This is a genomic window from Streptomyces sp. NBC_00557, assembly GCF_036345995.1.
Lineage (GTDB): Bacteria > Actinomycetota > Actinomycetes > Streptomycetales > Streptomycetaceae > Streptomyces.
This window is the reverse complement of record NZ_CP107796.1, coordinates 3,601,075-3,716,417: the sequence shown is the minus strand read 5'-3', so window position 1 is coordinate 3,716,417 and position 115,343 is coordinate 3,601,075. Positions and strand designations below refer to the sequence as shown.

Below are 115,343 nucleotides of genomic sequence, written 5' to 3'. Positions count from 1 at the left end.
GACCGAGATCGCCCGCATCAACCGCTGGGCGACCAACGGGCTCGTCCCGAACCTGACCGTCCTGCTGGACGTCTCCCCGGAGACGGCCCGCGAGCGGTTCACCGAGGCGCCGGACCGTCTGGAGTCGGAGCCGGCGGAGTTCCACGCGCGCGTGCGGTCCGGATTCCTCACGCTGGCCGCCGCCGACCCCGGCCGCTACCTGGTCGTGGACGCGGGCCAGGAGGCCGAGGCCGTCACGACCGTCATCCGGCACCGGCTGGACACCCTGCTCCCGCTGTCCGAGGCCGAGATCAAGGCCCAGGAGGAGGCGCGGCGCAAGGCCGAGGAGGAGGCCCGCCGCAAGGCCGAGGAAGAGGCCGCGCGCAAGGCCGAGGAGGAGCGCCTGGAGCGCGAGCGCCAGGAGGCGCTGGCCCGGCTGCGCGCCGAGGAGGAGGAACGCAAGCGCCGCGAGCTGGAGGAGGCGCAGCGCCGCGAGGCCGAACGGCAGGCCGAGGAGGCCCGGCAGCGGGCGGCGGAGGCGGCCCGGCGCGCGGAGGAGGAGCGGCAGCGGCTGCTCGCCGAGGAGAAGGCCCGCGCCGAGGAGGAGGCCCGCCGCAGGGCCGAGGAGGAACGGCGCCGCAAGCAGGCCGAGGAGGAGGCCCGGCTGCGCGCCGAGGAGGAGGCCCGCCAGGCCAGGCTGCGCGCCGAGGAGGAGGCACGGCGGCTGGAGGCGCAGCGCAAGGCCGAGGAGGCGCTGCTGCGCGCCGAGGAGGCCCGCAGGCAGGCGGCCGAGGCAGCGGCGGCGGCCGACACGGCGGCCCGCCGTTCCACGGCACCCCTGCCGCCCGCGCCGGGCGTGTTCCCGGACGCGGCGACGGTCCCGACGCCGGTGGTGTCGCCGGGCTCCGACGACCCTGCGGGGCGCGGCGCGGGCACGGACGAGACGACGGTGCTGCGTCCCGTGCGGGACGAGGCCGACCAGCCCGAGGGCGCCCGGGACCGCCGGGCCGCCCAGGCGCGCGAGTCCGGCGCCGACCCCGAGGTGACGGCCGAGCTGCCGCAGCCGCAGGTCCCGGGCGCGGCGGACGAGACCGCGGTGCTGCCGCCGGTCGTTCCGGGTGCGGCGGACGAGACCGCGGTGCTGCCGCCGGTGACCCCGGGTGCGGCGGACGAGACGGCCGTACTGCCGCCGGTGGTCCCGGGTGCGGCGGACGAGACGGCCGTACTGCCGCCCGTGCGGAGTGACGACCCGGCGGGCCGGGTGCCTCCCGGCTTCTTCCGGGACGAGCGGTCCGCCGCGGGTCCCGACGGCTCCGAGGACCGTACACGCGAGATGCCGCAGATCGACGCCGACGGCGCCCCGCGCCGCCGGCCGCGCCCCGACTGGGCCGAGGAGACCCCGCTGGACGACCTGCCGTCGCTCGCGGACGAACTGCTGGGGTCGTACGACGAGCGCGAGCACGGCGACCAGGACGAGGAGCAGGGCCGCAAGGGCCGCGGCCGGGGCCGGCGCGGCTGACGCCACCGGATCCGCGACGTCCGCCGGACCCTCTGGCTCACGTCCGCCAGACCCTCTGGCCCTCGTCCGTCGAACCCGGTGCCAGGCCCCCGTTGTCAGTGCCCACCCGCACAATGGATCCCGGAACGCGGAGTGTGACGGAAGGGCGGCGTGACCCATGACGGTGTGGGACGACCTCGTCGGGCAGGAGAAGGTGAGCGCGGTGCTCGACGCGGCCGCGCGGGACGCCGACGCCCTCGTCACGGCCGCCGCCGCCGACGAGCCGCTGCCCGAGGCGTCGCGGATGACGCACGCCTGGCTGTTCACGGGCCCGCCCGGCGCGGGCCGGAACCAGGCGGCCAGGGCCTTCGCCGCGGCCCTGCAGTGCGTGAGCCCCGACCGCGCCCTCGGCGGCGCCCCCGGCTGCGGCTTCTGCGACGGCTGCCACACCGCGCTGCTCGGCACCCACGCGGACGTCACCTCGGTGGCCGCGGTCGGCTCCGAGATCCTGGTGAAGGACATGCGGGACACGGTCCGCAAGTCGTTCACCGCCCCGGCGAACGGCCGCTGGCAGATCATCCTGGTCGAGGACGCCGAGCGGCTGAACGAGAAGTCGGCCAACGCCGTCCTGAAGGCGGTGGAGGAGCCCGCACCCCGCACGGTCTGGCTGCTGTGCGCCCCCTCCATCGAGGACGTCCTGCCCACCATCCGCTCCCGCTGCCGCCACCTGAACCTGCGCACGCCGTCCGTGGACGCGGTCGCCGACATGCTGATGCGGCGCGACGGCATCGAGCCCGAGGTGGCGGTGGCCGTCGCCCGCGCCACCCAGGGGCACGTCGACCGCGCCCGGCGCCTGGCCACGGACCCGGCGGCCCGCGAGCGCCGCGCGGCCGTGCTGAAGCTGCCCCTGCGGCTCGACGAGGTCGGCGCCTGCCTGAAGGCCGCCCAGGAGCTGGTCGACGCGGCCGCCGAGGACGCCAAGCAGCTCGCCGAGGAGATGGACGGCAAGGAGGCCGAGGAGCTGAAGGCGGCGCTCGGCGCGGCCCAGGGCGGCCGGCTGCCGCGCGGCACGGCGGGGGTGATGAAGGACCTCGAGGACATGCAGAAGCGCCGCAGAACGCGCACGCAGCGCGACAGCCTCGACGTCGCCCTCGGCGACCTCACCGCCTTCTACCGCGACGTCCTCGCCCTGCAGCTGGGCTCCCGCGTGGCGATCGCCAACGAGGACGCGCAGGACGCCCTGGACCGGCTGGCGCGCGGCAGCACTCCGGAATCGACGCTCCGCCGCATCGAGGCGATCGCGGCCTGCCGGGAGGCCCTGGACCGCAACGTGGCCCCGCTGCTGGCGGTCGAGGCGATGACGATGGCGCTGCGGGCGGGCTGAGACGCCACGCCGGGAGACCGGCCGGCGCCGTCGCCGTGCCGAGCCGGGGGTGTCCCCCGTACGAGGCGACAATTCCCACGCACCGCATCCGGTGCATCGCGGAGCGTTACGCTCGCCTGATGCACACCAGGCCATCCCTCCGCCGGACCCGGGGCATCCGTACCCGGACGGCCCGCCTCACGGCCACCCTGTTCACGGCCGCCGCCCTGCTCCTGTCCGCCTGCTCCGCCGGGAGCTCGACCTCGGCCGGCGGGACGGTGGACGCCGCGCTGGCCGCGCTGCCGCGCGCGACACCGTCGGCGCTGTCGCCGTACTACACGCAGACACTGCACTGGCGTGCCTGCGGTGTCTCCGGTTTCCAGTGCGCGACGATGAAGGCCCCGCTCGACTACGCCAGGCCCGGTGCGGGAGACGTCCGGCTCGCCGTCGCCCGCAAGAAGGCAGCCGGCAAGGGCAGGCCGCTCGGTTCGCTGCTGGTCAACCCGGGCGGTCCCGGCGGCTCGGCGATCGCCTACCTGCAGAGTTACGCCGGTGCCGGCTATCCGGCCGACGTCCGCGCCCACTACGACATGGTCGCCATGGACCCGCGGGGCGTCGCCCGCAGCGAGCCCGTCGAATGCCTGGACGGCCGCCGCATGGACGCGTACGCGCAGACCGACCTGACGCCCGACAACGCGAAGGAGCGGGCGGCGCTGGTCACGGCGGACAGGACGTTCGCCGAGAGCTGCGGGGCGCACTCGGCGCGCCTGCTGCGGCACGTCTCCACCGTCGAGGCGGCGCGGGACATGGACATCCTGCGGGCGGTGCTGGGCGATCCGAAACTGAACTACGTGGGAGCGTCGTACGGCACGTTCCTCGGGGCGACGTACGCGGGCCTGTTCCCCGGCCGGGTCGGCCGGATGGTGCTGGACGGCGCGATGGACCCGGCGCTGGACGCCCGGCGGATGAACCTGGACCAGACCGCCGGCTTCGAGACCGCCTTCCAGGCGTTCGCGAAGGACTGCGTACGGCACGCCGACTGCCCGCTCGGCACCGCCGGCACGACCCCCGCACAGGTCGGCGGCCACCTGGAGGCGTTCTTCCGGAAGCTCGACGCGCACCCCATCCCGGCGGGCGATCCGGACGGCCGCAAGCTGGGCGAGGCTCTGGCCACGACCGGAGTGATCGCGGCGATGTACGACCAGGGCACCTGGCAGCAGCTGCGCGAGGCCCTGACCTCGGCGATGAAGGGCAACGACGGCGCGGGCCTGCTCGCGCTCTCCGACAGCTACTACGAACGCGACGCCGGCGGTCACTACAGCAACCTGATGATGGCCAACGCCGCCGTGAACTGCCTGGACCTGCCGCCGGCCTTCACCGGCCCCGAACAGGTCGAGCAGGCGCTGCCGGCCTTCGAGAAGGCGTCCCCGGTCTTCGGCGAGGTCCTGGCCTGGTCCTCGCTGAACTGCGCGTACTGGCCGGTGAAGGCCACGGGCGAGCCGCACCGCATCGAGGCGCAGGGCGCGGCGCCGATCGTGGTGGTCGGCACCACCCGCGACCCGGCGACCCCGTACCGCTGGGCCCTCTCCCTGGCCCGCCAGCTCTCCTCGGGCCGCCTGCTGACCTACGCCGGCGACGGCCACACCGCCTTCGGCCGCGGCAGCACCTGCATCGACTCGGCGATCCGCGCCTACTTGCTGCGAGGCACCCCGCCACCCGCCGGAAAGCGCTGCTCATAGCCCCGCCGCCGACCCCGGAGCCACGCGCTCCGGGGCCGGTACGAAGCACCCCGGGAAACTGTGTAGACTTACCGACGTTGCCGATCGCACCATGGTGCGGGCAGCACGCCGCTTTAGCTCAGATGGCCAGAGCAACGCACTCGTAATGCGTAGGTCTCGGGTTCGAATCCCGAAAGCGGCTCCACTGAAGCCCAGCTCGGAAAGTCTCTGAGCTGGGCTTTCTCGTTCAGTGGACGCGGCACGAAGTGGTCTCCCCCACGGCGCATCGCATCCCCTCTTCCAGCCCATCACCCGCGATGACGTCCGGGATCCGCTCTTCCAGCGGTCGCCGGTCGACTCGGGCGCCGGCTCGCACCACGCGCCATCGCCCGCCGGGAATCGGCTCGGCGGCGACGTACGGGAGGGCAGAGCCGGGCACCGCCGCCTGTCCGGCCGTCCGGTCCGCCCTCCGACCAGCGCTTTACCCGTGTGGCCACTGCCTTCACAGATGCCGCGGCCTGCCGCTACTGTTTCGCCGCTGCCGTGCGGACGATCACGACGCCGTCCGTTCACCTTGGGGGAGGGGCACGGCGGCCATTCATTCACTTGTGGGGGCACATGAACATGCTTACGCGCCGCATACTTGCGGCGCTCACCGGCGCCGCCGCGCTCGCGGCGGGGCTCGTCGCCACGCTTCCGGGTCCGGCGGCGGCCGTCCAGAGCAGCGGGCAGGCCGGAGACGGGAAGCTGCTGTACACGGACGTCGGCGGCTGGATGCACTTCATCAACACCGACGGGTCCTGGCAGTCCCAGTTCAGCACGTCCGGAAACCAGGGCGCCTGGTCCGCCGACGGCAGTCAGGTCGCGTTCGTGAACGGCGACTACATCGGCACGGCATGGGCCGATTCCGAGGACATCGGCATCCGTATCCCCATGCCGTCGGGCAGCGGCTGGCATCCGCACGATCCGACCTTCTGGTACGGCGGCGGTGACATCGTCTTCACGGCCGGCGGCCGGCTGCGACTGACCGCCGCCGACGGCACCCGCACGCCCAAGGCCCTGTTCGGCACCGATGCCGACGGCTGCGACTCCCAGCCGAGCGGCGCGGTGAACGGCATGCTCGCCTTCGTACGGACGGGGACGAGCTGCGCCACCGCCGGCACCCCGGCCGTCTGGGTCTACAACGGCCGTTCCGGCGCGTTCACCAAGGTGGCCGACGACGCGAGCGAGCCGAGCATCTCCCCCGACGGCAGGTCGGTGGCCTTCACGCGACGGATCGACGGTCACAAGCAGCTCTTCACGGTGAGGACCGACGGCACCGGGGTGACCCAGCTCACCACGGACGCGACCGACCACAACCGTCCCGCCTGGTCGCCACAGGGCGACCGGATCGCGTACGACATCTACGTCTCCGGCAACCCGGACGTCCCCCAGGGCCCGCAGGTCTGGATCCACGACCTCGGCACGGCCACGGAGACGCAGGTGCCCATGGCCGATGGCACCAACGTCGCCTGGCAGCCGCTCCGTGACAACGCGATCTCCCGTGTCTGGGGCTCCGACTCCTACGACACGAACATCGCCGCGTCCAAGTGGACCTGGAACACCGTCGGTACGAGCACTCCCGGCCTGGAGAACGCCAAGGCGGCCGTGCTCATCAGCAAGTCCGACTCGGCGTACGCCACGACCGCGACATCGCTGGCCGGCAAGAAGCGGGGGCCGGTGCTCATGACCTCCGGCACAGGCCTGGACTCCCCGGTGCAGACGGAGCTCAAGCGCATGCTGCCGAAGGGGAAGACGGTCTACCTGATCGGCGGGAGCACCATCCTCAACAGCACGGTGGCGTCCAAGGTGACCTCGCTCGGATACGTGGCCAAGCGGCTGTCCGGCACCTCGCGCTGCTCCACCTCCGTGGCCGTGGCCAAGACCGTCACCAGCACGCCGAAGTACGTCTTCGTGGCAACCGGCACCGACTACCACAACGCCCTGGCCGCGAGCTCCGCCGCCGGTTCCATGGGCGGCTCCGGAACCGCGACCCTCGTGCTGACCGACGGTACGACCATGACGTCGTCGGTCTACGGGTACCTCAACAAGTACAGTCCCAGCACGACGAAGATCATCACGGTGGGGACCGACGCCGAGTCGGCGCTGGCCAAGGCCTACAACGCCGGCAAGATGCCGAACTGGCCCAGCAAGTACAGCTATTACCGGGTCGCCGGCGGCACCCCGCAGTCGAACGCCATGCAGCTCGCCGACCTGTGGTGGTCGCTGCCCTCGAACGCCGCGGTGGCCTCCGTGGGCAGCTGGCGCGGCGGCGTCTCCGCGTCGTCGGCGATGACCACGTACGGTCCGCTGCTGTGGACCGACACCACCTCGCTGTCGTACGACACCAAGCGGTACCTGATGCGCATGTCGTCGAGCATGTACCACGTGGCCGTCTTCGGCGGCACGGGATCGGTCGACGCGTCCGTCATTCCCAAGATCGGTGCGGCCATCGGAGTGGGCACCCACTACGTCTACACGCCGTACTACAAGGGCGTGGTGCCACAGACCACGGCTGCTCAGCCGCTGTCCGCCGGCAGCTACAAGCCCGCCGCAAGCCCGGACCTGGCCCCTCTCCGGGTGACGATCAAGAGGTGACTGCCGCGCCTGGGTCGCCGACGGCGGCGGCCCAGGCCGCCGGCAGGGCCTGCGGGAGCTCCTCGGCGGTGCGGGCAGGCCCTGGGGTCGGGCTCGTCCGGCGCAGGCAAAGCACCGCAAAAAGGATGCAAAGCGGATCGGTTCCCGAGCAACGGCCGTAGGTGAGGCAACATCTTGGTGAACGGCGGGCGCCGCGCGGTCAGGGCGCGGTGCCGCCGTCGGCCGGATGGGGTGAGGTTACGTGGTGGAGCCGAGGATCGCCGTCGCCGTGGTGACCATGGGGAATCGGCCCGCCGAGGTCGACGCCCTGCTGGAGTCCGTGGCCAAGCAGGACCTCGCCCCCGCCCGCATCGTGATCGTCGGCAACGGCTGCCGGCTGCCCGAGTTCGCCCGCCGGCTCTCCCTGCCCGGCGAGGTCACCACCATCGACGTCGAGGAGAACCTCGGCTGTCCGGGCGGCCGCAACGTCGCGCTCGCCCGGCTGCGGGAGTACGGCGACGTGGACGTCGTGGTGGAACTGGACGACGACGGCCTGCTCGTCGACGCCGATGTGCTGAGCCGGGTACGGGACCTGTACGCCGCCGACCCCCGCCTCGGCATCGTCGGCTTCCGCATCGCCGACGAGCACGGCGAGACCCAGCAGCGGCACGTGCCCCGCGTCGGCGACTCCGACCCGATGCGCGGCGGTTACGTCACCGGCTTCCTCGGCGGCGGGCACGCCCTGAGCATGGCGATGCTGGCGGAGACCGGGGACTGGCCCGCCGAGTTCTTCTTCGCGCACGAGGAGACCGACCTCGCCTGGCGCGCCGTCGACGCCGGCTGGAAGATCCTCTACGCACCGGAGCTGCTCCTCCAGCACCCCAAGACCTCACCGGCCCGGCACGCCATCTACTACCGCGTCAACGCCCGCAACCGCGTCTGGCTCGTCCGGCGCCGGCTGCCGTGGCCGCTCGTCCCCGTGCACCTCGGGGTGTGGACGCTGCTCACGCTCGCCCGCACACGTTCGCCGGCCGGGCTCAAAGCCTGGTTCGGCGGGTTCGTGGAAGGACTCCGCGAACCGGCGGGCGAACGCCGCCCCATGCGCTGGCGAACGGTGTGGCGGCTGACCAGGCTGGGGCGTCCGCCGGTGATCTGAGGCGGGGACGCCTGCCGGGCCGGGAGGGGTTCGCGAGAGGGGCACGCCGGTGGATGATGCCCGGCGCAGAGTGGGCGAAGCCGGCGGGAGAAGGGAACGGGACGCGGGGCCCCGGGCGTTCACCTCCGCCGACCGGGGCCCCTTGCGTCCCCGGACCCGGACTGCGGCGACACTCCCCCGAGTTACGCGTCATACGCGCGCGCCGTAGATCCAGATCCGATGGAAATGATCTGATCAGGACGCGCCAACGGATCGCTAACATGTGGCCAACGGTTTGCCGTAGGCTGACGGACCCCCTGGCTGGAATTCGTCAGCGGTCTGTCGGAACGGGCCCGTGGCAGGCTGATCCCTGCCTCGTCCGGCCGGCAGACGGTGGCGCGAAACAGCCCTGTGCAGGGCGGAATTGCGTCAGACAGGCGGGCGAGGGTCCGTCGCGGAGCGCGGCCGGCCCCGGCAGCGTGCAAAGGCAGTCGGCGGAAAGGCGGTCGGCGGGAAGGCAGTGGAGCGCGAGATGCGGCGGTGCGAGCTGCGGTTCGGGCTGCTGGGGCCGCCCGTCCTGTACGACCGACCGCCGTTCGGGATCTCGTGCAACAGCTCCGACGCCCATTCCGGCGACCCGGCTGCCGCCGGTACCCGTACCCGCACGTCCGCCTCCGCCGCCCTCGCGACGCCGCGCCAAGTCCCGGACGACACCTTCGACAACGGCGTTCGCGCCATCGGCAGTCCCAAGGTGCGCGCCCTGCTCGCCGCGCTGTTGCTGGAACCGGGCCGCGTGGTGTCGGTGGAGTCGCTGAAGGACGCCCTGTGGGGCGGGGCGCCGCCCGTGTCCGCACAGGCGTCCCTGCACAACCACGTCACCCGGCTGCGCCGCCTCCTGGACGACCCCGACCGGCTCAGGGCCGTCCCGCCGGGGTACCTCCTGCGCGTCGACCAGGGCGAGTTGGACGTGCACGTCTTCGACGCCCGGGTCGCCGAGGCGCGTGCCGCCCACGCCCGCGGAGACTGGCCCGGTGTCGTACGGGCCTGTGCTGCCGCACTCGCGCTCTGGCGCGGCACCCCGCTCAGCGGGCTGCCGGCCGACCTCGGCGGTTATGCCCTGGTGCAGCGCCTCCAGGAGGCGCGCCGGCTGCTGCTGGAATGGCGCTACGACGCCGAACTCGCCCTCGGCGGCTCACGGTTGGCCGGCATCGTGCCGGAACTCGCGGCGCTGGTCGCCGAGTACCCGCTGCGCGAGGCCTACCACCGCCAGCTCATGCTCGCGCTGCACCGCACCGGCCGCCACGCCGAGGCCCTCGCCGTCCACCGCGATCTGCGCGCCCGCCTGATCGAGGAACTCGGCGTCGAGCCCGGCCCCGCGGTCCGCGAGGCGCACGTCGAGGTGCTGCGAGGGAGCGACGAGGGCGGACAGCGGGCGGAGGAGGAACGCGACAGCCGTCAGGCGGGCGCCGTACACCAACAGGTCGGCGCGGCCGATGACTTGGGCGGCACGGAGGAGCCGGCGGAAACCCCGTCCGGGCGGGAGGACGGCGTCCCGTCGGACACCCGGCCGGCTCCGCGACCCGCCCAACTCCCGCCACCGCCCGCGCACTTCACCGGGCGCGTCGACGTACGCCGGGCACTGCGGCAGGCGCTCACCGAGCCGGCCGCCCCGGCACCCGCCGTCGCCGTGCTCAGCGGCATGGCGGGCGTCGGCAAGAGCGCACTCGCGCTGCACGTCGCACATGAGCTGCGGGAACGTTTCACCGATGGGCAGTTGTACGTCAACCTGCACGGCGCCACGCCGGGCATGACCCCGCTCACCTCCGTCCAGGCGCTCGCCGCGCTGCTCCGGGACCTCGGCGTCGCGCCGCGCAGCATCCCCGAACACCCGGACGCGGCGGCCGCGTTGCTCCGCTCGCTGCTCGCCCCCGCCCGTGTGCTGCTGGTACTGGACGACGCGGCGACCGCGGCCCAGGTACGGCCTCTGCTGCCGGCCGGACCCGGCTGCGCGGTGATCGTCACCAGCCGCTCGCCGCTGACCGCACTCGACGGCGCCCGACGCTTCCCGCTCGGCCCGCTGACCGGCGAGGACAGCGCGGCACTGCTGCGCGCGGTGAGCGGACGCGAGGGGCTGGACGCCGGTCACGCGCTGGTCGAGCTGACCGGCCGGCTGCCGCTGGCGCTGCGTGTCGTGGCCGCCAGGCTCGCCGCCCGCCGCGCCCTCACCCCGGACGTGCTCGCGGGCCAACTCGCCGAGACCGGCGGGCGCTTGCGCCACCTCGAGTACGACGACCTGAGCGTCCGGCGTTCCCTGGCCGTCGCCCACGACGCGCTCGCCGCCGCCCAGCGTGAGGCGGACCGGGACGCGGCCCTCGCCCTGCGCCGCATCGGCGCGCTCGACCTGCCGACCTACGGCGCCCCCCTGATCGCCCGCCTCACCGGCATCGACGAACGCCGCGCCGAAGCCGCCCTGGACCGCCTGGTCGACGTCGCCCTCCTGGAGGAGACCACCTACGGCCGCTACGCCCCCCACGACCTGGTCCGCGACTTCGCCCGCGAACTGGCGGACGCGGACGCGGGGGAGGAGGAGAAGGGCCGAAGGGAGCCCGGGGCTTCGCTCGGTACCGGGTCCGGCGCGGTGTCCGGCACGAGGACGGATGCGTCGGTCGGTACCGGGTCCGGCGCGGTGTCCGGCACGAGGCCGGATGCGTCGGTCGGTACCGGGTCCGGCGCGGTGTCCGGCACGAGGCCGGATGCGTCGGTCGGTACCGGGTCCGGCACGGTGTCCAGCGCGGGCGCGGATGCGTCGGTCGGTACAGGGTCCGGCACGGGGGCGGGGGCGCTGCCCGGTACGGAGTCCGGAGCCGTGTCCGGCACCGCCCCCGGCGTCGGGTCGTGCTCCGGCTCGTGTCCGGATCAGGCCGTCCGAGCCGCGCACGCCGCCACGACTGCCTCCACCGCCGTGTCCACGCCGCCTGCCGCACCCGCCACCGGAGCAGCGTCCGCGCGCACCGCTGTGGCCGGTTCCGCAGCCGCACCCGACCCGCCCGCGATCCCCGCTCAGGAGCACGGTCACCCTCGGGAGCACGGTCCCGCTCCCGACCACGGTCGCGCTCCCGGTCACGGTCCCGCATCCGCGCCCGACCTCACCGCTCTCCGCTGGTACGCCGCCGTCGCCGAGCGGGTGCTGGAGGCTGTCGTGGAGGCCGGGATCGACCTGGACGACCGGCGTCGGCCGACCTCCGCGCAGCCGCCGGAGCACGCGGCCGACGTGGCCGGGCTGGCCCGCTTCGAATCGGCCGAGCAAGCCCATGGGTGGGGCGACGTCGAGCTGGAGAACGTCGTCGCCCTGGTGTCCCGGAACGCGGATACGGCGGATCCGGTGCGGGCCGCCCATCTGTCGACGCTCGCCCGGCTGCTCTTCCCCTATGTCCAGCGCGCCGGCCGGGTGGCCGAGATGGAGGTGCTGGGGCGGGCCGCGCTCGGGGCGGCGCGGCGGCTCGGGGACGCGGCGGCCGAGGCCTACGCACTGGGCGACCTGGCGGCCATGCACTTCCTCACCGGCCGGCAGAAGGACGCCCTCGCCCTCACCGACCGGTCCCTGGAGATCTGGCGGCAGCTCGGTGTCCTTTCCAGGATCAGGCGCTCCCTGAACAACCGGGGACTGCTCCTGGAGGGGCTCGGGCGGTACGCGGAGTCCGAGGAGGCGCTGCGGCAGAGCCTTGCGTACTCGCGGCAGTTGAACGACCCGTACGGAGAGGCCGTCACCCACAGCCACCTCGGCAACCTCTACGAGCACACCGATCCGCGCGCCGCCATCGAGCAGCACAGGCTCTCCCTGGCGATCGGGAACGAACTCGGCGCCGTCATCGTGCAGCACTCGGCGCACTGCAACATCGGTTACGCCCATCTCACCCTCGGCGAACCGGCCGCCGCCGCCCGGCACTTCGAGGAGAGCCTGCGCATCCTCGGCGATCACGGCGACTGGCACGGCGAGTCCCAGACCCGGCTCGGCCTGGTCCGTGCGCTGCGGCAGCTCGGCGAGACCGAGCGGGCGGCCCGCGAGTGCGCCGAGCTGCTGCGCCGGGCCGACGCCCGCGCCGACCGCTACATGGGCGGCCTGGCCCGGCACCAGCACGGGCTGCTGCTGAGCGCGCGAGGCCGGCGGACCGAGGCGTACGACACCTGGCGTGCCGCGCTCGCGGCACTGGACGGCACCGACGAGCAGGCGATCGTGGCGGAGCTGCGGGACCTTCTCGCGGAGTGACCGGAGTGCTTCGCCGGGGCCCCTTCGAAGCGACCGGAGCGCTTGGCCGCGGCCTTTCCGAAGCCACCGGAGAATCCCCGCACCGCCCCCGATGCCTGCCCGGCAGCCCCGCATGCCTGCCCGGCGGCCCCCGGTCACTGCTCGGAGTGCGCCCGCACAGGTCTCACTTGGCGTCGGCATAGCACTCCACCACCGCCGTCGTGAACGGAAAGCGCACCGGTGTGTCGCCGAAGGTCAGTCGCCCGGCGAGGTCGGCGGAGGACCGGATGGCCTGGACGACCGTGTCGGCCTCCTCGGCGGGGCAGTGCACGATCACCTCGTCGTGCTGGAAGAAGACCAGCTCGGCCTTGAGGTCCGCGCAGGCCCGGCGCAGCCCGGCGAGCATCAGCAGCGCCCAGTCGGCGGCGCTGCCCTGGACGACGAAGTTCCGCGCGAAGCGGCCGCGCGCCCGGGAGTTGGTGGAGGCGTAGCCGGGCACCCAGGGCGCCTGGCCGTCGCCCCGCGGGTCGGTGTCGTCGTCGCCGACGGGGATGCCCGCCTCCTCCGCGGCGTCCTCGCCGGCGCCGGCGGCGGGCGGGCAGGTACGGCCCAGCCACGTGCGCACCAGCCGGCCCTCCTCACCCGCGCGGGCCGCCTCGTCGACGTACGCGACGGCCTGGGGGAAGCGGCGGCGCAGCGCGGCGAGGTTCTTCAGGCCGTCCCCCGAGGTCTGGCCGTAGATCGCGCCGAGCACGGCGAGCTTGGCCTGGTTGCGGTCACCGGAGAAGGCTCGGTCGGAGACGGACTGGTAGAGGTCGCCGTCCCGGCCGGCGACTTCCATCAGGCCGGGGTCACGGGAGATCGCGGCGAGCACGCGCGGCTCCATCTGGTCGGCGTCGGCCACCACCAGCCGCCAGCCGGGGTCGGCGACCACGGCCCGGCGGATCACCTTGGGGATCTGCAGGCCGCCTCCGCCGTTGGTCACCCAGCGCCCGGTGACCGTGCCGCCCGCGAGGAACTCGGGACGGAAACGGCCGTCGCGCACCCAGTCCTGCAACCAGGACCAGCCGTGCGCCACCCAGATGCGGTACAGCTTCTTGTACTCCAGCAGGGGTTCCACGGCCGGGTGGTCGACGGACCGGATCTCCCAGCGGCGGGTGGACTTCACCTTGATGCCGGCCTGGGCGAAGGCCTTGATCACATCGGCGGGCAGGTCCGGGCGCACCCGGCGGCCGAAGGCGGCGGAGATCTCGTCGGCCAGCTCGGCGAGGCGGCGCGGCTCGCCGCCGCCCGCGTACCGCTCGCCGAGCAGTTCGTGCAGCAGGCGGCGGTGGACCTCGGCGCTCCACGGCACGCCCGCGTGGTTCATCTCGGCGGCCACCAGCATCCCGGCCGACTCGGCGGCCGTCAGCAGCCGCATCCGGTCGGGGTGGGCGGTCCGCTGGTGCCGCCTGAGCTGCTCGGCGTAGACCGCGAGGAGGTCGGTCAGCGGCAGGCGGGCCCCGGTGGGCTCGAACAGCGGGGACTGGGCGCCCGGTTCGGCCGGGCGCTGGGGCGGGTCGGGCGGCACGGGGCCGCCCCGGAGGCGGGCCAGGGCGGCGGCGGCCGAGCGCGGCTCGCCGTACCGGCCCTCGTGGCCCAGCAGGAGTGTCTCGGCGTCCTCGATGTCGTAGCACCGCTCCACTCGCACCCCCGTGGCGAGCAGACGCGGGTAGACCTCGGGGGTGGACCGCCACACCCAGCGGGTCACCTCCGGGCGGCTCCGCACCGCCCCGGCGAGATCGCTCTCCCGCCGCACCGGCCCGGCGGGCAGCCCGTCCGGGCCGAGGGGGGCGATCTCCACGCCTCCGTCCTCGGCCGGTGCGAGCGCCCACCGGTCCGTCATGACTGCGAGTGTGGCAGCCGGGTCTGACAATCGCTCCGACCTGCGGTTTCAGTCCGCTGTCTCACTTTTCGGAGGAGGTCGGTCCGGCCTCCTTCCCCGTCGCCGCCTTCGTCTGCTCCAGCAGCAGCGACAGCATCTCGGCGATGTGCTCCTCGGTCGCGGCCTTGGTGATGCCGAGGCCGCTGAGGACGCCCTCGCCGTTCTCCTGCTCCAGGAGCGCCAGCAGGATGTGCTCGGTGCCGATGTAGTTGTGGCCGAGCCGCAGGGCCTCGCGGAAGGTGAGTTCCAGGGCTTTCTTGGCGTCGGGGCCGTAGGGGACGAGGTCCGGGGCCTTCTCCGCGGCGGGCGGGAGCGCGGCGGTCGCGGCCTGCCGTACGGAGTCGAGGAGCACGCCCTGAGCGGTGATCGCCTTCGCGGCCAGGCCGTCCGGTTCGGCGAGCAGTCCGAGGACCAGGTGCTCGGGCCGGCCCTCGGTGTTGCGAGCCGCCACCGCTTCGTTGTGCGCGGCGATGACCACGTTCCGCGCGCGCGGGGTGTACCGGCTGAAGTCCTCGGGGCCGAGGCCGGCGGACTCCTTGGGCACGAACCGCTTCTGCGCCGCCTGCCGGGTGACGCCCATGCTCCGGCCGATCTCCGTCCAGGACGCGCCGGAGCGCCGTGCCTGGTCCACGAAGTGGCCGATCAGGTGGTCGGCCACGTCACCGAGGTGATCGGCGGCGATCACCGCGTCCTGGAGCTGCTCGAGGGGTTCGTTGTGGGCCTTCTTGATGGCCTCGATGAGGTCGTCGAGGCGTACGGATGCCGTGATGTTCGGGTTGGTCGCCATGTGTCAACCGTAGGTTGCGCCCCCATGGCTGTCAACCGATGGTTGACATGTCGCGCGCACCGCGAGCCCGGCGAACACCGTCCCCCCGAAGTGGTCCAGACCCCGGGCCACCCGGCGGTTGCGCCGCAGCAGTGAGGCGAGCTTCCCGGAGAGCAGTCCCTCGTCGGCTCAGGGCCGTTCCCGCTCCTGTTCGTACATCACCACCAGCACGCCGTGCACCGGCTGGTCGGCGCCGTCCTCCTCCGCCTCGTCCACCAGCTCGGCCAGCGTCTCGCGCAACCTCCGGGCCCGTTCGGGGCTCAGGCGCAGGTGGCGCAGGCTCAGCAGGTGGTCGTCGGGGGAGCGCTCGACCTCCTGGGCGACGGCGTTCAACAGAGCCGCCCGGTCGGCCGCGCGCGGCTCGGCGATCCTCAGCCGGCGCGCGGTCCGCCGGTAGTACTGCTCGGTGCCGCCCCGGACCTTGCGGGTCTGCGTGATACGCACCAGCCCCGCCGCGTGCAGCGTCTTCAGGTGGTGCGCCACGCTGCCCTTGGCCACGCCGAGGCGCACCGCCAACTGGCTGATCGTGGCGGCTTCATGGGTCAGTGCGAAGAGCAGGCGCTGGCGCAGCGGGTGGGCGAGCGCGGCGAACTGCTCGGGCGTGGAGATGTCCAGCACGCCGTCGGCGCCGTTCTCGGGTGGCTCGGGTCCGGTCATGGCGTAAAGCGTCTAATTTCCTTGACGCTTTGGCAAGCCCGGTGCTCTACTCCTCGCTCATGACCACACCGACAGCAACGCCCGCCCCCGTCACCGATGTTCAGGCCGTCATCGAGGAGACGGCCCGACTCGTCCTCGACCACTACGTCTTCCCCGAGGTGGCGGACCGGCTCGCGGCCCGGCTGCGCGGCCGGCTGGCCCAGGGGGCGTACGACACCGCCGACCCGGCGGAACTCGGCACCCGGGTCACGGCCGACCTGCAGTCGGAGAACGGCGACCGGCATCTGAGCCTGAAATTCCATCCCGAACCACTGGAGAAGGGCGAGGGGCCGGTCGACCAGGCCCAACTCCGCCGCACGTTCACGGCTTCCCTGGGCGGAGTGCCGCGTGTGCAGCTCCTGGACGGCGGGGCCGCGGTGCTCGAACTCACCCCGCTGCTGTTCCCCTTGGCCTGGTCGGCGGAGCCGTTGTCGGCGGCGTTCACGCTGGCCACGCGCGCGTGCACGCTGATCCTGGACCTCAGGGGCACGGTCGGCGGCGACCCGGACGCGGTGGCGTTCGCGTGCAGCTACCTCCTGGACCAGCGGACCCATCTCAACACCCAGTACTTTCGCGCCGGTGACCGCTACGAGCAGTCCTGGACCCTTCCCCACGTGCCGGGCGCCCGCTTCGGCGGGGACAAGCCGGTGTATGTCCTCACCAGCCGCCGCACCTTCTCCGGCGGCGAGGAACTCGCCTACGACCTGCAGCAGTTGGGGCGGGCGGTGGTCGTGGGCGAGACCACGCGCGGCGGCGCGCATCCGCGCGAGGGCTGGGAGGTACACCCGCACCTGGAGGCCACGGTCCCGGTCGGCCGCTCGATCAACCCCGTCACCGGCACCAACTGGGAGGGCACCGGCGTCCGCCCCGACGTCCCCTGCCCGGCCGACACGGCCCTCGACCGGGCCCTCCAGCTGGCGGCCGGCGCATCGTCGGCCCGGACCTGACGGCGCGGCCGCCTTCGTCGGCGGCTATCGCTCCGGGTCCCCTGGCGGACGCCCGCGGGGTCCAGTTTCTCCGGAGCGGCGGCCGACGGCGTCGCGCGGGCGGGGGCCGGTCTCCGGAATGGTGGCCGACGGCGTCGCGCGGGCCCCGATGCGGGGCGCCCGCGCGGGTCGGATCCGCCGCCTCGGACGCTTCATCCACAGCCTGTGGACAACGCTCGGCGCGCTGTCGGTGGGGCATGGCACGATCGACGGTGTGACCAGGACTGCCAGCACGGTCGAGAGGGCGTTTCGGGCCGCTCTCTACGACGACACCGACACCGGCCTCGACACGGGCGCCTCGCTGCTCGCCGCCGACACCGCCGCGGACGCCGAACTCGCGCGGCGGGGCGAGGAGTTCGTGGCGACGGCCTGGCGGCGCGGTTGGCAGCCCGCCGATGTCGTACGGCTCGTGCGGCGCGAGCTCACGGACGCGCACGTGCGCCTGGCCGCCGCGCTGATCCGCGCGCAGGCCGGGCGGGACCGCCCGCGCGGGCGCCGCTGGGCCGCCCAGCTGGCGGAGCTGCCCGAGGGCCCGGCCCGCGAGCCGGACCGCTTCTCGCAGGCCACGATCACGCTGGAGCTGTACCGGCTGCTGCTGCGGCTGCCGGCCCTGGAGCCCCTGGAGGAGGAGCCCCGCCGCGCCCCCGGCCCCACCGCCTCCCGCATGCTCGCCCGGATCCGCGCGCTGCTCGCCAAGGCCGAGGCGACAGGGTATCCGGAGGAGGCGGAGGCGCTCAGCGCGAAGGCGCAGGAGCTGATGGCGCGGCACAGCGTCGACGAGGCGCTGCTCGCCGCCGAGGCGCCCGCCCCGGACGCGCCCGGCGCCTGCCGCATCGGCGTCGAGCCGCCGTACGAACAGGCCAAGGCGATCCTGCTCGACGCCGTGGCCGGCGCGAACAACTGCCGCGCGGTGTGGAACGAACCGCTCGGCTTCTCCACGGTCGTCGGATTCGAGGCGGACCTGGAAGCGGTCGAACTGCTCTACACCTCGCTGCTTGTGCAGGCCACGCACGCGATGACCAAGGCGGAGGCCGCCCAGAGAGCCGGCGGGCGGAAGCGGACCAAGACGTTCCGGCAGTCGTTCCTGGCCGCCTACGCCCATCGCGTCGGCGACCGGCTCGCGGCCGCCGCCGAGACGCAGGTCGGCCGGGACCTGCTGCCGGTCCTCGCCACGAGACAGACAGCCGTGACGGACCGGCTGGAGCGCATGTTCCCGGAGACCACCACGACCCGGCTGCGCGGGGTGAGCGACGCGGCCGGGTGGACGGAGGGCGCCCGAGCGGCGGACCGCGCGCAGGTCAGGGCCCACCGCCGTCTGGAGTGACGGTCTCCGGCCGGGGATCGCCTCCGGCGCAGGGCCGAGGCGACGGCACCTCAGGACGACGCCTCAGCCCGGCGCGACGGTCCGGAGCCGGCACCCCGGGCCGTGCCCCGGCGACCGCGTGGCACTCAGTCGCCGACCTGCTGGAAGGCGGTCACGGAGGCGTTCGGGCGGCTTCCGCCGGACTGGACGGCGACGGGGCCGTACGACCAGGGGAAGCTCCGGGAGGCGGTGGTGCCGGGCAGGGTGATCTTCACGGTCCTGGCATCCAGGGCGTTCTTGTCACCCGCCGCGCCGCGCACATACGCGATGGTGAAGGACGCCGAGTCGCCCTTGGCGAGCTTCAGCCTCTGGGCCTTCGCCCCCTTGAGCGCCGGTACGTCCGCCTTGGTGTCGCCGGCGGTCAGGGTGATGTTCGCGAAGTGGTCCAGGGTGCACGGCTTGCTCTGGTTGGTGATGCTGACCGGAACTTCGCCCGTGTCGCCGGCCTTCGGCGCCACGCTCGCCGAGCCGATCTGCACGGACACCCCGCCGATCTCGCAGGCGGAACTGTTCTTGTTGCCGCTCTTGCTCCCACCGCCGTTGCAGGCGGTCAGCAGCAGGGCGGCGGCGAGGGCCGTGACGGTGAGCGGAATGGCGCGCATGAGGCAGGTCCCATCGAGGTTGTGACGGTGCCCCTGCATCATGGCGTCTGCGCCGCGGCGCCGTTCGCCCACCCCCGGAGGAATCACCGCTTCAGGTGGAACGCCTCACTCGGCTCACACCGGTTCACCCGGCTGACGCCCTCACGCGGGCACCGCACTCGTCCACCGCCCACGGTCACCCCTTCGCCTTGGTCGGCAGCGCCGAAGGCAGCTTGCCGCCCTCCGCCCTGGTGTACGTCTCCTTGCCGACCGCGCCCGACCAGTTCACCGTCATGCTCTTGGCGTCGACCGAGTCGACCGTGCCGGTGGTCCGGTCCTTGTTGCCGTCGGGGCAGCTCAGACGGATCGTCTGGGTCCCTGCCTGCGGGCCGGCGGACCCCTGGCACCAGGCCTTCCGGCCGGTCACGAAGAGGCCGGCCTTGTTCCCGGTGACCACCAGCGCCACGATCTTGCCGCCGCTGGTGGTGATCCAGCTGCCCTCGAGCTTGCCGGCGGCTCCGGTCGCGGTTCCGGAGCCCGCTCCCGAGGAGGCAGAGGCCGTGGCGGTTGCGCTCGGCGTCGTGGAGCCGGCGGTCTTGTCGCCGCCGTCCCCTCCTCCGCTGCATGCGGTCAGTGCGGCGAGCGCGCCCACCAAGCCCACGGCCAGTGCCGCGGTCCGCGCCGTCGCCGAGCGAGCGGTTCCGGCGGACCCGCCTGAACCGACGGAGGCGGCGGAACCGGGTGCGTCAGCCATGCCGGTTGTGCCAGTCGCAGCAGTCGCAGAAGTCACCGAAAGCTCCCAAGCTGTAGCGGCCGGCCGTCCTCGCCCGGACGGCTCGCAGCAAGCTACCAGCAGTTACCGGAGGACCTCCGAACACAGGACAGGAATCGGTTGAGAGCACCGTAAAGCCCGCCGCAAGCCCATGCCGCGGGCCCAGCCAGACTTCCAGCCGACCCAGCCGCCGAGCCGAACTCCCGGGCCGCCGAGCCAAACTCCCGGCCCGCCGAGTCGGCCGAGCCGCCCAGCCAGACTCCCGGGCCACCGAGCCGCCCACCTGCTCCCGCCGCAGCCCACCACAGCAGACCACCACAAGCACGGCCCCCGAGACGGCCATGCCCCCGAGACGGCCACGCCACCCCGAGATGGCCATGCAGCCCCGAAAAGGCCATGCCACCACGAGACGGCCATGCCGCCCCCCGAGACAGCCATGCCACCCGCGGCTCCCTCCCCAGCTCAACCCCCATACGTAGGAATCCCCCTACGTTTGACGCGTAGGATTCTTCCTACCTATCCTCGACCCATGACCATCACACACGCCTCATTCGTCACCCTCCCCGTCTCCGACCAGGACCGCGCCCTGCGCTTCTACCGGGACGTCCTCGGTTTCCAGGTCACCGCCGACCGGGACATGCCCCAGGGCCGCTGGCTCCAGGTGGCCCCCGAGGGCGCACAGACCGTCTTCACGCTCTCCGGGCCCGGCATGGGCGGTTTCGAGCCCGGGTCCGCGCGCGGGATCATGTTGGTGACGACCGACGTCGACGCGGACTGCGCGCGGCTGACCGCGGCCGGGATCCCCGTGCAGGGGCCGGACGACATGCCCTGGGGGCGGATGGCCTCCTTCGCGGATCCCGACGGCAACGGTCTGATGCTGCTGACGGAGAAGGAAGGCTTCTGACCGCTCCATGAACGGGACGGGTACCGCCGCCGAGGACCGCGTCTTCGCCGCGCTCGCCAACGCCACCCGCCGCGAGGTGCTGCGGCTGCTGCGCGAGCGCGGGCCGCAGCCCGTCCAGGCCCTGGCCGACCACTTCGACATGCGCCGCCCGAGCCTGTCGGAACACCTCAGGGTGCTGAGGGAGGCCGGCCTGGTCTCCGAGCAGCGCTCCGGCCGGCAGCGTATCTACCGGCTCCAGGCCGCCCCCCTCGCCGAGGTGCAGGAGTGGCTCCACCCGTACGAGCGGTTCTGGCGCGACCGGCTGAAGGACCTCGGCGAGCTGCTCGACCGGCTGCCCGACGATGGCCGGTCATGAGCACCGAACCGGCAGTGAGCCACTCATGAGCACCGAACCCGGCAGTGAGCAGGACGCGGACGACCTGACCACCATCCGCGTCGACCAGTTCTTCCCGCACCCGCCCGCCAAGGTCTGGCGCGCCCTGACCGACCCCCGACTGCTGGCGCAGTGGCAGATGCCCGGCGCCGAGGGCTTCCGGCTCCAGGTGGGCCACCGGTACCGGATGACGTCAGTCCCGCGTCCCAGCACTCGCTTCTCCGGGGTCGTCGAGGTGCGGGTGCTGGCCTACGACATCGAGCGGATGCTGTCCGTCCGCTGGGCCGACGCCGATCCGGCCAACCCCGCGGAGTGGACCATCACCTGGACCCTGGAACAGGAAGGGCGTGGAACGCGTCTTTTCCTGGTGCACGAAGGTTTCGATCCGGACGATCCGGCTCAGCTGATGGCGCGGAAGATCATGGACGGGGGGTGGCGGGGGCATGTCCTTCCCGCTCTGGGGCAGACGCTGGAGCGACTCGGCTAGGTCCTGTCCTCACAGTCGCTCCCACAGCCTTCGGCCGGGGGTCCCGGCCCCGCGACGACAGGACCGTGCGCCCCGGCTGCGACGAGCGATCGGACGGCACAGGTCACAGGGCGGCTTCGGTAAAGCGGACGTCAAACCTGTAACCGTGGGAACACCCGCCGTGCACGTGCATTTGCTCATGCATCTGCACGTGAACAAGGTTATGATCCGGGTCAGTTGACCACAGCATCTATGGCCACACCAGCCAGTGCACCACCGGGGAGCGACCTGTGGACCGCGACGTTGACGGCGTGTACGGGGGGTACGACGTGTACAACGGCATGGCTGCCGAGCAGCTGGTCGGAGTGGCCTGGCAGAAGAGCCGGCACAGCAACTCACAGGGATCCTGTGTGGAGTTCGCGAGACTTCCGGGCGGCGACGTCGCCGTGCGCAACTCGCGTTTCCCCGACGGCCCGGCGCTCGTCTATACGCGCGCGGAGATCGAGGCCATGCTCCTCGGCGTCAAGGACGGCGAGTTCGACCACCTGATAGCGGGCTGACGCCCTACGGCACCCCTGCTCGGGGCGTTGGCAACGATGTCGGGGTGTACGCGCGTAGACACCGCGCGTGCGTCGGTGCCGTAGCGCGTCAGCCGCTCTGCTGGAGCCGGAACAGCGCCCAGACGACCTTGCCGTGCAGAGTGCCCGCGATGGGGTGCCAGCCCCAGCTGTCGGCGAAGGAGTCGACCAGAAAGAGGCCGCGCCCGGACTCGGCGGAGAAGTCGTCCGAGTCGCGCGGCACCGGCGTCTCGTGGCTCGGGTCGCGCACCGCGCACACCAGCCGCTCGGTCCAGCGCATCAGGTGCAGCCGTACGGACGAGGCGTGTTCGGGGCGTGCCGCGTCGGCGGTGAGGCCGTGGCGCAGGGCGTTGGTGACGAGTTCCGAGACGACGAGGCATATGTCGTCGAAGCGGTCGCCCACACCCCACTGGTCGAGAGTGCAGCGGGTGAATCTCCGGGCCTCGCGCACCGCTTCGTAACGGGCGGGCAGGGCGCAGGAGGCGGCATTGGACACGGCCGCGGGATCCAGCGGCGGAAGGCCCTGCCGTAACGGCTTGAGCATGGTCGATCCATTCGTCCCCATGCGAGGCACTCCCGGGAATTCGCGGTCGTTGCGATGCAGCGGTGGCGCGGCACCATGGTTTCGGATGCGCACACCAGATGCAAGGGCAGATGCACGTGCACGTGACCGAAATCGCCGTGCTCGTACCGCTTCTTGGTCATTTTTTCCGCCATCTTGTCGGCGATTGCCGCCACAGGTCCTGACCTCTTCCCGACGGCACCCGCGCGGAAACGGCCCTCTCTTTCCGTTTCTGTAACCGGACGAGTACAGCTCGAAGTGTTTTAGTGGCAGACTGCGGGCCCTGAAGACGGTTGGGGAGGCTGACGAAGGTGAGCGCGGGAGAGCCCGGATCGGTGGTGCGGCGGATGCTGCTCGGCTCGCAACTCAGGCGACTGCGGGAAGCGCGCGGGATCACGCGTGAGGCGGCGGGCTACTCGATCCGCGCCTCCGAGTCGAAGATCAGCCGGATGGAGCTGGGCCGGGTGAGCTTCAAGACCAGGGACGTCGAGGACCTGCTGACGCTGTACGGCATCACCGACGAGACCGAGCGCGAGTCGCTGCTGTCCCTCGCCCGGGAGGCCAACGTGGCCGGCTGGTGGCACAGTTACACCGACGTCCTGCCCAGCTGGTTCCCCACCTATGTGGGCCTGGAGGGCGCCGCCTCCCTCATCCGCGTCTACGAGGTGCAGTTCGTGCACGGCCTGCTCCAGACCGAGGACTACGCCCGGGCGGTGGTCCGGCGCGGCATGAAGGGCGCGAGCCCGGCCGACGTGGAACGCCGGGTCGCCCTGCGCCTGGAGCGGCAGAAGCACCTGTTCGCGAACAGCGCCCCCGAGTTCCACATCGTGCTCGACGAGGCCGCCCTGCGCCGCCCCTACGGCGACCGCGCCGTGATGCGCGGCCAGCTGCAGCACCTGATCGACATCTCCGAGCGGCCCAACGTACGGCTGCAGATCATGCCGTTCAGCTTCGGCGGGCACTCCGGCGAGAGCGGCGCCTTCACCATCCTCAGCTTCCCCGACGCCGATCTGTCCGACGTCGTCTACATGGAGCAGCTGACCAGCGCCCTGTACCTGGACAAACGCGAGGACGTCGCCCAGTACGAGCAGGCGCTGAAGGAGCTCCAGCAGGACAGCCCCGGCCCCAGCGAGAGCCGCGACCTTCTCCGAGGTCTCCTTCAACTCTCTTGAAACACAAGTACGATGACGTGTGATCAGACCGTGACCGGGTTCTGCCTCCGCGAGTGATTGAGGGATCACATGTCGTCCTACTTCAGCGACCTGGCCCAGCAGTACATCGACGGTGAATGGCGACCGGGCACCGGCTCGTGGGACGTCATCGACTTCAACCCCTACGACGACGAGAAGCTGGCCTCGATCACGGTGGCCACGGTCGACGAGGTCGACCAGGCCTACCGGGCCGCCGCCCGCGCCCAGAAGAAGTGGGCCGGGACCAACCCCTACGCGCGCCGCGCGGTCTTCGAGAAGGCCCTGCGGCTCATAGAGGACCGCGAGCAGGAGATAGCCGACCTGATCATCGCGGAACTGGGCGGCACGCGCGTGAAGGCCGGTTTCGAGCTCCACCTCGCCAAGGAGTTCCTGCGCGAGTCGATCAACCTGGCGCTGCGCCCCGAGGGCCGGATCCTGCCCTCCCCGGCCGACGGCAAGGAGAACCGCGTCTACCGGGTGCCGGTGGGCGTCGTGGGCGTGATCAGCCCCTTCAACTTCCCGTTCCTGCTGTCGATCAAGTCGGTGGCGCCGGCGCTCGCGCTCGGCAACGCCGTGGTCCTCAAGCCGCACCAGAACACCCCGATCGCCGGCGGCACCCTGCTCGCGAAGATCTTCGAGGACGCCGGGCTGCCCGGCGGCCTGCTCAACGTGGTCGTCACCGACATCGCCGAGATCGGCGACGCGTTCCTCGAGCACCCGGTGCCGCGGGTCATCTCCTTCACCGGTTCCGACAAGGTCGGCCGGCACGTGGCCACCGTCTGCGCCGCGAACTTCAAGCGCTCGGTGCTCGAACTGGGCGGCAACAGCGCGCTGGTGGTCCTGGACGACGCCGACGTCGACTACGCGGTGGACGCGGCGGTCTTCAGCCGGTTCGTGCACCAGGGCCAGGTCTGCATGGCCGCCAACCGGGTGCTGGTGGACCGTGCGATCGCGGCGGAGTTCACCGAGAAGTTCGTCGCCAAGGTGAAGTCGCTGAAGGTCGGCGACCCGCGCGACCCGCAGACCGTCATCGGCCCGGTGATCAACAGCCAGCAGGCGAACGCCGTGTCCGGCGCCGTGGAGCAGGCGCTCGCCGAGGGCGCCACGGCCCTGGTGCGGGGGGCCACGGAGGGCAACCTGGTGGCTCCCAGCGTCCTCACCGACGTCCCCGCCGACTCCGCGCTGCTCCAGCAGGAGGTGTTCGGGCCGGTCGTCTTCCTCATCCCGTTCGACGGCGAGGAGGAGGCGCTGCGCATCGTCAACGACACCCCGTACGGCCTCAGCGGCGCCGTCCACACCGGGGACGTCGAGCGGGGCGTCGCCTTCGCCAAGCAGGTCGACACCGGCATGTTCCACGTGAACGACGGCACGGTCCACGACGAGCCGATCGTGCCGTTCGGCGGCGAGAAGCACTCCGGCGTCGGCCGCCTGAACGGCGACACGACCCTGGAGGCCTTCACCACCGTCAAGTGGATCTCGGTGCAGCACGGACGCAGCGGCTTCCCGTTCTAGCCGCCGATCGCGGACCTCTCGGCCGCAGCCGCGTTCTCGTCGAGAAACCGGGCCATTGAGGACACGAGCTGACCTCAATGGCCCGTAGCGTCGTCGGTGTCAGGGGGCAGGGGGCCCCGGTGACGGCGAGGAGAGGCGGCCGGCCATGGTCAAGCACGTACCGGCGGAGGCGCAGGGCGACGAGCGCGGGGCGCTGCTCGCGTTCCTCGAGGAGCAGCGCGGCGGGATCCGCCGGGCCCTGCTCGGACTGACCGAGGAGCAGGCTCGCTCCCGCCCCAGCGCCAGCGAGCTGTCGCTCGGCGGCCTGCTCAAGCATGTCGCCGAGGTGGAGCAGATGTGGATCGCGCGGGCCCGGCAGGAGCCCCCGGCCGTCCGGCGCGACGCGTCGAACTGGCACGAGAGCTTCCAGCTGGTCGGCGAGGAGACGGTCGCCTCGCAGCTGGCGTACTGGGAGCAGGTCGCCGCCGAGACGGAGAAGTTCATCCGCTCGGCGCCCAGCCTGGACGACACCTTCCCGCTGCCGCCGGACCCCTGGTTCCCGCCGGAGGGCCGGGTCTCGCTGCGCTGGGTGTGTCTGCACCTGATCCGCGAGACGGCCCGGCACGCCGGCCACGCCGACATCATCCGCGAGTCCCTGGACGGCAGCACCGCCTTCGAGCTGGTCGCCCGGGAACAGGGCGGCTCCTGGGAGTGAGCCCCGGGCGGGCGGGCGTACGGCATCCGTGCACGCGCGCGTGGTGCGCAAGCCGCCCGCCACGCGCGCGTGCACGCCACCGGAGCGGCAGGGAGGGTCCCCGGTGGCTCAGTGGTGGAAGCCGGTGGCCGCCGCCTTGTCGTGGGTCAGGGGGTGCGGCTGCCGGCGCAGCTCGGGCAGGAGCCGGGTCAGGTCGTCCAGGAACAGGTCGGCCAGGTCGTGGGAGAAGCCGTTGCGGCACACGACCCGCAGCACGGACAGGTCCTCCCGGTTCGCCGGGAAGGTGTACGCCGGCACCAGCCAGCCGCGCTCGCGCAGCCGCCGGGAGACGTCGAACACGTCGTACGCCGTCACGTCCGGGGCGGTGGTGAAGGCGAAGACCGGCAGCTGGTCGCCCCGGGTCAGCAGCCGGAAGTCGCCGAGCGCCTCGATCCCCCCGGCGAGCGAGGTCGCCACGCCCCGCGTGGACCGCTGCACCGCGCGGTATCCCTCGCGGCCCAGGCGCAGGAAGGTGTAGTACTGCGCGACCACCTGGGCGCCGGGCCGGGAGAAGTTGAGGGCGAAGGTCGGCATCTCGCCGCCGAGGTAGTTGACCCGGAAGACCAGCTCCTCGGGCAGCGCCTCCTTGTCCCGCCACAGCGCCCAGCCGACCCCCGGGTACACCAGCCCGTACTTGTGCCCCGAGGCGTTGATCGAGGCCACCCGCGGCAGCCGGAAGTCCCAGACCAGGTCCGGGTCCAGGAAGGGCGCCACCATGCCGCCGGACGCGCCGTCCACGTGCACGGGGATGTCGAGCCCGGTGCGCTCCTGGAAGGCGTCCAGAGCGGCGCACAGGTCGGCGACCGGCTCGTAGGAGCCGTCGAAGGTGGAGCCGAGGATGCCGACGACGCCGATGGTGTTCTCGTCGCACAGTTCCACGGCGGCCTGCGGGTCCAGATGGAAGCGGTCGCCCTCCATGGGCACCTGCCGGGCCTCCACCTCCCAGAAGTTGCAGAACTTCTCCCAGCACACCTGCACGTTGACGCCCATGACCAGGTTGGGCCGGGCGCCCGGGTAGCGGTCGGCGTTACGCCGGGCCCAGCGCCGCTTGAGCGCCATCCCGGCGAGCATGCAGGCCTCGCTGGAGCCGGTGGTCGAACAGCCCACCGCGGACGCCGGGTCCGGCGCGTTCCACAGGTCGGCGAGCATCGCCACGCAGCGCCGCTCCAGTTCGGCGGTGCGCGGGTACTCGTCCTTGTCGATCATGTTCTTGTCCCGGCACTCTCCCATCAGCACCCCGGCCTGCGGCTCCATCCAGGTGGTGACGAACGTGGCCAGGTTCAGCCGGGAGTTGCCGTCCAGCATCAGCTCGTCGTGGACGAGCTGGTACGCCGTGGACGGCGGCATCGGCGCGTCCGGGAGCCGGTGCGTGGGCGGGGCCTCGGTCATGCCGCCGACCGGATCCGCCTCCCCGAAGAAGGGGTTGACGGACATCGTCCGCTCGTCGTGCTTCTCGGGACCTTTGTGCAGGGCCATCAACTGCCTCCAGGGGAGCCGGTCAGGGGATGTCAGCGGACTGGTGCCCCGTCCCCGCCCAACTGCATCTGCGGACGCCCCGTCACCAGCAACCAGGCGGGCAGGGAAGCGATGCACAGCAGGGCGAGCACGCCGGGCGAGGACACGAGCACGGCGGCGGTGAACAGGCTCACCCAGCCCTGCCGGGTGACCGCGAGGAGCATGCCCAGGACGGCCGTGGCCACGCCCACCGCCGGAGGCACGGCCGGCACGAGCGCGTGGGCGCACAGTCCCAGGGCCGTGCCGACGAAGACCGCCGGGAAGATGCGGCCGCCGCGGAAGCCCGAGGACGCGGCGACGAGCAGCGCCGCCAGCTTCACCACCGCCATCGCGGCGAACTGCCCCGCCGACCAGCCGTCCGGACGCCGGGCCAGCTCGCCGACCTCCGACAGCCCCTTGAAGAGCGTCAGAGGGCCGCCCAGGACTCCCAGAGCGGCCAGCACGACCCCGCCGGCCGGAAGCATCAGCATCGGGTGCCGCAGCCGCCGGAAGACCGCGTGGACGTACGGGAAGGCGTACACGGCGGCCATGCCGAGCAGCGCCGCCGCCGGGGCGATCACCACGGCCGCCAGCACGTCCCCCGTCCGCGGGTGCCCCAGGGGCGGCAGCCCCAGGTCGAAGCTCGGCCGGGCCACCAGGGTGGTCGTCACGGCCCCGCAGGCCCCGGCGGTCAGCGGCGCGAACAGGTTGTCCCACAGCCGGCCCCGCATCGGGCGGCCGGCGAGCGCCTCGGAGATGACCAGCGCCGCCGCCACCGGTGTCCCGAACAGCGCGCCGATCGTCGCCGACTCGGCCAGTACCGGCCACACTTCGCCCGGTGCCCGGGGCATCAGGCGCCCGCCGAGCCAGGCCGTGAGGCCCACGTTCACCGCGATGACCGGGTTCTCCGGGCCGAGGCTCGGGCCGCCCGCCAGCATCAGCCCGGCGGCCAGCACCAGGCCCGGCAGCACGGCCGGCGGCAGCACCGGGGCGTTCAGGCTGAGGGTGGCCGGGTCGGGACCGGCGTGGCCGGGTGCCTTCCACACCACCAGCCCGACCGCGACGCCGGTCGCCACCAGCACGGTGAACATCCACACCGCCGAGAAGCGGCCCAGCCCCAGCGCGTCCGGCACCGGCCCCCACAGCACGTGCTGGAGCCGCTCCGCCGCCACGCTGGCCCCGACGTACACCAGGCTCGCGCCCACGCCCACCACCACGCCGGGCAGGATGAACGGCAGCAGGGCCCGAGCCGGCGCCGTAGGGGCGGTCGGGGGCGCCTGCGGCGCGTCGGTTTCCTGGGCCACGGGCTCACCATAAGCGGACAAAAAGCCCATACAGTGCCGAACATGCTGAACCAGAACCGGCTTGCACCTCACGTGGCGTGAGGCCTCAGCGTGGAGGCACACCGACCGAAGGAGCGGAAAGTGAGCCACCCCGAGGGACGGGTCTACTCCGTGGGAGAGGTCGCGGGGTTCGCCGGAGTGACGGTGCGCACCCTGCACCACTACGACGAGATCGGCCTGCTCGTGCCCAGCGAGCGCACGTACGCCGGCCACCGGCGCTACACCGACGCCGACCTCGACCGGCTCCAGCAGATCCTGTTCTACCGGGAGCTCGGCTTCCCGCTCGAGGAGGTCGCGGTCCTGCTCGACGACCCGGACGCGGACCCGCGCGCGCACCTGCGCCGCCAGCACGAACTGCTGACCGCCCGGATCGAGAAGCTCCAGAAGATGGCCGCGGCCGTGGAGCACGCCATGGAGGCACGCACGATGGGCATCAACCTGACGCCGGAGGAGCGGTTCGAGGTGTTCGGGGACAAGGACCCCGAGCAGTACCGCGAGGAGGCCGAACAGCGCTGGGGCGGCACCGAGGCCTACGCCGAGTCGCAGCGCCGCGCCGCCACCTACACCAAGGAGGACTGGAAGCGCATCCAGGCCGAGGTCGACGACTGGGGCCGGCGCTACGCGGAGCTGGTGGCCGCCGGGGAGCAGCCGGCCGGCGAGGCGGCCATGGGCCTGGCCGAGGAACACCGGCAGCACATCAGCAGGTACTACTTCGAGGTCCCCTACGAGATGCACCGGTGCTTCGCGGAGATGTACGTCTCCGACGAGCGCTTCAAGGCGTTCTACGACTCCCTGCGCCCCGGCCTCGCCGAGCACCTGCGCGCCGCGATCCTCGCCAACGCGGACCGGCACGCCTCCTGACCGGCCCCGGCCCGGGACTGCACGGGGGTCACTCCCGGGCCACGACCACCGCCGTGCCGTAGGCGCACACCTCGGTGCCCACGTCCGCGGCCTCGGTCACGTCGAACCGGAAGGCGAGCACCGCGTTGGCGCCACGCGCGCGTGCCTGCTCCACCAGCCGCTCCATGGCCTGGTTGCGGGTCTGCACCAGCGTCTTGGTGAGGCCCTTCAGCTCGCCGCCGATCATCGACTTCAGACCGGCGCCGATCTGGCTGCCCAGGTGCCGCGAGCGCACGGTGAGCCCGAAGACCTCGCCGATCACCTGCTGCACCCGGTGTCCGGGCACGTCGTTCGTCGTCACGACCAGCACATCGGGCTGGGGCCCCTGGCCGCCGCCGTAGTCATCGAGTCCCATGAGCCACAGCTTTCACCCGGTCATCGCACAGTGCATCCTGGAGACACCGGTGGAACCTGGGGCGGTCAGCTCGCGTTGATAGCTTTGTACGGCCATTCCCCCGAGACCAGCCGCCGAAGCCGCCTCACCCTTCAGGAGCCCGGACCCGTGATGACACTCGCCCTCGGCCCGAGCTGGCTGGATCCCAACCACCTCCTCGGCACCTACGGCATCTGGGGCCTGCTGCTCGTCGTCTTCGCCGAGTCCGGCCTGCTCATCGGCTTCTTCCTGCCGGGCGACTCGCTGCTGTTCACCTGCGGTCTGCTGATCACCTCGCACCAGATGGACTTCCCGCTGTGGGGCGCGATCGCCCTGATCTGCCTCGCCGCCGTCCTCGGCGACCAGGCGGGCTACATGTTCGGCAAGAAGGTCGGCCCGTCCCTGTTCAACCGCCCGGACTCCCGCCTGTTCAAGCAGGAGAACGTCACCAAGGCGCACGAGTTCTTCGAGAAGTACGGCCCGAAGTCCCTGGTCCTGGCCCGCTTCGTGCCCGTGGTCCGCACGTTCACGCCGATCATCGCCGGCGTCAGCGGTATGCGGTACCGCTCGTTCCTGCTCTTCAACGTCATCGGCGGCACCCTGTGGGGCGCGGGCGTCACCCTGCTCGGCTCCTGGCTGGGCAACATCCCCTTCGTCAAGAACAACATCGAGGCGATCCTCATCCTGATCGTCCTCGTCTCCGTGGTCCCGATCGCGATCGAGTTCCTGCGGGCCCGCGGCAAGGAGAAGAAGGCCGCGCAGGCTCCGCAGCAGACCCAGGCGCCCCGGCAGCCGTACGCACCGGCCACGGACACCGAGACCGCCCAACTGCGCCGCATCGAGCCGGACCAGCCGTACGAGCAGCACTACGGCGACCCGTACGCGCAGCAGCCGTACCAGCCGCAGCAGGGCTGGCACCAGCAGCCGCAGCAGCCGCAGCAGCAGGGCTGGCACCAGCAGCCGCAGCAGCCGCAGCAGCAGGACTGGGACCAGCAGTACTACGACCACCAGCAGTACGCGCAGCAGCAGTACCCGTACCCCTACGACCGCAGCCAGGGCGAGTACCGCGCCCCGTAGGGACGCGGGGACGGCCACCGCGCACCCGCACCCGCGATCGGACCCCGGGCTGCCAGGCGCTCAGAATCCCCGGGTCCGCTTGGCCGCCCGGCGCTTGCCGGGATACCCGACCCGCAGGAACAGCCGGAAGACCTCCGACCCCAGGTTCACCCCGATGGCGATCGCCATGGCCAGGGACGCCGCGTTGGCCAGCGACACCAGCCCCTTGTCGACCTGGTTCTGGGCCATGTTCAACAACCCGAAGTAGGTCGCCGAGCCCGGCAGCAGCGGCCCGATCGCCGCCGTCGTGTACGGCAGCGCGGACGCGAACCGGTACCGGGACAGCAGCTGCCCGAACAGCCCCACCAGCCCCGCCGCCACAGCGGTCGACGCCACCGGCGAGATGTGGGCGACGTAGTGCATCGCGCCGTACACCGTCCACGCCACGCCCCCGTTGAGCGTCACCCACAGCACGGTCGACCGCTCCTGCTGGAGCAGCACCGCGAAGGTCAGCGACAGCAGCATGGACGCCGCGATCTGGATCAGCGGCCGTTCGTCGGTGACGAGCGCCGCGTCCGGGTTGAGGCTGCCGCCGACCTTCACGCCGAAGTACAGGACGACCAGCACACCGGCGACGATGCCCACGAAGAAGTACAGGACCTCCAGCAGACGGGCGGAGGCGGTGATGTAGAAGCCGGTCAGGCCGTCCTGGACGCCCGCCACCAGCGCCCGGCCGGGCAGCAGCGCGAACAGCCCACCGGTGACGACGGCGGACGCCTTCACGTCGACGTGCGCCAGCGAGAACGCCACGCCGATCATCGCGGGCGGCATCGCGGCCACCATGAACTGGTAGAACTCCGGCAGCCCCCGCCCCGCGCACAGCCAGGCCAGCCGGTCGCCGAGCATCGCGCCGAGCGCCGCCGCGACGAACACGATCGGATCACCGCCGACCAGCAGGGAGGCCGCACCGGCCAGCAGCCCGCTGGCCAGGGTCAGCGCCCAGCCCGGATAGGGGTGCCGGTTGCGGCGGATCTCCGCCAGCCGCCGGTAGGCCTCCTCCAGGGAGACGTGGGTCTCCGGGTCGGTCAGGTCGTCCACCAGCCGGAACACGGCCGCGAGCCGTGTGTAGTCGGTGCCCCGCCGCCGTACCGTCCGCGAGGCCGTCACCGGGTCGTCCACCAGCGACGGCTGGTGCGAGATCGACAGCAGCGTGAAGGTGACGTTCGGCTCGCAGCGGTCCAGGCCGTAGGAGCGGCACACCGCGAACATCGCGGCCTCCACGTCCTCCGCGCCCTCGCCGCCGGCCAGCAGCAGCTCCCCGATACGCAGGGTCAGGTCGAGCACGCGCGGGACCGCGGGGCCCTCCTCCTCCTCGGCGCGCTGCACCGGCTCCGGCGCGGGCCGCTCGGCCACCGGCAGCCGCAGCATCGTGCGCATCCGGTCCTGCCACGGCGCGTCCTTGACCAGGCTGACCAGCGGCACCCCGGTGGCCGGGGTGAACGCGGGCGGAACCTCCCTGGCGCCGTAGGTGCGCGGCGGGCTGAACGCCGACCCCTCCGGCTCGGCGCCGGGCGGCTGCGGCGTCTGAAGGCCCTTGGGCAGGGCGAACTCCGATGTCGTCTCCGCCTCACCGCCGCCCTCGGGTACCTCGATGCCCTCCGGAATCGCGAACTCGGACGTGATCTCCGGGTCGTACCGCGCCTCGTCGGACCGCGGCTTGCGGTCCTCCGCCTCCGTCACCTCGCACCGCTTCCTGAACGACACCTTCCGTAGGCCTCAGTATGCGCATGAGTACGCAAACGGGCCGCGCCACCCCGGGCAGGGTGCCGCGGCCCGCGGAAGACAAACCGGCCGGTCAGTGGCCGCCCTGCTCCTTGAAGCGCTTGTACGACCGCTCGATCTCCGCCTCGGCGTCCGTGCGGCCGACCCAGTTGGCGCCCTCGACCGACTTGCCGGGCTCCAGGTCCTTGTACACCTCGAAGAAGTGCTGGATCTCCAGGCGGTCGAACTCCGACACGTGGTGGATGTCGCGCAGGTGCTCCACGCGCGGGTCGGTGGCCGGAACGCACAGCAGCTTGTCGTCGCCGCCCGCCTCGTCCGTCATGCGGAACATGCCGATCGCGCGGCAGCGGATCAGGCAGCCCGGGAAGGTCGGCTCGTCCAGGATGACCAGCGCGTCCAGCGGGTCGCCGTCCTCGCCGAGGGTGTTCTCGACGAAGCCGTAGTCGGTCGGGTAGGCGGTCGAGGTGAAGAGACGACGGTCCAGGCGGATCCGACCGGTCTCGTGGTCCACCTCGTACTTGTTGCGCGAACCCTTCGGGATCTCGATCGTGACGTCGAACTCCACCGGTGGCTCCTCCATGATCAGCACATAGTTCTGGTGGTTAAGTGTCCCTCACGCAGGTATGTGATCGCGAAAGGGGCTGGTGGTCGTGCCAGAGCTGAGGCCGTGGCAGTCCGCGAGACCGCAGGTGGAGCGGATCGCGAACGCCGTACGACCGCGTCTGGCGCGGGCCGGTGCCGCCGCCGGGCCGCGGGTCGCGCGGCTGGCGCGGGCCCTGCGGCCCCGGACCCCGCGGCTCCCGCGTCCGGGAAGCATCAGGACCTGGCAGTACACCGCGGGCGCCGCCACCGCCGGCCTGGCGCTCGCCGCCGGTGTGGTGACCGCGGCCGGACCCTGGGACGCCAACGGTCAGCGTACGGCCGAGCGGGACCGGGCGGTCGCCCTGGAGCAGCCGGGTGGCACAGATCACGGCCGTACCGGCACCGCGCCGGGCACGGCCCGGACCGCGCCGAGCGCCGCACCCGTCCTGGTGGGCCTCGACGGCCCCGTGGCGGCCGTCGGCACCAAGAAGGCCCCGCCGGACGGAAAGCCCCTCTCCGACGTCCTCAAGCCCCTCCTCAGCGCCCCCGCGCTGGGCGGCACCCGCGCGGCGGCCGTCGTCGACGTGGCCACCGGCAAGCGCCTCTACGGCACCGACGCCGGCGAGGCCCTCACCCCCGCCTCCACCACGAAGATCGCCACCGCCGTCGCCGCCCTGTCCGCGCTCGGCCCCGACCACCGCTTCACCACCCGCGCCGCCCTCGAAGCCGACACCGGCGAACTGATCCTCGTCGGCGGCGGCGACCCCACCCTCACCGCGCGCAGCAAGAGCGACGGCTGGGCCAGCCTGCGCGACCTGGCGGCGCACACCGCCCAGGCCCTGCACCGGCGAGGCATCCGCAAGGTCACGCTCTCCTACGACACGACCCTGTACTCCGGCCCCCAGCTGCACCCCATCGGCGTCAACGACAACCTCGCGCCGGTCAGCCCCCTGATCGCCGACGAGGGCCGCACCGACGGCTCCAGCAGCGGCCCGGCGCCCCGGGTGAGCGACCCCGCGAAGGACGCGGCGAGCAAGTTCGCGGCCTTCCTGAAGGACGCCGGCATCACCACCACGCCCCCCGGCCCCTCCAAGGCGAGCACGCGCGCGCAGACCCTCGCCACGGTCTCCTCACCCCCGCTGTCCGACATCGTCGAGCGCATGCTGACCGACAGCGACAACGACATCGCCGAGGCGCTCGCCCGCCAGACGGCCCTCACCAGCGGGCAGCCCGGCAGCTTCGCGGGCGGCGCCAAGGCAATCGCCGCACGGCTGACCAAGCTGGGCCTGCCGATGACCGGCGCCTCCTTCCACGACGGCAGCGGCCTCGACCGCGACGACCGGCTCACCGCCGGCCTCCTCACCGGCCTTCTGGTCACCGCCGGCGACCCCGGCCGCCCCGGCCTGCGCCCCGTCCTCACCGGCCTGCCCGTGGCCGGCTTCACCGGCACGCTGGCCGACCGCTACACCGACAGCGCGGCGGGCGTCGTACGCGCCAAGACCGGCACGCTGACCGGCGTGAACACCCTCGCCGGCACCGTCGTCGACGCCGACGGCCGCCTCCTCGCCTTCGCCTTCATGGCGTCCGGCACCACCGACCCCCTGGCAGCGGAGTCGGCCCTGGACAAGGCGGCGACGGCCCTCGCGGCCTGCGGCTGCCGCTGACCGCCGCGGCAACGGCCGGCCTGCGACCCAGGCCGGCCGCCCGCCCACACCGTGCGCCCCCCGCCTGCTTGCCCGCCGCTTGTCCCTCTCGCGTGCTTGCCCGCCGTTGTGCCTCTCCCCGGCCTGTCCGCCAGGCCGTCAGCCTCCCGCGCTCCTTGCGTGTCTGCCCGCCCGCCGGGTCGCGGCCCGCGAACGCACCCCGATCCCACGAGGCCCCGTCCCCACCAGGCCCCACCCCGCCAGGCCCCGCCCCCGTCGGCCCCCGGCCCCTGCCGACCTCACACGGACTGCCCCAAGTGGGGACGTTCCCGTACGGTTGGCAGCATGACTGGCTTCGGTGGCACCGCATCTCCCGGGATGGTCGACTGGAACCTCGCGGTGGCGACCGCGACGCGGCTCGTACGCCCGGGCCCCGACGTCAGCCGCGACGAGGCCCGCGCCGTCGTCGCGGAGCTGCGCCGGCACGCCAAGGCCTCGGAGGAACACGTCCGGGGCTTCACTCGTATGGGCACCGACGAGACCCACGACACCCCCGTCCTGGTCGTCGACCGCCCCGGCTGGGTCCGCGCCAACGTCGCCGGCTTCCGCGAGATCCTCAGGCCGCTGCTGGAGAAGATGCAGCAGCGCCGGTCCGGCAACCCCGCCGGCGCGGTGCTCGGCACCGTCGGCGGCAAGGTCACCGGCGTCGAACTCGGCATGCTGCTGTCGTTCCTGTCCTCCCGCGTCCTCGGCCAGTACGAGACGTTCGCCCCGGCCGGCCGCGACCTGCCGGCCGGCGAGAACGGCGGCGGCCGGCTGCTGCTCGTCGCGCCGAACATCGTCCACGTCGAGCGCGAACTCGACGTCGAACCGCACGACTTCCGGCTGTGGGTGTGCCTGCACGAGGAGACCCACCGCACCCAGTTCACGGCCGTGCCCTGGCTGCGCGACCACCTGGAGGGCGAAATCCAGTCGTTCTTGGCGGAGACCGACGTCGACCCGATGACCTTCCTGGAGCGCATCAGGGAAGCCGCCCAGTCCCTCGTCGGCGGCCGCCCCGAGGGCGAGGACGAGGACGCCGGCCGCTCCTTCGTGGAGCTGGTGCAGACCCCCGCCCAGCGGGAGATCCTCAGCCGCCTCACCGCCGTCATGTCCCTGCTGGAGGGCCACGCCGACTACGTGATGGACGGCGTCGGCCCCAGCGTCGTACCGACCGTCGCGGAGATCCGCGAGAAGTTCCAGCAGCGCCGCGCCAAGGGCGCCTCCCGCCTCGACCTCGCGCTGCGCAAGCTGCTCGGTCTGGATGCCAAACTCAGGCAGTACCGGGACGGCGAACGGTTCGTGCGGGCCGTCGTCGAACAGGTCGGCACCGACGGGTTCAACCGCGTGTGGACCTCGCCCAACACCCTGCCCACGAAGGCGGAGATCGCCAAACCGGCGGACTGGGTCGCGCGGGTGCACCGCAAGGCCGAGTCGTGAACGGCATGGACACGTCGTGAAACGAATCCGGCCGACGGCAGTCGAACGCCCCTCCAATCACCCGTCCGAGGGACCGTGAGCCATGCGTAGGCGTGCAATGCTCGGGGAACGCCCCGGTTCTGTCACCATCTACACACTCTGAGTGACCGAACTCGGGGGCCCGCCCCCGAAAACTTCATGAAGGGAACCGGACATGGGTCCCCATCCTGCGGTCGCGGCGATACGCCTGGCGGTTCGCCGCGTCCTCCATGACATCCTCAACGACCACCAGGGCTCCGGCGCCCCTGGACGTCAGGCCCTCAGCGGCCTCGGCGGGCAGGCCTGGGCCGGCCGCCCCGGCGCGCTGACCGCCGGCGCCCCCGCACGCCCGATCGCCGCCGGCCCCGGCCGGCAGGCCGGCGGCCGGCACCCGCACCGGACCACCGAGCGGCCCCCCTCCCCGCTCGGCTCCCCGCTCGTGCTCGTCGCCTGCTCCGGCGGCGCCGACTCCATGGCCCTCGCCTCCGCCCTCGCCTTCGAAGCGCCCAAGCTCGGCATCCGCGCCGGCGGCGTCACCGTCGACCACGGCCTCCAGCCCGGCTCCGACCTCCGCGCCGACGAGGTCGCCCAGCGCCTGCGCGAACTCGGCCTCGACCCCGTCGAGTCCGTCGCCGTGACCGTCGGCCGCGACGGCGGGCCCGAAGCCGCCGCCCGCGACGCCCGCTACGCCGCCCTCGACGCCGTCGCCGAACGCCACGGCGCCACCGCGATCCTGCTCGGCCACACCCGCGACGACCAGGCCGAAACCGTCCTGCTCGGCCTCGCCCGCGGCTCCGGCATCCGCTCCCTGTCCGGCATGGCCGCGGTCTCGGGGGCCGGCGGCCGCTACCGGCGCCCCTTCCTGGAGCTCGACCGGCAGACCGCCCGCAAGGCCTGCATGGCCCAGTCCCTCCCGGTCTGGGACGATCCTCACAACACCGACCCCGCCTACACCCGCTCCCGGCTGCGCCACGAAGGCCTGCCCGCCCTGGAGAAGGCCCTCGGCAAAGGGGTCGTGGAGGCGCTCGCCCGCACCGCCCAGCTCTCCCGCGACGACGCCGACGCCCTCGACGCCTGGGCCAGCCAGGCGGAAGCCTCCGTACGCGACGCCGCGGGCCTGCTGGAGTGCGCCAAGCTCTACGCCCTCCCGCCCGCCGTACGCCGCCGCATCCTGCGCCGCGCCGCCATCGAGGCCGGCGCCCCGGCCGGTTCGCTGTTCGCCCGCCACATCGAGGAAGTCGACCGCCTGATCACCGGCTGGCGCGGTCAGGGAGCCATCAATCTCCCGGGCCGGGTCGTCGCCCAGCGGCAGGGTGGCAGACTGGTGATTCGGCAAGGCTGAAACCCGGTCCCGCGGAGCGACCCTCCGGCGGCCGGCCGGGCAGCCGGTGGCCGTGGACTGCGGCCGTAAGTGCGGGACGACCGAAAGTGATGCGGGTGGACGCGAAAGACATGGGTGCCGACCTCCAGCAGGTGCTCATCACCAAGGAAGAGATCGACGCGAAGCTGGCCGAGCTGGCCGCGAAGATCGACGCGGAGTACGCGGGCAAGGACCTGCTCATCGTCGGCGTCCTCAAGGGCGCGGTGATGGTCATGGCGGACCTCGCCCGGGCGCTGTCCACCCCCGTCACCATGGACTGGATGGCCGTGTCCTCCTACGGCGCGGGCACCCAGTCCTCCGGTGTCGTGCGGATCCTCAAGGACCTCGACACCGACATCAAGGGCAAGCACGTCCTGATCGTCGAGGACATCATCGACTCCGGCCTGACCCTGTCCTGGCTGATCAACAACCTCGGCTCCCGCGAGCCCGCCTCCCTGAAGGTGTGCACGCTGCTGCGCAAGCCGGACGCCGCGAAGGTCGCCATCGACGTCGAGTGGGTCGGATTCGACATCCCGAACGAGTTCGTCGTCGGCTACGGCCTCGACTACGCCGAGAAGTACCGCAACCTGCCGTTCGTGGGTACGCTCGCGCCTCACGTCTACGGCGGCTGAGCCGGCCGGGACGTGAGTTGAGCCACTCGGCGCAAGCCTTGTAGGACGATCGGGAACCCCGGCGGGTTCCGCGCCGTTGAAGCTTGCAGAGACGGCCTTCCCGGCCATCGAAGCGACTTCGTGCGGCTTCGGACCACCACGCTGGGGTACCGTCAGAAGAACTGTCTTATCAAACTCACTATGGCAGGAGGGACGGGGCGGCACCGCTCCGTATGGATGGACGTGAAGCGATACTTCCGTGGGCCGGTCATGTGGATCGTGCTGGCCGTCCTTGCCGTGGTCGTGTTGATGCAGGTCGTCGGCTCGTCCGGCGGCTACAAGACGGTGGACACCGGCCAGGTCGTTGCGGCGATCAATGACAACAGGGTCCAGTCGGCCAAACTGACCACAGGCGACGAGCAGACCATCAAGGTCACCCTCAAGGACGGCCAGAAGGTCGACGGCAGCTCGAAGATCCAGGCGAGCTACATCGGCGACCAGGGTGTGACCGTCGCCGGCATGCTGCAGGACAAGTACCAGCACAAGCAGATCCCGGACGGCTACACGGTCTCGCCGTCCAAGCAGAACCCGTTCGTCGGCGTCCTGCTCTCGCTGCTGCCCTTCGTCCTGATCGTCGTCGTCTTCCTGTTCCTGATGAATCAGATGCAGGGCGGCGGCTCCCGGGTCATGAACTTCGGCAAGTCCAAGGCCAAGCTCATCACCAAGGACACCCCGAAGACGACCTTCTCCGACGTCGCCGGCTGCGACGAGGCCGTCGAGGAGCTCCAGGAGATCAAGGAGTTCCTGCAGGAGCCGGCCAAGTTCCAGGCCGTCGGCGCCAAGATCCCCAAGGGCGTGCTGCTCTACGGCCGCCCGGGTACCGGCAAGACGCTGCTCGCGCGTGCCGTGGCCGGCGAGGCGGGCGTCCCCTTCTACTCGATCTCCGGTTCCGACTTCGTCGAGATGTTCGTCGGCGTCGGCGCCTCCCGGGTCCGCGACCTGTTCGAGCAGGCCAAGGCGAACGCCCCGGCGATCGTCTTCGTCGACGAGATCGACGCGGTCGGCCGCCACCGCGGTGCCGGCCTCGGCGGCGGTCACGACGAGCGCGAGCAGACCCTGAACCAGCTGCTCGTCGAGATGGACGGCTTCGACGTCAAGGGCGGCGTGATCCTCATCGCCGCCACCAACCGGCCCGACATCCTCGACCCGGCCCTTCTGCGGCCCGGCCGCTTCGACCGCCAGATCGCGGTCGACCCGCCGGACCTGCAGGGCCGTCTGGAGATCCTCAAGGTCCACCAGAAGGGCAAGCCGGTCGCGCCCGACGTCGACCTGGCCGCCGTCGCCCGCCGCACGCCCGGCATGACCGGCGCCGACCTGGCGAACGTGCTGAACGAGGCGGCACTGCTCACCGCCCGAGGCGACCAGAAGCTGATCGACAACAAGGCGCTGGACGAGGCGATCGACCGCGTGGTCGCGGGCCCGCAGAAGCGGACCCGGATCATGTCGGACAAGGAGAAGAAGATCACCGCGTACCACGAGGGCGGTCACGCCCTGGTCGCGGCGGCCTCACCGAACTCCGACCCCGTCCACAAGATCACCATCCTGTCCCGCGGCCGCGCCCTCGGCTACACGATGGTCCTGCCGGACGAGGACAAGTACTCCACCACGCGCAACGAGATGCTCGACCAGCTCGCCTACATGCTGGGCGGTCGCGCCGCCGAGGAACTGGTCTTCCACGACCCGACCACCGGTGCCGCGAACGACATCGAGAAGGCCACCAACCTGGCCCGCGCGATGGTCACCCAGTACGGCATGACCGAGCGGCTCGGCGCCATCAAGTTCGGCGGAGACAACAGCGAGCCCTTCCTCGGACGTGAGATGGCTCACCAGCGCGACTACTCGGAAGAGGTCGCCGCGCTGGTCGACGAAGAGGTCAAGAAGCTCATCGAGACCGCGCACAACGAGGCCTGGGAGATCCTGGTCGAGAACCGCGACGTGCTCGACAACCTCGTTCTCCAGCTGCTGGAGAAGGAGACCCTGGGCAAGGAGGAGATCGCCGAGATCTTCGCCCCGGTCGTCAAGCGCCCGCCGCGGCCCGCCTGGACCGGCTCCTCGCGGCGCACCCCGTCCACCCGCCCGCCGGTGCTCTCTCCCAAGGAGCTGGCACTGACCAACGGCGCGAACGGCGCGACGGCCGCGATCAGCACGGCCAAGTCCACGGCCACGGAGTCCACCCCGGTGACGGACCAGACCCCGGACGAGCGCCCGGAGAGCTGAGCAGTTCAGGCCAAACCGGCCTGGAATGAACGCCGCGCCCGCCAGGTTTTAGCCTGGAGGGCGCGGCGTTCGTATGTCCGCAGAACCGACGTGTGGCCGCCGCCACGCGGCAAGAGGTACAGGAACGAGGAACCAGATGACCGACCCCGTGACGCTGGACGGCGAGCTCCCCGTCGGCGACTTCGACGAGAAGCGCGCCGAGAACGCCGTGCGGGAACTGCTGATCGCGGTCGGGGAGGATCCGGACCGGGAGGGCCTGCGCGAGACTCCCGCGCGGGTGGCTCGGGCGTACAAGGAGATCTTCGCGGGCCTGTGGCAGAAGCCCGAGGACGTGCTCACGACGACGTTCGACCTCAGGCACGACGAAATGGTGCTCGTGAAGGACATCGAGGTGTACTCGACCTGTGAGCATCATCTGGTGCCGTTCCGGGGCGTCGCCCACGTCGGATACATCCCGTCCGTCACCGGGAAGATCACCGGCCTGTCGAAGCTGGCCCGTCTGGTGGACGTCTACGCCCGTCGGCCTCAGGTGCAGGAACGACTCACCACGCAGATCGCGGACTCGCTGATGGAGATCCTGGAGCCGCGGGGCGTCATCGTGGTCGTCGAGTGCGAGCACATGTGCATGTCCATGCGCGGCATCCGCAAGCCGGGCGCGAAGACCATAACGTCCGCCGTGCGCGGGCAGCTGCGGGACGCGGCGACGCGGAACGAGGCCATGAGCCTGATCATGGCGCGCTGAACCGGGTGCTGACGGGAACCGGCGGTCACGCCGCCGGTTCCGCCCCCGGGGTGTTCTGGTCCTCGTCGTCCGGGAGTTTGCACACCCGCTCCAGGAACAGGGCCGCCGCTATCACGCCGATGCCGGCCAGGACCGAGAAGCCGGCGTAGATGGCCTGGTCGCGGCGGGTGGGAATGTCCAGGAGCTCCAGCAGGAAGACGCCCGTGCCGCCGTACATGCCGGCGACGAGCGCGGCGACCAGAGCGCTGGCCTGGCCGAAGACGACCGCGCGGGCGGCCATCAGCGGGTCGACGCCCTTCGCGCCGGGGCGGCGTTCGCGCTGGGCCTTCAGACGGGCGCGCAGCGAGAGCGCCGTCGACAGCAGGACCACCGCGATCAGTGCGAGGACGATGGGGGCGGCCAGGGGGACGCTGGGCAGGGTCCCGATCGAGTTCCAGAGGCGGGCGCCCGCCCAGGACAGGATCCCGGCCACGACGAACACGCCCGCCAGCACCCTGATGCGCAGCTCTCTCACGGTGTCCCTTCAGCTCCCCCGGACCGGTGCGGACCGCGGTCTCACCGACCTTGTCGTCTGAGTCGTCTTGACCTTAACGACTATTCCGGCAGTCGGAGTTCCAGGTCCGCGCGGGGTTCGACGCCCGCACGGGTGACGGCCGACAGCAGCTCGGCCACCGGGCCGCGGCCGGGCAGCTGGGCCTCCGGGTCCACGTCGTGCCAGGGCGCGAGGACGAAGGCGCGCTCGTGGGCGCGCGGGTGGGGCAGGGTGAGCTGCGGGTCGTCGGAGGTGACGTCGGCGTAGGCGACGATGTCGACGTCCAGGGTGCGCGGGCCCCAGTGCTCGTCGCGGACGCGTTTGTACGCCTCCTCGATGGCATGGGCCCGCTCCAGCAGGGAGGCCGGGGGCAGGGTGGTCTTGAGGACCACGACGGCGTTGAAGTACGACGGCTGGCTGCCGGGCGCCACGCCCCACGGCTCGGTCTCGTACACCGGCGAGACCGCCTTCACGCGGACGCCCGGGGTGTCCTCCAGCGCGTCGACGGCGCCCTGGAGGGTCTCCAGGCGGTTGCCGAGGTTGGAGCCGATGGAGATGACGGCCCACTTCGGGTTCTGCAGGGTCGTGTCGGCGGCGTCGACCTTCTCGACGACCGAGGCGGGCACCGGCTGGACGGTCGGGTCACTGTGACCCTGGAGGAAAGGTCGGGTCATACTCGGCTCCGGGTGATGGTGACGGTCACGTCGTCGAAGGGGACGGTGATCGGCGCGTCCGGCTTGTGGACGCAGACCTCGACCTCCTGTACCCCTTCGTGCTTCAGGCAGGTCCGGGCGATCCGTTCGGCGAGGGTCTCGATGAGGTCCACCGGCTCGCCCTCGACCACCGCCACGACCTCCTCGGCCACGATGCCGTAGTGGACGGTCTTCGCCAGGTCGTCGTCGGCCGCGGCCGGACGGGTGTCGAGCCCCAGGACGAGGTCCACGATGAAGGTCTGGCCCTCCTCGCGCTCCTTGGGGAACACACCGTGGTGCCCGCGGGCCTTGAGGCCGCGCAGCGCGACACGATCCACGCGAATCACTCCTGCAATCGTCGGGAAGGACCGGTCCGTACCACGTACGGGCGGCACACCGGCCTGCAGACGAATCTACCTGCGGCCACTGACAAAGCCGGGCCGCGGGAGGCGGGCCCGCGTCTGGACCACGAGCGTTCATCTCGCGTTTCCCCGGAGAAACCCGGCGGTGTCATGGGCTGGTAGCGGCTTCTACCCAGGGGTAGGTGATTCCAACCACTTCCCGGTCGGCGCCCGGCCGCCGTGCCGCGCCCGCCCGCTCAGGCGAGGGGGCCGTCGTCCGGGTTCACGCCGTTCACGCCGGTCTCCTCGTCCTCGTCGTCGGTCTCGGCGAGGACGGGGGAGGCGTGGTGCGACCAGAGCTTCCAGCCGGAGGGTGTGCGCCGGAACACGTTCGTGGCGACGACGAGCTGGCCGACCAGCGGGCCCAGCTCCGCGCCGTCCTCCGGGGCGGGGCCGCCGCTGAGGATGTTCTCGGTGCAGGTCACGAGCGCGGTGTCGCCGGTGACGGAGACGTGCACGTCGGTGAGGAAGAACTGGATGTAGTCGGTGTTGGCCATGATCAGGGCGTAGGACCTGAGGACCTCGCCGCGCCCGGTGAGCACCGGCCAGCCGGGGTGCACGCAGGAGACCACCCCGGTGTCCGCCGGGTCGTGGTACTCCTCGTCCACGCCCAGGTCGGCGGGGGTGAGCCAGAGGGCGGACAGTTCCTCGAAGTCGCCGCGCTCCATCGCCTCGTAGAAGGCGGTGTTGGCCGCCTCCACCTGCTCGACGTCGGTATGAGGGGCGCTCACCGGGTTCCTTCCGCCCCGAGGCGGCCACTGACGCCCGGCGTGCGTCCGCTGCCGCACACCCCGTGTTCGCGCTCCGCGCGCAGCGCCTGCGCCCCCGGCACCAGGCCTGTCGTGCGCGCCTCCTCCACGGCGCGTGCGACTCGTACGGCGTCGGCGCTGGCGCGTACCTCGTGCACGCGCACCGCCCAGGCGCCGGACTGCGCGGCGAGCGCGGAGACGGCGGCCGTGGCGGCGTCCCGTTCGCGGGCCGGCGGCGGCGCGCCGTCCGGGCCGGCGAGGACGTGGCCGAGGAACCGCTTGCGGGAGGCGGCCACGAGCAGGGGGTGGCCGAGGCCGTGCAGGCGGTCGAGGTGGGCGAGGAGGGCGAGGTCGTGCTCGGCGTTCTTGGAGAAGCCGAGGCCGGGGTCGACGACGACGCGGTCGGGGGCGATGCCGCCGGCCAGAACGGCTTCCACGCGCGCGTGCAGTTCGTCCAGGACTTCGGTGACGACGTCTTCGTAGACGCCCTTGACGTTGCCGCCCTGAAGGAAGCCGCGCCAGTGCATGACGACGAAGGGGGCGCCCGCGTCGGCGACCACCGGGATCATCGCGGGGTCGGCGAGGCCGCCGCTGACGTCGTTGACGAGGGACGCGCCGGCCGCGAGGGACTGCTCGGCGACGGACGCGCGCATGGTGTCGACGGAGACGACGACGCCTTCGGAGGCGAGGCCCCGGACGACCGGGATGACGCGCCGCAGTTCCTCGGCCTCGTCCACCCGGGTGGCGCCGGGGCGGGTGGACTCGCCGCCGACGTCGACGAGGTCCGCGCCCTGGGCGACGAGTTCCAGGCCGTGTTTGACGGCGGCGGTCGTGTCGAACCAGCGGCCGCCGTCGGAGAAGGAGTCGGGGGTCACGTTGACGACACCCATGACCGCGCACCGGTCCCATACCGGAAGGCCGGCGACGTGCCCGCGTCCGCTGAGGTTGTTCATACGTTCAGCGTAGGCCCAGGGGGCGTCCGGAACGCGCGGCGGCCCGGGCGGCCGCCCCGTGCTGGAGGGGGAGGGGCGTCCGCCCGGGCCCGTACCCGGCCGCACCGCTCGTCTGCGCGGTGCCCTGGTCCGCGCGGCTCAGGCCGCGCGGACGTCCCGTTCCGCCATGGTGTGCGCGCAGGGGCGCTCGGCGGCCGCCCTGCGCCGGCGCAGGAAGCGCGGGAGCGGCAGGGCGAGGTTGACGAAGCCTTCCGCCTGCATGGCGGCGAAGCCGATGCGGGGCAGGTCGGCGCTGTTGCGGTAGACCACGAAGCGGGGCTCCCAGCGCGGCTGGAACTTGGCGTTGAACTTGTACAGCGACTCGATCTGGAACCAGCGCGAGAGGAACACCAGCAGCCCGCGCCAGGCGCGCAGCACCGGACCGGCGCCGATCTTCTCGCCGCGCGCGAGGGCGGAGCGGAACATCGCGAAGTTCAGCGAGATGCGGGTGATGCCGAACTTCGGCGCGGCCTGGAGGGCGGCGACGATGAGCAGTTCGTTCATGCCGGGGTCGGCGCTGCGGTCGCGGCGCATGAGGTCCAGCGACGCGCCGTCCCTGCCCCAGGGCACGAAGTGCAGGATCGCCTTCAGGTCGCCGTACTCGCCGGGTTCGTCGTCCTGTTTGTGCGCGGTGGCGATCAGGCAGTCGCCGTCGGCGGGGTCGCCGATGCGGCCGAGCGCCATGGAGAAGCCGCGTTCGGTGTCGGTGCCGCGCCAGTCCTCCGCCGCCCGCCGGATGCGCTCCAGTTCGGCGTCGCCGAGGTCACGGATGCGCCGTACCCGGGTTTCGTAGCCGGCTCGCTCGATGCGTTTGACCATTTGTCGCACGTTGCGCATCGCGCGTCCGGCGAGCGAGAAATCCGCGACGTCCACCACCGCCTCGTCGCCCAGTTCGAGGGCGTCCAGGCCGGTTTCGCGGGTCCACACCTCGCCGCCCGTCTCCGAGCAGCCCATGACGGCGGGGGTCCAGGAGTGGGCCTTGGCCTCGTCCATGAAGCGCTCGATGGCGCCGGGCCAGGCCTCGACGTCGCCGATGGGGTCGCCGCTGGCGAGCATCACGCCGGAGACGACGCGGTAGGTGACGGCGGCCTTGCCGCTGGGGGAGAAGACGACGGCCTTGTCGCGGCGCAGCGCGAAGTGGCCGAGGGAGTCGCGCCCGCCGTGCTTGTCCAGCAGGGCCCGCAGCCGGGACTCGTCCTCCTCGGTGAGGCGGGCGGCGGGGTGTTCGGGGCGGAAGGCGAGGTAGATGGTGGTGGCCGCGGTGATCCAGCCGAGGGCGCCGAGGGAGAAGGCGACGGTCCAGGACGTGTTGCCCTGGTAGTCGACCGGTCCTTCGAAGCCGAACAGGCCGTAGACGACGTGCGTCAGCCGATCGGCCAGGCTCGGGTCGCCGATCGTCCGGTGCGGGTGGACGCTGACGATGACGAGTCCGAGGACGAGAGAGCCGGCGCTCATGAGGATGAAGTTGGCGAGTGCGCGCCACCTGCTGCGCGGGTCGGGCAGGGCGGCGAACTGGTCGCGGTGGAGCAGCAGCGGTACGAGCAGCGCGACGGCGATGAGCACGCCGACGAGCGAGTGCCGGTACGCGAACTGCGCCACCGCGCCCGCCGGCAGCAGCGCGACCGCGGCCCGCCACGCCCGGCGCTTGCGCCGTTTGAGCCCGTGCGCGAGCAGCAGCAACAGCACGCCGGCGCTCAGCGAGAGCGCGGCCGCGAACGGCCCGAACGAGCCGGGCAGCACTTCCGCGATGGCGTGCATACGGCTGTGACGGAAGCGCGGGAACACGCCCGCGGCAATGTCCAGGACGCCCACGAGGGCGGCGGCCCTGCCGACGAGCACGGGGACGGCCTCGGGGCGCGGGCCGCGCAGTATGCGCCGCGCCCGGCTGGATCGGCTCGGAACCCCGCCCGACATTTCCCCATCTATCCTGACAGACATCGCATCCCGTAGTTCTGCGAGAGACCTTGAACCCGGGCCCGATACGGGCATCCGGCGACATTGCGCCCTCTAGGACGGTGTCTCGGGGAGACAGGTTCACTCCCCACCGGAAAGTCGGGTCAAAGGCCAAGGAAAGCCCCGGGCAAGCCCGCGCGACGACGTTGCGGGCGGGCGCCGGGCGGAGAGCGCAGGCAGGTAACAGCCCATGGGTCTGACGAGCAACAAGGTGCTGGTGCTGGCGGTCGTCCTCGCCGTCGTCCTCTTCCTCGGCACGGTGTGGTGGTGGCCGCGGCTGGCCAGGCGGAACTGGCGGGCCGTCAGCGGGCGCGTCGGGCTGCTGCTCGGCACCCAGGTGGCGCTCTTCGCCTCGGTGGGCCTCGCCGTGAACCAGGCCTTCGGTTTCTACGCCAGCTGGGCCGACCTGTTCGGCCAGGAGACCGGGCAGGGAGTGGTCGTCGACCACATAGCGGGCGGCGGCGCCGGCAGCCCCGTACAAGTGGTGTCCACCTCCCGGGTCATCGGGGCGAGCAGCGCCCTGCCGCAGGTCGCCGGGCAGGTCCAGAAGGTGGACATCATCGGCCGTACGACCCACCTGGCCACGCCGGCGTTCGTGTATCTGCCCCCCGAGTACTTCCAGCCGCAGAACCGCACGCGCACGTTCCCGGTGTCCGTCATCCTCACCGGCTACCCCGGCACGGCTCAGGCGCTGGTGGACAAGCTGCACTACCCGAGTACGGCGCTGCAGCTGGCCAAGGCCGGGAAGATGCAGCCGATGATCCTGGTGATGCTGCGTCCGACCGTGGCGCCGCCGCGCGACACGGAGTGCGTGGACGTGCCCGGCGGACCGCAGACCGAGACGTTCTTCGCCCGGGACCTGCGCGACTCGGTGACCGCCCACTACCGGGTCGACAGGACGCCCGCCAGCTGGGGCATCGCCGGCGACTCGACCGGCGGCTACTGCGCGCTGAAGATCGCCATGCACCACCCGAAGGCGTATGCGGCCGCCGCCGGCCTGTCGCCGTACTACAAGGCGCCGCTCGACCCCACCACCGGAGACCTCTTCCGCGGCAACACGAATCTGCGGAATCGCGCCAACCTCTTCTGGGCGATCAAGCACCTGTCCGCGCCCGAGACGTCGCTGCTCGTCACCAGCAGCCGGGTGGGCGAGCACAACTACAAGGACACGCTCAAATTCATCAAGAGCGTGCAGGCGACCAACGTGACCAGGATTTCGTCGATCATCCTCCCGAGCGGCGGGCACAACTTCAACACCTGGCGGCGCGAGATCCCGCCGATGCTGCAGTGGCTGAGCCAGCGGCTGGTCGCCCACTGAGCCGGGGTGCCTGACGTCTCGTGAAGCCGGTGTTCGTGGCCGTGTTTTTACGGGGCGGGGGTCCGCGATTCGCCTACGCGCGGTAAGTTTCTGGCCATGCCACGTGGACGCCACCGCCATTCCCCACCCCTGCACCGGCTGTTGCCTCCGGCGGCCATCGCCGGTGTCTCCGTCGTCTGCGCGCTGGGTCCCTGGGTGTTCTCCGAGGCCATGGTGCTGCGCGCGCTGGCGGCCGCCGCCGCGGCGACCGCAGTCGCCGGCGCCGTCGTGATGCGCCGCTGGGACGCGCAGGCGGGCAAGCGGGTCGCCGAGCTCACACGCGCGCGTGCCGGCGACGAATGGCGGTACGAGGAGCGGCTCGCCGAACTGGAGACCGACCTGGAGGAGTCGCGCGAGCTGCGCACCAAGCTGGAGCAGCGGCTGCGCGCCAAGCGCGCGGAGCTGGCCGGCCTGCGCAACGAGCACGCGGCCCTGCTGCGCCGGTACGCCACCGCGGAGACCGAGCGCGCGAGCGCCCTGGAGGGACGCCGGCTGCTGGAGATCGAGGCGACCGCGCCGTCGTCCTCGCCCGCGCTGCCGTCCGCGCGCCGCGCCGAGCCGGAGCCGGCCGAGGCGAACGCGGAGGCCGCCCCGGAGCAGGCCGCCGGTGAGGCGCGTTCGGACTCCGGGGACGAGCCGGTGGCCTACGCGGTGTTCTCGCGCGAGGGCGCCTGGCTCTACCAGCAGGCCCTGACGGCCCTGGCCCGCTTCGGCAGCGACACCGGCGGCGACTCTGGCGGCGACTCCGGTACGGACGCCGGGCAGACGGCCGCGGCCGAGGCTTCCGAGACGGCGGTCTCCGACACGGCGGCTTCCGGCACGGTGGCTTCCGGGGCGGCCGAATCCGAAGCAGCGGCTTCTGCGGATACGGCCCCGCAGCCGGCGCGCGCCGAGTCCGGTGAGCCCGCGGACGGCCCGGCCGACGGCGGCACGGGCGCGGTTGCGACGGGCAGGGCGGACACCGTCCGTACGGCAGGCGCGCCCGAGGCGGGACCCGCTGCCGCGGCCGAGGCGGACGGTGCCCGGGACGGCAGGGCGGACGGCGCCGGGGCTTCCCGGAGCGAGGCCGACGCACCGGCCGCCCAGGAGGAGGAGGCGCAGGGGAAGCCTCAGGCGGCCGACGGGCACGCCCGCGCGGCCGCCGCCCCCGTGACGCCGGCCGAGCCCGCCACGGCCGTGGGCCCGCCGCCCGCCGGGCACTTCACGGTGCCGACCGCGGTGGCCGTCGTACCGGCCGCGCCCGTCCGGCGCCCGGTGGTCGAGGGCGGCTTCGACTTCTTCGGCACCCAGAAGGGCGCGCCCAAGGCCGCGCTGGAGTCGGTGCAGAACGAGGACCTCGCGGACGTCGTCGGCCAGGAGGCGCTCGCCGTGCACAAGGCCGAGGCCGAGGCCGGGTTCAAGCAGGCCCATGCCCGGCCCGACGGCACCGGGCAGGTCATCGACCTGACCGCGCACGACGAGACCGAGCAGATCGACGTCCAGCGGCTGCGCAGCGCTGCGTCCTGACCCGGCGCCACACGGATCCACGAGGCCCGGCTTCCCGCGCGGAAGCCGGGCCTCAGGTCATCCAGCGGTCGGGGCGGGCGTCGCGGCGGCCCGTGCGGGACCTCTCCGCCTGGGCGTGCAGCAGCCGTACGGCCTCCTCGGCGTCCCGCAGCCCGGCCGTCACGGTCCTGCCGGCCCCCGTGTCCACATGGACCTCGGCGAGCCGCCACAGCCGCCGCCAGGGCCCCTGGGCCAGCCGGACGCTCTGCACCTTGGCGTGCGGAACCAGCGAGAGCCGGCGCCGCAACAGGCCGTGCCGGGCGGCGAACACGGAGCCGGTGACCGCGAGGCGCTGCCCGCGCCACCACACCGGCAGGCACCAGCGGGCCCGCCGGGGCGGCCCCGACAGTTCCTGAGGCACCGTCACGCCCGGCAGCGCGCGCGTGAGGACCGACTCGGCGACCGGACGGGGCGCGACCGGCACCAGCACCGAGTTCGCCGACCCGGCCACGTCCAGTTCCACCCGCACCCAGCCGAGCCGCCGCCACAGCAGCGGCTCCACCAGCCGCACGGTCTGCACCCGGCCGGGCGGCACGGTCTCGTGCGTACGGTCCAGCAGCCCGCGGTCGATGCGCAGCCCGTCCGGCGACTCGCTCACCGTCCAGTCGAACTCGGCGGCGAACCGTCCCGCGCTGCGCGCGCCGGCCGCGCCGAACAGCGGCAGGGCGGTCGCGAGAACCGTCCACAGGCTGTGGGTGGTGAGCCACAGCACGGCCGGTACGACGAGCGCGGCGCCCAGCGAGACCCAGGGCGCGCCCGTCAATGCGAGGGACAGCGCCAGCGCGCGCGGGGGCACGCGCAGCAGTACGTGCGCCGGTGCCTCGCCGACCTCACGCGCCGTCTCGGGTGCGAAACCCGCCGCGCGCGCGAGCAGTTCCGCGCGCAGCGCGCGGGCCTCCTGCTCGCCGAGGAAGGCCAGTTCGTCCTTGTCGTCGGCGCCGACGACGTCGATCCGCAGCTTGGCGACGCCCGCCACGCGCGCGAGGAGGGGCCGGGAGACGTCCACGGCCTGGATGCGCTCCAGCCGGATGTGCGCGGTGCGCCGGAACACCAGGCCCGTGCGGATGCGCAGTTCGGTGCCGGTGACCGCGAAGTGCGTGAACCACCAGGACAGGAATCCGTAGAGACCGGCCGCGGGCACCAGCACCGCGAGGCCGAGCAGCAGCGCGGTGGTGGTCAGCCGCGCCAGCTGCGCCTGCGTCGCGTCCGGGTCGTGCACCGCCCACCCGGCGAGCACGGCGACCGGCGCCCAGGCCCGGCGGAAGGGCGTGACGGGGTGCAGCCGCCGCTCGGTCACGGCCGCGCGGTCCTCCGCGTCCTGGGCGCCCGCGCCGGCCGGGGTGTCCGGGGGGTACACGCGCGTGGTGTCCGCCGCGTCGCCGCGGTCCGGGGTGGTCACAGGCCCGCCGAACGTGCCTCGCCCAGCTCGGTGAGCCGGTCGCGCAGCCGTTCCGCCTCGGCCGGGTCCAGGCCGGGGATGGTGGCGTCGGTCGCGGCGGCCGCCGTGTGCAGCTGCACGGTGGCCAGCCCGAACCGCCGCTCGACGGGCCCGGAGGTGACCTCCACCAGCTGCATCCGCCCGTACGGCACCACCGTCTGCTCGTGCCACAGGACACCGCGGCTGATCAGCAGGTCGTCCGCGCGCTCGGCGTACCGCCACGAGCGCCAGTTCCGCCCCACCAGCCGCCGGCCCCATGCGCCGCCGGCCACCGGCACCAGCGCGAACACGGCCCACGCGGGCCCCACGGCCAGCCCCAGGACCAGCCCGGTGGCGACGGCCAGCCCCGCCGCCCACACCAGCACGAGCATCAGCCGCATCCGCAGCAGAGCGGGCTCCAGGCCCCGCCACACCGGCGCGGCCCCCGGTATACCGGCCTCGTCAAGGCTCCCCGTTTCCATGGGGCCAGCGTACGTAGGGGAAACTGGGGCCATGACTCCTACGACGGAGACCACGGTCGGAATCGGCGGCGCCGCGGAAAGCACCGACATGGTGCTCAACATCGGGCCTCAGCATCCGTCCACGCACGGTGTGCTGCGGCTCAGGCTGGTGCTGGACGGGGAGCGCATCGTGCGCGCGGAGCCGGTGATCGGCTATATGCACCGCGGGGCGGAGAAGCTCTTCGAGGCGCGCGACTACCGCCAGATCATCGTGCTCGCCAACCGCCACGACTGGCTGTCGGCGTTCTCGAACGAACTGGGCGTGGTCCTCGCGGTGGAGCGGATGCTCGGCATGGAGGTGCCCGAGCGGGCGGTGTGGACGCGCACGCTGCTGGCCGAGCTGAACCGGGTCCTGAACCACCTGATGTTCCTCGGCTCCTACCCGCTGGAGCTGGGCGGGATCACGCCGGTGTTCTACGCGTTCCGGGAGCGCGAGGTGCTCCAGAACGTCATGGAGGAGGTCTCCGGCGGGCGCATGCACTACATGTTCAACCGGGTCGGCGGCCTCAAGGAGGACCTGCCGGCCGGATGGGCCGCACGCGCGCGTGCCGCCGTCGCCGACGTGCGCTCGCGCATGGACGTCTTCGACGACCTGGTCCTCGGCAACGAGATCTTCCGCGGCCGCACGCGCGGAGTGGGGGTGCTCGCGCCGGAGACCGTGCACGCGTACGGGGTCAGCGGGCCCATCGCGCGCGCGTCGGGCGTGGACTTCGACCTGCGCCGCGACGAGCCGTACCTGGCGTACGGCGACCTCGGGGGCACCCTGAAGGTCGCCACCCGCGGCGAGGGGGACTGTCTCGCCCGTTTCGAGGTGCTGCTGGAGCAGACCCACAACGCGCTCGACCTCGCGGACGCCTGCCTGGACCGGATCGCCGAGCTGCCGCCCGGCCCGATCAACCAGCGGCTGCCGAAGGTGCTGAAGGCGCCCGAGGGGCACACGTACGCGTGGACCGAGAACCCGCTCGGCATCAACGGCTACTACCTGGTCAGCAAGGGCGAGAAGACGCCGTACCGGCTGAAGCTGCGCTCGGCCTCGTACAACAACATCCAGGCGCTGACCGAGCTGCTGCCGGGGACGCTGGTGGCGGACATGGTGGCGATCCTGGGCTCGATGTTCTTCGTGGTCGGCGACATCGACAAGTAGGGCGGTCCCGGCGGGGGCCGGTCGCCGGGCTCAGGCGAGCGGGTCGGCGATGCCGACCGGCTGGACCAGCCAGGCGAAGTCGCCGAGCCCGCCCGGGGCGGTGAGTTCGGCGGCCTCCCCGGCGCCCGCGAGGGCGCGCACGTAGGCCGCGGGGTCCGTGGAGGCCAGCGCGAGCGGGGGGCGTGCGCCGGTGATGCCGAGCGCGTGCAGGACGGCGCGCTGGGTGAGCAGGCGCGCGGCAGGCAGGGCGCGCGCCGGGCCGGAGACGGCGTGCGCCTCGCCCGGGGGTGTGCTCGGCGTGACCAGAGGCGCGTGCGGCGCGTCGGGGGGTGTGCTCGGCGTCGCCAAAGGCTCGTGCGGCCCGTCGGAGGCCGTGCTCGGCGTGTCCGAAGGCGCGTGCGCCGTAGGGGCCGTCGCGCAGGCGTCCAGGGCGACGTGGGCCGTGATGTCGCAGGATCCGTCGGGCACCGGCGCCGTCTCGCGGCCGGCGCGGAAGCCGGTGAGCGTGCCGAACAGGGGGCGCGCGTCGGCGGTGTGCGCGTAGTCCACGGCGACCGCGAGCCCGCGCACCACCCGGTGCACCGCCGACGCCCACGCCAGGTCGCGGGGCAGTCCGATCTCCGCGCGCAGCCCCTCCTCGGGCGGCAGCGGCCACCATCGGGCGAGCCAGTCCGCGTCCGCGCCGGTCACCGGCTCCCCGAGCCGCTCGGTGCCGTCGTCGGCGACCAGCACCAGCCTGGGCACGCCCGCGGGGTCGACCTCGACGACGTCCACGGGCACGTTGTCCAGCCACTCGTTGGCGAACAGCAGGCCCGTGACGGCGGCCGGGGGCGCGTCGAGCCAGGTGACGCGTTCGTCGAGGCCGACCGGGCGGCCGGCGCGTTCAACGGCGTACGCACGCGCGCGTGCGGCCACGTCCGCCGGCAGCGCGGCCAGCACGCCGGTGACCAGTTCACCGCGCCCCGCGCCCATGTCGACGAAGTCCAGCGCGGCCGGCCGGCCCAGTGCCTCGTCGACCCGGCACAGCAGCCGGGCCACGGCCCGCGCGAACAGCGGGGAGGCGTGCACGGACGTACGGAAGTGGCCGACCGGGCCCTCCGGACGGCGGTAGAAGCCACCGGGGCCGTACAGCGCCGCCTCAGCCGCCGCGCGCCAGCCGCGCCAGCCGCGCGGTCCGTCGCCCTCGCGGGCGCGCCGTTCCGTTTCCCGCGCCGTCTCATCCGTCACCGCACCAGACTAGGCGCACAGATGATCACTTCCTCCACCTTGCGGAGTACGCGCGCCGGGCCCGGATCGGCCCTCCGGTTGACCCCTGCACGCATCTGGTTTGCCTACGCTGGGTTACGTGCAGCGCCTCTATGACTTCCTCCGCCGCCACCCCACGTGGGTCGACACCTTCTGGGCGGTCGCCCTGTTCGGGCTGTCCGGTGTGAGCGTGGTCAATCTGAGCGGGGTGCCCGGTCACCACATGTCGGTCGCCGCCGGGATGACCGTGTCCTTCGTGCTGTGCGTCGTCGTGGCGCTGCGCCGCCGTTTCCCGGAGCCGATGCTGCTGGTCGCCCTCGCGACCGGGCTGGTCCAGCTGGTGCTGGACATCGAGACGACCGTCGCCGACTTCGCGATGCTGGTGATCACCTACACGGTGGCGGCGGTCGGCGCGCGCTGGGCCTCCCGGCTCGCGCTCGTCGTCAGCCTGTGCGCGGCGGCCTTCGCCCAGCTGCGCTGGCCGGCCGAGCACGCGGGCTTCCTCGGGCGGATCGCCATAGTCGCCTTCCAGACGGTGCCCTTCGCGCTCGCCTGGGTGCTCGGCGACTCCATGCGGACCCGGCGCGCCTACTTCGCCCAGCTGGAGGAGCGCGCGGCCCGCCTGGAGAAGGAGCGCGAGGCGCAGTCGAAGGTCGCGGTGGCCGCCGAACGCGCCCGCATAGCGCGCGAGTTGCACGATGTCGTCGCACACAACGTGTCGGTGATGGTGGTGCAGGCCGACGGCGCCGCGTACGTCCTGGACACCGCCCCCGACCAGGCCAGGAAGGCGCTGGAGACGATCTCCTCCACCGGCCGCCAGGCGCTCGCCGAGATGCGCCGCCTGCTGGGCGTGCTGCGCACCGGGGAGCACCAGGAGGGCGGGGAGTACGTCCCCCAGCCGGACGTCGAGCAGATCGACGAGCTCGTCGAGCAGTGCCGCAACGCCGGCCTCCCGGTCGACTTCAAGGTCGAGGGCACCCCGCGCCCGCTGCCGAGCGGCGTGGAGCTGACCGCGTACCGGATCGTGCAGGAGGCGCTCACCAACACCCGCAAGCACGGCGGGCCCAACGCGGGCGCGAGCGTGCGGCTGGTCTACTTCGACGACGGGCTCGGCCTGCTCGTCGAGGACGACGGCAAGGGCGCCCCGCACGAGCTGTACGAGGAGGGCGGCGCCGACGGCCAGGGGCACGGCCTGATCGGCATGCGCGAGCGGGTCGGCATGGTGGGCGGCACCCTGGACGCCGGACCGCGGCCGGGCGGAGGATTCCGCATCAGCGCCCTGCTCCCGCTCAAACCGGCGCACTGACGCAGCCGCACGCCCCCGATTCACACCTGTCAGACCCCGCCCGAACCACGGCACCACCCGTCCCGACCGAAAGAGGCCCGATGGCGATCCGCGTGATGCTCGTCGACGACCAGGTGCTGCTGCGCACCGGGTTCCGGATGGTGCTCGCCGCCCAGCCGGACATGGAGGTCGTCGCGGAGGCGGGCGACGGCGTCGAGGCCCTGCAGGTGCTGCGGTCCACGCCCGTCGACGTCGTCCTGATGGACGTCCGCATGCCGAAGCTGGACGGTGTGGAGGCCACCCGGCGGATCTGCGCCGAGGCCGATCCGCCGAAGGTGCTGATCCTGACCACCTTCGACCTGGACGAGTACGCGTTCTCCGGGCTGAAGGCGGGCGCCTCCGGGTTCATGCTCAAGGACGTGCCGCCCGGTGATCTGCTGGCGGCGATCCGCGCGGTGCACAGCGGCGACGCGGTCGTGGCGCCGTCCACCACCCGCCGCCTGCTGGACCGTTTCGCCCCGATGCTGCCCTCCACCGGCAAGGAGCCGCAGGCCAAGGAGCTGGACCGGCTCACCGACCGCGAGCGCGAGGTCATGGTGCTGGTCGCGCAGGGCCTGTCCAACGGCGAGATCGCGGCCCGGCTGGTGCTGAGCGAGGCGACGGTGAAGACCCACGTCGGCCGCATCCTCACCAAGCTCGGCCTGCGCGACCGGGTCCAGGTCGTGGTGCTGGCCTACGAGACCGGCCTGGTCCGCGCGGGCGGCCACGGGTGAGTCCGGGAGCCCTGCTTGCCGGTCATACCGCCGGCAGGCGCGTGACGAAGCCGGCGACGGCCGTCCGCACGTCGTCCGCCGTCCACCGAAGGCCCTCGGAGCGCACGGCGACCTCGGTGAAGGACAGCCCGGGGCCGCCGCGGTCCCAGGGGCCGGTGAAGAGGTAGGCCCCCGTCTCCTCGGCCTGGCGCACCGCCGCCTCCGTGAGGACGTCGGGCTCGTACGGCAGCCAGACCTGGAAGTCGTGGGTGTGGGGTTCCTCGGGGTGCACGCGGGCCCACGGCAGGCCGGCCGCGGCGAAACCCTCGCGCAGCGCGGCGGCGACCACGCGCGCGTGCCGCACGTAGTCCGGCAGCCGGGGCAGCTCGCGCTCCAGTCCGGCGAGCGCCGACAGCACCGTCGGGAACTGCTGGAAGACCATGCCGCCGTACCGGTGCCGCCAGGTCTTCGCCTCCTCCACCAGCGTCTTCGGGCCGGCCAGCGCGGCACCGCCGAAGCCGTCGAGGGACTTGTAGAACGACACGTACACGCTGTCCGCGAGGTCGGCGATCTCCGCCAGCGTGCGGCCGAAGTGGACCGTGCTCTCCCACAGGCGCGCGCCGTCGAAGTGCACCACCGCGTCACGCTCCCGCGCCGCCTCGACCACCTCGGTCAGCTCCTCCCAGGTGGGCAGCACGAAACCGGCGTCGCGCAGGGGGAGTTCCAGCATCAGCGCCCCGAAGGGCTCGTCGAAGCCGCGTATCTCGGCGGCGGTCGGCAGCCGCGGCTCACTGGTCACCCGCACCGGGCGCAACCCGCTGACCTCGCTGAAGGCGTGCCGTTCGTGCACCTCCGGGTGGGCCAGGGCGTGCAGGGCCACCGCGCGGTCGCCGGTGCGGGCCGCCCAGCAGCGCAGCGCCACCTGCTGGGCCATCGTGCCGGTCGGGAAGAACGCGGCCGCCTCCGTGCCGAGCAGGGACGCGACGCGCTCCTCCAGGTCCGCCACGATCCCGTTGCCGTAGATGTCCGCCGGCTGGTCCAGGTCGTACACCTCGGGCGCCGCCTGCTGGAGGTCCGCCAGCCGCTCCCGGATCGTGCGCCCGAAGCCCTGGCGCGCCAGCACGCGCTCCGCCTTCGCGCGGGCGGCACGGCGCCGCGCCCGCATCGCCTCCTCCGGGGACTGCTCCGCCTGCCGGTGTTCCCGCTGCTCTTCGTCCGGTCGCGCCTCATCGCTCATGTGCGGATCATGCCGCGCGGCGGCCGGACGGACAGCCGAATTTCGCCGCGCGGACGCGCGGCCGCACCGCTCTTGCGGGCCTGCGAGGGCGTGGCGTAACCCACAGCCTGTGGACGACCGGTCGGCTCCGGACCGAGATAGCGTTAACATGACGAGAAATCGTCCGGTACCCAGAGCGGACTGGAACGGGAAGGCCGCCGTCGCGTGAGTACAGTCCACCAGCAAGACCTCAAGGACCGCCCCGCGCGGCTCACCGTCGGCGTCGTCGGCGCCGGCCGCGTGGGTCCCGCGCTCGCCGCGTCCCTCCAGCTCGCCGGACACCGCCCGGTGGCCGTCTCCGGCGTCTCCGACGCCTCCCGGCGGCGCGCCGAGACCATGCTCCCGGACGTGCCGCTGGTGCCGCCCGCCGAGGTCCTGGGCCGCGCCGACCTGGTGCTGCTCACCGTCCCCGACGACGTCCTGCCCGGACTGGTCTCCGGACTCGCCGAGACCGGTGCGGTACGGCCCGGACAGCTGCTCGTGCACACCTCCGGCCGCTACGGCGCCAAGGTCCTCGACCCGGCCCTGCGCGCGGGCGCGCTGCCGATGGCCCTGCACCCCGCGATGACCTTCACCGGCACCCCGGTGGACGTCCAGCGCCTGGCCGGCTGCTCCTTCGGCGTCACCGCGCCCGAGGAGCTGCGGCTGGCCGCCCAGGCGCTCGTGATCGAGATGGGCGGCGAGCCGGAGTGGATCAGCGAGGAGAACCGCCCGCTGTACCACGCGGCGCTCGCCCTCGGTGCGAACCACCTGGTGACCCTGGTCGCGCAGTCGATGGAGCTGCTGCGCACCGCGGGCGTCGAGGCCCCCGACCGGATGCTCGGCCCGCTGCTCGGCGCCGCTCTCGACAACGCGCTGCGCTCCGGGGACGCGGCGCTCACCGGCCCCGTCGCGCGCGGGGACGCCGGCACGGTCGCCGCGCACATCACCGAGCTGCGCGCGCACGCCCCGCAGACCGTCGCGGGCTATGTGGCGATGGCCCGCGCGACCGCCGACCGGGCGCTCGCGCACGGCCTGCTGAAGCCCGAACTCGCCGAGGACCTGCTCGGCGTGCTGGCCGACGGGGCCGCCGGCACGAACGGCACCACCGGCCCAGGCACCACCGGCACCGAGGGGAACGACCGATGACCACCGCCCTGCTGAGCACCGCCGACGAGCTGCACGCGCGCGTGCGCCGGGGCCGCCGCGCCGTCGTGATGACCATGGGCGCCCTGCACGAGGGCCACGCCACCCTGATCCGCACCGCGCGCGGGATCGCCGGACCGGACGGCGAGGTCGTCGTCACCGTCTTCGTCAACCCGCTGCAGTTCGGCGCGGGCGAGGACCTGGACCGCTACCCGCGCACCCTCGACGCCGATGTGAAGATCGCCGAACAGGCCGGAGCGGACGTGGTGTTCGCGCCCTCCGTGGACGAGGTCTACCCCGGCGGCGCCCCCCAGGTCCGCATCAGCGCCGGGCCCATGGGCGAACGCCTGGAGGGCGCCTCGCGGCCCGGCCACTTCGACGGCATGCTCACCGTCGTCGCCAAGCTGCTGCACCTCACCCGCCCCGACGTGGCCCTGTACGGCCAGAAGGACGCCCAGCAGCTGGCCCTGATCCGGCGCATGGTGCGGGACCTGAACTTCGGCGTCGAGATCGTCGCCGTGCCGACCGTGCGCGAGGAGGACGGGCTCGCCCTGTCCAGCCGCAACCGCTACCTCTCGCCGGCCGAGCGCACCACCGCCCTCGCGCTGTCCCGCGCGCTGTTCGCGGGCCGCGACCGGCACGCCGCGCAGGAGGCGCTGCGCGCGCGTGCCCGCGAAGTGCCCTCCACACAGGCGCGTGCCGAGGCGCTGAGCGCCCTCGGGGAGTCCCGCGCCGCCGCCGACGCCCACGCGGTCGCCACGGCGTCCCCCGGCGGCCCGGCCGCCGTCCGCGCCGCCGCCCGCCAGGTGCTGGACGAGGCCGCCCGCTTCGTCCCGCCGCTCGAACTGGACTACCTCGCCCTCGTCGACCCGTCCGACTTCACCGAGATCGGCGACGACTTCACCGGCGAGGCCGTCCTGGCCGTCGCCGCGCGGGTCGGCACGACCCGGCTGATCGACAACCTCCCCCTCACCTTCGGAACCCTCGGAGCCGCCTCGTGACCAGCACAGGCATACGACTGCACGCCCCCGCCCCCGGCTGGGCCATCTCGGCGGACGTGGTCGTCGTCGGCTCCGGAGTGGCCGGCCTGACCGCGGCCCTGCGCTGCGAGGCCGCCGGCCTGAGCACCGTGGTCGTCACCAAGGCCCGCCTGGACGACGGCTCCACGCGCTGGGCGCAGGGCGGCATCGCGGCCGCCCTCGGCGAGGGCGACACGCCCGAGCAGCACCTTCAGGACACCCTGGTGGCCGGCGCGGGCCTGTGCGACGAGGAGGCGGTGCGGATCCTCGTCACCGAGGGCCCCGACGCCGTACGGCGGCTGATCTCCACCGGCGCCCACTTCGACACCGACGACGACGGCGACATCCAGCTCACCCGCGAGGGCGGCCACCACCGGCGCCGGATCGCGCACGCGGGCGGCGACGCGACCGGCGCGGAGGTCTCCCGCGCCCTCGTGGAGGCCGTCCAGGCGCGCGGGGTGCGCACGATCGAGAACGCGCTCGTGCTGGACCTGCTGACCGACGCCGAGGGCCGTACGGCGGGCGTCACGCTGCACGTGATGGGCGAGGGCCAGCATGACGGCGTGGGCGCCGTGCACGCCCCCGCGGTCGTCCTCGCCACCGGCGGCATGGGCCAGGTGTTCTCCGCGACCACCAACCCCTCGGTGTCGACGGGTGACGGCGTGGCCCTGGCGCTGCGCGCGGGCGCCGAGGTCTCCGACCTGGAGTTCGTACAGTTCCACCCGACCGTGCTGTTCCTCGGCGCGGAGGCGGAGGGCCAGCAGCCGCTGGTCTCCGAGGCGGTGCGCGGCGAGGGCGCCCATCTGGTCGACGCCGGCGGCGTGCGCTTCATGGTCGGGCAGCACGAGCTGGCGGAGCTGGCGCCCCGGGACATCGTCGCCAAGGGCATCCTGCGGCGGATGCTGGAGCAGGGCGCCGAGCACATGTACCTCGACGCCCGGCACTTCGGCGCCGAGATGTGGCAGCACCGCTTCCCGACCATCCTGGCCGCCTGCCGCGCCAACGGCATCGACCCGGTCACCGAGCCCATCCCGATCGCCCCGGCCGCCCACTACGCCTCCGGCGGCGTGCGCACCGACGCCCGCGGCCGTACCACCGTGCCGGGCCTGTACGCGTGCGGCGAGGTCGCCTGCACCGGCGTGCACGGCGCCAACCGGCTCGCCTCCAACAGCCTCCTCGAGGGGCTCGTCTACGCCGAGCGGATCGCCGCGGACATCGCGGAGAACCGGGCGGCGAACGGCCTCCACGCGCGCGTGCCCCAGCCGGTCCCGGAGCCCGACAGGCCCGCGCACCCGCTGCTCGCCCCCGAGACGCGGTTCGCCATCCAGCGGATCATGACCGAGGGCGCCGGCGTGCTGCGTTCCGAGGCGTCCCTGGCCAGGGCCGCCGAACAGCTCCAGCAGCTGCACGGCGAGGCCCGGGACGCCCTGGACGAGAACGGCAAGACCGCCGAGCCCGGCGTCGACACCTGGGAGGCCACCAACCTCCTGTGCGTCGCACGGGTCCTGGTCGCCGCCGCGCGGATGCGCGAGGAGACCCGCGGCTGCCACTGGCGCGAGGACCGCGCCGAGCGCGACGACACCCACTGGCGGCGGCACATCGTCGTACGGCTGAACCCCGACCGGTCGCTGGCCGTGCACACCACCGACACCGCAGACTTCCCCCCGACCCGGTAACACCAGCGCCCAGGAGCAGTGACGAACGTGAGCACCGACGACCTTCCTCTCGCCTCGACCGGCGGCTGCGGCGACGGCTGCGCCTGCGGCGCCGAGGGCGACGAGGAGTACCTGGAGAGCGGGCTCGACCCCGCGCTCGCCGAGCTGCTGGCCGCCGCCGGGCTCGACCCCGTGGAGGTCGAGGACATCGCCAACGTGGCCATCCAGGAGGACCTGGCCGGCGGCGTGGACGTGACGACCGTCTCCACCATCCCCGAGGACGCCGTCGCCACCGGTGACTTCACCGCGCGGGAGGGCGGTGTCGTGGCCGGTCTGCGCGTCGCCGAGGCCGTGCTCTCCGTGGTGTGCACGGACGAGTTCGAGGTCGAGCGGCACGTCGAGGACGGCGACCGGATCGAGGCCGGGCAGAAGCTGCTGTCGGTCACCACGCGCACGCGTGACCTGCTGACCGCCGAGCGCAGCGCGCTGAACATCCTGTGCCGCCTGTCCGGCATCGCGACCGCCACGCGCGCGTGGGCGGACGTCCTGGAAGGCACCAGGACCAAGGTCCGCGACACCCGGAAGACGACCCCGGGCCTGCGCTCCCTGGAGAAGTTCGCCGTCCGCTGCGGCGGCGGCGTCAACCACCGCATGTCGCTGTCCGACGCGGCCCTGGTCAAGGACAACCACGTGATCGCCGCCGGCGGGGTCGCGCAGGCCTTCAAGGCCGTACGGGAGAACTTCCCGGACATCCCGATCGAGGTCGAGGTCGACACCCTGCACCAGCTGCGGGAGGTCGTCGAAGCGGGCGCGGACCTGATCCTGCTGGACAACTTCACGCCCGACGAGTGCGCGGAGGCCGTCGGGATCGTGCGCGGCCGGGCTCTGCTGGAGGCCTCGGGCCGGCTCACGCTCGACACCGCGCGCATGTACGCGGACACGGGCGTGGACTTCCTGGCGGTCGGCGCGCTCACCCACTCCGCGCCGATCCTGGACATCGGCCTCGACCTGCGCGAGGCGGAGTAACGGCCATGCTCCTCACGATCGACGTCGGCAACACCCACACCGTCCTCGGCCTGTTCGACGGCGAGGACATCGTCGAGCACTGGCGCATCTCCACGGACGCCCGCCGTACGGCGGACGAGCTGGCGGTGCTGCTGCAGGGCCTGATGGGCATGCACCCGCTGCTCGGCGACGAGCTGGGCGACGGCATCGACGGCATCGCGATCTGCGCGACCGTTCCGTCGGTGCTGCACGAGCTGCGCGAGGTCACCCGGCGCTACTACGGCGACGTGCCCGCCGTGCTGGTCGAGCCGGGCGTGAAGACGGGCGTGCCGATCCTCACCGACAACCCCAAGGAGGTCGGCGCGGACCGGATCATCAACGCGGTCGCCGCCGTCGAGCTGTACGGCGGCCCGGCGATCGTCGTCGACTTCGGTACGGCGACCACGTTCGACGCGGTCTCCGCGCGCGGGGAGTACGTCGGCGGGGTCATCGCGCCCGGCATCGAGATCTCCGTCGAGGCGCTCGGCGTCAAGGGCGCGCAGCTGCGGAAGATCGAGGTGGCCCGGCCGCGCAGCGTGATCGGCAAGAACACCGTCGAGGCCATGCAGGCCGGCATCGTGTACGGCTTCGCCGGGCAGGTCGACGGGGTCGTCAGCCGGATGGCGCGGGAGCTGGCCGACGACCCGGACGACGTGCGGGTGATCGCGACGGGCGGGCTCGCGCCGATGGTGCTGGGGGAGTCCTCGGTGATCGACGAGCACCAGCCCTGGCTGACGCTGATCGGGCTGCGGCTGGTCTACGAGCGCAACGTGGCCCGGCTCTGAGGCGACCGGCATGACCCCGGTCGGGGGAACCGGGAGCGACACGCGGCGAACCAATATGCCAGGTTCGTCACTTTTGTCCGATTAGCGGTAGCGTCGCCGCATGCCCACGCCATACGGATCCCGCGGCGGCATGGCGTTCGGCGTGGAGGAGCTCCATGTGCTCCGCCGCGCCCTCGCCCTCGCCCTCCACCCCGGCCAGACGTCCGCCGAGGACGTCCAGGACTGCTTCCGGCTCGCCGAGGCGCTCGACGAGGCGATGCGCGAGGGAGCGAGACTGCGCGCCTTCCTGGTGGCCGACCTCGGCCGGTACCGGGCCGCCCTGCCGGGTACCGCCACCGGCTATCTCGCCCTCCTGGAGGAGGCCCTGGCGGCCGGACACCGGCCGACGCCGGACGATCTCGCGGCGCTGCGGGCGCTGCGCGGGAACCCGGTGGCGGCCGCGCTGCTGGACCGCTGCCAGGCGCTGGCCGAACAGGACGTACGCGCCCGGTTCGCGCAGGGCGCGCGCAAAGGGCCGGCGCCCGCCGTACCGCCCTCCAGGGCCCGCCTGACGGCCCTTCCGGGCGGCGGAGGGCTGCCCGGGGCCGGGCAGGCCGCCGAACAGGCCGGAGAGCCGCAGAAGCCGCCCCAGAGGCCTCCGCAGAAACAGCCGGCGCCGAAGCCCGCGCCGGCGCCCGGGGAGCGGCCCGGCGCGGAGCCGGCGGCGCCCAAGCGGCCCATCCCGACGCCGGGGGAGGTCTTCCCGCGCCGCAAGCCCACGCCGCCGGCGGCCCCCGCCGAACCCCGCCAGCTGGCGGCGGGCTGACCGGCACCGGTCTCGTGCGGGCGTCGGCGGTGTCGGGGTGTCCTCGGGGCCTTCTCCGGTCGGAGCGGTGTCCCTCGTGGGGTTTGTGCCCCCCGTAACCTTTCGCCCCGTGCGCCGTGGCTACTCTGGTGGGCATGGACTACGTCTCCGCACTCGTGCCCCCGGTCGTGATGGCCGTGTTCTTCATCGGTGTGGTCAGGGTGATCGTGAAGACCCAGGGCGGGGCCGCCAAGGCCAAGGAGGACGCGGCCGTCGACGCCGCCCTCGCGCGCGCGGAGAACGCGCGGCAGGCCTCCGCCGGCGGCGACGCCTGACCCGGCCGCCGACGGGGGGTCGGGCCCCGGCCCGCCCTCGCCCCTCGCCCCTCGCCCCTCGCTCCACCCCTGCGTGTACCCGCGTACGGCTCCCGGCGTCCCGTCCGACGCCTGAGCCGTACGCCCTTTTTGTTCCCATTCATGGATTCGGTGCACGTCCGGCACGCCATGGGACGGTTCTCCCACTATTGTTCTGAGTTGTGCCTCGCCCATTGGGAGAACTCGAAGACGCGGTCATGACGCGGGTGTGGAAGTGGAACCGCCCGGTGACCGTTCGAGAAGTCCTGGAAGACCTCCAGCAGGAACGCTCCATCGCGTACACCACCGTGATGACCGTTTTGGACAATCTCCATCAGAAGGGCTGGGTGCGCCGCGAGGCGGAAGGACGCGCCTATCGATATGAGGCCGTCTCGACGCGAGCCGCCTACGCCGCCGCCCTCATGAACGACGCCTGGTCGCAGAGCGACAACCCGGCCGCCGCCCTCGTCGCCTTCTTCGGGATGATGAGCGAGGAACAGCGCCAGGCCCTCAGGGACGCCGTACGCATCGTTCAGGGACCGGAAATCGCGGATGCCATCCGCGATCGCGGCCGGGAGAACCCCGCGCCCGGTGAAGAGAACCCCGACTCGGCGGAGGGCGCCGACGGGCGATAGCGTCCGTCCATGTCTGCAGAGCGTCCCGAAGTCACCGCAAGGGCCATCACCGTCCGGCGTGCCAGGACCGGCGACGTCCCGGCCGTACGCCGCCTCCTCGACGCCTACGTCCGCGACGGCATCCTGCTCGACAAAGCCACGGTCACGCTTTACGAGGACATCCAGGAGTTCTGGGTCGCGGAACGCGACGACAACGCCGAGGTGGTCGGCTGCGGCGCCCTGCACGTCATGTGGGAGGACCTGGCCGAAGTCCGCACTCTCGCGGTGAAGCCCGGCCTCAAGGGCGCCGGCGTCGGCCATCAGTTGCTGGAGAAGTTGCTGCAGACCGCGCGCTGGCTCGGTGTTCGCCGCGTTTTCTGCCTGACCTTCGAAGTGGACTTCTTCGGCAAGCACGGCTTCGTGGAGATCGGGGAGACACCGGTCGACACCGATGTGTACGCGGAGCTGTTGCGTTCCTATGACGAGGGCGTCGCGGAGTTCCTGGGTCTCGAACGAGTGAAACCGAACACCTTGGGCAACAGCCGGATGCTTCTGCATCTGTGATCGTCATTGCCCGGTGCCCTATGTCCGAAACGCGTATGTTTCCGGGCGGGCGCGGCCTGCCGGTCCTCTACCGGTCCTCTCCCAGGGGTTTGTGTTTTTCCGGCAAAAGCGGTTTGCTTTCCGACGTACTGCAGTACTGCATATAACAGGGGCGGCGAAACGGCGGACGCCGCACACCCCCTTGCCCTCAACGTTATCGATGAAAGGAAATCCGGTGGCACAGAAGGTTCAGGTCCTTCTTGTCGACGACCTCGACGGCGGCGAGGCGGACGAGACCGTGACGTTCGCGCTGGACGGCAAGACGTACGAGATCGATCTCACGACCGCCAATGCGGACAAGCTGCGCAGCCTTCTCGAGCCCTATGTGAAGGGCGGTCGTCGTACCGGTGGCCGTGCGTCGGGCGGGCGCGGAAAGGCCCGTGCCGCTTCGGGTGGCAACCAGGACACCGCGGCGATCCGCGCCTGGGCGAAGGAGAACGGTTACGAGGTCAACGACCGCGGTCGTGTTCCCGCGTCCATTCGCGAGGCCTACGAGAAGGCCAACGGCTGATCCCGCCGGCAGGCGGGCGGCGGCCCGGTGCGCGGGCACCGCAGGCGGATCCGGTGGCACTGAGCTGCCACCGTGTCCAGCAGCCGTACGAGATCGGGGGCGCCCTGCCCGCGCCCCATGGCCGGCAGCGCCGGCAGCGAGGCCCCGACCTCGCCTCCAGCCCCAGGGGGCCGCAACCACACGGCGGCCCCCTGCGAGGTTTCCGCCCAGAGGCGAACGGCTCCCGGCGGGGCCGGCGCCTCCATCGCCCCGCCCTCGCCCAGGACCCGCAGATCGAGGGTGACGGCGCTCCACTCCAGCCAGTCCAGCAGGCCCGGCAGCTCCTCCGCGCTGCCCGGGGCCACCAGCAGCCGCATCCGGTCGCCCTGGAGGACCACTGGAGAGGCCGGCGAGAGATGCCGGAGCGCCTCAGCGCCCGCCTCGGCCGGCACGTCCAGGACGTCGAACCGCACCCCCGTGACCAGCCGCAGCGGCCGTCCGGGCACCGTCGCCCAGCCCAGATCGTTCTCGTACCAGTGCCGGGCCCGGGCCTCCGGGCCGGCGAGGTGATCGCGGGCGCCCGGGGCGTCCGGATAGCGAGGGCGCCGGGGAAGGGGGACCGTTGAGGCTGTGGGGACCGAGCGGGCCATGCCGAGTGCAACCGCCGAATCGGCCGCAGGGTTACGCTGGGTGCCGTATCGGCTGCGCAGTGTGGCGGAAACGGGGGCGTGCGGGGGTGCGGGGGAGCGCAAGGTTGTTCGCCCATAGCGGAGGGAACCGGTGCGCGCCGCATGGAGTGTCAGTGGCTGCGGGTAAGACATGCCTAGTGGGAGGGGGCGACGCGCGGGAGAGGCCGTCTCACGTTCGCCATCGGCGTAGTGGCGAGTGGGGTAACTGCCTGGCCTGCGGGAACATCGTCTCGCACCATCGGGTTGGAGCAGATGTCGGCGCACACGGTCAGGAGGCCATCGACGGTGTCGGCAGTTGGAATGAGCGGTCCCCGCTTGCGGGACTAAGCTGCGGAAGGACAGGGAGGGGAAGTTCCCCCCACTGCCTGACCGCTCTGAGGAGCGATTAACGATGTTCGAGAGGTTCACCGACCGCGCGCGGCGGGTTGTCGTCCTGGCTCAGGAAGAAGCCCGGATGCTCAACCACAACTACATCGGCACCGAGCACATCCTCCTGGGTCTCATCCACGAGGGTGAAGGTGTCGCCGCTAAGGCCCTGGAGAGCCTCGGCATTTCGCTTGAGGCGGTCCGCCAGCAGGTGGAGGAGATCATCGGCCAGGGCCAGCAGGCCCCGTCCGGGCACATCCCCTTCACCCCCCGTGCCAAGAAGGTCCTGGAGCTGTCGCTCCGAGAGGCTCTTCAGCTGGGCCACAACTACATCGGCACGGAGCACATCCTGCTCGGCCTGATCCGCGAGGGCGAGGGCGTCGCCGCCCAGGTCCTCGTCAAGCTGGGCGCAGACCTCAACCGGGTGCGGCAGCAGGTCATCCAGCTGCTCTCCGGCTACCAGGGCAAGGAGACCGCCGCAGCGGGCGGCCCGGCCGAGGGCACCCCCTCGACCTCTCTGGTCCTGGACCAGTTCGGCCGGAACCTCACCCAGGCCGCCCGTGAGTCCAAGCTCGACCCGGTCATCGGGCGCGAGAAGGAGATCGAGCGGGTCATGCAGGTGCTGTCCCGCCGTACCAAGAACAACCCGGTGCTGATCGGTGAGCCCGGCGTCGGCAAGACCGCCGTCGTCGAGGGCCTCGCCCAGGCCATCGTCAAGGGCGAGGTGCCCGAGACGCTGAAGGACAAGCACCTCTACACGCTGGACCTCGGCGCGCTGGTCGCCGGCTCCCGCTACCGCGGTGACTTCGAGGAGCGCCTGAAGAAGGTGCTCAAGGAGATCCGCACCCGCGGCGACATCATCCTGTTCATCGACGAGCTGCACACGCTGGTCGGTGCGGGTGCCGCCGAGGGCGCCATCGACGCGGCCTCCATCCTGAAGCCGATGCTGGCCCGCGGCGAGTTGCAGACCATCGGTGCCACCACGCTGGACGAGTACCGCAAGCACCTGGAGAAGGACGCGGCCCTGGAGCGCCGCTTCCAGCCCATCCAGGTCGCCGAGCCGTCCCTGCCGCACACGATCGAGATCCTCAAGGGCCTGCGCGACCGGTACGAGGCGCACCACCGCGTCTCCATCACGGACGAGGCCCTGGTCCAGGCGGCCACCCTGGCCGACCGCTACATCTCCGACCGCTTCCTGCCGGACAAGGCGATCGACCTGATCGACGAGGCGGGCTCGCGGATGCGCATCCGCCGGATGACCGCTCCGCCGGACCTGCGCGAGTTCGACGAGAAGATCGCCGCCGTCCGCCGGGACAAGGAGTCCGCGATCGACTCGCAGGACTTCGAGAAGGCCGCCTCCCTGCGCGACAAGGAGAAGCAGCTCCTGGCCGCCAAGGCCAAGCGGGAGAAGGAGTGGAAGGCCGGCGACATGGACGTCGTCGCCGAGGTCGACGGCGAGCTGATCGCCGAGGTCCTCGCCACGGCCACCGGCATCCCGGTCTTCAAGCTGACCGAGGAGGAGTCCAGCCGCCTGCTCCGCATGGAGGAGGAGCTGCACAAGCGGGTCATCGGCCAGAACGACGCCGTCAAGGCGCTGTCGAAGGCGATCCGCCGTACGCGTGCGGGCCTGAAGGACCCGAAGCGTCCGGGTGGTTCGTTCATCTTCGCCGGCCCGTCCGGCGTCGGTAAGACCGAGCTGTCCAAGGCGCTCGCCGAGTTCCTCTTCGGTGACGAGGACGCGCTGATCTCCCTCGACATGTCGGAGTTCAGCGAGAAGCACACGGTCTCGCGTCTCTTCGGTTCGCCTCCCGGCTACGTGGGCTACGAAGAGGGCGGCCAGCTGACCGAGAAGGTGCGCCGCAAGCCGTTCTCCGTCGTCCTGTTCGACGAGGTGGAGAAGGCCCACCCGGACATCTTCAACTCGCTGCTGCAGATCCTGGAGGACGGTCGCCTGACCGACTCCCAGGGCCGGGTCGTGGACTTCAAGAACACGGTCATCATCATGACGACCAACCTCGGCACCCGGGACATCTCCAAGGGCTTCAACCTCGGCTTCGCCGCCGCGGGTGACACGAAGACCAACTACGAGCGCATGAAGAACAAGGTGTCGGACGAGCTCAAGCAGCACTTCCGCCCCGAGTTCCTCAACCGCGTCGACGACGTGGTGGTCTTCCCGCAGCTGACGCAGGAGGACATCCTGCGGATCGTCGACCTGATGATCAGCAAGGTGGACGAGCGCCTGAAGGACCGGGACATGGGCATCGAGCTCTCCCAGTCCGCCAAGGAGCTGCTGGCCAAGAAGGGTTACGACCCGGTGCTGGGCGCCCGGCCGCTGCGCCGCACGATCCAGCGCGAGGTCGAGGACACGCTCTCGGAGAAGATCCTCTTCGGCGAGCTGCGCCCCGGTCACATCGTGGTCGTGGACACCGAAGGTGAGGGCGAGGCCCAGAAGTTCACCTTCCGTGGTGAGGAGAAGTCGGCGCTGCCCGACGTCCCGCCGATCGAGCAGGCGGCCGGCGGCGCCGGACCGAACCTGAGCAAGGAGGCGTAAGCCTCCGGCGGATTGGCCGCGTTGACGGGGCCGGTGCCTTTTGGGCGCCGGCCCCGTCCGCGTATTCAGATCTCTTCCACGGTGACTTCCGCGTGCCGGAAGAGCCTTGCCCAGCGCGGAGCCGACAAGGAGTATCCAAGCCGACTCTGCAGCTTCACCGTGCGGAGTCCCGGAAGCCGGGGTACCAGAAGAGCGAGGTCTTCACGGCCGCGCATCCAGGAGACCCGCAGCACCTCGATGCGCGGGAGTTCGGGCATGACGATGAAGGAACGCGAAAGGAAGCCCAGCATGTCCGCGTGCAGATGGAGCTGAGTCAGCTCGGGCAGCGCGGCGACCTCCTCCCAGTCGGCAGCCGTCAGCCGGGTGGTCAGGGGGCCAAGGCTCAGCGTCCGCAGGCCGCGCCAGTGCCGCAGGCCGCGCAGCCCTGAGACGTCGGTGCTGCCGCGGTCCAGGAAGAGGAATTCGAGCGGCGCCTCCACCGGAAGGATGTCGGTGAGGTCGCGGCTCGGCACTTCCTGGGCCAGGGAGAGCCGGGTCAGGGACCGCAGCGACCGCAGGCCCCGCATGTCGGCGATCGGGCCGAAGGCAAGCCGGGTGAGCGGCAGTGCGGACAGGCGGTCCAGGCCTTCCGCTCTCGGACAGCCCCTGAGCTGCAGCCCGTCCAGTGAGCTGAACGGGAGCAGGGCGCTCAGATCGGTGAGGTCGGGATTGTCCCGGAAGTCGATCCGGCGCACCGCCTCGGGCACCGGCACGGCGGCCAGAATGTCCTCGACCCGGTGCCGGCCCCAGAAGTGGAGCCGTGGCCAAGGACGCATCCGGGCCATCGAAGCGCGCTGCTCGGCGGTCCCGGCGGACAGCAGCAGGTCCCCCCGGTCCACATGGTCCAGTACTTCGGACGCGTACTCCTCACTGTCGAACCGATGCCAGGTGCCCACGAGCTGACGCCGTACACCCAGGTCCGGGTGCTCCCGGAACCGCCGCAGCACCGCCAGCGCCCCTTCCGGCTCCTCCTGCCCGAGCAGCGAGGCGGTGACCACCACTCCCCGTGCCTCTTCGTCGGTCAGGCCCTCCGGCCCCGGCAGCAGCTCCAGCACCAGTGGACCCGCCTCCGCCAGAGCCCTCGCATCCTTCGTCGTGCGCGGCGGGATCAGCGCCGCGGCTCGCGCCTCCACGTCCGCCCGTACCGCCGGTTCCAGAGCCGCCGCGTGTTCCAGGCACGCCAGCGCCAGCAAGGTCAGCCGGGGAGTTTCCCGAGCCAGCAACTGCCGTAGCACCGCGGCCCGTTCGCGCGGCCGGGCATGCGCCACTGCCATCCGGACGACGTCCTCCCACTGGGTGTCGTCGGCGTGGCTGGTCAGGACGTCCAGGTGCCCCTCCTCCACCGCGTACCGCGCGCCCAGGTAGTCCTGGAAGGTGCGGTGGACGAAGTCCACGACGCCGTCCGCGGGTTGGCGCAGCAGACCACTGCGCAGCAGCAGTGTTCGCAGCACCGTCGCCGCGTCACCCTGCGCCGATGCGACGGTCGGCAGGCACCGCTCCACGATCCCCTCCGCCGTGTCGACGTCCATCTCCGTGCGGCCGCTGAGCACCAGCGCGTACGCCAGCCGCTGGAGCAGCTCCAGCTGTACTTCCTCGCCCAGCTCGGCACCCATGCCCCGCTCCCGGTCCCGGCGGGCGAGCAGCATGGTGAGGGCGGCGTCGTACAGCTCCTTGCGGCCCGTGGGGAGGTAGCCGCGGCGTTCCCGGTGCAGGGCGCAGATCAGGCCGCACATCAGGGGGTTGGTGGCGAGCCGGGCCAGGTCGCGCTTCGTGCGCAGGGAGTCCAGGAGCGGCCCCTCGTACGCCGGGGCCTGCGCCGCCGCGTGCCAGCGCCGTACGAACGTCGTCACCTCGGAACGGCGCATCGGGGCCAGGGTCAGTTCTCGGAAGCCTTCCTCGGCCAGCCAGTCGGGGCGTACGGCTGTCGGGCGGGAGGTCAGCATCCAGTGGTTGCCGGGGTAGGCCACGAGCAGGGAGCGCAGCCAGTCGCGGGTGCGGTGGCGGTCGGCGGCCGGGATCTCGTCCAGGCCGTCGACCAGGATCAGGCCGCGTCCCGCCGTCAGGATGCGGTCGGCCCAGCCCTCCGGCGGGGTCAGCGGGCAGCCCACGGCCTTCAGGAACTCGGCGGGCGACGGCAGCGGACCCGTGCGGATCAGGGTGCGCAGGGGGAGGACGTACGGGATGCGGTGACCGTCCCTGGCCGCCGTCACCGCCAGCCACTGCACGAGCGTCGTCTTCCCGGAACCCGCATCGCCGCGCAGCAGCACGCGGGAGTCGGCGTGCAGCGCATCCTCGGCGGGCAGGCGGCCGGCCGCGCTGACCGGGCGCTGCTCCTCGTCCCGTACGGTGTCCTCCTCCGCCGTCGCCTCCAGGCTCAGATAGGCGACTTCGAGGGGCCAGCGGTCGGGGGAGTCGCGCAGGTCGATGCCGTAGATGGTGATGTGGTTGTGGCGGTCGGCGATGTACGGCAGATAGCGGCGTTCGAAGGCGATGTCACGGGCGTCGGGGCGCGGAATACGGGCGATGACCTCGTCCACCTTGGCTATCAGTTCCCGCTGGACCCGGGTCTGCTCCACCAGGGTTCGGGCGACAAAGGTGGAACGGCGGCTGAAGAACTCCAGGATGTGCAGGCACGCCCACTGCGTCGCCGAGTCGAGGAAGACGCACGCGTCGGCGGACAGCCCGTCGGGGGGCGGTGCGTGGCGGCGCAGCTGCCGGGCGAGTTCATGACTGCCGAGTCGTACGGCCTGTACGTCGTCCATGTCCAGGTCGCCCAGGGCGAGCAGCCGGCCGGTCAGGGTGTCGGTGACGGCGATCTCCTCGTCCGGTGGGAACGGGCGCTCGCCCGGTGCGGCCATGGCCTCCGCCACCAGTCGGCCCGCCAGCCTGCGCACCTCTTTCTCGCCAAGTGTGCGCTTCTCGCCCCGGAAGGACACCAGGTCCCGCATCCGCACCGGTCTGTCGACCAGCCCGGCCCCGGGGCCGTCCTGGACGAACAGCTTCCTCACCATCGGGCCGATCACGCTGGAGGCCAGCTTGCTGCCCAGAACCGTCGGCTCCATCCGCCACACCCCCGTGGTCGCATCACCGCGGAACGCGATACGGATGGAGCCTAACCGGAGCGGTTCTCCGTCGTTACGACAACTGCCCGTCGTAGTCCGGCAGTTTGAAGGTCTTCTCGGCGTGGCCGCCGGTAAGGTCGGTGGCGCTGTTGCCGATGTTCGCGATGATCGTGTAGCCCTTGTTCTCGATGTCGACGCGCTGGGCGGTCTTGTAGGCGGCGACGTCCTTGAAGAGGTCGAACAGGTCGCGGACGTAGAGGCCGGAGACGTCGTAGCCGTCGTGCTCGAGGTTGTACTCGGTGGGCAGGTAGATGATGCCCGGGCGGGCCGTGACGAAGAACAGGGAGACGCCGTGCTCCTGGGCGTACCGTGCCACGTTCAGGACGGGCTTGTTGGCCGGCTGCGGGTAGCTGAAGCCGAAGTCGGTCTCCAGCGTGGTGTTGTCGATGTCGAAGACGATCGCCTGCTTCTCGCCCGGCCGGGCCTCGGCGATGCGTTCCTTCAGGTACGGCAGGGCCTGGTCCATCACCGTCTGGCAGTCCTTCTGCCAGGTGGCGTAGTCGACCTTCGCCGTGGAACTGCTCGTGACCGCCGTGGTGTCCGCCGCGTGGGCCGGGGCGGCCAGCGCGGCGAGGGCGGCCACGGAGACGGCGGTGACGGAAATGCGGCGCGCCCAGGGGCGTCTGGTCATCGGTGGGGGTCCTCTCACGTCCGTACGCGTGATCCGTACGCGTCCTGAAATGTCAGGGGCATGATCTGAGGTGCGAGTGGCGCGAGGGGAACCGTAGGGTTACTGCACGGTAGGTCGCCAGAGGCGTGCGTCACATTTCGGGGCGGGCGTGGCCGCGAGCGCCGCCGGACGCCGGCCTACCGCTCGCCGTGGGCGTGCTGGTGCGCCTGGGTCACCAGGTCCATGGCGACCTCGAGCACGGCCTCCCGCACCTTGGCGGGGTCGCGTTCCAGGTCCTGCATCACGAACATCCCGGCGTGCAGGGTGAACATGGCGCTGACCGAGCGCACCTGGTCGACGAGGTCGGCCTCCGGGTCGATGAGGATGTCCCGCAGGCCGCGCATCCGGTCCTTGAAGGTGTCGCCGATGCGCAGTTCCCGTACCGTCGCCTGGTTCTCCTGCATGAAGCGGAACAGCGGCTCGGCGCCGGCCAGGGCCGCGCTGTAGCGCCGTACGATCTCCTGCTTCGTCTCCAGGGTGTGCGGCTGGCTGCGGCCCCACTCGATCAGGTCCTCGATCGGCTGCGTCAGATCCTCGAAGAGGCTGACGATGATCTCTTCCTTGGTCTTGAAGTGGTAGTACAGGGCCGCCTTCGTCACGTCGAGACGCTCGGCGATCTCGCGCAGAGACGTCTTCTCGTAGCCCTGCTCCGCGAAGAGTTCGAGCGCGATGTCCTGGATGCGCTGGCGGGTGTTGCCGCGGCGCTGCTGCTTGGTGCCGTCCATGGTGCCGCCCATCCTCGTACTCCTCGCGCTTCCGCGGAAACTTACTTGACGCCCGGCTAGTTGCGGGGCTACCTTCCCAGTGTAGTGAACTAGCCGGGCGGCAAGTAAGTAGCCGCCGCAGGGGGAGTGAGAAGAGATGGCGGACACAGTAGAAAACGTCACGGAGAGCAAACCGCCGAGAAGCGTGCGCGTGGTCCTCCTCGCGCTCATGATCGCGATGATGCTCGCGATGCTCGACAACATGATCGTGGGCACGGCGATGCCGACGATCGTGGGCGAGCTGGGCGGTCTGGAGCACCTGTCCTGGGTGGTCACCGGCTACACCCTGGCCACCGCGGCCTCGACCCCGATCTGGGGCAAGATCGGCGACATGTACGGGCGCAAGGGCGCCTTCCTCAGCTCGATCGTGCTGTTCCTGATCGGATCGGCGCTCAGCGGCATGGCCCAGAACATGGACCAGCTGATCGGCTTCCGCGCCGTGCAGGGTCTCGGCGCCGGCGGTCTGATGGTCGGCGTCATGGCGATCATCGGCGACCTGATACCGCCGCGGGAGCGCGGCAAGTACACCGGCATGATGGCCGGCGTGATGGCGCTGGCCATGATCGGCGGCCCGCTGGTCGGCGGCACCATCACCGACAACTGGGGCTGGCGCTGGTCCTTCTACATCAACCTGCCGCTCGGCGCCGTCGCCCTGGCGCTGGTCAGCGCCGTGCTGCACCTGCCCAAGAAGCGGGCGCAGGCGCGCATCGACTACCTGGGCGTCGCGCTGCTGACCGTCGGCATCACCGCCATCGTGCTGGTCACCACCTGGGGCGGCACCGAGTACGCCTGGAGCTCCACGCGGATCATGGAGCTGATCGCCCTCGGCGTCGTCGCCCTGATCGGCTTCGTGTGGTGGCAGACCAAGGCCGTCGAGCCGGTTCTGCCGCTGCACATGTTCAAGAGCCGCAACTTCACCCTGATGTCCCTCATCGGCTTCATCACCGGCTTCGTGATGTTCGGCGCCACGCTCTACCTGCCGCTGTACCAGCAGTCGGTGCAGGGCGCCTCGGCGACCAACTCCGGTCTGCTGCTGCTGCCGATGCTCGGCGCGATGCTCGTGACCTCGATGGTCGCGGGCCGGGTCACCACCAACAGCGGCCGGTACAAGGTCTTCCCGATCGCCGGCGGCGCCCTGATGATCGTCGGGCTGTATCTGCTGTCGCTGATGGACACGGGCACGACCCGGCTGACCTCCGGCATCTACATGGCCGTGCTGGGCCTGGGCATGGGCTGCCTGATGCAGATCACCATGCTGGTCGCGCAGAACAGCGTGGAGATGAAGGACATGGGCGTCGCGTCCTCGTCCACCACCCTGTTCCGTACGCTCGGCTCCTCCTTCGGCGTGGCCATCATGGGCGCGCTGTTCAACGACCGCGTCAAGCACGTGATGGCCGAGCGGGCCGGCGCCCTGGGCAAGGGCGTCACCGAGAAGTCCGCGCAGCTGGACGCGAAGAGCCTGGCCAAGCTGCCCGCCGCGGCGCGCGAGGCCTACCAGCACGCGGTGTCCGCCGGCACCCACTCGGCGTTCCTGCTGGGCGCGGGGATCGCGGTGATCGTGCTCGTCGCGGCGCTGTTCGTGAAGGAGGTTCCGCTGCGGACCGGCAAACCTTCGGCGGAGAGCGGCGAGGACGCGGCTCCGGTGCAGGTCGTCGAGGCCGTGTGAGGCTCCTGCCTCGCCGTGTGAGGCTCGTCTGAGACGGAAGACCCCGGTCGGTGTCCGCCCCGGGGTCTTCCCCTTTTCGCGCCTGAACCGGCGCCGCTCTCGCGGACGTGGCGGATCGCCGTCGTGGTTGCCCGATTGACGGTCGCGGCCGTCATGGGCCCGAACCGACTGTCAGTCCCGGATGCCACCATCGACCACATGGACAAGCTGCGCCGTATGCGTCTGGCCAAGGACGCCATGGACCGGGACTGGGCGGATCCCGGGCTCGACCTGGACGCCGTGGCGGCCCGCGCCGGGTACTCGCGGTTCCACTTCCTGCGCGCCTTCAAGGACGTCTACGGCGAGACGCCGGGCCGGTATCTGACCCACCGGCGGATCGAGCGGGCCGAGGAGATGCTGCGCAGCGCCGACCTCACCGTGACCGAGATCTGCACCCTCGTCGGCTTCAGCAGTCTCGGCACGTTCTCCGCCCGCTTCAAGGCCCGCACCGGACTCACCCCGAGCGAGTACCGCGCACGGCACGTGAGGCGCGGCGCCGCCCTGATACCCGGGTGCTACGCCATGCTCTGGGCCGGCGGATTCAGCACCGCAAGATCGGAGAAGCGCTCCGGGCCCGGCTCTGCCTACGGTGGCGAAGAGCCGTCCGCCGGTGCGGACGGCACCCCCAGCGAGGACGGCACCACCAGCGCCGTCAGCACCACCGGCAGGAGGGCCGAACCATGATCAAGGGGCTTGCCATCACCACCGTCTGGGTCCTCGACCAGGACCGGGCCAAGGACTTCTACACCCAGAAACTCGGCCTCGAGGTCCGTACGGACATGACCATGGGCGAGGGCGGCGCGCGCTGGCTGACCGTCGGCGCCCACGGCCAGCCCGACGTGGAGCTGACCCTCATGGTGCCGGGGCCGCCGGCGATGGATCCCGAGTCCGCCGAGATGATGAAGAAGCTCGTCGCGAAGGGCGCGCTGGGCGCGGGCGTGCTGGTGACGGACGACATCCACGGGGACTACGAGAAGCTCAGGGAGCGCGGGGTCGAGTTCCTCCAGGAACCCCAGGAGCGGCCCTACGGCACGGAGGCGTTGTTCCGCGACGACTCCGGCAACTGGTTCTCGTTCACACAGCGCCGGGAAGGCGGGCTGGACCTGGAGCGCGACTGGGCGTGCTGAGCCCGGGGGCGGGAGCCGGCCTGGCGGCTTCTGCGCGGAGCCTGGTGGTTCCGGGCGGAGCCTGCCCGGCCGCCGGCCCTCAGGGCGGATCTGCGCCACCTGGCCGTCGCCACGTTCGAGGCGGCCCAGCGGCCGCCGTCCGGGCCGGCCCTGCGCACCCTGGTCCGGGAGGCGGCACGGGATGCGCATCTGGCCGAGCTGATGCGGGAGTTCACCCAGTCGCGCCGGGCGGTGGTTCGCGCGGTGCTCGAACGCGGCCGGGAGCGCGGCGAACCGGCCGCCGACCGGGACGTCGCCCTCCTGGTCGACCAGGTCTACGGGCTCTTCTGGTACCGCTTCCTGCTGGGGCACGCTCCGCTGGAGGCGGCCGCCGCCGAGCGGCTCACCGAGTCGCTGCTCCGGTGAGCGCCTTCCCATGTGCCGTACGCCGGGCGGCCGGCAGGCCTCAGGCCGTGCCCTCCGGCAGGGGCAGCACCGGATAGCTGCCCGTCGCCGTGGGGGCGTGCTCGGGAAGCCACAGCACCGCCACCGCGCCCTCCGCCGGGACGCCGGGCGGCGCCCCGACGGGGCGTACGTTGCGGAAGGTCAGACGGGCGCCGAGGACGCGGGCCTGGCCCGCCGCGATGGTCAGGCCCAGCCCGTGGCCCGTACCGGCGCGGTCCTTGCTGCCCGTGCGGAAGCGGCTCGGGCCTTCGGCGAGCAGTTCCTCGGGGAAGCCGGGACCGTGGTCGCGGACCCGGATCACCCGGCCCTCGACGGTCACCTCGATCGGCGGCCTGCCGTGCCGGGCGGCGTTGGCGAGCAGGTTGAACAGCACCCGCTCCAGCCGGCGCGGGTCGGTGGTGACCTCCGACTCGTGCACCACCCGCACGGCGACGTCCGGGTCCTTGGCCGCCACCCGGCGCCGCACGAACTCGCCGAGCATGATGTCCTGCAGCTCGGCCCGCTCCGAGGCGCCGTCCAGGCGGGCCACCTCCAGGACGTCCTCGACGAGCGTGCGCATCGCCTTCGCCCGGTCCAGGACGAGTTCGGTCGGGCGGCCCGGCGGCAGCAGTTCGGCGGCCGTGAGCAGGCCCGTCACCGGGGTGCGCAGCTCGTGCGCGATGTCGGCCGTGACCCGCCGCTCGGCCTCCAGGCGCTGCTGCAGCGCGTCCGCCATGGCGTCCACCGCGCGCGCGAGATCGTCGGTCTCGTCCCGTACGACCCCGCCTATGGCCTCGCGCACCCGGACGTCGGTCTCGCCCCTGGCGACCCGGTTCGCGGCGGCCGCCGCCTTGCGCAGCCGCCGGGACAGCTGCCCGCCGATCAGCACCCCGAGGGCGCTGCCGCAGAACACGACCGCGACGGAGCCGATGACCAGCGCCTGGTCGAGGTCCTTCATCACGTCGGTGGAACGGTCCGGCATATGGCTGTGCAGGGACAGCACGTGCCCGTCCTTGGTCGGTACGGCCGCCCAGATGTCCGGCGCGCGGCCGTGGTCGATGACGTCGCTGGCCTTGCGGCCCTCCTCGACCTTCTCGCGCAGCGCGTCCGGCAGTTCGGGGTCGTCGACCTTGATGTTGGGGAAGTTCGGCCGCCGGCTCAGCTCGTAGTTGCGCTGCGCGATCTGGACGCGCTGGTTGGCCAGGTCGCGCGCGTTGTCGAGCATCGAGACCCGGGCCGCGTTGTGCACGACCAGGCTGAGCGCGATCGCCACCAGGCCCGCGACCAGAGCGATCGCCGCGCTGAGCTTCCACCTGAGTCCGGTGTGCAGGCCCGCCCGCTCCATCCGCCGGACCGGGTGCCGAAGGATCCCCCGCATGCCGCCCCGCTCAGGCCTTCAGCTTGTAGCCGAAGCCGCGGACCGTCTCGATCCGGTCCTGGCCGATCTTCTGGCGCAGCCGCTGCACATGCACGTCCACGACCCGGGTGTCCCCGCCCCAGCCGTAGTCCCACACGCGCTCCAGCAGCTTGTCGCGGGAGAGCACGGTGCCCGGAGCGGAGGAGAACTCCAGCAGCAGCCGCATCTCGGTGGGCGTGAGCGCGACCGGCTGCCCGGCCCGGCGCACCTCCATGCCCCCGGTGTCGACCTGGAGGTCCCCGAAGGTGAGCACGCCGCCGGACACCGTGTCCTCGGCGGACTCGCCCCGGTCGTTGCCGCCGGCGTGCCCGAAGCGGCGCAGCACCGCCCGGATCCGCGCGACCAGCACGGCGCCGTCGAACGGCTTGGTCACATAGTCGTCGGCGCCCGCCTCCAGACCGAGGACGACGTCGATGGAGTCGGCGCGCGCCGACAGCATGATCACCGGCACGGTGGACTCGTCCCGGATACGGCGGCACAGGCTGACGCCGTCCAGGCCCGGGACCATGACGTCCAGCAGGGCGATGTCGGGGCGGTTCGCCCGGAACGCCTCCAGGCCCGACAGGCCGTCGGGCATGGCGGTCACCGCGAAGCCGTCCCGCTCCAGGGCGAGCTGGGTGGCCTCGCGGATGACGTCGTCGTCCTCGACGAACAGGACGTGGGTCTGGTCTGCCATCCCGGTGCTCTCAAGTCCTCGTGTCTGTGGGGGGTCAGTTGTCCGACGTGGCCGCCGCGTCACCGCCGGTCTTGCTGTAGTCGGTCTCGTGCCGGTTGATCTCGGTGAACCGGCCCGCCTTCCACCGGTAGGTGATCACCGTCTCCTGGGACGGGTTCGACACCGGGTCGTCCGTCGCGTACACCTGCTTGGTCACGCTCAGGTCGGTGCCGTCGATCTCCGAGTAGACCGGCGATTCCTCCGCCTTGAACACATTCTTGTACGCGCCCTCCACCCGCCGGTACACGTAGGTGCCGATGCCCACCCAGTCACCGCAGGTCGACACGTTGACGAGGACGTCGTTGACGGATCCGCCGGTCAGATAGCCGTAGGTGACGTCGACCGGGTAGTCGCCGCCGCTGCACGGCTTCAGGTCACGCTTCACCGCGGCGGAGACCGCCGGGTCCTTCCTGAGCAGCGAGACCGCGTCCACGCGCCGGAAGCCGCCGGACGGGCTCGGCGAGGGGGAGTCGACGACTCCCGCGACCGCCGAGGCGTGCGCCGGCCCCTCGTCGCGGGTGCCGGTGCCCCCCGTGCCGCACGCGGCGAGGAAAAGGGCGACGGCGGCGAACACGGCCCCTGCCGCGATCACCGCCTGTGCACTGCCCCGGACCCGTTCGGATCCGGACCCCGTCAGGCCGCGCAACGCTCCTGCTCCTCACGCTCCAGCGCGCGTGCGTCCAGATCGCGGGCCTCCAGCTCCTCGCGGAGCCGGGCGAGCGCCCGGTGCAGCGTGCTCTTGACCGTACCCGCCGACATGCCGAGGGCGGCGGCCGTCTCCTCCGTGGACATCTGCTCCCAGTGTCGCAGTACTACAACACTGCGCTGCTTGGGTGCCAGCACCTTCATGACGTCCATCAGCAGGGCGCGGTCGGCGTGCTGCTCGGTGGAGTCGTCCACGGACGCGTCGGGCAGCTGCTCGGTGGGGACCTCCTCCAGCTTGCGCGCCCGCCACCACTCCGTACGGGTGTTGATCATGACGCGGCGCAGATAGGCGTCGGCGAGCCGCTTGTCGGCGATGCCCTCCCAGCGGCCGTACGTCCGCACCAGTGCCGTCTGCAGCAGGTCCTGGGCGTCGACCGGGTCCGGGACCAGCCGGCGTGCGCTGCGCAGCAGCGCGTCCTGCCGGGTGCGGACGTACTCCTCGAACTCGAGCACCTCTCCCTGCGCCATGATCGACCGCCTCCGTTTCCCCGTTCACTCCGGCCCGTGCCTGAAGTGCTGCGTACCTTCCCCGTGTCCGGTGGTCTGCCGGGCACGGAACGAAGGTAGGGAGCGGTTGTCACGGCGTTGTCCGCTCCAGCCTGCGGCTGGCAATCGGCTGTCCGTCGGTTGTGTAACAGCCGTAGGAACGGGGTAAAGGGGTGACCCGTTATGTCCCTGTCTGCAGGCCTTCGTCGGGCGAGAGGGGATGTAACGAAGCAGCTGGGGCTGTGACTTGGCTGTGCGTCAGCTGAGCGGCAGCCGGTACAGGCCGCCCGGCAGCGGCTCCACCAGACCGTCCGTGACGAGCCCGTCGAGCGCCCGGGCGCGCTGCACCGGCTCGTGCCACACCCGGTCCAGCACCGCCTGCGGCACCGGCGCGTGCGCCTCCCGCAGCACCGCCAGCAGCTTGCCCCGCACCTGCCGGTCCGTGCCGGCGTACGTCTGCCCGCGCCGCGGCGGCCCGGAGTGCTCCGGCTTGCCGGCCAGCAGCCAGGCGCACTGCCCGGCGATCGGGCACCGCCCGCACCCCTCGTTCTTCGCCGTGCACACCAGCGCGCCCAGCTCCATGGAGGCCGCCGCCCAGCGCGCGGCCGTCTTCTCGTCCTCGGGCAGCAGCTCGCGGGCGAGCCTGCGCTCGGCGGCCGTCGTCGCGTTCGGCGGGTACTGCACCCCGGTCACCGCCCGCGCGAGCACCCGGCGCACGTTCGTGTCCAGCACCGGATGCCGCTGCCCGTACGCGAACGAGGCCACCGCGGCGGCCGTGTACTCGCCGATGCCGGGCAGCGCCAGCAGCTGCGCGTGCTCCGTCGGCACGTCCCCGCCGTGCCGTTCCGTTATGGCGACCGCGGCGCCGTGCAGCCTGAGCGCCCGGCGCGGGTAGCCGAGCCGGCCCCAGGCGCGCACCGCCTCGCCGGGCGCCTCCTTCGCCAGGTCGGCGGGGCGCGGCCAGCGGGCCAGCCACTCCTCGTAGACCGGCAGCACCCGGTTGACCGGGGTCTGCTGGAGCATGAACTCGCTGACCATCACACCCCACGGGCCCGCCTCCGGGCGGCGCCAGGGCAGGTCGCGGGCGTGGGCGTCGAACCAGGCGATCACGGGGGTGTGCAGCTTCTCAGTCATGGCCTTCCGATCCTGCCACGGGTCGGCACCCAGGGATGGTGACGGCACGGTCACTCAGCGTGCCGAACGGTGAAGATCCTTGGCCGTTACGGCAGTTGCCGGGATGATGATCCGGAAAAGTTGATGCTCGTGCGGCGGGTGGCGCAAGCGAGCACGGCGATCTCTCGTACAGTTTGCGCCGTGGGATCTCTGCGCAATCCGGTCGGGCCGCTTCCCTCCTCCATCTACTGGCGAAGGAGGGTCGTACTGCTGTCGGTGATCGCCCTGCTGGCGCTGCTGATCACCTGGATCGTCACCGCGGGCGGCGGGGGCGGCAGGAAGAGCGCCGGCGGGTCCGACGGCAAGAATCCCGCGCACACCATCACCCCGGGGCCGTCCTCGTCCGGACCGGCCATCAGCCAGCACCCGGGCGGACGCGACGACTCGGGCGGCGGCAGCGGCACCGGCGGGAGCGACTCCGGTTCGGGCGGCAGCGGTTCGGACGGCGGCTCCGCCGGCTCCACCGGGTCCTCGGGGTCCGGGTCCGGTGGCGGCTCGGGTACGGGATCCGGCGGCGGCGCCGTCGGTACGGGCGACACGATCCCGGCATCGTCCACGCTGCCCGACTGCACCGCCTCCGCGGTGACGCTGAGCCTGCGCAGCCTGCACAACACCTACTCGCCGGACCAGACGCCGACCTTCGAACTCACCGCCAGGAACAACTCGTCCGCCGACTGCAAGGTCGATCTCGGGCCGAAGAACGCGGTGTTGACCATCACGCCGACGAGCGGCAAGACGTTCTGGTCGTCGGCCGACTGCCCCAAGGGCGCGGGCAGCCTGGTGTTCCGGGTGCCGGCCGGGCAGAGCATCACCTACACGGTGAAGTGGGACCGCAAGCCGAGCGCTCCCCAGTGCGCGACGCCCGCGGCGGGCTCGGCGAAGCCGGACACCTACCTGCTGGAGGCGAAGGCACCGGGCTTCGGAACGGTGCACACGTCGTTCGTGCTGTCGGCTGACTAGGGCCTGTCTGACAATGCGCGTCGTCGCCCCTCCGGGGCGCGTCAGACGTACCGCTCCAGGATCGACGACTCGGCCAGACGCGACAGACCTTCCCGCACGCTCCTGGCCCGCGCCTCGCCCACGCCGTCCACCGTCTGCAGGTCGTCCACACTCGCGGCGAGCAGCTTCTGCAGGCCGCCGAAGTGCTCCACCAGCCGGTCGATGATCGCGCCGGGAAGCCGCGGAACCTTGGCCAGCAGCCTGAAGCCCCGCGGGGAGACCGCGGAGTCGAGCGTCTCGGGGGAGCCGGTGTAGCCCAGCGCCCGTGCCACCGTGCCGAGTTCGATCAGCTCCGCGTGGGTCAGCGCGTCCAGCTCGGACAGGGCCTCCTCGACCGTGCGGGAGCGCTTGGCCGTCGGCTCGGGGACGTAGTCCCGGACGACCAGCTCGCGGTCCGGCTCGACACCGGCGATCAACTCCTCGAGCTGGAGCGCGAGAAGACGCCCGTCGGTGCCCAGCTCGACCACGTACTCGGCGATTTCGGTGGCGATGCGGCGGACCATCTCCAGGCGCTGCGCGACGGCGGACACGTCCCGCACCGTCACCAGGTCCTCGATCTCCAGCGCGGAGAGGGTGCCGGCCACCTCGTCCAGCCGCAGCTTGTACCGCTCCAGCGTGGCCAGCGCCTGGTTCGCGCGGGACAGGATCGCCGCCGAGTCCTCCAGGACGCGGCGCTGACCGTCGACGTACAGGGCGATCAGGCGCATCGACTGGGACACCGAGACCACCGGGAAGCCGACCTGCTTGCTCACCCGGTCCGCCGTACGGTGCCGGGTGCCCGTCTCCTCCGTGGGGATCGTCGGGTCCGGAACCAGCTGGACACCGGCCCGCAGGATCTTCGACAGGTCCGACGACAGCACGATGCCGCCGTCCAGCTTGCACAGCTCCCGCAGCCGGGTCGCGGTGAACTCCACGTCCAGCACGAACCCGCCCGTGCACATCGCCTCGACCGTCTTGTCGGAGCCGAGGACGATCAGCCCGCCGGTGTTGCCGCGCAGCACGCGCTCCAAGCCGTCCCGCAGGGCCGTACCAGGAGCCACGGCGCTCAGCGAGGCACGCATCAGGCCATCGGAACCGGCACTCCCACCGATTTTTCCGGGAGCTGCTGCCCGGTCGTTGGCTGCCACTGCACTCCTCCGGTCGCAGGTTCTGACGCGCCCCCGTGACCCGCACGCGGTTCGTACGGACGGGCGAGACCAGGGCAAAGTCTACCGGCGGTCCTCCGCCTCCCGTGGGGCCTCTCGCCGACGGGAGCGCGGCAGCACCCGGAGGGCGTCCCCCATGTCGGCGACTTCCAGGACCTTCATGCCGGGCGGCACCTTGCCCGGATCGGTCGGCACGAGCGCGTGCGTGAAGCCCAGCCGCTGCGCCTCGGCGAGCCTGCGCTGCACGCCCGTCACCCGTCTGACCTCGCCCGCGAGGCCCACCTCGCCGATCGCGACCAGGTTCTTCGGCAGCGGGGTGTCGCTGGCCGCGGAGGCCAGCGCGAGGGCGATCGCGAGGTCGGCGGCCGGCTCCGACAGCTTCACCCCGCCGACCGTCGCGGAGTAGATGTCCCGCTTGCCGAGCGCGCTGATCCGGCCGCGCTGCTCCAGGACGGCCAGCATCATCGACACCCGCGAGGTCTCCAGACCCGAGGTCGTCCGGCGCGGGGAGGGGATCTGGGAGTCCACGGTCAGCGCCTGCACCTCGGCCACCAGCGGGCGGCGGCCCTCCAGGGTGACGGTCAGGCACGTACCCGGAACCGGCTCGTCCCTGCGGGTCAGGAAGAGGCCGCTGGGGTCGGCGAGCCCGGTGATGCCCTCGTCGTGCAGCTCGAAGCAGCCGACCTCGTCCGTGGCCCCGTAGCGGTTCTTCACGCCGCGGACCAGGCGCAGGCGCGCGTGCCGGTCGCCCTCGAAGTGCAGGACGACGTCCACCAGGTGCTCCAGCAGGCGGGGGCCCGCGATCGCGCCGTCCTTCGTGACATGGCCCACAAGGAGAGTGGACATGCCCCGCTCCTTCGAGGCGCGGATCAGCGCGCCCGCCACCTCACGCACCTGGGCCATGCCGCCCGGCGCGCCCTCGATCTCCGGGGAGGCGACCGTCTGCACCGAGTCGAGGATCAGCAGGGACGGCTTGACCTCGTCCAGATGGCCGAGGACGGCGGACAGGTCCGTCTCGGCCGCCAGATACAGCTCGTCGTGCAGGGCGCCGATGCGGTCCGCGCGCAGCCGCACCTGGCTCGCCGACTCCTCGCCGGTCACATAGAGGGTGCGGTGCTCGGCGCTCGCGGACTTGGCGGCCACGTCCAGCAGCAGCGTGGACTTGCCGACGCCGGGCTCGCCCGCGAGCAGCACGACCGCGCCGGGCACCAGGCCGCCGCCGAGCACCCGGTCCAGCTCGGGCACGCCGGTCGAGCGGGCGGTGGCCTGCCGGCCGTCGACCTGGCCGATGGGCAGCGCGGACGACGTCACCCGGCCCGGTGCCGTCGTACGGACCGCGGGCGCGCCGTACTCCTCGACGGTGCCCCAGGCCTGGCACTCGGGGCAGCGGCCGAGCCACTTGGCCGTCTGCCAGCCGCACTCGGTGCAGCGGTAGGACGGGCGGTCCTTGGTGGTCTTGGTACGGGCAGCCATGCGGAAACCGTAGCCCGCGGCACTGACAACGGGTCCCCGTGCCGCGGTCGGGTGAACGGGTACCGGCCATCACTCATCGGGATCCGGCCGCGGAACAAAGGGTTCCTGTCCCCTTATGAGGGATCGTTTCACCCGTACGAATTAAAAGAGCTCAAGCTTCAGGAAGGGGCCCTGTGCCGCCGCCTACGGTCGCACGGGTGATGAGCAGTAGCCCGGAGACCACCGTCCGCACCACCGGCGCGCACCGGGCGCGCGGGGAGGCGCGTGAAGCACGAGCGGCGCGGAAGGGGCGCGAAGAAGCAGAGGCCCGCGAGGCCGGCGAGAGACGCGACCGAGCCGCCGCGCGCACCATCGCCCAGCAGCCGCCCGCGCGCTACGAGCCGTACCTGGACGGACTGTTCACCTACTGTCTGTCGGTGCTGTGCGACCACGACGCCGCCACGGCCGCCCTCGGCGACGTGCTCGCCCTGGCCGAACGGCGCGGACACCGCGCCCCGGAGAGCGTAGGCGACCGCAGGGCCTGGCTGTACGCGCTGGCCCGCTGGGCGTGCCTGCGCAAGCTGGCCGAGGCCAAGCAGAAACGTCAGGCCACCCACGCGGCCGGCCGCCCCGCCGGCTCGCGCGAGACCCCCGAGCCGCCCGTCTCCCCCGAGACCCAGGAGCGGCGCCGCCGCGAACTCGCCCTGCTGGCCTGGCCGGAGGCGGCCGGTACCACCCCCGAGCAGCGCGAGGCCCTGGAGCTGGCCGTCCGCCACCACCTGGCCGCGCACGAGGTCGCCGCCGTCCTCGGCATCGAACCGGCGGCCGCGCGCGAACTGCTGGCCTCCGGCGCCTGCGAGGTCGAGCGCACCCGCGCGGCCCTCGCCGTCGTGGAGACCGGCGGCTGTCCCGCTGTGGCCCATCTCACCGGTGACAGCGGGCTCGTCCTCAGCACCGCCCTGCGCCGCGAACTGGTCCGGCACGTCGACGACTGCCCGCGCTGCCGCCGCACCGCCGAGCGCGCCGTCCCCGGCCGCTGGCCCGGCGCCACGGTCACCCCCGCCGAACTGCCCGTCCTGGAAGCGCCCCGCGCGGAGCTGCACGTCGCGCTCGCACACCACCCACGCGCGCGTGGCGCGGCGGCGCCCCGCTTCGACCGGCGCGGCTTCCCGATGGACCCCAAGGACCGCGCGGCCCGCCGCGACCGGCTACGCGCGCGTGCGGTGACGACGACGGTCGTCGCCACGGTCGTCGCCGCGCCCGTCCTGGCCCTGTGGGCCGCCTACCGGGGCGCGCCCACGGCGGACGGCGGCGGCCCCTCCTCCACCGCGCGCGCGTCCCAGGGCCACGACGTCCTGCACAGCGACACGGCCGGCGGCTACGAGAACGCCGGGAACGCGAGCGTGAAGCCCGGCGTGCGCGTCGGCAAGGACGGCAAGGCGGACGTCTCCGTGGAGGTCGTCAGCGTGTCCGGAGCGGGCGCGAAGGGCGCCGGACACCTCACGGTCGGCGCCGCGAACGACGGCGACACCACCCTGATCACCCTCACCGCGTCCGGCTCCGCCCCGGTCCGCTGGTCCGCGGCCACCTCGGCGCCGTGGCTCTACCTCAGCCAGTCCACGGGAACCCTCGGCCCCGGCGACACGTTGACGATCAAGGTGTACGTCGACCACCTCCGCGAGCCCTCCGGCCCCTGGCACGCGCAGGTGGCGGTCTCCCCGGCCGGCGCGGTGGTCATCATCGACGGCTACGGCACGGCCCCCTCCCACCACCCCACCCCGCCACCGAGCACGGCCGCTCCGACACCGCCGAGCACTCCGCCGACGGACCCCCCGTCGACGACCCCGTCCGACCCGACCCCACCCCCCACCGACTCCCCGTCCCCGTCCGACCCGACCCCGACGCCGACACCGTCCACGCCTCCCTCATCGGGGGGCGACAGCGAGACGCCGAGCCCGTCCGGGGGGTGAGACCGGCTGGGGCGGATGCGTGGACGGGCGATCGGCGGATCCGTGTTGGGCGCGGGGCGACCGGGGACCGGGGCCGGCACGGATACCGCAGGCCGGCTCGGATCCGGCGCCCGCCCGCCCGCGCCGCCCGCGGCGCCGGCTCTGCCGGCCCCATGCGCCGCGACCGCCGCCTACGGCGCCGGGTCTGCCGGGTGCGGCGCGACCAGCGGCAGCTGCGAGGCCAGGCGCTGTTCGCACAGTTCGACCAGGCGGTCGTAACCGGCCTTGCCCATCAGCTCGGTCAGTTCCGCGCGGTAGGAGACGTACACCGGCTCGCCCGCGCCGTGCGCCGACGTCGCCGAGGTGCACCACCAGTGCAGGTCGTGGCCGCCCGGACCCCAGCCCCGGCGGTCGTACTCGCCGATCGAGATCTGGAGCACACGCGTGTCGTCGGGGCGGTCGATCCAGTCGTACGTCCGCCGGATCGGCAGCTGCCAGCACACGTCCGGCTTGGTCTCCAGCGGCTCCCGGCCCTCCCGCAGCGCGAGGATGTGCAGGGAACAGCCCGCGCCGCCGGCGAACCCCGGCCGGTTCTGGAAGATGCACGAGCCCTGGAAGGGACGGGTCTGCCGGGAGCCCTCGTCGTCCTCGGACACCCAGCCGTTCCGGGTGCCCTCGTCATGGTGCTGCCAGATCTCCGGCGTGAGCCGCGCCACATGCTCGGCGACCCTCTTCTCGTCGTCCTCGTCGGAGAAGTGCGCGCCCAGCGAGCAGCACCCGTCGTCCGCGCGGCCCGCCTGGATGCCCTGGCAGCCGCTGCCGAAGATGCAGTTCCAGCGGGAGGTCAGCCATGTCAGATCACAGCGGAAGACCTGCTCGTCGTCCGCGGGATCCGGAAACTCCACCCACGCGCGCGCGAAGTCGAGCCCCTTCTCGTCGCTCACCTGCGGCGCCTTCCCGGGTCCCTTGGCAGCTTTGTCGGTCTTGGAAGCCTTGTCCGACTTGGCCTTTTTCGTCTTTGGCACCCGTCCAGGGTAAGTGGCCAGGCCCCGTTCCGGGGACCGCCGACGGACGATCTGGCAGTAGCGTTCCGTACATGAGACTCGGTGTCCTGGACGTGGGTTCGAACACGGTGCATCTGCTGGTGGTGGACGCCCACCCCGGCGCGCGCCCGCTGCCCGCGCATTCGCACAAGGCCGAACTGCGGCTCGCCCAACTGCTCGACGACAGCGGTGCCATCGACGACACCGGCATCGAGAAACTGGTCGCCGTCGTCCAGGACGCGCTCCAGGCCGCCGAGGACAAGGGCGTCGAGGACCTGCTGCCGTTCGCGACCTCCGCCGTCCGGGAGGCCACCAACGCCGACGACGTCCTCGCGCGCGTGGCCGACGAGACCGGCGTACGACTCCAGGTCCTCTCCGGCGCGGAGGAGGCCCGCCTCACCTTCCTCGCGGTCCGCCGCTGGTTCGGCTGGTCCGCCGGAAAGCTGCTCGTCCTGGACATCGGCGGCGGCTCCCTCGAGATCGCCTACGGCATGGACGAGGAGCCGGACACCGCCGTCTCCCTGCCGCTCGGCGCCGGCCGCCTCACCGCGGCCTGGCTGCCCGGCGACCCGCCCTCACCCGAGGACGTACGCGCCCTGCGCCGCCACGTCCGTGCGGAGATCGCGCGCACGGTCGGCGAGTTCAGCCGCTTCGGCGCCCCCGACCACGTGGTCGCCACGTCCAAGACCTTCAAGCAGCTCGCACGCATCGCCGGGGCCGCCCGCAGCGCCGAGGGCCTCTACGTCCAGCGCGAACTCAAGCGCGAGTCCCTGGAGGCCTGGGTTCCGCGTCTGGCCGGCATGACGGTGGAGCAGCGCGCCGAGCTCCCCGGTGTGTCCGAGGGCCGAGCGGGCCAGCTGGTGGCGGGCGCCCTGGTCGCCGAGGCCGCGATGGATCTGTTCGGCGTGGAGAAGCTGGAGATCTGCCCCTGGGCGCTGCGCGAAGGCGTCATCCTCCGGCGCCTTGATCACATGGGGTCCGATTAGCGCCCGAGGGCTCGGGGCCGGCATCGACACGCGGCTCCGCCGCGCGGGCGTCGAGAAGCGACCACGCGGCCGCACCCGCAGAATGGCAAACCTCACAACGGCGAATAGGCACCCGACACCTCCACCACCCAACGCCGTAAGGTGACGCACGTGGCTGAACCAAGGGACGTCTCCGTCGCGCTGTCGACGGCCTCCGTATACCCGGAGTCCACCGCGACGGCCTTCGAGATCGCCGCGCGCCTCGGCTACGACGGCGTCGAGGTCATGGTGTGGACCGACCCGGTGAGCCAGGACATCGAGGCGCTGCGCCGCCTGTCGGACTACCACGGCATCCCGGTCCTGGCCGTCCACGCGCCCTGTCTGCTGATCACCCAGCGGGTCTGGTCGACGGACCCCTGGGTCAAGCTGCAGCGCGCCCGGGCGGCCGCCGAGAAGCTAGGCGCCTCCACCGTCGTCGTCCACCCGCCCTTCCGGTGGCAGCGGCAGTACGCGCGCGACTTCGTCACCGGGATCTGGCGGATGGCGGACGAGACGGACGTGCGGTTCGCCGTCGAGAACATGTACCCGTGGCGGTACCGCGACCGCGAGATGCTCGCCTACGCACCGGACTGGGACGTCACCCGGCACGACTACCGGCACTTCACGATCGATCTCAGCCACGCGGCGACGGCCCGCACGGATGCCCTGGAGATGATCGGCCGCATGGGCGACCGGCTCGGCCACGTCCACCTGGCCGACGGCCGGGGCTCCGCCAAGGACGAGCACCTGGTGCCCGGCCGCGGCACCCAGCCCTGCGCCGAGGTGCTGGAACACCTGACCGCGTCCGGGTTCGACGGCCATGTCGTCATCGAGGTCAACACCCGGCGGGCGATGTCCGGCGCCGAACGCGAGGCCGACCTCGCCGAGGCCCTGGCCTTCACCCGCAAGCACCTGTCGTCGGCGGCCCGGGTGCGCCGGCCATGAACGGCGACGCACCACCGGCCCACGACCGCAGCGGCCCCCCGCACAGCGATCCCGCCGGCACCCGCGACGGCCGCAGGTCCCCGCGCAGGGAGTCCGCCGCCGTGGCCGACGACGCCCAGCCCGCGCGCGGCCGCGGCAGGTCCCCGCGCACGGAGCCGCCCGCTGCGCCCGGCGATGCCCAGACGGCCCGCGACCGCGGCAGGTCCCCGCAGAGGGAGCCCGCCGGCACCCGGGACGGCCGCAGGTCCCCGCGCACGGAGCCGCCCGCCGTGCCCGGCGACGCTCAGCCCGCGTGCGACCCGGGCAGGCCCCCGCGCACCGAGCCGGCCGCCGTGGCCGGTGACCCGCAGCCTTCCCGTCGCCGTGGCAGGCCCCCGCGCACCGAGTCCGCCGACACCCGCGACCGCATCCTCGCCGCCGCCCGCGAGGAGTTCTCCGAGCGCGGATACGAGAAGACGTCCGTGCGCGGCATCGCCAAGGCGGCCGGTGTCGACTCCGCGCTGGTCCACCACTACTTCGGCACCAAGGAGCAGGTCTTCGAGGCGGCGATCGCGGTGGCCTTCGCGCCCGCGCTCAACGCCCCCGAGGCCCTGGCCGCCGGCCCCGTCGACGGGGTGGGGGAGCGGCTGACCCGCTTCGTCTTCGGCGTCTGGGAGAACCCCACGACCCGTACGCCGCTCCTCGCGATCCTCCGCTCCGCGGTCAACAACGACACCGCCGCCGCCGTCTTCCGCCGGCTCGTCGCCTCCCAGCTGCTGCGCCGCATCGCCGCCCAGCTGGACCTGCCCGACGCCGAGCTGCGCGCCGAGCTGGCAGCCGCCCAGCTGGTGGGTACGGCGATGATGCGGTACGTCGTCAAGCTGGAGCCGCTGGCGTCCGCCGACCTGGAGCAGATCATCGCGCGCGTCGCGCCGGTCGTACAGCACCACCTGACCAGCACCTGAGCCGCGCTGCGGGGTCGCGTGCCGCCGAGACGGCCGTCCCGCATTCCGGACAGCCGTGTCCAGCCTTTGGAGCACCGGCGTACGCTCGGAGACAACCAGAATTGTCTGGCAGATCTTCGAAGGAGCGAGCGACGATGCCCGAGCTGAGGTCCCGCACAGTCACCCACGGCCGCAACATGGCGGGCGCCCGCGCCCTTATGCGCGCCTCCGGTGTACCGGGTGCGGACATCGGCCGGAAGCCGATCATCGCCGTCGCCAACTCCTTCACCGAGTTCGTCCCCGGCCACACGCATCTGCAGCCGGTCGGCCGGATCGTCTCCGAGGCGATCACGGAGGCGGGCGGCATCCCGCGCGAGTTCAACACCATCGCGGTCGACGACGGCATCGCCATGGGCCACGGCGGCATGCTCTACTCGCTGCCCTCCCGCGACCTGATCGCGGACAGCGTCGAGTACATGGTCGAGGCCCACTGCGCCGACGCCCTGGTCTGCATCTCCAACTGCGACAAGATCACGCCGGGCATGCTGCTGGCCGCCCTGCGCCTGAACATCCCGACGGTCTTCGTCTCCGGCGGCCCGATGGAGTCCGGCCGGGCCACCCTGGTCGACGGCACGGTCCGCACCCTCGACCTGGTCGACGCGATCTCCGACGCCGTCAACGACAAGATCTCCGACGAGGACATCCTCCGCATCGAGGAGAACGCCTGCCCGACCTGCGGCAGCTGTTCCGGCATGTTCACCGCCAACTCGATGAACTGCCTGACCGAGGCCATCGGCCTCTCCCTCCCCGGCAACGGCTCGGTCCTCGCCACGCACACCGCGCGCAAGCAGCTCTACGTCGACGCGGCCCGCACGGTCATGGACCTCACCCGGCGCTACTACGAGCAGGACGACGACTCGGTCCTGCCGCGCAGCATCGCCACCTTCCAGGCCTTCGAGAACGCCATGGCCCTGGACATCGCGATGGGCGGCTCCACCAACACGATCCTGCACCTGCTGGCCGCCGCCCAGGAGGCGGGCGTCCCCTTCGGCCTGGAGCAGATCGACGCCGTCTCCCGCCGGGTCCCGTGCCTGGCCAAGGTCGCTCCGAACGTGGCGAAGAACCGCACGTACTACATGGAGGACGTGCACCGCGCCGGCGGCATCCCGGCCCTGCTCGGCGAACTGCACCGCGCCGGCCTGCTCAACGAGGACGTGCACGCCGTCCACAGCCCGTCCCTGGCCGACTGGCTCAAGACCTGGGACGTGCGCGGCGGCTCCCCGTCCCCCGAGGCGGTCGAACTGTGGCACGCGGCCCCCGGCTGCAAGCGCTCCGCCGAGGCCTTCTCCCAGTCCGAGCGCTGGGAGGCCCTGGACGACGACGCCGAGAACGGCTGCATCCGCTCCGTCGAGCACGCCTACTCCAAGGACGGCGGCCTGGCGGTCCTCAAGGGCAACCTGGCGGTCGACGGCTGCGTCGTGAAGACGGCCGGGGTCGACGAGTCCATCTGGACCTTCGAGGGCCCGGCGGTGGTCTGCGAGTCCCAGGAGGAGGCCGTCCAGCGGATCCTCACCCAGGAGGTCAAGGACGGCGACGTCGTCGTCATCCGCTACGAGGGCCCCAAGGGCGGCCCCGGCATGCAGGAGATGCTCTACCCGACCTCGTACCTGAAGGGCCGCGGCCTCGGCAAGACCTGCGCGCTGATCACCGACGGCCGCTTCTCCGGCGGCACCTCCGGCCTGTCCATCGGCCACGCCTCCCCGGAAGCGGCCTCCGGCGGCACCATCGCCCTCGTCCAGGACGGCGACCGCATCCGCATCGACATCCCGAACCGCACGATCGAACTCCTCGTCGACGAGGCCGAACTGGCCCGCCGCGAGCAGGCCCTGAACGGCGTGTACGCCCCGAAGAACCGCGACCGCAAGGTCTCCGCCGCCCTCCGCGCCTACGCCGCGATGGCGACCAGCGCCGACAAGGGCGCGGTCCGGGACGTCACCAAGCTGGGCTGAGCCCGCACCCGATCCACACCGAGAAGGGGCCGCCTCCCGCGGGCGGCCCCTTTTCCGTGTCACCAGCCTGCGGGGTCCCGCGCGGAGACGGCGAAGACGGTGCCGTCGGGGGCGGTGGCGTAGACGCGGGAGCCGATGAGCAGCGGGGCCGGCACGACTCCCGCGACCCGGCCCGCGTTCGTGCCGAGCCGCGGCGGTGTCTGCCCCACCAGGCTTCCGTCGCGTGCGTCGAAGGCGAGCAGGCGCCCGTCCGGCGCGGTGAAGTAGACGTGGTCCGCTGAGGCGACCGGCACCGAGCCACGGGTGACGGACGTCTCGACGTGCCACAGCCGTGAGCCGGTGCGGAGGTCCAGGGCGTCCAGCGAGCCGCCGGTCGCCAGCAGGTGCACGACATCGCCGCGCACGGTGGCCTGGGGTGCCGTCAGCGGAACGGACAGAGCGACACGGCGTACGGCCTTCGCGCCCGGCTTCGAGCCCGGTGCATACCGGACGACGGCGTTCGCGTCCCCGGAGACGGGGTCGAAGACCAGCAGGAACAGGGAACCGCGCCGGCTGCCGATGGGCTGCAGCGAACCCTCCAGCCGCGCCTCCCAGCGCGCGGTGCCGGTGCGCGGGTCCAGGGCGGTGACCCGCGTGGACGCCCCGTCCGCCGACGTGCTCGTCGCATAGGCCAGGGAATCGCCGTCGTAGTGCGCCAGAAAGGGCGTGCCGGTCCCGGACACCCGTCGGCGCCACATGGTGTCTCCCGACGCCCCGGCCACCCCGGTGACCGTCCCGTCCGTGCCGGATACAAGGAGCACGGACCCGGCGCACCGGATCCCCGTGTGCGGGGGCATCTCCCGCTGCCAGCGCGGCCTGCCCGAGGCGGGCTCCAGCGCCACCACACGCCGGCCGCCCTCCGTCGGCAGCAACAGCAGGCCGCTCGAGAAGGCCAGAGCGTCGCTGGTGCGTTCGTCGGCGACCAGGCGCCGCCACAGGAGCGAACCGCGGACGGGATCGAGAGCGAACGCCAGACCGGACCGGACGCAGAGCAGCTTCCCGGCTCCCTCGACGCATTGCGGCATCCCGGAGCCCGTCGCGCTCGGCTTCGCCCGCCACGCGGCGAACCCGGAGGAGACGGTGCGGACGCCGGTGTGCTGGGCCGGAGGACCTTTTTCACCCCCCGGCCACAGCAGCGCGGTGAACACACCGGCCAGGGCGAGGGCGAGCGCCCCGGCGCCGAGGGCCGCACGCCTGCCGAAGCGCCTGCGCCGTGCGGGCGTCGGCTCGGCACCGGCGGGATCCCGCGCCGGCTCGGCGCCGGCGGGCTCCAGTGACGGCACGTCGTCCCCGGTGCGCTGCGCCGGTATGAACGCCTGCGTGTCGTACGAGGCCGCCACCGACCGCAGTTCCCGCATGAGTTCGTCGGGCGTCGGCCGCTCCGCGGGCTCCTTGGCGAGACACCGCAGCACCAGCGGCGCGAGGTTCTCCGGTACCCCGGTCAGATCCGGCTCGTCGTGCACGACCTGGTACGCGACGACATACGGGCTGTCGGAGTCGAACGGCCCCCGCCCGGTCGCCGCGTGCACCATCACCGAGCCGAGCGCGAAGATGTCCGCCGCCGGCCCCACTTCGCGCGGCCGCCGGAACTGCTCGGGCGCCATGAAGGGCGGCGTGCCGATCAACTTGCCCGTCTCGGTACGCAGTTCGCTGTCCGTCGGCCGGGAGATGCCGAAGTCGATGACCTTCGGCCCGTCCTCGGCCAGCAGCACGTTGCTCGGTTTGAGGTCCCGGTGCACGACCCCGACCCGATGGATGTCACGCAACGCCTCGGCGAGCCCGGCCATGAGCCGCCGCAGTTGGGCCGCCGACATCGGACCGTTCCGCTTCACCTGCTCCGAGAGCGTCGGACCGGGAATGAACAGCGTGGCCATCCACGGCCGTCCGGCTTCCGGGTCGGCGTCCACGACGGGCGCGGTGAAGGCGCCGCTCACCCTGCGGGCCGCAGCCACCTCCTGCCGGAAACGGGCCCTGAACTCGGGATCTTTCGCGAACTCCGCGTGTACGACCTTCACCGCGAGCTTCAGCCCGGAGGTGCTGCGGGCCAGATGCACCACACCCATGCCACCGGACCCCAGACAGGACTCCAGGAGGTACTGACCGGCGTACTCCGGAAGTTCCGCTTCCGCGCCCGCCCCGGGCCTGTGCTGTGGCGTCATGGACCACCCCCGTGCTGTTCGTCCGCGCGCGCGACGCACGGAGCCTAGTCGATGACTCGTGCGAGACAGAGGCGGCTTGCTAGCCTGCGCGCGCGAGTTGCGCACACGCGTTTCTTCACAACACGGGGGAGGACCGTCATGTCTGTCGAACACGCGGAAACCGCGAGCGGCGGCGAGAACGAGGCGCTCACAGCGGAGTCTGCCGTACGCACCTACCCGGTCGCCCCGGGCGTCCGCCTGAACGTCCGCAGCGGCCCCGGCACCAACTACAGCATCATCCGGGTCCTCACCGAGGGCACCCGCGTACCGATCTTCTGCCAGTCCCCGGGTACGACGGTGACGGGTCCCTACGGCACGTCGAACATCTGGGACAACATCAACAACGGCGAGTACGTCTCCGACGCCTACGTCCAGACCGGCAGCGACGGCTACGTCGCCTCCCGCTGCGCCTGACGCCCGTCCCACCCGGAGCCCGCCCCCGCCGAGCCGAGCGCCATAATCGTCCCGTGAGCGACGAGAACGGCACCCCGGACACCCCGGCGGGCTCCGCGGGCGGTACGGCCCAGGGCGGCGGACCCCGCCCCGAGCCCCTCCGCTTCTTCGGCACCACCTGGGTGCACCACGACCACGGCTACGCGGCCCGCCGCGCCGGCGTCGCCGTCGGCTCCCTCGCCGCCGCCGTCGTCTCCTGCCTCGTCCTGCGCTTCGCCTATGAGGGCATCCGGATCGCCGGCACCGGCTCCTTCGTGACCGTGCTGATCATCGCCATGTTCGCGATCTGCAGCGCGCTCGCCTTCCGCAACACCTGGGAGGGCTTCGGCAAGCGCCACGACCCGCAGCGCCAGGCCTCCCTGCGCGGCCTGCTCGCCATCGGCTTCGTCGGCTCCCTCCTCGCCTACTTCTTCCGCTCCCTCACCGAGGCCCCGGGCGAGAAACTCCACCGCGAGGAGTACGACAGGGCCCGCGAGGAGTACGCCCGCCGCTCCTCCCGCCGCACCGGCAACCCGTCGAGGAAGAAGCGCCGGCGGTAGGACACCGGGCGGCCGGGGCCGCAGGCGGGGCGGTGCGCGAAGCATTCGGCCGACCCGCTCGGACCCGAACCGCGCACCGTCGATGCGGATCACGGCCCGCACCGACCCCACTCGTCGTGCCGCACCTCCCCGCGCCCGCCGACGACCCGCCCGACCGGTCGCACCACCACGTCCCCGACGCCCGTGACGCCCCGGCGGCGTCCGCCGCCTCCCCGCCCCGCCCGCCCACGGCGGCCACCTTCCTCCCGGAACTCACCCGCGGAGTAAGCGACTTGGGTCGACGCCCACCGCATCCTCCACGGACGCCGTCCCGCCGCTCACGCGCCCCTGCTCCGTCAATTCGGGACGCCTCACCACCGCCAACGGACGCCAAAACCACTGCCGTCACCACCCCCCACCGGCCGACCATGTCCGTATGACCACGCCACAGCCGCCCTCGCCCTCCCCTTCCTCCTCGCCGTCTCCGGCCTCCTCACCCTCTCCCGCCCTCTCGAACACGGCCCGCGCGCACTCCTTCAACTCCGCCGCCGCCCAGTACGCCGCGAACCGCCCCTCCTACCCGCCCGCCCTCTTCGACGCCGTCGAGGAGCTCGCCGGCCGCTCGCTGTCCGGCGCCAAGGTCGTCGACGTCGGCGCCGGCACCGGCATCGCGACCGCCCTGCTGCACGCCCGCGGCGCCGACGTACTCGCCGTCGAACCCGGCGCGGGCATGGCCGCCGAGTTCCGCCGCGGCCTGCCGCGGCTCCCGATCGTCCGCGGCACCGGCGACGCCCTCCCCGTCGCCGACGCCTCCGCCGACTTCATCACCTACGCCCAGGCCTGGCACTGGACCGACACCGCCCGCTCGGTGCCGGAGGCGCTGCGGGTGCTGCGGCCGGGCGGCGCGCTGGCGCTGTGGTGGAACGGCGACGCCCTGGACGTCGACTGGATCGCCGAGGCCGCCGCCCGTGTCGGCCGCTTCCTGGGCGTGGACGTGGTCGGCCAGAAGCGCGACGCCGGGCGCACGGAACTCGCCGACCCCAGCGGCCGTCTCCGCTTCAGCCGCCGGGAGGTCCGCTGGAGCCGCCGCGTGCCGATCGACACCCACCTCGCCAACATCGGCAGCCACTCGGCCTTCCTCCTCACCCCCGAGGACCGCAGGACCGCCTTCCTGGAGGAGGAGCGTGCCCACCTGCTGAAGGTGTTCCCCGACGGCATCGTCGAGGAGACCTACGACGTACTCCTCCTCGTCGCCCTCAAGCCCCGGCCCGCGCGACAGCCCTGACCCGCGCGACGTCCTGGCATCAGCGGCGGTCGGGTACGTCCCGGCCGCCGCTGCCGTATGCCCGTCCACCGTGACACGGCCCTTGACGTCCGCGGCGTCGGAGCAGATTATTCATCGCATGATGAATTACTCGTCGGAACCACCCCTCGAATCCCCGGGCACCACCACCACGCCCACAACGGCGACCCCGCCGACCACCCCGGCCGTCCACGCCGACGGCCTCACCGTCGTCCGCGGCCCCCGCACCGTCCTGCGCAACCTCCGCTTCACCATCCCGCGCGGCCGGATCACCGGTCTGCTCGGCCCCTCCGGCTGCGGCAAGTCCACCCTCATGCGCGCGATCGTCGGCACCCAGGCCAAGGTCACCGGCACCCTCGACGTCCTCGGCCGCCCGGCCGGCCACCCCACCCTGCGCAGCCGCGTCGGCTACGTCACCCAGGCCCCCTCCGTCTACGACGACCTGACCGTCCGCCAGAACCTCGACTACTTCGCCGCGATCCTCGACCCGGGCCACGCGGCAGCCGAACGCCGGCAGCAAGTCGATCGCGCCCTCGCCGACGTCGACCTCACCAGCCACGCCGACACCCTCGCCGGCAACCTCTCCGGCGGCCAGCGCGGCCGCGTCTCGCTGGCCGTGGCCCTGCTCGGCAGCCCCGAACTCCTCGTCCTGGACGAACCGACCGTCGGCCTCGACCCCGTTCTGCGCCGCGACCTGTGGAACCTCTTCCACGACATCGCGGCCGGCCGCGGCGCCACCCTCCTCATCTCCTCCCACGTCATGGACGAGGCCGAGCGCTGCCACCGCCTGCTGCTCATGCGCGAGGGCGAGATCCTCGCCGAGGACGCACCCGAGGACCTGCGCACCCGCACCGGCGCCGACACCGTCGAGGCCGCCTTCCTCCGCCTCGTCGACGAGGCCGCCGCACACCGCCCCCAGCAGACGACCCGATGAGCCAGCCGAGCCCGACGAGGATGACCCCGATGAGCACGACCGCCCCCGCGACCACCGCCACCGCGCCCACGGGCGCCTTCACCCTCTCCCGCACGACCGCCACCGCCGCCCGGGTGCTGCGCCAGCTCCGGCACGACCCGCGCACCATCGCGCTGATGCTCCTCGTCCCGTGCCTGATGCTCGTCCTGCTGCGCTACGTCTTCGACGCCAGCCCCCGCACCTTCGACAACATCGGCGCCTCCCTGCTCGGCGTCTTCCCGCTGATCACGATGTTCCTGGTCACCTCCATAGCCACCCTGCGCGAACGCACCTCCGGAACCCTCGAACGCCTCCTCGCCATGCCCCTCGGCAAGGCCGACCTCATCGCCGGCTACGCCCTCGCCTTCGGCACGCTGGCCATCGTCCAGTCCGCCCTCGCCACCGGACTCGCCCTGTGGCTGCTCGGCCTCGACGTCACCGGATCCCCCTGGCTGCTGCTCCTCGTCGCCCTCCTCGACGCCCTGCTCGGCACGGCCCTCGGCCTCTTCGTCTCCGCCTTCGCCGCCTCGGAGTTCCAGGCCGTCCAGTTCATGCCCGCGGTGATCTTTCCCCAGCTCCTCCTGTGCGGCCTGTTCACGCCGCGCTCCGAGATGCACCCCGTCCTCACGGCCGTCTCCGACGTGCTGCCCATGTCGTACGCCGTCGACGGCATGAACCAGGTCCTGCACCACACCGACATGACCGCCGCCTTCGTCCGCGACGTCCTGATCGTGGCCGGCTGCGCCCTGCTGGTCCTCGCACTGGGCGCGGCGACCCTGCGACGCCGGACAGCATGAGGAGCGGACCCCGGCCGAAGCGGGCGTCCGCCCAGCGGACAAGGCAGCCGCCCCGCTCCTCACCGGTGCAAAACTGAACCCCATGAGCCAGAAAGTCGCAGTCCTCGGCACCGGCAAGATCGGCGAAGCCCTGCTCAGCGGAATGATCCGGGCCGGCTGGGCCCCCGCCGACCTCCTGGTCACCGCCCGCCGCCCCGAACGAGCCGAAGAACTCCGCGCCCGTTACGGCGTCAGCCCGGTCACCAACACCGAGGCCGCCAAGACCGCCGACACCCTCATCCTCACGGTCAAGCCGCAGGACATGGGCACCCTCCTGGACGAGCTGGCCCCCCACGTCCCCGCCGACCGCCTGGTCATCAGCGGCGCCGCCGGTATCCCCACCTCCTTCTTCGAGGAGCGCCTGGCCGCAGGCACCCCGGTCGTCCGGGTCATGACCAACACCCCCGCCCTCGTCGACGAGGCCATGTCGGTGATCTCCGCCGGCAGCCACGCCACCGAGCAGCACCTCGCGCACGCCGAGGAGATCTTCGGCGCCGTCGGCAAGACGCTCCGCGTGCCCGAGACCCAGCAGGACGCCTGCACCGCCCTGTCCGGCTCCGGTCCCGCGTACTTCTTCTATCTGGTCGAGGCCATGACCGACGCCGGCATCCTGCTCGGCCTGCCCCGCGACAAGGCCCACGACCTCATCGTCCAGTCCGCCATCGGCGCCGCCGTGATGCTCCGCGACAGCGGCGAACACCCCGTCAAGCTCCGCGAGAACGTCACCTCCCCGGCGGGCACGACGATCAACGCCATCCGGGAACTGGAGAACCACGGCGTACGAGCCGCCCTCATCGCCGCTCTCGAAGCCGCCCGCGACCGCAGCCGCGAACTCGCCTCCGGCAAGAAGGACTGACCCGGCGCCGGGGGCGACGGCGTACCGCCGCCCGCCCCCGCACGCCCGGACCAGGCCTCCGCACGCCCGGACCCGCACGGGCCGCCCCGACCGCCCTAACGGCCGGCCGCGCTCAACGCCGTCTCGGACACCGGCGGCAACAACCCGATCGCCCGGTACGCCGCGTCGACGGTCGGCCGGGCCATCGCCCTCGCCTTCTCCGCTCCATCCCGCAGCACCCCCTCCACATAGGCAGGATCGGCGCACAGCTCCCTGTGCCTGGCCTGCACGGGCCTGAGGACCTCCACCACCGCCTCCGCGGTGTCCTTCTTCAAAGCGCCGTACGAGTCGTAAACGGATGCCAGTGACTCAGGGTTCCCGCCCGTGCACGCAGCGAGAATCTCCAGCAGGTTCGCGACCCCCGGTCGGCCCTCCCGGTCGTACTCCACCGCGCGCCCGCTGTCGGTGACGGCCCGCATGACCTTCTTCCGCACGGCGTCCGGCTCGTCCAGCAGATAGACGACGCCCAGCCCCGACTCGTCCGACTTCCCCATCTTGGACGCCGGGTTCTGCAGGTTCATCACGCGCGCCGCGACTGCCGGGCGTGTCGCCTTCGGCACCACGAACGTGTGCCCGAACCGCTGGTTGAACCGCACGGCCAGATCCCGCGCCAGCTCCACGTGCTGCACTTGGTCGTCCCCGACCGGCACCTCGTCCGCGCCGTACCCCAGGATGTCCGCCGCCATCAGCACCGGATACGTCAGCAGCGACAGCCGCACGGTCCCACCGCGCTCCCGCACCTTCGCCGTCTTCTCCTTGTACTGGATCATCCGGCGCATCTCACCGTCGGTCGCCACGCACTCCAGCAGGTACGACAGTCTGGTGTGCTCGTCGACATGACTCTGCAGGAACACGGTGCAGACCTCCGGATCGAGTCCGGCCGCCAGCATCAACGTCGCCGTCTGCCGGCTGAGCCTGAGCAGCCGCGCCGGATCCTGGTCCACCGTCAGCGCGTGCAGGTCCACGACGCAGAACACCGAGTCGGCCTGATGCTGGTCCGTCTCCACCCAGCGCCGCAGCGCTCCCAGATAGTTGCCCAGCGTCAGGTGCCCGGTCGGCTGAACCCCGCTGAAGACCCGCGTCATCTCCACTCCACCTCCTGGTCGGGACCACCGCTCCTGCGGCCGGCCCCCGGAGTCCGGAGGAGATACGAGAACGGCCGCCGAAGCGGCGGCCGTTGGTTGCATACGTGAGTACGGCCGCCGTCAGGCGGCCCACCAAAGCTGGGTACACGTACGCGTCGTCATGCCGAAAAGAGTACGCCCCCGGGGGACGCTCCGCACGGAGTTGACACGCCGTACGCCGATCCGTAAGGTTCTCCGAGTTGTCCGACGTGAGCGCCGACCCCGGTCGGTCCCCGGACAGCCACTCCGCAAGTACCACCCGCAATCGACGCTCCGGCGCCGACTGTTTTGGCGTGCGTATTTGCGGAATGAGGAATCCGCGTTCGAAAGAACGCAGCCCCCGATTCGCTCGGGAGCACGGAATCCGCTAAAGTCTCACTCGTCCGAGCGGCCCAACAGCCGCGAAGACAAACCCCCTGACTGGGAGTCAGACGCCGAAAGGATCTGATAGAGTCGGGACCGCCGGAAAGGAAACCGCGAGAGCGGGAACCTGGAAAGCGCCGAGGAAATCGGATCGGAAAGATCTGATAGAGTCGGAAACACCGAAGGGAAGCGCCCGGAGGAAAGCCCGAGAGGGTGAGTACGAAGGAAGCGACCGTTCCTTGAGAACTCAACAGCGTGCCAAAAGTCAACGCCAGATATGTTGATACCCCGTCTACCGGATTGTTCCGGTGGCGAGGTTCCTTTGAAAAAACACAGCGAGGACGCTGTGAACGGTCGGGCTTATTCCGCCTGACTGTTCCGCTCTCGTGATGTGTCGCCCCGATCACGGGGAAGCATTCACGGAGAGTTTGATCCTGGCTCAGGACGAACGCTGGCGGCGTGCTTAACACATGCAAGTCGAACGATGAACCTCCTTCGGGAGGGGATTAGTGGCGAACGGGTGAGTAACACGTGGGCAATCTGCCCTGCACTCTGGGACAAGCCCTGGAAACGGGGTCTAATACCGGATACGAGTTTCACCGGCATCGGTGATTCTGGAAAGCTCCGGCGGTGCAGGATGAGCCCGCGGCCTATCAGCTTGTTGGTGAGGTAACGGCTCACCAAGGCGACGACGGGTAGCCGGCCTGAGAGGGCGACCGGCCACACTGGGACTGAGACACGGCCCAGACTCCTACGGGAGGCAGCAGTGGGGAATATTGCACAATGGGCGCAAGCCTGATGCAGCGACGCCGCGTGAGGGATGACGGCCTTCGGGTTGTAAACCTCTTTCAGCAGGGAAGAAGCGAAAGTGACGGTACCTGCAGAAGAAGCGCCGGCTAACTACGTGCCAGCAGCCGCGGTAATACGTAGGGCGCAAGCGTTGTCCGGAATTATTGGGCGTAAAGAGCTCGTAGGCGGCTTGTCGCGTCGGTTGTGAAAGCCCGGGGCTTAACCCCGGGTCTGCAGTCGATACGGGCAGGCTAGAGTTCGGTAGGGGAGATCGGAATTCCTGGTGTAGCGGTGAAATGCGCAGATATCAGGAGGAACACCGGTGGCGAAGGCGGATCTCTGGGCCGATACTGACGCTGAGGAGCGAAAGCGTGGGGAGCGAACAGGATTAGATACCCTGGTAGTCCACGCCGTAAACGGTGGGCACTAGGTGTGGGCAACATTCCACGTTGTCCGTGCCGCAGCTAACGCATTAAGTGCCCCGCCTGGGGAGTACGGCCGCAAGGCTAAAACTCAAAGGAATTGACGGGGGCCCGCACAAGCGGCGGAGCATGTGGCTTAATTCGACGCAACGCGAAGAACCTTACCAAGGCTTGACATACACCGGAAAACCCTGGAGACAGGGTCCCCCTTGTGGTCGGTGTACAGGTGGTGCATGGCTGTCGTCAGCTCGTGTCGTGAGATGTTGGGTTAAGTCCCGCAACGAGCGCAACCCTTGTCCCGTGTTGCCAGCAGGCCCTTGTGGTGCTGGGGACTCACGGGAGACCGCCGGGGTCAACTCGGAGGAAGGTGGGGACGACGTCAAGTCATCATGCCCCTTATGTCTTGGGCTGCACACGTGCTACAATGGCCGGTACAAAGAGCTGCGATACCGTGAGGTGGAGCGAATCTCAAAAAGCCGGTCTCAGTTCGGATTGGGGTCTGCAACTCGACCCCATGAAGTCGGAGTCGCTAGTAATCGCAGATCAGCATTGCTGCGGTGAATACGTTCCCGGGCCTTGTACACACCGCCCGTCACGTCACGAAAGTCGGTAACACCCGAAGCCGGTGGCCCAACCCCTTGTGGGAGGGAGCTGTCGAAGGTGGGACTGGCGATTGGGACGAAGTCGTAACAAGGTAGCCGTACCGGAAGGTGCGGCTGGATCACCTCCTTTCTAAGGAGCATCTAGCTGCCGCAAGGCAGCCAGAGCCACTACGCCAGCGAGTGTCTGGCGGTGGTTAGCTCATGGGTGGAACGTTGACTACTCGGCCAGGGTCTCGGGTCGGAGGCTGCTAGTACTGCTCGTAAGGGCGTGGAACGCACGATCTTCGGACGGGTGCTGGTCGGGCACGCTGTTGGGTGTCTGAGGGAATGAAACTTCTCCTCAGTCGCCGGCCCCAGTGAACTCGAACCGGTTGGTTCGGGGTGGTGGGTGGCTGGTCGTTGTTTGAGAACTGCACAGTGGACGCGAGCATCTGTGGCCAAGTTTTTAAGGGCGCACGGTGGATGCCTTGGCACCAGGAACCGATGAAGGACGTGGGAGGCCGCGATAGTCCCCGGGGAGTCGTCAACCAGGCTTTGATCCGGGGGTTTCCGAATGGGGAAACCCGGCAGTCGTCATGGGCTGTCACCCATACCTGAACACATAGGGTATGTGGAGGGAACGCGGGGAAGTGAAACATCTCAGTACCCGCAGGAAGAGAAAACAACCGTGATTCCGGGAGTAGTGGCGAGCGAAACCGGATGAGGCCAAACCGTATGCGTGTGAGACCCGGCAGGGGTTGCGTATGCGGGGTTGTGGGATCTCTCTTCCACGGTCTGCCGGCCGTGGGACGAGTCAGAAACCGTTGATGTAGGCGAAGGACATGCGAAAGGTCCGGCGTAGAGGGTAAGACCCCCGTAGTCGAAACGTCAGCGGCTCGTTTGAGAGACACCCAAGTAGCACGGGGCCCGAGAAATCCCGTGTGAATCTGGCGGGACCACCCGCTAAGCCTAAATATTCCCTGGTGACCGATAGCGGATAGTACCGTGAGGGAATGGTGAAAAGTACCCCGGGAGGGGAGTGAAATAGTACCTGAAACCGTGTGCCTACAAGCCGTGGGAGCGTCGGAAGCACTTCGGTGCTTCTCGTGACTGCGTGCCTTTTGAAGAATGAGCCTGCGAGTTTGCGGTGTGTTGCGAGGTTAACCCGGGTGGGGAAGCCGTAGCGAAAGCGAGTCCGAACAGGGCGCTGTAGTAGCACGCTCAAGACCCGAAGCGGAGTGATCTAGCCATGGGCAGGTTGAAGCGGAGGTAAGACTTCGTGGAGGACCGAACCCACCAGGGTTGAAAACCTGGGGGATGACCTGTGGTTAGGGGTGAAAGGCCAATCAAACTCCGTGATAGCTGGTTCTCCCCGAAATGCATTTAGGTGCAGCGTCGTGTGTTTCTTGCCGGAGGTAGAGCACTGGATAGGCGATGGGCCCTACCGGGTTACTGACCTTAGCCAAACTCCGAATGCCGGTAAGTGAGAGCGCGGCAGTGAGACTGTGGGGGATAAGCTCCATGGTCGAGAGGGAAACAGCCCAGAGCATCGACTAAGGCCCCTAAGCGTACGCTAAGTGGGAAAGGATGTGGAGTCGCACAGACAACCAGGAGGTTGGCTTAGAAGCAGCCACCCTTGAAAGAGTGCGTAATAGCTCACTGGTCAAGTGATTCCGCGCCGACAATGTAGCGGGGCTCAAGCGTACCGCCGAAGTCGTGTCATTCGTGCATATAGCCCTAACGGGTGCACGGATGGGTAGGGGAGCGTCGTCTGCCGGGTGAAGCAGCACCGGAAGGTAGTTGTGGACGGTTGACGAGTGAGAATGCAGGCATGAGTAGCGATACAAACGTGAGAAACGTTTGCGCCGATTGACTAAGGGTTCCTGGGTCAAGCTGATCTGCCCAGGGTAAGTCGGGACCTAAGGCGAGGCCGACAGGCGTAGTCGATGGATAACCGGTTGATATTCCGGTACCCGCTGTGAAGCGTCAAACATCGAATCCAGTGATGCTAAGCCCGTGAAGCCGCCGGGGCGCGTCTTTGACGTGTCTCGGAGTGGTGGAGCCGGTGACCCGAGCTGGTAGTAGGTGAGTGATGGGGTGACGCAGGAAGGTAGTCCATCCCGGGCGGTGGTTGTCCCGGGGTAAGGGTGTAGCCCGAGTGGTAGGCAAATCCGCCACTCATGCAGGGTGAGACCTGATGCCGAGCCGATTGTGGTGAAGTGGATGATCCTATGCTGTCGAGAAAAGCCTCTAGCGAGTTTCATGGCGGCCCGTACCCTAAACCGACTCAGGTGGTCAGGTAGAGAATACCGAGGCGTTCGGGTGAACTATGGTTAAGGAACTCGGCAAAATGCCCCCGTAACTTCGGGAGAAGGGGGGCCAGTCCTGGTGATCGGTCTTGCACCGTGAGCTGGGGGTGGCCGCAGAGACCAGCGAGAAGCGACTGTTTACTAAAAACACAGGTCCGTGCGAAGCCGTAAGGCGATGTATACGGACTGACGCCTGCCCGGTGCTGGAACGTTAAGGGGACCGGTTAGCTCACTTTCGGGTGGGCGAAGCTGAGAACTTAAGCGCCAGTAAACGGCGGTGGTAACTATAACCATCCTAAGGTAGCGAAATTCCTTGTCGGGTAAGTTCCGACCTGCACGAATGGCGTAACGACTTCTCGACTGTCTCAACCATAGGCCCGGTGAAATTGCACTACGAGTAAAGATGCTCGTTTCGCGCAGCAGGACGGAAAGACCCCGGGACCTTTACTACAGTTTGATATTGGTGTTCGGTTCGGCTTGTGTAGGATAGCTGGGAGACTGTGAAGCATGCACGCCAGTGTGTGTGGAGTCGTCGTTGAAATACCAGTCTGGTCGTGCTGGATGTCTAACCTGGGTCCGTGATCCGGATCAGGGACAGTGTCTGATGGGTAGTTTAACTGGGGCGGTTGCCTCCTAAAGGGTAACGGAGGCGCCCAAAGGTTCCCTCAGCCTGGTTGGCAATCAGGTGTTGAGTGTAAGTGCACAAGGGAGCTTGACTGTGAGACCGACGGGTCGAGCAGGGACGAAAGTCGGGACTAGTGATCCGGCGGTGGCTTGTGGAAGCGCCGTCGCTCAACGGATAAAAGGTACCCCGGGGATAACAGGCTGATCTTCCCCAAGAGTCCATATCGACGGGATGGTTTGGCACCTCGATGTCGGCTCGTCGCATCCTGGGGCTGGAGTCGGTCCCAAGGGTTGGGCTGTTCGCCCATTAAAGCGGTACGCGAGCTGGGTTTAGAACGTCGTGAGACAGTTCGGTCCCTATCCGCTGTGCGCGTAGGAGTCTTGAGAAGGGCTGTCCCTAGTACGAGAGGACCGGGACGGACGAACCTCTGGTGTGCCAGTTGTTCTGCCAAGGGCATGGCTGGTTGGCTACGTTCGGGAGGGATAACCGCTGAAAGCATCTAAGCGGGAAGCCTGCTTCGAGATGAGGACTCCCACCCACTTGATGGGGTAAGGCTCCCAGTAGACGACTGGGTTGATAGGCCGGATCTGGAAGCACGGTAACGTGTGGAGGTGACCGGTACTAATAGGCCGAGGGCTTGTCCTCAGTTGCTCGCGTCCACTGTGTTGGTTCTGAAACCACGAACAGCCCCGCCCGGTGAGGGTGGTGCGGCGTTCACAGTTTCATAGTGTTTCGGTGGTCATAGCGTGAGGGAAACGCCCGGTTACATTCCGAACCCGGAAGCTAAGCCTTACAGCGCCGATGGTACTGCAGGGGGGACCCTGTGGGAGAGTAGGACGCCGCCGAACAATTCTTGGGAAAGGCCCACGCCGCACGGCGTGGGCCTTTCTGCGTTTATGCTCGCAGGTATGCGCCATGACCTTGTCATCTTCGACAACGACGGGGTGCTCGTCGACAGCGAGCCCATATCCAACCGGCATCTGGCCGCCTATCTGACCGAGCTGGGGCACCCGACGTCGTACGAGGACTCCATCCGGGACTACATGGGCTCGGCGATGCACCGGATCCATGAGCTCGTCCTGGAGCGGACGGGGCAGCGGCTGCCGGACGACTTCGACGACGTCTTCCACGCGCGCGTGTTCGCCGCGTTCGAGCGTGAACTGCAGCCCGTGGAGGGCGTGGCCGGGGTACTCGAGAAGCTGGCTGCGGACGGAGTGCCGTACTGCGTGGCCTCGTCGGGGAGTCATGCGCGGATCCGGGTCGGGCACCGTACGACCGGGCTCGACCGGTGGTTCCCTCAGGAGCGGATCTTCAGCTCCGAGGATGTGGGGCGCGGGAAGCCGGCGCCGGATCTCTTCCTGTACGCCGCGCAGCGGATGGGGGTGGCGCCCGGGCGGTGCCTGGTCGTGGAGGACTCTCCGCTGGGCGTGCAGGCGGCCGTGGCCGCCGGGATGACCGTCTACGGGTTCACCGCGATGACGCCGGCGGAGAAGCTCGCAGGAGCCGACCAACTCTTCTCCTCCATGGGAGAGTTGGCTGACCTGCTGGTTTGACGGAAGCCATCGTCCGGCGCCTGACAATTGTCATGCGGACGTCCGGACGATCGTTTCTACAGGCGGACCCCCTGCCGGGGCGAAGCTTGGGGCATGACGAAGAACACGGGGGCCCAGGGCCGGAGCGAGCAGCAGGACAGGAAGCCGAACCTGCGGGACAACTTCAGGCCGCTGATACTGGACGTGGCGGTGCCGCTCGCGTCGTACTACCTCTTCAAGGACGCCTTCGGGATGAGTACCTTCGCGGCGCTCGCCTGGAGCAGTGTGGTTCCGGCGGCGCGGACCGTGTGGGCCGTGGCGAAGGAGCGGCGGGTCAACGGCCTGGCCGGACTGATCCTGGTCGTCAACGTCGTCTCCCTGCTGCTGAGTTTCGTCTCCGGCGACCCGCGGCTGATGCTCGCCAAGGACAGCGCGGTCAGCAGCACCGTCGGCATCGGCATCCTGGTGTCCGTGTGGCTGGGCAAGCCGATGATGACCGCCGGTATGAAGCCGTTCCTCGTGAAGGGCGACGAGGCCAGGGAGGCGGCATGGCAGCGGCTGGTCTCCGGGCAGTCTGCGCGGTCCGCCGCCTTCCGGCACAAGGAGAGCGTCTTCTCCGTCGTCTGGGGTGGGGCACTCCTCCTGGAGTGCGTCAGCAGGGCCCTGGGCGCGTACACCATCCCCGTGGACACGATGGTGTGGCTGGGCACCGTCTTCCTGATCGGCTTCATGGCGGTCGCGTTCGTCGTCAGCGGCGGCCTGGCCGTCGAGCCGATGGAGAAGATGCTGGCCGCGGAGGTCGAGGCCGCCGACGGGAAAGCGCACCTGGCCGAGGTGCCCCTCGCCGCCTGACGGGACGCGAAGCAAAGCCGGACGAGAAGCGACGCCGGACGAGAGACAAAGCTGAAGGAAATTCATCTTCGGCTGGATCTACCCACAGGTAGCCACGAGCCCTACGCTCGCCGCCATGACTGATGTGCTGCGGCGCGGCAGGGCCTCGCTGGCGTTCAGCTTCTTCGCGCAGGGCGCCACCTTCGCCCTCCTGGTGACGCGCATCCCGGCCATCCAGGACCGGTACGGCGTCTCCGACGCGCTGCTGCCGGCCTTCCTGGCCGCGGTGCCGATCCTCGCCGGCGCCGGCAGTGTGACCACCGAGCAGCTCGTGAAGCGGATCCGCCCCAGCCGGCTGCTGCGCTGGTCCCAGCCGGTCGTGCTGCTGGCGCTGCTCGGCGCCGGGGCGGGCGGGCACATCGCCGAGCTGGCGGTGGCGCTGGGCGCGTTCGGGCTGGCCGTGGGCGCGCTGGACGCCTCCATGAACATGCTCGGGGTCAGTCTCCAGCGGTCGTACGGGCGCAGCATCATGCTCAGCTTCCACGCCGCGTACAGCCTGGGCGGGATCCTCGGCGCCTCGCTGGCCTGGGTGGGCGCGCACTGGCATCTCGCGCTGTGGGTGTCGTACCTGCCGGTGGTGGCCGTCCTGCTGCCGGCGGCGCTCGTGGGCAGCCGGTGGTACGTCGACGGGGATCCGGCGCCCGTGGAGGAGCGGGGCGCCGACGGGGGAGGCGTCGTCTTCAAGCTGCTGCTTCCGCTGTGCCTGGTGATGACCTTCGCCTACATCGGGGACTCGACCGTCTCCAACTGGAGCGCGAAGTATCTGAAGGACGTCCTGGGCAGCTCGGAGCAGCTGGCGACGGTGCCGTACAACGTGTACATGGTGACCACGCTGCTCGGGCGGGCCATCGGGGACTTCGGGGTGCGGCGGTTCGGGGCCGTGGCGGTCGTACGGCTCGGGACGCTGGTGGCGGCCGGCGGGTTCGCGGTGGTGGCCTCGGCGCCCGGGGCGTGGGCGGGGATGCTCGGGTTCACGCTGGTGGGCCTCGGGCTGTGCGTGCTGGTGCCGCAGACGTTCGCCGCGGCGGGGCGGCACGCTTTTGACCATCACGGCCCCGGGGCTTCGGACGCGGCCATCGCGCGGCTGAACATCTTCAATTACGTGGGTTTTCTGATCGGTTCGCCGTTGGTGGGGGCGCTGGGGGGCGCCTGGAGCTATCGGGGGGCCATGCTGGTGCCGATGGTGTTGGTGCTGGTGACGTTGGTGTACGCCAGGTCGTTCGCCGCTCAACCGGACCGATACGGTGGCGGGCATGAGCGGCCGCGCACAGCTGATGTGGGACGAGGCAGTAACGGGCTATGACTTCGGCCCGGACCATCCGATGGATCCGGTCCGGCTGGCACTGACCCGGAAACTGGTGGGCGCCTTCGGGCTCGACCGGGAGATGGAGGTCGTCGCGGCCAAGCCGGCCGGGGAGTCGACGCTGCGGCTGGTCCACCGGGAGGACTACATCGACGCCGTGAAGGCCGCGTCGGCGGATCCGGCGGCGGCGGACGGGTCGTACGGGCTGGGGACGATCGACGACCCCGCCTTCGCCGGGATGCACGAGGTGTCCGCGCTGATCGCCGGGCAGTCGGTGGGGGCGGCGGAGGCGGTGTGGCGCGGGGACGCCGATCACGCCGTGAACTTCGCGGGCGGTCTGCACCATGCGATGCCGGGCGGGGCGTCGGGGTTCTGCGTCTACAACGACGCCTCGCTGGCCATCGCGCGGCTGCTGGAGCTGGGGGCCGAGCGGGTCGCCTACGTGGACGTCGACGTGCACCACGGGGACGGGGTGCAGGCGGCGTTCTGGGAGGACCCGCGGGTCCTGACGATCTCGCTGCACGAGCATCCCCGTACGTTGTTCCCGCAGACCGGGTGGCCCGAGGAGACCGGGGCCGGGGCGGGGGAGGGGGCCGCGGTGAACGTGGCGCTGCCGGCGGGCACCGGGGACGCGGGGTGGGTGCGGGCGTTCCACGCGGTGGTGCCGGAACTGCTCGCGGACTTCCGGCCGCAGGTGCTGGTGTCGCAGCACGGGGCCGACACGCACTTCGAGGATCCGCTCGCGCATCTCGCCGTGTCGCTGGACGCGCAGCGGACGGTGCAGGTGGCGTGCCATGAGCTGGCGCACGAGTACGCCGGGGGCAAGTGGGTGGCGCTCGGCGGCGGCGGGTACGCGGTGGTCGACGTCGTCCCGCGGTCCTGGACGCATCTGGTGGGGATCGCGGCGGGGCGGCCGATCGCTCCGGAGACGGTGATCCCGGAAGGGTGGCGGCAGGAGGTGTTCGCCCGCACCCGGCAGCTGGGGCCGCAGCGGATGACCGACGGGCGGTGGCCGGTGAGCTGGGCCCCGTGGGAGGCGGGTTACGACCCCGCGGACCGGGTCGACCAGGCGGTACGGGCCACTCGCGGGGCGGTGTTTCCCTTGCGGGGGCTTCTTCCCTGAAGACAGCCGGAAGGCCGCCACGAGGGCCGTAGCGTGCCGGGAGGCGTCGGCGCGTAGGCCAACCGTGCGGACTTGCCCCGTTCCCGCCCCGCCTCCGCCCTTCGGTGCGGCACCATCGCTTCCGTGGTGACCGGCGGAGCTTTACGCGCGCATCTGCTGGCTGTCCGGCTTGCCGGGGAGGTGGGGACCTCCCGGGAGGACAGTCTGCGGAGTTATCGGCTGTTCGCCGCCCGGGACCCCCGGGTGCTGATCGGGATCGATCCCGAAGGGGCCTGGGGACAGCGGAACTTGCTGGAGCTGATGGCGGAGAAGTGCGGGGTCTCGGCCGATCCCCGGCACACGTCGGGTCCGGACGTGATCGACCCGGAGCGTACGCTCGCGGCGCTGGACGCCTTCGCGGCGCGGATCGGTGAGGTCGCGAGGCGGGGCGGGCCGGTGCTGTTCGGGACCGGGCATCCGCGGCCGCTGCTCGGGTTCTACGCCGGCCTGGCGGACGCGCTGTCGGCGGCGGGGTGTGACGTGCTCACCCCCGCGCAGGGTCGCTGTGTCGACATATTGACCCGGTTCGGCCTACGCACGTGCGCACTGGACTACGCACGCGGAGTCGGGCTGGTGCGGGAAACCGGCGGCGGGCGCCCCGGTTGTGAGCCGGGCGTGCACTGCCATTCACCGCTCCCGGTTCGGGTCGTGCTGGAGGCCGCCGCGGAGGGCGGAGGGCCGTTGCCGGAGCTGGTCGTCGGTGATCACGGCTGGGTCTGCGGTGCTGGTCAGCTGGGGTTCGAGGCCATCGGGCTCGCCGACACCGACGATCCGGCGCTGTTCGTGGGGGAGGCGGAGGGGCGCGTGTCCGTCGTCGTTCCGGTTGATGACGGCGTGCGATCCGAGTACTACGGGCCGCTCACCCGCTACGTACTCAAACGAGCGTGTCTGTCACAGTAGGCCTGCGATGGGTGCACCTCTTCCCCACTTGCATCACCCGCCCCTACATTGGGGAGTGAGCACGCAGCGACGAAGAGTCACCGGAAGGGGAAGCCGGTGGCCGTCGAGTGCGGAAGGTTCAGGTGTGTCATGGCTGCAGCTGGCGAGAGGCCTCTGAACGAGGTTCAGTTCCTTACCGTGGCGGAGGTCGCCTCGGTGATGCGAGTGTCCAAGATGACCGTGTACCGGCTGGTGCACAGCGGTCATCTGCCCGCGATCCGGGTGGGGCGGTCCTTCCGCGTCCCGGAACAGGCGGTACACGAGTACCTCCGTGACAGCTATGTGGGGGTGGAGACAGCCTGACGGCAACTGCAGGGTGACCCCGGGGTGACCCGGGGCGCCCCCCTCGATTACGACCTTGGCGCTCGGTTGGGTAGGCTAGCCCCTCGTAGGTCGTGTGGGCCCATGGCGCCCAAACAACCGAGTGATGAGAAGTGAGCGAGGGTAGTCGTGGGCTCTGTTATCAAGAAGCGGCGCAAGCGGATGGCCAAGAAGAAGCACCGCAAGCTGCTCAAGCGCACGCGCGTTCAGCGTCGCAACAAGAAGTAAGCGGCGTCGCGAGAGCGTGTCCCTGTGGCCCCCCATCCACATCGGTGGGGGGCCACAGCCGTATCCCGGGGTACTCGTCATCCTCCGATGAGTGAATTTCCGTCACTTCGTGCATCGGGCGGTCATCACAGCGCAACGTCCACCCGCTAGGTTGGCCGTACGCATCACGTACGAGGGAAGGCGCTGATCTTGGGAAAGGTCGTGCTCGTCACCGGGGTGGCCCGGCAGCTGGGCGGCCGGTTCGTACGGCGGATCCAGCGGGACCCGGAGGTCGCCCGGGTGATCGCCGTGGACGCGGTGCCGCCGGCGCACCATCTGGGCGGGGCGGACTTCATCCAGGCCGACATCCGGCAGCCGGGGATCGCCCGGGTGCTCGCCGAGACGGGTGCGGACACGGTCGTCCACATGGACGTGACGGGCACGGCGCTGGGCAGCGGGAACCGCGCCACCGTCAAGGAGACCAACGTCATCGGCACCATGCAGCTGCTCGGCGCCTGCCAGAAGTCGCCCACCGTGAAGCGGCTGGTGGTGAAGTCCAGCACCAACGTCTACGGCTCGGCGCCGCGCGATCCGGCCGTGTTCACCGAGACGACCCCGCCGAAGTCGCTGCCGAGCGGGGGCTTCGCGAAGGACGCCGTCGAGGTCGAGGGCTATGTGCGCGGCTTCGCCCGGCGGCGGCCGGACGTGGCCGTGTGTGTGCTGCGGTTCGCCAACATCCTCGGGCCGAGCGCCGACACGCCGCTCGCCTCCTACTTCGCGCTGCCGGTGCTGCCGACCGTGTTCGGCTACGACCCGCGGCTGCAGTTCGTGCACGAGGACGACGTCATCGAGGTGCTCAGGATCGCCTCGCACGAGCCGCGCCGGGGCACCCTCAACAGCGGCACGTTCAACATCGCCGGTGACGGGGTGCTGCTGCTCTCGCAGTGCTCGCGGCGGCTCGGGCGGCCGACGGTGCCGCTGCTGCTGCCCGCGGTCACCTGGGCGGGTTCGCTGGTGCGTACGCTCGGTATGACGGACTTCTCGCCGGAACAGATCCGGCTGCTCACCCACGGGCGGGTGGTGGACACGGTCCAGATGCGCGAGACGCTGGGCTTCACGCCCAAGTACACGACGGCGGAGACGTTCGCGGACTTCGCCCGCGGCCAGGGCCCCGGCCTGGTGCCGCCTCAGGCCCTCGCGGGGGCCGTCGACCGGATCGCCGCTCTCGCCGCGAAGGCGGGCGGCCACCCGCAGACGCACAGCGCCAACTGAGGAGCGCAGCAACGATGGCGGACGCCAAGGTCATTCCGTTCGACGACGACCGGTCACGGGGAAGCGCCGTGCAGCGCCCGGCGCGGCGCCGGAGCGCGGGCAGCCGGCGCGGTGGGCTCGCCGAGACCGGGGAGATGGGCGAGGTCCAGCCCCTGCCGGGCCGGGGCGGTGTGCGGGAGGATGGGCCCGTGAGCCGCGAGGAGGGTCCTGGGGAGCCGCAGGAGCGGCCGGGCGGCGCCGGGCAGGGCGGCGGCCTGGAGCGCCGGGTGGCGGCCGGGCTGGCCTTTCTGCGGCGCCGGCTGACCGGGGACTACGACGTCGACGACTTCGGTTACGACGCGGAGCTGACCGACCAGGTCCTGATGTCGCTGCTGCGGCCGGTGTACGAGAAGTACTTCCGGGTCGACGTGAAGGGCATCGAGAACATCCCGGCGGACGGCGGGGCGCTGATCGTCGCGAACCACTCCGGGACGCTGCCGCTGGACGGGCTGATGATGCAGGTCGCCGTGCACGACCACCATCCGGCCGACCGTCATCTGCGGCTGCTGGCGGCCGACTTGGTGTTCGTGCTGCCGGTGGTCAACGAGCTGGCGCGCAAGCTGGGGCACACCCTCGCCTGCGCGGAGGACGCCGAGCGGCTGCTGGCCCAGGGCGAGCTGGTCGGGGTGATGCCCGAGGGGTTCAAGGGCATCGGGAAACCTTTCAGCGAGCGGTACAAGCTGCAGCGGTTCGGGCGGGGCGGCTTCGTGTCGACCGCGCTGCGGCAGGGCGTGCCGATCATCCCGTGCTCGATCGTGGGGGCGGAGGAGATCTACCCCATGATCGGCAACGCGAAGACGCTGGCACGGGTTCTGGGCTTCCCGTACTTCCCGCT

99 protein-coding genes, 1 tRNA gene and 3 rRNA genes (2 of these 103 only partly in view) are annotated in these 115,343 nt (G+C 71.5%); 68 read left to right on the top strand and 35 right to left on the bottom strand.

The annotated features are described in order from the left end of the window. From tmk to OG956_RS15845, 7 genes are all read left to right on the top strand, one after another. Positions 1-1,498: the final stretch of a dTMP kinase gene (gene tmk / locus OG956_RS15875; RefSeq protein WP_330338624.1), read on the top strand. Its footprint begins 1,856 nt before the window's first position; only the last 1,498 of its 3,354 coding nucleotides appear in the window; the start codon falls outside the window, past its left edge; it ends in the stop codon at positions 1,496-1,498. 157 nt (positions 1,499-1,655) lie between these two features. Beyond that, a complete protein-coding gene (locus OG956_RS15870; protein ID WP_330338623.1) occupies positions 1,656-2,861 on the top strand; it encodes a DNA polymerase III subunit delta' in 1,206 nt (401 codons plus the stop codon). 119 nt (positions 2,862-2,980) lie between these two features. After that, entirely contained in the window at positions 2,981-4,579 is a 1,599-nt protein-coding gene (locus OG956_RS15865) for an alpha/beta hydrolase (RefSeq protein ID WP_330338622.1), read from the top strand. 107 nt (positions 4,580-4,686) lie between these two features. Next, positions 4,687-4,763 (top strand) — tRNA-Thr (locus OG956_RS15860). 413 nt (positions 4,764-5,176) lie between these two features. Then, complete coding sequence (locus OG956_RS15855; protein ID WP_330338621.1) at positions 5,177-7,195, top strand: cell wall-binding repeat-containing protein; 2,019 nt, start codon at positions 5,177-5,179, stop codon at positions 7,193-7,195. Positions 7,196-7,436: 241 nt separating this feature from the next. After that, complete coding sequence (locus tag OG956_RS15850; protein ID WP_330338620.1) at positions 7,437-8,330, top strand: glycosyltransferase family 2 protein; 894 nt, start codon at positions 7,437-7,439, stop codon at positions 8,328-8,330. A gap of 511 nt (positions 8,331-8,841) precedes the next feature. Continuing rightward, a complete protein-coding gene (locus OG956_RS15845) occupies positions 8,842-12,576 on the top strand; it encodes a BTAD domain-containing putative transcriptional regulator (RefSeq protein ID WP_330338619.1) in 3,735 nt (1,244 codons plus the stop codon). Between the two features lie 163 nt (positions 12,577-12,739). Here the strand turns inward: OG956_RS15845 and OG956_RS15840 are convergent, their stop codons facing one another. The 3 genes from OG956_RS15840 to OG956_RS15830 all read right to left on the bottom strand — a co-directional run bounded on the left by OG956_RS15840 (position 12,740) and on the right by OG956_RS15830 (position 15,962). Continuing rightward, positions 12,740-14,440 carry a bifunctional 3'-5' exonuclease/DNA polymerase gene (locus tag OG956_RS15840; protein ID WP_330338618.1) on the bottom strand — a complete coding sequence of 567 codons (1,701 nt, stop codon included), beginning with the start codon at positions 14,438-14,440 and terminating at the stop codon, positions 12,740-12,742. Positions 14,441-14,501: 61 nt separating this feature from the next. After that, entirely contained in the window at positions 14,502-15,266 is a 765-nt protein-coding gene (locus OG956_RS15835) for a Clp protease N-terminal domain-containing protein (RefSeq protein WP_330338617.1), read from the bottom strand. A gap of 168 nt (positions 15,267-15,434) precedes the next feature. Further along, positions 15,435-15,962 carry an ArsR/SmtB family transcription factor gene (locus OG956_RS15830; RefSeq protein WP_330338616.1) on the bottom strand — a complete coding sequence of 176 codons (528 nt, stop codon included), beginning with the start codon at positions 15,960-15,962 and terminating at the stop codon, positions 15,435-15,437. Positions 15,963-16,021: 59 nt separating this feature from the next. On the opposite strand from OG956_RS15830, the gene OG956_RS15825 reads away from it, so the two are divergent. Beyond that, positions 16,022-16,948, top strand: a complete 927-nt coding sequence (locus OG956_RS15825) for a S41 family peptidase (protein ID WP_330338615.1) — start codon at positions 16,022-16,024, stop codon at positions 16,946-16,948. A 253-nt stretch (positions 16,949-17,201) separates the two neighbouring features. Further along, a complete protein-coding gene (locus OG956_RS15820) occupies positions 17,202-18,311 on the top strand; it encodes a DUF2786 domain-containing protein (RefSeq protein ID WP_330338614.1) in 1,110 nt (369 codons plus the stop codon). Positions 18,312-18,436: 125 nt separating this feature from the next. Here OG956_RS15820 and OG956_RS15815 read toward each other — a convergent pair whose 3' ends face one another. Further along, positions 18,437-18,952 (bottom strand): DUF4232 domain-containing protein, encoded by a 516-nt coding sequence (locus OG956_RS15815; protein ID WP_330338613.1) that lies wholly within the window; start codon positions 18,950-18,952, stop codon positions 18,437-18,439. Between the two features lie 175 nt (positions 18,953-19,127). Next, positions 19,128-19,685, bottom strand: coding sequence for a hypothetical protein (locus tag OG956_RS15810; RefSeq protein WP_330338612.1), 558 nt, complete (start codon positions 19,683-19,685; stop codon positions 19,128-19,130). Positions 19,686-20,232: 547 nt separating this feature from the next. Here OG956_RS15810 and OG956_RS15805 point away from each other — a divergent pair. The 4 genes from OG956_RS15805 (at position 20,233) to OG956_RS15790 (ending at position 22,006) form a co-directional block, all read left to right on the top strand. Next, positions 20,233-20,607: a VOC family protein gene (locus tag OG956_RS15805; RefSeq protein ID WP_330338611.1), complete on the top strand. Its 375-nt coding sequence runs from the start codon at positions 20,233-20,235 to the stop codon at positions 20,605-20,607. A 7-nt stretch (positions 20,608-20,614) separates the two neighbouring features. Beyond that, the gene (locus OG956_RS15800; protein WP_330338610.1) at positions 20,615-20,962 is read left to right on the top strand and encodes an ArsR/SmtB family transcription factor; all 348 of its coding nucleotides are present in this window, start codon (positions 20,615-20,617) and stop codon (positions 20,960-20,962) included. A gap of 25 nt (positions 20,963-20,987) precedes the next feature. Continuing rightward, positions 20,988-21,467 carry an SRPBCC family protein gene (locus OG956_RS15795; protein ID WP_330338609.1) on the top strand — a complete coding sequence of 160 codons (480 nt, stop codon included), beginning with the start codon at positions 20,988-20,990 and terminating at the stop codon, positions 21,465-21,467. Positions 21,468-21,736: 269 nt separating this feature from the next. After that, positions 21,737-22,006: a DUF397 domain-containing protein gene (locus OG956_RS15790; protein ID WP_330338608.1), complete on the top strand. Its 270-nt coding sequence runs from the start codon at positions 21,737-21,739 to the stop codon at positions 22,004-22,006. Between the two features lie 88 nt (positions 22,007-22,094). Here the strand turns inward: OG956_RS15790 and OG956_RS15785 are convergent, their stop codons facing one another. After that, positions 22,095-22,589 (bottom strand): ATP-binding protein, encoded by a 495-nt coding sequence (locus OG956_RS15785; protein ID WP_330338607.1) that lies wholly within the window; start codon positions 22,587-22,589, stop codon positions 22,095-22,097. Between the two features lie 344 nt (positions 22,590-22,933). On the opposite strand from OG956_RS15785, the gene OG956_RS15780 reads away from it, so the two are divergent. The 3 genes from OG956_RS15780 (at position 22,934) to OG956_RS15770 (ending at position 25,982) form a co-directional block, all read left to right on the top strand. Next, entirely contained in the window at positions 22,934-23,758 is an 825-nt protein-coding gene (locus OG956_RS15780) for a helix-turn-helix domain-containing protein (RefSeq protein WP_330342854.1), read from the top strand. 69 nt (positions 23,759-23,827) lie between these two features. Next, the gene (locus OG956_RS15775; protein ID WP_330338606.1) at positions 23,828-25,288 is read left to right on the top strand and encodes an aldehyde dehydrogenase family protein; all 1,461 of its coding nucleotides are present in this window, start codon (positions 23,828-23,830) and stop codon (positions 25,286-25,288) included. 145 nt (positions 25,289-25,433) lie between these two features. Next, the gene (locus OG956_RS15770; RefSeq protein ID WP_330338605.1) at positions 25,434-25,982 is read left to right on the top strand and encodes a DinB family protein; all 549 of its coding nucleotides are present in this window, start codon (positions 25,434-25,436) and stop codon (positions 25,980-25,982) included. A 108-nt stretch (positions 25,983-26,090) separates the two neighbouring features. On the opposite strand, the gene OG956_RS15765 is transcribed toward OG956_RS15770, so the two are convergent. Both OG956_RS15765 and OG956_RS15760 read right to left on the bottom strand, forming a co-directional pair. Further along, complete coding sequence (locus tag OG956_RS15765) at positions 26,091-27,497, bottom strand: glutamate decarboxylase (protein WP_330338604.1); 1,407 nt, start codon at positions 27,495-27,497, stop codon at positions 26,091-26,093. 32 nt (positions 27,498-27,529) lie between these two features. Continuing rightward, positions 27,530-28,819, bottom strand: coding sequence for an ion channel protein (locus tag OG956_RS15760; RefSeq protein ID WP_330338603.1), 1,290 nt, complete (start codon positions 28,817-28,819; stop codon positions 27,530-27,532). Positions 28,820-28,939: 120 nt separating this feature from the next. On the opposite strand from OG956_RS15760, the gene OG956_RS15755 reads away from it, so the two are divergent. Next, entirely contained in the window at positions 28,940-29,719 is a 780-nt protein-coding gene (locus OG956_RS15755) for a MerR family transcriptional regulator (protein ID WP_330338602.1), read from the top strand. Between the two features lie 28 nt (positions 29,720-29,747). On the opposite strand, the gene OG956_RS15750 is transcribed toward OG956_RS15755, so the two are convergent. Further along, the gene (locus OG956_RS15750) at positions 29,748-30,113 is read right to left on the bottom strand and encodes a YbjQ family protein (protein WP_330338601.1); all 366 of its coding nucleotides are present in this window, start codon (positions 30,111-30,113) and stop codon (positions 29,748-29,750) included. A gap of 147 nt (positions 30,114-30,260) precedes the next feature. On the opposite strand from OG956_RS15750, the gene OG956_RS15745 reads away from it, so the two are divergent. Beyond that, positions 30,261-31,208 carry a DedA family protein gene (locus OG956_RS15745; protein ID WP_330338600.1) on the top strand — a complete coding sequence of 316 codons (948 nt, stop codon included), beginning with the start codon at positions 30,261-30,263 and terminating at the stop codon, positions 31,206-31,208. 60 nt (positions 31,209-31,268) lie between these two features. On the opposite strand, the gene OG956_RS15740 is transcribed toward OG956_RS15745, so the two are convergent. Continuing rightward, entirely contained in the window at positions 31,269-32,927 is a 1,659-nt protein-coding gene (locus OG956_RS15740; RefSeq protein WP_330338599.1) for a threonine/serine ThrE exporter family protein, read from the bottom strand. A 115-nt stretch (positions 32,928-33,042) separates the two neighbouring features. Beyond that, positions 33,043-33,534 carry an inorganic diphosphatase gene (locus OG956_RS15735; protein WP_029381130.1) on the bottom strand — a complete coding sequence of 164 codons (492 nt, stop codon included), beginning with the start codon at positions 33,532-33,534 and terminating at the stop codon, positions 33,043-33,045. 79 nt (positions 33,535-33,613) lie between these two features. Between OG956_RS15735 and dacB the strand changes: the two genes are divergently transcribed. The 6 genes from dacB to folE all read left to right on the top strand — a co-directional run bounded on the left by dacB (position 33,614) and on the right by folE (position 41,681). Next, positions 33,614-35,215, top strand: coding sequence for a D-alanyl-D-alanine carboxypeptidase/D-alanyl-D-alanine endopeptidase (dacB, locus tag OG956_RS15730; protein WP_330338598.1), 1,602 nt, complete (start codon positions 33,614-33,616; stop codon positions 35,213-35,215). Positions 35,216-35,572: 357 nt separating this feature from the next. Then, the gene (locus OG956_RS15725; protein ID WP_330342853.1) at positions 35,573-36,673 is read left to right on the top strand and encodes a zinc-dependent metalloprotease; all 1,101 of its coding nucleotides are present in this window, start codon (positions 35,573-35,575) and stop codon (positions 36,671-36,673) included. Between the two features lie 193 nt (positions 36,674-36,866). Next, complete coding sequence (gene tilS, locus OG956_RS15720) at positions 36,867-38,033, top strand: tRNA lysidine(34) synthetase TilS (protein WP_330338597.1); 1,167 nt, start codon at positions 36,867-36,869, stop codon at positions 38,031-38,033. A gap of 89 nt (positions 38,034-38,122) precedes the next feature. Continuing rightward, on the top strand, positions 38,123-38,683 hold the full coding sequence (gene hpt, locus OG956_RS15715) for a hypoxanthine phosphoribosyltransferase (RefSeq protein WP_031165039.1): 561 nt from the start codon (positions 38,123-38,125) through the stop codon (positions 38,681-38,683). A gap of 216 nt (positions 38,684-38,899) precedes the next feature. Further along, the gene (gene ftsH / locus OG956_RS15710; RefSeq protein ID WP_330338596.1) at positions 38,900-40,939 is read left to right on the top strand and encodes an ATP-dependent zinc metalloprotease FtsH; all 2,040 of its coding nucleotides are present in this window, start codon (positions 38,900-38,902) and stop codon (positions 40,937-40,939) included. A 136-nt stretch (positions 40,940-41,075) separates the two neighbouring features. Further along, positions 41,076-41,681, top strand: a complete 606-nt coding sequence (gene folE, locus OG956_RS15705; RefSeq protein WP_330338595.1) for a GTP cyclohydrolase I FolE — start codon at positions 41,076-41,078, stop codon at positions 41,679-41,681. 25 nt (positions 41,682-41,706) lie between these two features. On the opposite strand, the gene OG956_RS15700 is transcribed toward folE, so the two are convergent. The 6 genes from OG956_RS15700 to OG956_RS15675 form a co-directional block, all read right to left on the bottom strand. Further along, on the bottom strand, positions 41,707-42,195 hold the full coding sequence (locus tag OG956_RS15700; RefSeq protein WP_330338594.1) for a DUF3180 domain-containing protein: 489 nt from the start codon (positions 42,193-42,195) through the stop codon (positions 41,707-41,709). A gap of 80 nt (positions 42,196-42,275) precedes the next feature. Then, on the bottom strand, positions 42,276-42,887 hold the full coding sequence (gene folK / locus OG956_RS15695) for a 2-amino-4-hydroxy-6-hydroxymethyldihydropteridine diphosphokinase (RefSeq protein WP_330338593.1): 612 nt from the start codon (positions 42,885-42,887) through the stop codon (positions 42,276-42,278). Further along, entirely contained in the window at positions 42,884-43,243 is a 360-nt protein-coding gene (gene folB / locus OG956_RS15690) for a dihydroneopterin aldolase (protein ID WP_059251576.1), read from the bottom strand. Before folB ends, folK begins: the two co-directional genes overlap by 4 nt. A 260-nt stretch (positions 43,244-43,503) precedes the next feature. After that, positions 43,504-44,037: a nuclear transport factor 2 family protein gene (locus tag OG956_RS15685; protein WP_330338592.1), complete on the bottom strand. Its 534-nt coding sequence runs from the start codon at positions 44,035-44,037 to the stop codon at positions 43,504-43,506. Further along, complete coding sequence (gene folP, locus OG956_RS15680) at positions 44,034-45,008, bottom strand: dihydropteroate synthase (RefSeq protein WP_330338591.1); 975 nt, start codon at positions 45,006-45,008, stop codon at positions 44,034-44,036. Before folP ends, OG956_RS15685 begins: the two co-directional genes overlap by 4 nt. Before the next feature lie 138 nt (positions 45,009-45,146). Then, positions 45,147-46,961: a phosphatidylglycerol lysyltransferase domain-containing protein gene (locus tag OG956_RS15675; RefSeq protein WP_330338590.1), complete on the bottom strand. Its 1,815-nt coding sequence runs from the start codon at positions 46,959-46,961 to the stop codon at positions 45,147-45,149. Between the two features lie 229 nt (positions 46,962-47,190). Between OG956_RS15675 and OG956_RS15670 the strand changes: the two genes are divergently transcribed. Together OG956_RS15670 and OG956_RS15665 are read left to right on the top strand one after the other, a co-directional pair. Continuing rightward, positions 47,191-48,318 (top strand): alpha/beta hydrolase, encoded by a 1,128-nt coding sequence (locus tag OG956_RS15670; RefSeq protein ID WP_330338589.1) that lies wholly within the window; start codon positions 47,191-47,193, stop codon positions 48,316-48,318. A gap of 96 nt (positions 48,319-48,414) precedes the next feature. Further along, positions 48,415-49,863: a hypothetical protein gene (locus tag OG956_RS15665; RefSeq protein WP_330338588.1), complete on the top strand. Its 1,449-nt coding sequence runs from the start codon at positions 48,415-48,417 to the stop codon at positions 49,861-49,863. 52 nt (positions 49,864-49,915) lie between these two features. Here OG956_RS15665 and OG956_RS15660 read toward each other — a convergent pair whose 3' ends face one another. Then, positions 49,916-51,199, bottom strand: coding sequence for a PH domain-containing protein (locus OG956_RS15660; protein ID WP_443065679.1), 1,284 nt, complete (start codon positions 51,197-51,199; stop codon positions 49,916-49,918). 98 nt (positions 51,200-51,297) lie between these two features. Then, a complete protein-coding gene (locus OG956_RS15655; protein ID WP_330338587.1) occupies positions 51,298-51,801 on the bottom strand; it encodes a PH domain-containing protein in 504 nt (167 codons plus the stop codon). A gap of 31 nt (positions 51,802-51,832) precedes the next feature. Here OG956_RS15655 and OG956_RS15650 point away from each other — a divergent pair, with 31 nt between their 5' ends. Beyond that, positions 51,833-52,984 (top strand): NADH-quinone oxidoreductase subunit D, encoded by a 1,152-nt coding sequence (locus OG956_RS15650; protein ID WP_330338586.1) that lies wholly within the window; start codon positions 51,833-51,835, stop codon positions 52,982-52,984. Positions 52,985-53,014: 30 nt separating this feature from the next. Here the strand turns inward: OG956_RS15650 and OG956_RS15645 are convergent, their stop codons facing one another. After that, on the bottom strand, positions 53,015-54,211 hold the full coding sequence (locus tag OG956_RS15645; RefSeq protein ID WP_330338585.1) for an SAM-dependent methyltransferase: 1,197 nt from the start codon (positions 54,209-54,211) through the stop codon (positions 53,015-53,017). A 118-nt stretch (positions 54,212-54,329) separates the two neighbouring features. Here OG956_RS15645 and OG956_RS15640 point away from each other — a divergent pair, with 118 nt between their 5' ends. Then, the gene (locus OG956_RS15640) at positions 54,330-55,535 is read left to right on the top strand and encodes a sensor histidine kinase (protein WP_330338584.1); all 1,206 of its coding nucleotides are present in this window, start codon (positions 54,330-54,332) and stop codon (positions 55,533-55,535) included. 80 nt (positions 55,536-55,615) lie between these two features. Next, positions 55,616-56,287, top strand: coding sequence for a response regulator transcription factor (locus OG956_RS15635; RefSeq protein WP_330338583.1), 672 nt, complete (start codon positions 55,616-55,618; stop codon positions 56,285-56,287). Positions 56,288-56,309: 22 nt separating this feature from the next. On the opposite strand, the gene OG956_RS15630 is transcribed toward OG956_RS15635, so the two are convergent. Further along, entirely contained in the window at positions 56,310-57,503 is a 1,194-nt protein-coding gene (locus OG956_RS15630; protein WP_330338582.1) for a threonine aldolase family protein, read from the bottom strand. Positions 57,504-57,707: 204 nt separating this feature from the next. On the opposite strand from OG956_RS15630, the gene OG956_RS15625 reads away from it, so the two are divergent. The 10 genes from OG956_RS15625 (at position 57,708) to OG956_RS15580 (ending at position 66,035) form a co-directional block, all read left to right on the top strand. Then, entirely contained in the window at positions 57,708-58,670 is a 963-nt protein-coding gene (locus OG956_RS15625) for a Rossmann-like and DUF2520 domain-containing protein (RefSeq protein ID WP_330338581.1), read from the top strand. Next, the gene (panC, locus tag OG956_RS15620; RefSeq protein ID WP_330338580.1) at positions 58,667-59,668 is read left to right on the top strand and encodes a pantoate--beta-alanine ligase; all 1,002 of its coding nucleotides are present in this window, start codon (positions 58,667-58,669) and stop codon (positions 59,666-59,668) included. Before OG956_RS15625 ends, panC begins: the two co-directional genes overlap by 4 nt. Beyond that, complete coding sequence (locus OG956_RS15615) at positions 59,665-61,362, top strand: L-aspartate oxidase (protein ID WP_330338579.1); 1,698 nt, start codon at positions 59,665-59,667, stop codon at positions 61,360-61,362. The genes panC and OG956_RS15615 overlap by 4 nt, the downstream gene beginning before the upstream one ends. Positions 61,363-61,389: 27 nt before the next feature. Further along, on the top strand, positions 61,390-62,367 hold the full coding sequence (gene nadC / locus OG956_RS15610) for a carboxylating nicotinate-nucleotide diphosphorylase (RefSeq protein WP_330338578.1): 978 nt from the start codon (positions 61,390-61,392) through the stop codon (positions 62,365-62,367). A gap of 5 nt (positions 62,368-62,372) precedes the next feature. Next, complete coding sequence (locus OG956_RS15605) at positions 62,373-63,170, top strand: type III pantothenate kinase (RefSeq protein ID WP_330338577.1); 798 nt, start codon at positions 62,373-62,375, stop codon at positions 63,168-63,170. Positions 63,171-63,300: 130 nt separating this feature from the next. Further along, entirely contained in the window at positions 63,301-63,975 is a 675-nt protein-coding gene (locus OG956_RS15600) for a hypothetical protein (protein ID WP_330342851.1), read from the top strand. A 134-nt stretch (positions 63,976-64,109) separates the two neighbouring features. Beyond that, on the top strand, positions 64,110-64,289 hold the full coding sequence (locus OG956_RS15595; protein WP_330338576.1) for a hypothetical protein: 180 nt from the start codon (positions 64,110-64,112) through the stop codon (positions 64,287-64,289). A gap of 236 nt (positions 64,290-64,525) precedes the next feature. After that, positions 64,526-64,942: a BlaI/MecI/CopY family transcriptional regulator gene (locus OG956_RS15590; protein WP_443065563.1), complete on the top strand. Its 417-nt coding sequence runs from the start codon at positions 64,526-64,528 to the stop codon at positions 64,940-64,942. A gap of 9 nt (positions 64,943-64,951) precedes the next feature. Continuing rightward, on the top strand, positions 64,952-65,485 hold the full coding sequence (locus tag OG956_RS15585) for an amino-acid N-acetyltransferase (protein WP_330338574.1): 534 nt from the start codon (positions 64,952-64,954) through the stop codon (positions 65,483-65,485). Positions 65,486-65,699: 214 nt separating this feature from the next. Then, complete coding sequence (locus OG956_RS15580) at positions 65,700-66,035, top strand: histone-like nucleoid-structuring protein Lsr2 (RefSeq protein ID WP_330338573.1); 336 nt, start codon at positions 65,700-65,702, stop codon at positions 66,033-66,035. Here OG956_RS15580 and OG956_RS15575 read toward each other — a convergent pair. Beyond that, entirely contained in the window at positions 66,014-66,664 is a 651-nt protein-coding gene (locus tag OG956_RS15575) for an SCO3374 family protein (RefSeq protein WP_330338572.1), read from the bottom strand. The genes OG956_RS15580 and OG956_RS15575 overlap by 22 nt on opposite strands. A gap of 430 nt (positions 66,665-67,094) precedes the next feature. Here OG956_RS15575 and OG956_RS15570 point away from each other — a divergent pair, with 430 nt between their 5' ends. Beyond that, positions 67,095-69,620: an ATP-dependent Clp protease ATP-binding subunit gene (locus OG956_RS15570; RefSeq protein WP_330338571.1), complete on the top strand. Its 2,526-nt coding sequence runs from the start codon at positions 67,095-67,097 to the stop codon at positions 69,618-69,620. Between the two features lie 65 nt (positions 69,621-69,685). Here OG956_RS15570 and OG956_RS15565 read toward each other — a convergent pair whose 3' ends face one another. From OG956_RS15565 to OG956_RS15555, 3 genes are all read right to left on the bottom strand, one after another. Beyond that, positions 69,686-72,721 (bottom strand): NACHT domain-containing protein, encoded by a 3,036-nt coding sequence (locus OG956_RS15565; RefSeq protein WP_330338570.1) that lies wholly within the window; start codon positions 72,719-72,721, stop codon positions 69,686-69,688. Positions 72,722-72,794: 73 nt separating this feature from the next. Next, entirely contained in the window at positions 72,795-73,412 is a 618-nt protein-coding gene (locus tag OG956_RS15560) for an HAD family acid phosphatase (protein WP_330338569.1), read from the bottom strand. Positions 73,413-73,588: 176 nt separating this feature from the next. Beyond that, complete coding sequence (locus OG956_RS15555; RefSeq protein WP_330338568.1) at positions 73,589-74,188, bottom strand: TetR/AcrR family transcriptional regulator; 600 nt, start codon at positions 74,186-74,188, stop codon at positions 73,589-73,591. A 124-nt stretch (positions 74,189-74,312) separates the two neighbouring features. Here OG956_RS15555 and OG956_RS15550 point away from each other — a divergent pair, with 124 nt between their 5' ends. From OG956_RS15550 to OG956_RS15535, 4 genes are all read left to right on the top strand, one after another. Continuing rightward, on the top strand, positions 74,313-75,881 hold the full coding sequence (locus OG956_RS15550) for an MDR family MFS transporter (RefSeq protein ID WP_330338567.1): 1,569 nt from the start codon (positions 74,313-74,315) through the stop codon (positions 75,879-75,881). A 198-nt stretch (positions 75,882-76,079) separates the two neighbouring features. After that, on the top strand, positions 76,080-76,604 hold the full coding sequence (locus OG956_RS15545) for a helix-turn-helix transcriptional regulator (protein WP_330338566.1): 525 nt from the start codon (positions 76,080-76,082) through the stop codon (positions 76,602-76,604). Next, positions 76,601-77,047 (top strand): VOC family protein, encoded by a 447-nt coding sequence (locus OG956_RS15540; RefSeq protein WP_330338565.1) that lies wholly within the window; start codon positions 76,601-76,603, stop codon positions 77,045-77,047. The genes OG956_RS15545 and OG956_RS15540 overlap by 4 nt, the downstream gene beginning before the upstream one ends. Positions 77,048-77,077: 30 nt before the next feature. Beyond that, positions 77,078-77,452, top strand: a complete 375-nt coding sequence (locus tag OG956_RS15535; RefSeq protein WP_330342850.1) for a TetR-like C-terminal domain-containing protein — start codon at positions 77,078-77,080, stop codon at positions 77,450-77,452. A gap of 40 nt (positions 77,453-77,492) precedes the next feature. On the opposite strand, the gene cseC is transcribed toward OG956_RS15535, so the two are convergent. From cseC to OG956_RS15510, 5 genes are all read right to left on the bottom strand, one after another. Further along, entirely contained in the window at positions 77,493-78,848 is a 1,356-nt protein-coding gene (cseC, locus tag OG956_RS15530; RefSeq protein ID WP_330338564.1) for a two-component system sensor histidine kinase CseC, read from the bottom strand. Between the two features lie 10 nt (positions 78,849-78,858). Then, positions 78,859-79,563, bottom strand: coding sequence for a two-component system response regulator CseB (gene cseB / locus OG956_RS15525; protein ID WP_330338563.1), 705 nt, complete (start codon positions 79,561-79,563; stop codon positions 78,859-78,861). Between the two features lie 34 nt (positions 79,564-79,597). Next, complete coding sequence (locus tag OG956_RS15520) at positions 79,598-80,248, bottom strand: hypothetical protein (RefSeq protein WP_330338562.1); 651 nt, start codon at positions 80,246-80,248, stop codon at positions 79,598-79,600. Then, complete coding sequence (locus tag OG956_RS15515) at positions 80,236-80,775, bottom strand: SigE family RNA polymerase sigma factor (RefSeq protein WP_330338561.1); 540 nt, start codon at positions 80,773-80,775, stop codon at positions 80,236-80,238. The genes OG956_RS15520 and OG956_RS15515 overlap by 13 nt, the downstream gene beginning before the upstream one ends. Before the next feature lie 276 nt (positions 80,776-81,051). Then, positions 81,052-81,927 carry an A/G-specific adenine glycosylase gene (locus tag OG956_RS15510; RefSeq protein ID WP_330338560.1) on the bottom strand — a complete coding sequence of 292 codons (876 nt, stop codon included), beginning with the start codon at positions 81,925-81,927 and terminating at the stop codon, positions 81,052-81,054. Between the two features lie 180 nt (positions 81,928-82,107). Between OG956_RS15510 and OG956_RS15505 the strand changes: the two genes are divergently transcribed. Continuing rightward, complete coding sequence (locus OG956_RS15505; protein ID WP_330342849.1) at positions 82,108-82,926, top strand: hypothetical protein; 819 nt, start codon at positions 82,108-82,110, stop codon at positions 82,924-82,926. 41 nt (positions 82,927-82,967) lie between these two features. Here the strand turns inward: OG956_RS15505 and disA are convergent, their stop codons facing one another. Continuing rightward, positions 82,968-84,092 carry a DNA integrity scanning diadenylate cyclase DisA gene (gene disA / locus OG956_RS15500; RefSeq protein WP_330338559.1) on the bottom strand — a complete coding sequence of 375 codons (1,125 nt, stop codon included), beginning with the start codon at positions 84,090-84,092 and terminating at the stop codon, positions 82,968-82,970. Positions 84,093-84,173: 81 nt separating this feature from the next. Continuing rightward, entirely contained in the window at positions 84,174-85,583 is a 1,410-nt protein-coding gene (gene radA, locus OG956_RS15495) for a DNA repair protein RadA (protein WP_330338558.1), read from the bottom strand. A gap of 197 nt (positions 85,584-85,780) precedes the next feature. Here radA and OG956_RS15490 point away from each other — a divergent pair, with 197 nt between their 5' ends. Then, the gene (locus OG956_RS15490) at positions 85,781-87,532 is read left to right on the top strand and encodes a BACON domain-containing protein (RefSeq protein WP_330338557.1); all 1,752 of its coding nucleotides are present in this window, start codon (positions 85,781-85,783) and stop codon (positions 87,530-87,532) included. Between the two features lie 170 nt (positions 87,533-87,702). Here OG956_RS15490 and OG956_RS15485 read toward each other — a convergent pair whose 3' ends face one another. Continuing rightward, positions 87,703-88,536 carry a hypothetical protein gene (locus tag OG956_RS15485; RefSeq protein ID WP_330338556.1) on the bottom strand — a complete coding sequence of 278 codons (834 nt, stop codon included), beginning with the start codon at positions 88,534-88,536 and terminating at the stop codon, positions 87,703-87,705. A 71-nt stretch (positions 88,537-88,607) separates the two neighbouring features. Here OG956_RS15485 and OG956_RS15480 point away from each other — a divergent pair, with 71 nt between their 5' ends. From OG956_RS15480 to ilvD, 4 genes are all read left to right on the top strand, one after another. Continuing rightward, the gene (locus tag OG956_RS15480) at positions 88,608-89,540 is read left to right on the top strand and encodes a Ppx/GppA phosphatase family protein (protein ID WP_330338555.1); all 933 of its coding nucleotides are present in this window, start codon (positions 88,608-88,610) and stop codon (positions 89,538-89,540) included. A gap of 150 nt (positions 89,541-89,690) precedes the next feature. Next, positions 89,691-90,503, top strand: coding sequence for a sugar phosphate isomerase/epimerase family protein (locus OG956_RS15475; protein WP_330338554.1), 813 nt, complete (start codon positions 89,691-89,693; stop codon positions 90,501-90,503). A gap of 332 nt (positions 90,504-90,835) precedes the next feature. Next, positions 90,836-91,447, top strand: a complete 612-nt coding sequence (locus tag OG956_RS15470; RefSeq protein WP_330342848.1) for a TetR/AcrR family transcriptional regulator — start codon at positions 90,836-90,838, stop codon at positions 91,445-91,447. Between the two features lie 134 nt (positions 91,448-91,581). After that, positions 91,582-93,435 (top strand): dihydroxy-acid dehydratase, encoded by a 1,854-nt coding sequence (gene ilvD, locus OG956_RS15465; protein WP_330338553.1) that lies wholly within the window; start codon positions 91,582-91,584, stop codon positions 93,433-93,435. A gap of 59 nt (positions 93,436-93,494) precedes the next feature. Here the strand turns inward: ilvD and OG956_RS15460 are convergent, their stop codons facing one another. After that, complete coding sequence (locus tag OG956_RS15460; protein WP_330338552.1) at positions 93,495-95,633, bottom strand: serine/threonine-protein kinase; 2,139 nt, start codon at positions 95,631-95,633, stop codon at positions 93,495-93,497. A gap of 138 nt (positions 95,634-95,771) precedes the next feature. Between OG956_RS15460 and OG956_RS15455 the strand changes: the two genes are divergently transcribed. The 6 genes from OG956_RS15455 to proC all read left to right on the top strand — a co-directional run bounded on the left by OG956_RS15455 (position 95,772) and on the right by proC (position 100,590). Further along, complete coding sequence (locus OG956_RS15455; protein ID WP_330338551.1) at positions 95,772-96,086, top strand: SH3 domain-containing protein; 315 nt, start codon at positions 95,772-95,774, stop codon at positions 96,084-96,086. 53 nt (positions 96,087-96,139) lie between these two features. After that, complete coding sequence (locus OG956_RS15450) at positions 96,140-96,664, top strand: EamA/RhaT family transporter (RefSeq protein ID WP_330338550.1); 525 nt, start codon at positions 96,140-96,142, stop codon at positions 96,662-96,664. Between the two features lie 415 nt (positions 96,665-97,079). Then, positions 97,080-97,928 (top strand): class I SAM-dependent methyltransferase, encoded by an 849-nt coding sequence (locus OG956_RS15445; protein ID WP_330338549.1) that lies wholly within the window; start codon positions 97,080-97,082, stop codon positions 97,926-97,928. A gap of 118 nt (positions 97,929-98,046) precedes the next feature. Then, a complete protein-coding gene (locus OG956_RS15440) occupies positions 98,047-98,880 on the top strand; it encodes an ABC transporter ATP-binding protein (RefSeq protein ID WP_330338548.1) in 834 nt (277 codons plus the stop codon). 29 nt (positions 98,881-98,909) lie between these two features. Continuing rightward, the gene (locus OG956_RS15435; protein WP_330338547.1) at positions 98,910-99,695 is read left to right on the top strand and encodes an ABC transporter permease; all 786 of its coding nucleotides are present in this window, start codon (positions 98,910-98,912) and stop codon (positions 99,693-99,695) included. Between the two features lie 82 nt (positions 99,696-99,777). Further along, positions 99,778-100,590 (top strand): pyrroline-5-carboxylate reductase, encoded by an 813-nt coding sequence (proC, locus tag OG956_RS15430; RefSeq protein WP_330338546.1) that lies wholly within the window; start codon positions 99,778-99,780, stop codon positions 100,588-100,590. Between the two features lie 95 nt (positions 100,591-100,685). Here proC and trpS read toward each other — a convergent pair whose 3' ends face one another. After that, positions 100,686-101,714 carry a tryptophan--tRNA ligase gene (gene trpS / locus OG956_RS15425; RefSeq protein WP_330338545.1) on the bottom strand — a complete coding sequence of 343 codons (1,029 nt, stop codon included), beginning with the start codon at positions 101,712-101,714 and terminating at the stop codon, positions 100,686-100,688. 818 nt (positions 101,715-102,532) lie between these two features. Here trpS and OG956_RS15420 point away from each other — a divergent pair. From OG956_RS15420 to OG956_RS15365, 12 genes are all read left to right on the top strand, one after another. Next, positions 102,533-104,059, top strand: a 16S ribosomal RNA gene (locus tag OG956_RS15420). A gap of 305 nt (positions 104,060-104,364) precedes the next feature. Further along, positions 104,365-107,487: ribosomal RNA gene (locus OG956_RS15415) — 23S ribosomal RNA — on the top strand. Positions 107,488-107,573: 86 nt separating this feature from the next. Beyond that, positions 107,574-107,690 (top strand): 5S ribosomal RNA (gene rrf / locus OG956_RS15410). Together the 16S, 23S and 5S rRNA genes form the textbook arrangement of a ribosomal RNA operon. Before the next feature lie 60 nt (positions 107,691-107,750). After that, positions 107,751-108,395, top strand: coding sequence for an HAD family hydrolase (locus OG956_RS15405; protein ID WP_330338544.1), 645 nt, complete (start codon positions 107,751-107,753; stop codon positions 108,393-108,395). A gap of 93 nt (positions 108,396-108,488) precedes the next feature. Beyond that, positions 108,489-109,226 carry a VC0807 family protein gene (locus OG956_RS15400; RefSeq protein ID WP_330338543.1) on the top strand — a complete coding sequence of 246 codons (738 nt, stop codon included), beginning with the start codon at positions 108,489-108,491 and terminating at the stop codon, positions 109,224-109,226. Between the two features lie 115 nt (positions 109,227-109,341). After that, entirely contained in the window at positions 109,342-110,568 is a 1,227-nt protein-coding gene (locus OG956_RS15395; protein ID WP_330338542.1) for an MFS transporter, read from the top strand. Next, complete coding sequence (locus OG956_RS15390; protein ID WP_330338541.1) at positions 110,519-111,691, top strand: acetoin utilization protein AcuC; 1,173 nt, start codon at positions 110,519-110,521, stop codon at positions 111,689-111,691. Before OG956_RS15395 ends, OG956_RS15390 begins: the two co-directional genes overlap by 50 nt. A 123-nt stretch (positions 111,692-111,814) precedes the next feature. Further along, entirely contained in the window at positions 111,815-112,630 is an 816-nt protein-coding gene (locus tag OG956_RS15385) for a phosphatase (RefSeq protein ID WP_330338540.1), read from the top strand. A 129-nt stretch (positions 112,631-112,759) separates the two neighbouring features. Beyond that, complete coding sequence (locus OG956_RS15380; protein ID WP_121791081.1) at positions 112,760-112,972, top strand: helix-turn-helix domain-containing protein; 213 nt, start codon at positions 112,760-112,762, stop codon at positions 112,970-112,972. Between the two features lie 147 nt (positions 112,973-113,119). After that, complete coding sequence (locus tag OG956_RS15375) at positions 113,120-113,218, top strand: 30S ribosomal protein bS22 (RefSeq protein ID WP_003948845.1); 99 nt, start codon at positions 113,120-113,122, stop codon at positions 113,216-113,218. Between the two features lie 189 nt (positions 113,219-113,407). After that, a complete protein-coding gene (locus OG956_RS15370) occupies positions 113,408-114,469 on the top strand; it encodes an NAD-dependent epimerase/dehydratase family protein (RefSeq protein WP_330338539.1) in 1,062 nt (353 codons plus the stop codon). 14 nt (positions 114,470-114,483) lie between these two features. Continuing rightward, positions 114,484-115,343, top strand: the 5' portion of a protein-coding gene (locus OG956_RS15365) for a lysophospholipid acyltransferase family protein (RefSeq protein ID WP_330338538.1). It continues 214 nt past the right edge of the window; the window shows 860 of its 1,074 coding nt (coding positions 1-860); it begins with the start codon at positions 114,484-114,486; its stop codon lies beyond the right edge, outside the window.

Bases quoted from the DNA above. Each gene is read 5' to 3' on its own strand.
- OG956_RS15870 (WP_330338623.1), top strand. From the start codon at position 1,656: ATGACGGTGTGGGACGACCTCGTCGGGCAGGAGAAGGTGAGCGCGGTG.
- OG956_RS15865 (WP_330338622.1), top strand. From the start codon at position 2,981: ATGCACACCAGGCCATCCCTCCGCCGGACCCGGGGCATCCGTACCCGG.
- OG956_RS15855 (WP_330338621.1), top strand. From the start codon at position 5,177: ATGAACATGCTTACGCGCCGCATACTTGCGGCGCTCACCGGCGCCGCC.
- OG956_RS15845 (WP_330338619.1), top strand. From the start codon at position 8,842: ATGCGGCGGTGCGAGCTGCGGTTCGGGCTGCTGGGGCCGCCCGTCCTG.
- OG956_RS15840 (WP_330338618.1), bottom strand. From the start codon at position 14,440: ATGACGGACCGGTGGGCGCTCGCACCGGCCGAGGACGGAGGCGTGGAG.
- OG956_RS15835 (WP_330338617.1), bottom strand. From the start codon at position 15,266: ATGGCGACCAACCCGAACATCACGGCATCCGTACGCCTCGACGACCTC.
- OG956_RS15830 (WP_330338616.1), bottom strand. From the start codon at position 15,962: ATGACCGGACCCGAGCCACCCGAGAACGGCGCCGACGGCGTGCTGGAC.
- OG956_RS15825 (WP_330338615.1), top strand. From the start codon at position 16,022: ATGACCACACCGACAGCAACGCCCGCCCCCGTCACCGATGTTCAGGCC.
- OG956_RS15815 (WP_330338613.1), bottom strand. From the start codon at position 18,952: ATGCGCGCCATTCCGCTCACCGTCACGGCCCTCGCCGCCGCCCTGCTG.
- OG956_RS15810 (WP_330338612.1), bottom strand. From the start codon at position 19,685: ATGGCTGACGCACCCGGTTCCGCCGCCTCCGTCGGTTCAGGCGGGTCC.
- OG956_RS15805 (WP_330338611.1), top strand. From the start codon at position 20,233: ATGACCATCACACACGCCTCATTCGTCACCCTCCCCGTCTCCGACCAG.
- OG956_RS15800 (WP_330338610.1), top strand. From the start codon at position 20,615: ATGAACGGGACGGGTACCGCCGCCGAGGACCGCGTCTTCGCCGCGCTC.
- OG956_RS15795 (WP_330338609.1), top strand. From the start codon at position 20,988: ATGAGCACCGAACCCGGCAGTGAGCAGGACGCGGACGACCTGACCACC.
- OG956_RS15785 (WP_330338607.1), bottom strand. From the start codon at position 22,589: ATGGGGACGAATGGATCGACCATGCTCAAGCCGTTACGGCAGGGCCTT.
- OG956_RS15780 (WP_330342854.1), top strand. From the start codon at position 22,934: ATGCTGCTCGGCTCGCAACTCAGGCGACTGCGGGAAGCGCGCGGGATC.
- OG956_RS15775 (WP_330338606.1), top strand. From the start codon at position 23,828: ATGTCGTCCTACTTCAGCGACCTGGCCCAGCAGTACATCGACGGTGAA.
- OG956_RS15770 (WP_330338605.1), top strand. From the start codon at position 25,434: ATGGTCAAGCACGTACCGGCGGAGGCGCAGGGCGACGAGCGCGGGGCG.
- OG956_RS15765 (WP_330338604.1), bottom strand. From the start codon at position 27,497: ATGGCCCTGCACAAAGGTCCCGAGAAGCACGACGAGCGGACGATGTCC.
- OG956_RS15750 (WP_330338601.1), bottom strand. From the start codon at position 30,113: ATGGGACTCGATGACTACGGCGGCGGCCAGGGGCCCCAGCCCGATGTG.
- OG956_RS15725 (WP_330342853.1), top strand. From the start codon at position 35,573: ATGGTCGACTGGAACCTCGCGGTGGCGACCGCGACGCGGCTCGTACGC.
- tilS (WP_330338597.1), top strand. From the start codon at position 36,867: ATGGGTCCCCATCCTGCGGTCGCGGCGATACGCCTGGCGGTTCGCCGC.
- hpt (WP_031165039.1), top strand. From the start codon at position 38,123: ATGCGGGTGGACGCGAAAGACATGGGTGCCGACCTCCAGCAGGTGCTC.
- ftsH (WP_330338596.1), top strand. From the start codon at position 38,900: ATGGACGTGAAGCGATACTTCCGTGGGCCGGTCATGTGGATCGTGCTG.
- folE (WP_330338595.1), top strand. From the start codon at position 41,076: ATGACCGACCCCGTGACGCTGGACGGCGAGCTCCCCGTCGGCGACTTC.
- folK (WP_330338593.1), bottom strand. From the start codon at position 42,887: ATGACCCGACCTTTCCTCCAGGGTCACAGTGACCCGACCGTCCAGCCG.
- folP (WP_330338591.1), bottom strand. From the start codon at position 45,008: ATGAACAACCTCAGCGGACGCGGGCACGTCGCCGGCCTTCCGGTATGG.
- OG956_RS15675 (WP_330338590.1), bottom strand. From the start codon at position 46,961: ATGTCGGGCGGGGTTCCGAGCCGATCCAGCCGGGCGCGGCGCATACTG.
- OG956_RS15670 (WP_330338589.1), top strand. From the start codon at position 47,191: ATGGGTCTGACGAGCAACAAGGTGCTGGTGCTGGCGGTCGTCCTCGCC.
- OG956_RS15665 (WP_330338588.1), top strand. From the start codon at position 48,415: ATGCCACGTGGACGCCACCGCCATTCCCCACCCCTGCACCGGCTGTTG.
- OG956_RS15655 (WP_330338587.1), bottom strand. From the start codon at position 51,801: ATGGAAACGGGGAGCCTTGACGAGGCCGGTATACCGGGGGCCGCGCCG.
- OG956_RS15650 (WP_330338586.1), top strand. From the start codon at position 51,833: ATGACTCCTACGACGGAGACCACGGTCGGAATCGGCGGCGCCGCGGAA.
- OG956_RS15635 (WP_330338583.1), top strand. From the start codon at position 55,616: ATGGCGATCCGCGTGATGCTCGTCGACGACCAGGTGCTGCTGCGCACC.
- OG956_RS15630 (WP_330338582.1), bottom strand. From the start codon at position 57,503: ATGAGCGATGAGGCGCGACCGGACGAAGAGCAGCGGGAACACCGGCAG.
- panC (WP_330338580.1), top strand. From the start codon at position 58,667: ATGACCACCGCCCTGCTGAGCACCGCCGACGAGCTGCACGCGCGCGTG.
- OG956_RS15605 (WP_330338577.1), top strand. From the start codon at position 62,373: ATGCTCCTCACGATCGACGTCGGCAACACCCACACCGTCCTCGGCCTG.
- OG956_RS15600 (WP_330342851.1), top strand. From the start codon at position 63,301: ATGGCGTTCGGCGTGGAGGAGCTCCATGTGCTCCGCCGCGCCCTCGCC.
- OG956_RS15595 (WP_330338576.1), top strand. From the start codon at position 64,110: ATGGACTACGTCTCCGCACTCGTGCCCCCGGTCGTGATGGCCGTGTTC.
- OG956_RS15590 (WP_443065563.1), top strand. From the start codon at position 64,526: ATGACGCGGGTGTGGAAGTGGAACCGCCCGGTGACCGTTCGAGAAGTC.
- OG956_RS15585 (WP_330338574.1), top strand. From the start codon at position 64,952: ATGTCTGCAGAGCGTCCCGAAGTCACCGCAAGGGCCATCACCGTCCGG.
- OG956_RS15575 (WP_330338572.1), bottom strand. From the start codon at position 66,664: ATGGCCCGCTCGGTCCCCACAGCCTCAACGGTCCCCCTTCCCCGGCGC.
- OG956_RS15570 (WP_330338571.1), top strand. From the start codon at position 67,095: ATGTTCGAGAGGTTCACCGACCGCGCGCGGCGGGTTGTCGTCCTGGCT.
- OG956_RS15565 (WP_330338570.1), bottom strand. From the start codon at position 72,721: ATGGAGCCGACGGTTCTGGGCAGCAAGCTGGCCTCCAGCGTGATCGGC.
- OG956_RS15560 (WP_330338569.1), bottom strand. From the start codon at position 73,412: ATGACCAGACGCCCCTGGGCGCGCCGCATTTCCGTCACCGCCGTCTCC.
- OG956_RS15555 (WP_330338568.1), bottom strand. From the start codon at position 74,188: ATGGGCGGCACCATGGACGGCACCAAGCAGCAGCGCCGCGGCAACACC.
- OG956_RS15550 (WP_330338567.1), top strand. From the start codon at position 74,313: ATGGCGGACACAGTAGAAAACGTCACGGAGAGCAAACCGCCGAGAAGC.
- OG956_RS15545 (WP_330338566.1), top strand. From the start codon at position 76,080: ATGGACAAGCTGCGCCGTATGCGTCTGGCCAAGGACGCCATGGACCGG.
- OG956_RS15540 (WP_330338565.1), top strand. From the start codon at position 76,601: ATGATCAAGGGGCTTGCCATCACCACCGTCTGGGTCCTCGACCAGGAC.
- cseC (WP_330338564.1), bottom strand. From the start codon at position 78,848: ATGCGGGGGATCCTTCGGCACCCGGTCCGGCGGATGGAGCGGGCGGGC.
- cseB (WP_330338563.1), bottom strand. From the start codon at position 79,563: ATGGCAGACCAGACCCACGTCCTGTTCGTCGAGGACGACGACGTCATC.
- OG956_RS15515 (WP_330338561.1), bottom strand. From the start codon at position 80,775: ATGGCGCAGGGAGAGGTGCTCGAGTTCGAGGAGTACGTCCGCACCCGG.
- OG956_RS15510 (WP_330338560.1), bottom strand. From the start codon at position 81,927: ATGACTGAGAAGCTGCACACCCCCGTGATCGCCTGGTTCGACGCCCAC.
- radA (WP_330338558.1), bottom strand. From the start codon at position 85,583: ATGGCTGCCCGTACCAAGACCACCAAGGACCGCCCGTCCTACCGCTGC.
- OG956_RS15480 (WP_330338555.1), top strand. From the start codon at position 88,608: ATGAGACTCGGTGTCCTGGACGTGGGTTCGAACACGGTGCATCTGCTG.
- ilvD (WP_330338553.1), top strand. From the start codon at position 91,582: ATGCCCGAGCTGAGGTCCCGCACAGTCACCCACGGCCGCAACATGGCG.
- OG956_RS15460 (WP_330338552.1), bottom strand. From the start codon at position 95,633: ATGACGCCACAGCACAGGCCCGGGGCGGGCGCGGAAGCGGAACTTCCG.
- OG956_RS15455 (WP_330338551.1), top strand. From the start codon at position 95,772: ATGTCTGTCGAACACGCGGAAACCGCGAGCGGCGGCGAGAACGAGGCG.
- OG956_RS15445 (WP_330338549.1), top strand. From the start codon at position 97,080: ATGACCACGCCACAGCCGCCCTCGCCCTCCCCTTCCTCCTCGCCGTCT.
- OG956_RS15440 (WP_330338548.1), top strand. From the start codon at position 98,047: ATGATGAATTACTCGTCGGAACCACCCCTCGAATCCCCGGGCACCACC.
- OG956_RS15435 (WP_330338547.1), top strand. From the start codon at position 98,910: ATGAGCACGACCGCCCCCGCGACCACCGCCACCGCGCCCACGGGCGCC.
- proC (WP_330338546.1), top strand. From the start codon at position 99,778: ATGAGCCAGAAAGTCGCAGTCCTCGGCACCGGCAAGATCGGCGAAGCC.
- trpS (WP_330338545.1), bottom strand. From the start codon at position 101,714: ATGACGCGGGTCTTCAGCGGGGTTCAGCCGACCGGGCACCTGACGCTG.
- OG956_RS15405 (WP_330338544.1), top strand. From the start codon at position 107,751: ATGCGCCATGACCTTGTCATCTTCGACAACGACGGGGTGCTCGTCGAC.
- OG956_RS15400 (WP_330338543.1), top strand. From the start codon at position 108,489: ATGACGAAGAACACGGGGGCCCAGGGCCGGAGCGAGCAGCAGGACAGG.
- OG956_RS15395 (WP_330338542.1), top strand. From the start codon at position 109,342: ATGACTGATGTGCTGCGGCGCGGCAGGGCCTCGCTGGCGTTCAGCTTC.
- OG956_RS15390 (WP_330338541.1), top strand. From the start codon at position 110,519: ATGAGCGGCCGCGCACAGCTGATGTGGGACGAGGCAGTAACGGGCTAT.
- OG956_RS15380 (WP_121791081.1), top strand. From the start codon at position 112,760: ATGGCTGCAGCTGGCGAGAGGCCTCTGAACGAGGTTCAGTTCCTTACC.